Source organism: Burkholderiales bacterium, assembly GCA_036262035.1.
Lineage (GTDB): Bacteria > Pseudomonadota > Gammaproteobacteria > Burkholderiales > SG8-41 > JAQGMV01.
On sequence record DATAJS010000032.1, the window covers coordinates 228,727 to 341,650 of the forward strand.

Sequence of the window (112,924 nt, forward strand, 5' to 3'; positions counted from 1 at the left end):
GTGGGGCGCGATCGTCGGGATGCTCGCCGGCCTCTCGGTCTGCATCTACTACATGCTGCGCACCTACCCGTTCTTCACCAACATGGGCGTGCCGAAGATGGACCTGTGGTTCGGGCTGAACCCGATCTCCGCCGGCGTGTTCGGGCTTCCGGTCGGCCTGCTCACCATCGTCGTCGTGAGCCTGCTCACCTCCCAGCCCGACCGGGAGACGCAGGAACTCGTCGAGCACGTGCGCTACCCGCACCTGCGGGGAGACATCAACACCCAGGCGGCGTAACGGCTGTCTGCAGGAGTACTTTGGGGGCCTGCACAACGCAGGCCCCTTTTTTTATGATAGCGGCGTCATTCCCGCGAAGGCGGTGTAGCCCGTCATTCCCGCGAAGGCGGTGTGGCCCGTCATTCCCGCGAAGGCGGGAATCCATTTTGACCTCATGAGCCTCGAATCCCGTTTCCGCGCGCAGGTCGCGCGGATCGCCCTCTCCTTCGGACGCCGCGAGCAGGCGATCTCGCAGTACCAGCGCGCGCTGGACGCCGATCCCAACGACCCCGCGCCGGCGCGCTCGCTGGGCTTCCTGCATGCCGCGGCCGGCGACGCCGAGCGCGGCATCGGGTACCTCAACCGCGCGCTCGCGCTCGCACCCGATCACGCACCGACGCATTTCAACGTCGGATTCATCCATCACCAGCGCAACGACGTCGAATCGGCGATCGCCGCATTCGAGCGCGCCGTGGCGCTCGACCCGCGCATCGACCGCGCGTGGTACGGGCTCGGGATGGCCTATCGCACGCTGGGCAGGCCAGCCGAATCGGCGCGTGCGCTCGAGCGCGCGGCGAAGCTCCAGCCGATGAACGACATCGCGTGGTACGAGCTGGGAATGGCGTGGTACGCACTGAAGCGCTACGACAAGGTGCAGGAAGTGATCGAGCACTTGAACGGCTTCGAGCCGAAGCAGACGATGCGCCTCGTGCGCGACACCCCCGAGCGCGAAGCCGCGCTCGCGCGCGATCGGAGCGCGTGATGCCGACGTCGGTGCTGATACTCACGATGCTGCGCGCGATCGTCGAGGTGGCCGGCTTCGCCATGCTGGGACAGGCGCTGCTGTACGTGCTGGCCGGGCGCAGGCGCAAGGACAACTTCGTCTACCAGCTCTTCTCGATCCTCACCCGGCCGGTGATCCGCTTCACGCGCTGGATCACGCCGCGCTTCGTGCGCGACGATCACATCGGAATCGCGGCGTTCCTGCTGCTGCTGTGGCTGTGGGTCGGGCTGCTGATCGCGAAGCGCTACGTGTGCCTCACGCAGGCGCTCGCGTGCCCGGGAATGTAGCTCACGTGTCGTAGCGCAGGCGCCCTCGCCTGCACTCTAAGCCCCGTCCATCCGCCATTCGTGGCCGCATTTCTTGCAGCGCACGCGGATCCACGACGACTCGCCGCCGTTGCCGGCGTCGACCACCTTCAGGATGCCGTAGGTCGAGCACTCCTTGCAGCTCGACTGCGCGCCGAGCGTTTCGGCGCGCGCGAGCAGGAAGTTGTACCAGCGCAGCGACTTGAAGCACACGTACGCCGCCGCCACGACGAGCGCGGCGTTCCATACGAGCTGGAGGAAGGGGCCGGAAACATCGAGCTGCTCCAGGCATGCCGCGACCACGATCATGCACAGGAAGCAGGTGACGAACCACACGTGGCCTTCGATGAGCTGGCGCTCGTACCAGCGGCGGAATCCGAGCTTGGCGATGCCTTGGGCGGGAGTCATGACGGCGGATCCTGCGAAATGCGCGAACGAGCGACAGGCGGCCGCGGACGGCCGCGCCAGGGCGTGATTCAAGCCAGAATCAGGCCCGTACAAGGCGAGAACACCAGACCCCTATGCTAAAATCCGCCCTCCCGGAGAGGTGGATGAGTGGTTTAAGTCGCACGCCTGGAAAGCGTGTGTACGGTGAAAGCCGTACCGCGGGTTCGAATCCCGCCCTCTCCGCCACCAGGCTACGTAAGTAACGGATACTAGTGGTTTCGTTACACGAGTCCGGAGCCACTCCTTCACAGAGTTCGATCGTTCGCTCGATTGGCAGTGCCGCGCGGCAGCTGCTTTCCCGGCGCAACGGGCGCCCGCACAAACACCGACCCAGCCGCATGGTAAGGCGAGAAATCCGCGATGGGATCGAAGCGTCAATCCCGGTATCGATGCTCGCCCTAAGGCCGGCCGCTTTAAACGCTTTGAGCTAGAGCCCGACCGCAAGACGCCGCAGCAAATCGTCCAGACTGTGAAGCTTGAGCTTCGCCCGACCTGTCAAGTCCTGCCACTTCAGGCCGGCGGCAAATGCCGCCACGGCCCTCGTGACCTCGAAGTCGACCTTGTGATCAGTCGGCGTATTCGTCGTGTCGTCGGAGCACCGTGACGGGCACGTGCAGGCGCGCTCGGGGTCATGCACTAGTTTTCGCCGCTCATTCAGCCTTGATACCGGCTTCGCGTACCACTTTCGCCCATTTCTCTGTCTCAGCGCGTGCAAACGCCCCGAACGCCCTGTCGCTGAGTGATGCGGGTTCGGAGCCGGACGCGAGCAAGCGATCGCGGGTATCGGGTGATGCGAGCGCGCGGTTGATATCCGCGTTGATGCGCGGCGGGAGCCCTTTGGGAACGCCGGTGGGCGCGAACACTCCGGCCCAACCGACCGCCACGTAGTTCGGGTAACCGGACTCCGCCACGGTGGGTACGTCAGGCCATGCGGCAGATCGTTTCGCGCTCGTGATCGCGAGTGCGCGCAGGCGCCCGTTGCGCACGAACGGCGCCGCCGTAAGCGCGCTGGAAATCATGAATTCAGTCTGTCCGCCGACGGTGTCGGTCAGCGCCGGTCCAGTCCCCTTGTACGGCACGTGGTTCACTCTGACGCCGCTTTGCATCGTCAGCAGCTCCATCGCGAGATGGCCGAGCGTGCCGACACCCGAATGCGCGTAGTTGAGCGACCTGCCGCGGGTTTTTGCCAGCGCGATGAAATCGCCGAACGTCTTCGCTGCGAGCGCCGGATGCACAACGACAAGGCTGGGCGTCTGGGCGGCGAGCGCGACCGGAACGAAATCCCGGTGCGGCGAGAACGGCAGCTTCGCGTACAGGCTCTCATTGATCGCGTGTGTGGCGATGGTTCCCATCACGAGCGTATAGCCGTCCGGCGCTGCACGCGCGGCCATCTCGGTGCCGATGTTGCCACCCGCGCCGGGACGGTTGTCGACGATGACCTGCTGGCGCCAGTATTCGCTGAGCTTTACGCTGATCGCCCGCGCCAGCACGTCGGTGGGGCCCGACGGGGGAAAGGGCACGATGAGCCGCACAGGGCGTGCCGGGTAGTCGTCGCGCTCGGCCAGCGCCGGCGTCACCGCGAACGCAACCGTGAGTACCGGGACGAAACACCTCACCTGAATCAAAGGATCTCCGCCCGTGTGGACCCGGACACCGGGGGCACACCCATGCCCATACCGCTGCCGTAGCGGTCGGCGAATTCCGGTGCGAGCTTTCGGCCGTTGGGATTGTTCAGCCACAGCCGCAGCATGTGGCGCTTGCGGTCTTCCTCCGGCCACTCCTCGTAGGCAGTGCGCGAGTGCAGCACCATATGGTTGTTGCAGAACTGCATGTCACCGGGCTCGAGCATCATCTCGAGACGGATGTCTTCCCGCTGCGCGGTGCTGTTGAGGAACTCCATTGCCGCGGTCTCTTCCGCCGTGAAAGCGAGGCCCGCCTTGCGGGCTGCGGTTACGATCGCCGTATATACGTAGCGGCACGAGAGCCGCCGCTCGAAGTAGCTGTAGACCGGCACGCGATGGGGCGTGAGCGGGGCTACGCCTGGGAGCTCCTCACCGCGCAAGTCGTAGTGAAAGCCGCGGGCGAGCACATCGAGATACTCGGGATGCTTCGCCAGCACCTCGTTGTAGAGCGTCATCGCGCTTGCCAATCGGGACACGCCTCCCGATTTTGCTTTGCGGAAGCACAGGAGACCGACCACATCACAGTTGTCGTTGTGGAAGAAGAGCTCGGCGCTGGTCTGATAGCCGCGAACGTTCTTGTCCATGTACTTCAGGCCGGCGATCGCGCGCACGTGCCCGAGCAGGTCACCGCTCGCGTTCTGAGAGATCGGGTAGCCGAGATGGGTGCCGATACCCCAAAAAATGCGCGCGACGTCCTCGTCGCTGTACTTGCCGAGCGGCAGGCCTCGCACGACGACGAAACCGCGGCCGTTTTCGAGCTCGTCCGAGATGCGGGAGAGATCGCCCGCAATCGAGGTGAGAGGGAAATGCCCGCGGCGCATGTGGGTAAGAGCGACCGGCCGCTCACGCAGCCTGGCGAGCAGCTCGTCGATGTCTGCGAGCGCCGCGCGCGGTAGCGTATAGACCCAGTCCGTCCGATCGGCCAGCTCGCAGCCCTTCCACGCGCTGCGGCCAGTGATCGGGTGCCTCGGCACCTCGCGAACGATGTCTTCCATGACGCCTCCTCTCATTGCTTGCACGGCGCCTTGCGAGCGCAACCGGCTCACTCGGCACTCGCCCCCGACCATTTGATAATGGCCGCCCACTTGCTGAGCTCCGCCTTGATGAACGCCCCGAACTCGCTGCCCGTCGAGGCGACGACGTCGCCGCCTTGCGAGGCCACGATTGCCTGCACTTCGGGCTGCCGAAGCGCATGGGTCGTCGCCGAATGGAGCTCCCGCACGATCTCCGGCGGCACCGCCGCCGGTGCCAGAAAACCGAACCACGTGGTGACCTCGTAGCCCGGCAGCGCGGCCTCCGATACCGTGGGCACCTGCGGTGCCGCCGCCGAGCGCTTGAGCGAGGTCACTCCGAGCGGCAGCAGTCGGCCGGACGCCATGTGCGGCAGAGCCACGACGAGGTTGGGAAAAAGGATGGGAACGTTGCCCGCGATGCCGTCGACGAGCGCCGCAGCACTGCCCTTGTACGGCACGTGCAGCATCTTGATTCCCGCCTTGGCGCTGAAGAACTCCGCAGCAAGATGCTGGGGAAATCCGACGCCCGAGGTTCCATACGCCAATTGTCCCGGCTGCGCCTTCGCCATCGAAATCAGCGCCTTCACCGATCGCACCGGCAGGGAAGGATGCACGAGGACCACGTTCGGGAATTTCGCCGCCAGCGTGATCGGGACGAAATCCGCAACGGGATCGAAAGGCAGCTTCTGACGCAGCGCCGGATTGATCGCGTGCGTGCCGTTGTGGCCGATCATGAACGTATGGCCGTCGGGTACCGCTTTGGCGACGAAATCGGTCCCGATCTGCCCGCTCGCCCCCGGTCGATTGTCGACAATGACCTGACGCTTCCACGCGACGGTGAGCTTCTGCGCCACGGTGCGCGCAAGGGAGTCCGCTGCGCCCCCCGGTGGTCCTGCGACGACGAGGCGAACGACGCGGCTCGGGAACTCCTGCGCCCCAGCGGCGCAAGGGCTCAGCAGCACCGCGGCGGCGAAGGCGGCCGGGACGCGACGCGCCTCAAGCATGGGCCGCAGCGCCGAGCCGCCCTCGCTCGTGTGCCGACGGCGCTGCGCCGGCGCCATATGCGGGCACGCTTCCGATCGTTTGCGTGCGGTGCATGATGCGACGCGCATTCGCATCGAACGCGTTGCGATGGTGGATGGCGCAACGGTTGTCCCAGATGAGCGTGTCGCCGACCTGCCAATCGTGGTGCCACGCCGGCTGTGCCACCGTGTGTGCCCACAGCGCATCGAGCAGCGCGTCCGAATCGGCTTCCGCGAGGCCGTCTATGCGCGAATCGCGCCGGCGGCCGAGATAAAGCGCATTCCGCGCCGTCTCGGGGTGCGTGCGGATGATCGGGTGGCTGGTGGAGATGGAGTGCCGCCGGCGCTGGCCCGCGCTGTTCCGCCCCCCATCGTGATAGATCGTGCGGCCCTGGATCGCCGCGAGCAGATCGGCGGGCAGCGTGCGCAATGCCTCGTACATGTTGATAAAGCCGGTCTCTCCGCCGCGGCCGGCGGGCACTTCGAGCGACGTCAGGATACTGGCGGCCGGAGGTACCGGCGTGTTCGACATATCGGTGTGCCAGATCGCTTCGTCGTTGCCCAGGCTGCCGATCGGCTGCCCATTCTCGATCACGTTAGAGATGATGCTGATGTAAGGATCCGGCCGCTGCGCGCCTTGTTGCACCGCTGTCGGCGGCGATTCGAGCAGATCGCCGAAGTAGCGCCCCACCCGCAGCAGCTCCGCGTCCGTCAGGGTACGGCCGCGAAAGACCACCACGAGATGATCGAGCCATGCCTGGTGCACTTCCGCCACCGTCTGCGGATCGAGTGCCGCGATGTCCTCGTCGCATTCGATACGAGCCCCGATCGGGCCGGGTATCGGCGTCACCTTGATCTTCGAGTACCGGTTGAACGGCTTCGCGCCGTATCTGTTGTTCTGCACTGCGTCGTTCATGTAGCTCCTCCTGGTCTAATCGCACGTATGCGTGGCGTGAAGTCACTCCAGATCGATTCGTGCCTCCTTGATCACGGCTACCCACTTGGCGGACTCCTTCTCGATGAAAGCACGCAACGCCTGCGGAGTTCCCGGTGCGGCGGTGGCGCCGACCTTGCTCAACTGCTCGATCGTCGCCTGTGCCGCAAGGCTCGCGTTGATGCTCTTGTTGAGGCTCGAGACGATCGGCGCCGGCATGTCGCGCGGGCCGAGCACCGCCCACCAGCCTTCCGCTTCGTAGCCGGGCAAGCCGGCCTCGGCGATGGTCGGCACCTCTGCAACGGCGGGCGACCGCTTGAGCCCTGTGACTCCCAAGGCTTTGACTTTGCCAGAGGCGACGAACGGCACCGCCGAGAGTATCGCTGCCATCTGGAGCGGTATCTGACCGCCCATCAGATCCACCATAGCCGGGCCGGTGCCGCGATACGCAATCGGATGCAGACTGATGCCCGCCATCTGCCTGAAGAGCTCGCCGGCGAGATGGGTCAGGTTGCCGACGCCACCAGTCCCATAGGACAGCGGTTTGGGGGCCGCCTTCGCAACGGCGATCAGCTCCTTCACGGTGGATGCGGGAAAGCTCGGGGTCGACAGCAGGATGAAAGGCGCCTTCGCCACCAGCGACAACATGGAGAAATCGCGCTGCGTATACGGCGGATTCTTCATTCCCGAAGTGCCGTACGAGAACGATGCCGGCACGAGCAGGATCGTATACCCGTCCGGCTGGGACTTCATCGCCATCGCGGTGGCGATTCGCCCGTCGGCGCCGGCCCTGTTGTCGACGACCACCTGCTGGCCGAGGACATCCGTCAGCTTCTGAGCCAGGATCCGCCCCACGATGTCATTCGCCCCGCCCGGCGCAAAACCTACGACCAGCCGCACGGGACGGGATGGATAGTGTTGAGCGTGCGCATCTTGCGTGATCGCGGATGCCAATCCGAAGAGAACCGCGGGCACCGCGAAACGTCGACAGCATCGTGCTGCCGACGACGAGTAAAGATTCGATTTCGCTGTCGTCGATCTCATACGTGATCCACTGGCTGGCGGCCGCTGGCATGCCGCGCGCGCCAAAGTTCGTGGGGTCGTAAGCAGCGTCGACCCTGGCGGGTCGCGCTTCAGGCGAACGTCGGCTGCGCTCCCTGCACCGTGGTCCTTCTCATGCGCCGCCGCCGCGGCAGCTCGTAGTCGTGCATGGCGAGATGCTGCGTGGAAAAATTGTCCCACATCAGCAGGTCTCCGACGCGCCACCTGTGGACGTACTTGAACTCCGGCCTTTGCAGGTGGGCATACAGCTCGGAGAGCAGCGCCCTGCTCTCCGCTTCGCTCATGCCGACGATGCGCTCGGTGATGCCCTCGTTGACGAACAGTACCGGCTTGCCGGTAAATGGGTGGGCGATGACGATCGGGTGCTCCGTCGGCGGCACCTTCCTCTTCTGTTCTTCGGTCAACGGGACGAGGTTCGCCGCGCCCTCGCGCTTGATGGCCTGGATCTGCTCGTAGATGTAGTGATAGCTGTGAACCGCCTTGAGCCCCTTGATTCGGCGCTTTAGCTCGTCAGGCAGTCGTTCATAGGCGACCTGCGTATTGATGAACAGTGTATTGCCGAGCGGCACGCCGTCGTCGTCGTGCGGCACCTCCAGCGCGTGCAGCAGCGAGCACCGGCTGGGCTCCTTCATGTACGAAAGATCGGTGTGCCACACTTTGCCGGCGTCCGCGAGTCCGATAGGCTTGCCGTTGTCGTCGACGCAATTGGAGATGCTGTATATCTCGGGATACCCGGGCAGGTGATACGTGCTCTGGACGTGGATCTGCAGCGGACCGATGCGCTTGCTGAACGCGATATGCTCTTCGGGCTCGAGGGTCTGGTTGCGGATCACGAGCACCGCGTGCTCGTGAAAGCGCTCGATCAGCCTCTCGAAGTCCTCGTCGCTCAGGTCCTGAGACAGGTCGAGCCCGGCGACCTCGGCGCCGAGCGCCGCTCCGAGCTTGTTGCAGACCCACGATTGCATGGTCGCTTGCATGTCCTCCTCCTCCTAGAATGTGTTAGCGGTCCTGCGTGGCGAGCTCGCGCTCGAGCAGCGCGATATCGTCGATGTCCTCGAGCGAGCGAACCCGCTGCACGATGTTTTCGATTTGCGCAGCCGGCAAGACCACGGAGGCGAGCTGACGAAACTTCGCCTCGACTTCCGCGGGTGTGAACGGGTTGGCGACGGTCCCTTTGGGGTGATGCACCACTGCCGAGTGCTCCCGGCCGCTGCGGGTGCGAATCACCACCCGGGTCGAATAGCGCGAGGCTTCGCCCAGTTCATCGAGATCGCGTGCGACCTCGACGTGCACCTTCTTCACGAGGGCGAGCAGGTCCGGAGCCGCCAGTTGCTCATGCTCGAATTCCGCGACGAAGAGCCGGCCGCGCAGAAAACGGCTCGCCAGCGCAAAGGCGAGATTCATCTGTGCGCCGGTCGCGCCGTTCGGCTCGTACGGCCAGCCGCAGTGCTCCTTGGTCGAGCGGCTAACGTAGGCGGTGATCGACGTCACGTCGTCGGCCGATAAGCGGCGCTCGTCCAGGATCTGTTCCAGCGCATCGACCCCCGCGTGTATGGCTCCGGCCGTCGGGTAGCGCTTGAACCCGGTGTTCAGCAACTCGTAACGTTCGCCCAGGCCGTCGACGATCTCCGCAGGGTCTCCGCGCCCGTCGAACGTGCGCACGTAGCCGCCATACGGCGCCTCGAGCACGTTTGCGATGCCCTTGAAGCCGTCTTTTGCAAGGAACGCCGAGACCAGGCCGCTCTGCGCGGCGTGCCCTACATACAGGCGCTTGACCATGCCGCCGTACTGTGCGGCGATCAGCCCGCCGGCGTGGGGACCCGCGACGCCCAGAGCATGTTGCATGGCGTCGCCGTCAAGGCCGAGGATGGCGCCGGCCGCCGCGGCTGCGCCGAACACACCCGAAGTTCCGGTCGGATGCCACCCTTTCAGCAGATGGGGCACCCCCATGCACGCGGCGATCCTCACGCTCACTTCGTAGCCGGCGGCGACGGCAACCAGGAAATCCCGTCCTGCAATCGGACCCTCCGCATACCGTGCAGCAGCCAGCGCGGGAGGTATGCACGGAGGACCGGGATGGATGACGCCTCGCACGTGCATGTCGTCGAGCTCGTAACCGTGTGCCGCCGTGCCGTTCACGAGCGCAGCGATGGGTCCCGACGAGCGATACCGGGTACCCCACAGCACACAGCGCTCATCGCGATCGAAACGCCGGGACGTATTGCGCAGAAGCGCCGTCCATTCCCGGGTCGCGCCGAAAAGACCGCAGCCTATCGTGTCCAGGATATGAAGCTTGAGCTTCGCGACGACTTCGTGCGGCAGGTCCTGCCATTTGAGGCGCGCCGCGAACGTCGCGATGCGTCTCGTCACGGCGGAGCCGAGCTGATCCGCAGGCGCGTTCAATGGAGTGTCGGGCTGGTTGAGCATCCGGGTTAGCGCAAAGAAGTTAGCAGACGGCCGCCATGCCAACAAGAAACTATTTATTATCGAAGCATAACCAACTCTTCTGGTGGAAGCCCATGACCCTGCAGCAGCTCAGGTGCCTCTGCGCGATCGTCGACGAATCGTTCAACATCACGCGGGCCGCGGAGAAGCTGCACGCGTCGCAACCTGGGCTCAGCAAGCAGCTCAGGCAGCTGGAGAACGAGCTGGGCTTCAAGCTGCTGATGCGAAGGAGCAACCGCACCACCGGCCTGACCGCCGCGGGGCACGCCGTGCTGTCCGTCGCGCGCCGCATGCTGAAGGAAGCGGCGACGATGAAGGATGTGCTCAGCGCGCTGGGCGACGCGAGCACGGCGCAGATCACGATCGCCACGACCCACGTGCACGCGCGCTACTCGCTGCTACCGGTCATGAAGCAGTTCCGGAAGATGCACCCGAGCGTGCGCGTCACCCTGCGCCTGGGAAACGCGCAGCAGATCTCCTACTGGGTCTCCACGGGCGAGGCGGACCTTGCGATCGGCAGCGCGAGCGCGCATTCGCCGCGCGGCCTGGTGAGCGTCCCCTGTTTTCGCGTCGCGCACTGCGTCATTACGCCAATGCGCCACCCGCTCCTGAAACTGCGTCACCCCGGGATGCAAGACATCGCCAAATATCCCCTGATCAGCACCGGCGCCGACTCCCGGCTCAGCGCTCTCATCACCGCACGCTTCGCATCGTTCGGGTTGCAGCCGGACATCGTCATGCACGTGCTCGACATCGAAACCGTCAAGAAATACGTGCAGCTCGGGTTCGGCATCGCCATCGTTCCGACGATAGCAGTAGAAGCGAAGTTCGATCGTGACCTCCAGATGATCGGCGCTGGTCATTTGTTCGCGCCGACCATCGACTCCGTCATCTCCCAAGACGACTTGTCCGGGCGCCAGCACGTCGAGGACTTCGTCAACCTGGTCGCGCCAAAGCGAGCGAGAGGGAGAGCCATCCGGGACTTGCCGGCGACTACAGCGAAACAATAGACGCGCTTGATACTCGCGGCCGCTTACAATCGGCGACTGCCGCGACAACAACAGAGCGATTCAACAGGAGGAGTGCAGTGTCGACGTTCATTCGGACGCTGATGGCCATGGCCGTCGCGATACCCACTGGCAGCACATTCGGTCAGACCGCTTACCCGGCGAGAACAGTGCGTGTGGTGGTGCCTTTTCCCCCAGGCGGCACCAACGACCTGGCGGGACGCATCGTGATGCGCGAGCTGGCGGACACGATGGGCCAGCCATTCGTGATCGACAATCGCGCTGGAGCATCCGGAATCATCGGTGCCGAGATCGTCGCGAAGGCGCCGCCGGATGGCCATACGCTGATGGTGAGTTCCACGTCCCACCTGACCAACGGGATGATGTTCAAGAAGGTCCCGTACGACACGTTGAAGGACTTCACATCGGTCGCGTTGCTGGCCGCCACCCCCGGTGTGTTGATGGTGCATCCGTCACTGCCCGCGCGCTCAGTCAAGGAATTCGTCGCGCTCGCCAAAGCACGGCCGGGCCAGATCAGCTATAGCTCCAATGGAGAGGGCGGGACGCTGCACCTGTCGATGTCCTATCTGGGCTCGATGGCGAACATCCAGATGGCGCACGTGCCATACAAAGGCGGTACACCCGCCACGACCGCGCTGGTGTCGGGCGAAGTGCAGTCGCTGATGGGCGCGATCAGCACCAACTTGTCCTTCATCAAGGCGGGCCGGGTACGTCCACTGGCCGTGTCCTCGGCACGGCGTTCGACGGCGCTGCCCGAGCTGCCGACAATCTCTGAAGCCGGAGTGAAGGGCTTCGACGTCGATCCGTGGGTCGGCGTGTTCGCTCCGGCGGCCACGCCGCGCCCCGTGATCGAACGCCTGCACGCCGCGATCAAGGCGGCGCTGCAGAAGTCCGATGTACGCCGGCAGCTCGATGCGCAGGCGCTGGAGGTTTGGCTCCTTAGCCAGGAAGAGTTCGCCGCGAAAACCAAGGCGGACTATGCGAAATGGGGCAAGATCATCCAGTTGGCTGGCGTGAGACCGGAATGAGAGGGCGCCCTGCCCCGTATGCGCCCGTTTGCTACCTCCAGTAGCCTCGGTTTTCGCTTTAGCACTCGGGGTCTGCTGAATACTAGATTCCCACTCAGCGCCGTCTATGAAAAACGAATATCCCCTACACGATAAGAAAACCGGTTGTTGCTCGACCTACCTTCGCTCGTGCGTGGCCAGCACATGGGTGTCTGCTGGCTTCGCGCTCGCGTTGGGCGTGTCCTCGGCCGTGGCGCAAGATTTTCCGACGCGCCCGATCAGACTCATTACGCCATTTCCGCCCGGCGGTACGACCGACATCCTCGCACGAATCACTGCTCACAAGCTGACGCAGGCTTTTGGGCAGCAGGTAATCGTAGACAACCGCGGCGGCGGCGGTGGCACGATCGGCGTGGAAGCCGCGGCGCGAGCGACCCCTGACGGCTACACGATCCTCATTGCGCACATCGGGCCTTTGAGCATGGCGCCCGCCCTTTATCCAAAGCTCGGCTACGATCCAGTCAAATCATTTGCACCCATCACGCTGTTGGCGACAGTTCCCAACGGGCTGGTCGTGCATCCGTCACTGCCGGCCCGTTCGGTAAAGGAGCTGATCGCCCTCGCGCGCGCCAAACCGAAACAGGTCCTCTATGCCTCAGCGGGGAGTGGCAGCATCGCGCATCTCGCAGTAGTCAACCTCGAGGTGCTGGCGCGAATTCAGCTCAGCCATGTGCCCTACAAAGGCGGAGCCCCATCGGTACGCGAGTTGATCGCAGGCGAGACCTCCCTGACGATCACGGGCATGCCGCAGCTGCGCCCGCATATAGATGCCGCCCGCCTGCGCCTGCTCGCAATCGGGGAATCCAGGCGTCTTCCGGCACTGCCCGACGTTCCCACGATAGCCGAGTCAGGCGTTCCGCACTATCACGTCACACAATGGCAAGGAATACTCGCGCCGGCCGGAACGCCGAGTGAGCTCGTCGCGAAGCTCAACGCGCAGATCGTCAAGGGCATACACTCGCCCGACGTGAAGCAGCGGCTGACCTCCGATGGTGCCGAGCCGGTCGGAAGCACGCCGCAGGAGTTCGCGGCGCATATCAAATCGGAAGCGGCAAAATGGCTTCCGATCGTGAGGGCCTCCGGTGCGAAGCCTGATTGATCCGGACTCGAGAAAGGATTCGCAGCGCAGATCGCCGAAGGCCTTGACACGCAGTGCCTATGATCACTTCGCTCGCCTCGAACGAAGAGCCGGGCCATCCCGGCCTTTTCTCAAACGCCGTATGGTAAGTTACTGGTTCTGCTGAACAGGACGAGTTCGATTCCGCCCTCTCCGCCACCAGCGCCCGCGCCGCTTTCCGACCGCTCGCTGACTGCTCTCCAGGTACGATCGCTTTGCTGACCCGTTGCTCGGTCTGCTAAGCCTTGCTCAGCGTCTGCTGAGTCACGCTCGACGAAGCCGCTCCAGCGCCACGCCGTTTGCTCCCGTGCGGCAACACCGCTATGATGCGCGCCATGTCACTCGCGCGCTCGTACCGCTCCGGAGTGGCGCTGATCACGGCGCTGCTCCTGATCGTATGCCAGGCTGCTTTTGCAGCTCAGGCCTGCGCGCACTCGCCGCTCCCGGTCCAGGACGCGGCAGCAATCGCGCCGTGTCACGAAGCGGGTGACGACGGAAAGGCGTCGTCTGCGCCTGCCGCCAAGGGTTCCTGTGAGGCCGGCAAAGCGCTCAGCGATATCCCGAACGTGCACGTGTACGCGCTCGCTGAGCTGCCGGCCGTCGATATCGCATACGCATCAACCGCACCGCGGGGCGTTCCGTCACGCACCAGCGCGCGTTCGCAAGCTGTCTGCTACTCCCCTCCTCTCAGCGTCCTGCACTGCCGCTTTCTTAATTAGAGCCTCCGTTACGCGCTAGTCCCGGTTTGCGCCGGGAGTTCGCCCGTTCACCGGAGGCTTCATGCAATCAGTTTCGACCTGCGCGCGCGCGCCATGGCGCACGCTGCTTCTATTCATTCCAACCCTGGCCGCCGCATGCGCCTTTGCGCAAGCGGCCGATCTGTGGCCGCTCGCGTTCCAGGAAGCGCTGCAAGTCGCCGAGCAGCGCTCCGCGCGCCTCACGGCCCAGGAGGCCGCCGTCGGCGCGGTCGGCGAACAGGTCGCGCGGGCGCGCGAGCTGCCCGACCCGAAGCTCAGGCTGGGCCTCGACAACGTCCCGGTCAGCAACCCCGACGCGTTCAGCCTGACGCGCGATTTCATGACGATGCGCCGCATCGGCTACATGCAGGACGTGCCGAATGCGGACAAGCGCCGCGCGCGCGGTGAGCGTGCGGAGCGCGAGCAATCGGTCGAGGCTGCAACCCTCGCCGCGCAACGCACACAGGTTCGGCAGGACACCGCGCTCGCCTGGCTGGAGCTCTATTACGCCGAGCGAAGCCTGCAGGCGGTCACGAGGCTGCAGGAAGCGTTGCGGCTCGAAGCCGAGACGACCGGCCCTGCCGTCGCCGGGGGCCGCATGAGCCCGGCGAACGCCGTCGGCGCGCGTGCCGCCGCGGAGACCGTTCAGGACCGCATCCTCGAACAGCAGCGCGCGGTCGCACGCGCGCGAGCCGCGTTCTCGGCCCTGGTCGGAGAGGCTGCCGACCGGCCGCTCGGCCCTCCGCCGAACATCGAAACGCTCGCGCATGCGCCTCATACGCTCGTCGCCGACATCGATGCGCATCCGGATCAGCGAGTCTTCGCGCAACGTGAAGCGCTCGCCGAGAGCGAAGTCGCCCTGGCGGCGAGCGCCCGCAAATCCGACTGGAGCTGGGAAGTCTCTTTCGGCCAACGTGAGCCGCGGTTCTCGAACATGGTCAGCGTCATGGTGACCATGGACTTGCCGTTCTGGAGAGCACAGCGCCAGGACCGCGACGTCGCCGCACGCGTGAAGCAGCTCGAGCAGGCGCGGGCGATGCGCGAAGACGCCCGGCGCATGCACGAGGCCGAAGTGCGCATGCTCGTCGCCGACTGGAGCTACGCGGGGCAACGCGTCGCGCAATTCGAGAAGAAAGTGCTGCCGTTGACGCGCGAGCGATCGGCGCTCGCACTCGCCGCGTATCGCGGCGGACGCGGCGAGCTTGCGAGCGTCCTGGAAGCACGCAGGGCCGAGACCGAGGTCGAGCTGTCGCGTTTGTCCGCGGAGCTCGAGAGGGCCCGCGCGTGGGCGCGCCTGAACTACCTCTTCGATCACGAGGTGAAACCATGAATCGCGGCGCAGCGGCAGCCGTTGCATGGGTCGTGGCTTTGGCGGCGGGCGCAGCCGGCGGCTACTGGTTCGCCTCCCATCGCGCGCACCCCGTAACCGCCGCGCCGAAGACGTCCGAGGCCGCGACGACGGACAAGAAGGTGCTCTACTGGTACGACCCGATGTATCCGCAGCATCGCTTCGACAAGCCCGGCAAATCGCCTTTCATGGATATGCAGCTCGTGCCCCGCTACGCAGGCGAGACCGAGGACCAGGGCGCGGTCACGGTCAGTCCTCGCGTGGCGCAGAGCCTGGGCATACGCACGGCCGAAGTGAAACGCGGTTCGATGGCGCCCAAGCTGAGCGCCGTCGGGACCGTCGAGTACAACGAGCGCTCGGTGGTGCTCGTACAGCCGCGGGCAAACGGTTTCATCGAGCGCCTTTATGTGCGCGCACCGCTCGACCCGGTGCGGCAAGGCGCGCCGCTGGTCGAGATGCTCATTCCCGAATGGGCGGCGGCGCAGGAGGAGTATCTGCTCCTGCGCAAACGCGCGGACAACGGATCGGGCGAGCTTGCGACGGCCGCGCGGCAGCGCCTGCTGCTGCTCGGCATGTCGGAATCGCAGGTCGCCGCGATCGAGCGCAGCGGCACGCCTCAGCCGCGTATCACCCTCGCCTCCCCCATTTCAGGCGTGGTGGCCGAGCTGGGCGCGCGCCAGGGCATGACGGTCACCGCAGGCACCACACTGTTTCGCATCGCAGGCCTCGGCACGGTGTGGGTCGTGGCCGAAGTGCCCGAAACGCAGGCCGGGCAGCTCGTGCCCGGAAGCCGCGTCGAAGTTCATCTCGCGGCCTATCCGAACGAGGTCGTGAAAGGCCGCGTCAGCGCCGTCCTGCCCGAAATCAATGCCGCGACTCGAACGGTGCGCCTGCGCGTCGAGGTCGCCAATGCCGCAGGCCGCTTGCGGCCCGGGATGTATGCGAACGTGAGCTTCGCGCCGCGCGCGCAGGAGCTATTGCTCGTGCCGACCGAAGCCGTCATACGGACCGGTGAGCGCACGGTCGTCATCGTCGCCGAAAACGAGGGACGCTTTCGCGTCGCCGAAATCGAGCCGGGAATGGAGTCCGGCGCCGAGACCGAGATCCGCAAAGGCCTGAAAGCCGGCGAGCGCGTGGTCGTTTCCGGACAGTTCCTCATCGACTCCGAGGCCAGCCTGCGCAGCACGCTGTCACGGCTGGAGAGCTCGCCCGTCCCGGCGAAACAGACCGATGCAAAACCCGAAGGTCACCGCGGCCACGGCCGTATCACGGCCATCGATCCCGCAAAGGGCCGCATCGATCTCGACCACGCAGCGATCCCGTCGATGAAGTGGCCGGCGATGCACATGGGATTCGCCGTCGCCGACCGCGGTGCGCTCGACACATTGAAGCCCGGCGACACGGTCGACTTCACGGTGCGTGCGAACCCGGACAAGAACGGCGATTACGTGATCGAGAGCCTCTCCGCGAGGAGCGCGAAATGATCGCCGCTCTCATACGCGCATCGATCGCGAACCGCTTTCTCGTCTTGATGGCGACGCTGCTCGTCACGGCGTGGGGCATTTACGCAGCGATGCGCACGCCGGTCGACGCCCTGCCCGATCTCAGCGATGTGCAGGTGATCGTCCGCACGACGTACCCGGGCCAGGCGCCGCGGATCGTCGAAGACCAGGTCACCTATCCGCTCACGACGACGATGCTTTCGGTCCCGGGCGCGAAGACGGTTCGAGGCTATTCGTTCTTCGGCGACTCGTTCGTCTACATCCTCTTCGACGATGCGACCGATCCGTACTGGGCACGGTCGCGCGTGCTCGAGTACTTGAATCAGGTCCAATCCCGACTGCCGCCCCAGGCGAAACCGGGGTTGGGGCCGGACGCCACCGGCGTCGGCTGGATTTACCAGTACGCGCTGGTCGATCGCACGGGCAAGCACGACCTCGGCGAGCTGCGGGCGATCCAGGACTGGTTTCTCAAGTACGAGCTCAAGGCCCTGCCGAACGTCTCCGAAGTTGCGAGCGTCGGCGGCATGGTGCGCCAGTACCAGATCGTGCTCGACCCCGACCGGCTGCGTGCTTACGGGATTCCGCACTCGCGCGTGATCGGCGCGGTGCAGAACGCGAACCGCGAGTCCGGCGGCTCGATCGTGGAGCTCGCCGAAGCCGAGTACATGGTCCGCTCGAGCGGCTATCTGAAGACGCTCGACGATTTCCGATCGATACCGCTGACGACGTCGAAGAGCGGCGTTCCCGTCCTGCTGCGCGACGTTGCGCGCGTGCAGATGGGGCCGGAGATGCGCCGCGGCATCGCCGAGCTCGACGGTGAAGGCGAAGTCGCGGGCGGCGTGATCGTCATGCGCGCAGGCAAAAACGCGCTCGAGACCATCAACGCGGTCAAGACGAAGCTCGCCGAGCTTCGCAAAGGTCTCCCTGAAGGCGTCGAGATCGTCGAGACCTACGACCGTTCGGGACTCATCGAGCGTGCCGTCAGCCACCTTCGCGAGAAGCTCGTCGAGGAATTCATCGTCGTCGCGCTGGTGTGCATCGCCTTCCTGCTGCACTTGCGCTCGGCCCTCGTCGCGGTCGTGACGCTCCCGCTCGGCGTGCTCGTGGCGTTCATCGTCATGTACTACCAGGGGGTCAACGCGAACATCATGTCGCTGGGCGGGATCGCCATCGCCATCGGCGCGATGGTCGACGCGGCCATCGTGATGATCGAGAACGCCCACAAGCACCTCGAAGCGTGGTCGCACGCCCATCCGGGCGAGCGAATCGGCACATCGGAGCGCTGGCAGGTCATCGCGGACGCCTCCGCCGAGGTCGGACCGGCTCTTTTCTTCTCGCTGCTGATCATCACCCTTTCCTTCGTACCGGTGTTTGCGCTGGAGGCTCAGGAAGGCCGGCTCTTCGCGCCGCTCGCTTATACCAAAACCTACGCGATGGCGGCGGCCGCAGGCCTCGCGGTGACGCTGATTCCGGTCCTCATGGGCTATTTCATCCGGGGCCGAATACCGGAAGAGCGGCGCAATCCCATCAATCGCGGCCTCATCGCCGTCTATCGCCCGATGCTCGGTGCGGTCCTGCGGTGGCCGAAGACGACCATCGCGGTGGCGGTCGCGGTTCTGCTGCTCAGCGTGCTTCCGTTGACCCGACTCGGCGGCGAGTTCCTGCCGCCGCTGTACGAAGGCGACCTGCTGTACATGCCGAGCGCGCTGCCCGGAATCTCGCCCGCGAAGGCTGCCGAGATCCTTCAACAAACCGATCGGCTGATCCGAACCGTTCCCGAGGTCGCGCGCGTGTTCGGCAAAGTGGGCCGCGCGGAAACCGCGACCGACCCGGCGCCGCTGGAAATGTTCGAGACGACGGTGCAGCTCAAGCCGCGCGACGAATGGCGAGCAGGCATGACGCCGGACAAGCTCACCCAGGAGCTGGACGGGCTGGTCCGCGTGCCCGGCCTCGCGAACATCTGGATACCTCCGATCCGCAATCGGATCGACATGCTCGCGACCGGCATCAAGAGCCCGCTCGGCATCAAGGTGTCCGGTCCCGACCTGCCGGAGATCGAGAAAGTCGCGGGGGAGATCGAGCGGCTGGTGAAGGACGTTCCAGGTGTCACGTCCGCTCTCGCCGAGCGCGTAACCGGCGGCCGTTACATCGACGTCGATATCGATCGGGCGGCGGCGGCTCGATACGGCCTGAACGTCTCCGATGTCCAGTCGGTGGTGTCCGCCGCGATCGGCGGCGAGAACATCGGCGAAACCATCGAAGGCCGCAGGCGCTTTCCGATCAACGTGCGCTATCCGCGCGAGCTGCGGGATTCACTGACCGACCTGCGGCAGTTGCCGATCGTCACCGACGCGGGCGCGCAGATTCCGCTGTCCGCCGTCGCCGCGGTGCGCATCGCCGACGGTCCCGCGTCGCTCAAGAGCGAAAACGCCCGCCTGTCGGGCTGGATCTACGTCGACATCCACGGCCGCGATCTCGCGTCCGTGGTCGCCGACGCGAAGCGCGCCGTGGCCGGCGCTGTCAACCTGCCGCCGGGCGTGTCCGTTCAGTGGTCGGGGCAGTTCGAGTATCTGGAGCGGGCGGCGCAGCGCCTGAAGGTCGTGGTGCCCTTCACGCTGATGATCATCTTCGTCCTGCTCTTTCTCACCTTCAGTCGCGCCGGCGAAGCGGCGCTCATCATGAGCGCGCTGCCGTTCGCGCTCGTCGGCGGCATCTGGTACGTGTTCCTGCTCGGCCATCATCTTTCGGTCGCCAGCGCGATCGGTTTCATCGCGCTCGCGGGGCTCGCCGCGGAATTCGGTGTCGTCATGCTGGTCTACATCCGGCACGCCCTCGACGCGCGGCTCGCGGCAGGCGCACCGAATACACGCGAGACGCTGCTGGCCGCGATCGAGGAAGGCGCGGTGCTGCGCGTCCGGCCGAAGGCGATGACCGTCGCGGTGATCGTCGCAGGCCTGGCGCCGATCATGTGGTCCGACGGCACGGGCGCGGAGATCATGCAGCGCATCGCCGCGCCGATGATCGGCGGCATGATCACCGCTCCGCTGCTCTCGATGTTCGTCATACCCGCGGCTTACCTGCTCATGCGCCAGCCGCGTTTCCATCGTCGTTTGTTCAACCACGTAGCAACCACAGGAGAAGTACGATGAAAGCAGTCGTTTTCACAATCGCGTTCGCCGGCAGCATCGCCACCGTTCACGCGGGCGACATGAAAGGCATGGACATGAAGGACATGTCCCCGTCGCAGATGGCCAAGGACGCCAAGCCCGGCAAACACATTGCCAAAGGCACGGTGAAAAGCGTCGACGCCAAGGCGCAGACCGTGACGCTGGATCACGAGCCCGTGAAAAGCATGAGCTGGCCTGCGATGACCATGACCTTCAAGGTCCGGGACAAGGCTGTCATGGAGAAGCTCGCGCAAGGCAAGAAGGTCACAGTCGAGTTCGAGCAGCGCGGCAAGGACTACGTCATCACGAGCGCCAAATAGCCCCATCACGCGTGGCATAGGGCCCCACGCGCCGCCGGGATACCGGAGCGATATGCCGGCGTTCGGAGGACGGCTGAGCGATGCCGAGATCGCCGCCGTTCTGGCCTTTATCAAGAGCGCGGATACAAGGAGCTCAGGATGTTTCGGATTATCGCTGGTACTCTGACGGCTTCGCTGGTCATGATCGCTGCGCCGGTCGCGGCCGCGGCGGGTGACACATCGCGAGGCGCGAAACTGTTTCAGCAATGTGCCGCCTGTCATTCCACGAAGCCTGGCGAGCACCTGACCGGGCCCAGCCTGGCGCATGCGTGGGGTCAGCGCGCGGCCTCCAGCAAGGACTTCCTGCGCTACTCCGACGCACTCAAACGTTCCGCCGTGACTTGGAACGAGAAGACGCTCGACCAATGGCTGGCCGGTCCCGGCCGGTTCGTTCCGGGAAACGCCATGACGTTCCCGGGCATCAAGGACCCGGGTGCTCGGCAGGATCTCATCGCGTACTTGAAAGCGGTCGCCGAGAACTCCGCGCCCACCGCCACCGGAAAACAGGAAGGCGGCATGATGATGGGCCGCTCCCAGCGGGCGAATCTGAAGAAGGCCGGCGCCGATTCGCAGGTGCTGTCCGCATCTCACTGTCGCGACACCTACACGATCAGAACCGCGAACGGCACCGTGCACAAGGTGTGGGAATACAACTTACGCCTGAAAACCGACTCGAGCGGGGATGGGCCGCAACCCGGAAAGCCTGTCATTGTGGGGTCCGGCATGATGGGCGACCGAGTGTCGCTCGTGTTCGCCTCTCCCGCTGAAATCAGCGGCTTCATCAAGGCGTCGTGCAACTGAGGGCTCGATCTGCACGGTAACGTGTCCGATCCCGAAAGTGCTGGTGGAGCTCGTGCGCCGCGTCCTCAACAGATACATCATTCCCCGGCATAAGCTGCAACGAGCGGCGGAATGCGAAGCTCGAGCCAGCGCAGCAGGCTATGCGGGATGCGCGCGCAATGACAACAACGCCGAGGACCGCGCCGTGAGCCCGGATGCGAATTCGACCACGAACATCACGACGTTGATCGCGAGGACGGTTCGAAAGGTCGAAGCCTGCCGGTCTCGCAGCGCTTCGATCGGGCACCCCTTGTCGTTACAGCAATCAGTCATTTCGACTCTCCGATGCGGCCTCTGCGGCGTGCCCGAGACGGCGCGTGCCCCACACGAACGAATGCAGACGGCCGCTTAAGGAGCGATCACACCATTATCGCGAATCGCAAAGGCGCCGGACACCGACCCGCGCGATACGAATGTCAAGCGGCCGATCGTTCGATCGCCGATTCCTGTGGCACCATGCGGGCCGCGAGTTCGGCCGCCGTCTGCTGTGCAGCAGACGGGGCATGGCTACAACAATAGTGGTGACGAGATACGGTGAACCGCAATTTATGGCTGATGGCCGCAGCTCAAGGCCTTTTTCTCACGAACAATGTGGTATTCGTCGCGATCAACGGTCTGGTCGGTCTGTCGCTCGCACCCTACCCCTGGATGGCGACCCTGCCCATCATGGGTTACGTCGTCGGCGGCGCGCTGTCCACGGGTCCGGTGGCATGGTCGCAGGCGCGTTGGGGCCGCAAGGTTTCCTTTCAGCTCGGACTCGCCGTGGCAGTGTTTTCCGCCCTGCTTGCAGCGTATGCGGCGACCAGCGCCGATTTCTGGCTGCTCGTGACCGCGACGATGCTGGCCGGCTACTACAGCGCGAACGGTCAGCTGTACCGCTTCGCCGCCGCGGAGCTTGCCCGGCCTGAGTATCGTCATCGCGCCGTTTCGATCGTCCTCGCCGGCGGACTCGCGGGCGGCGTAATCGGCCCCAGTCTCGCGCAATGGACACAGCACATGACGCAGGCGCCCTTCGTAGGCGCCTACGTCGCGCTGTCGGTCCTCGCGCTCGTTTCCGCAGGCGTCATCTCGCTCGTTCAATTCCCGGTCCCGCTTTCGAAGAACAGGCAGTCCGCCGAAGGACGGCCGCTCTCCGTGATCATGCGCCAGCCCGTGTTCGTCGTGAGCACGCTGGCCGCCGCGGTCAGCTATGGGGTCATGAACATGCTGATGGCCGCGTCGCCGATCGCCATGAAGATGTGCGGACATGCGTTCAGCGACGCCGCACTGGTGCTGCAATAGCACGTCGTCGGGATGTTCGCACCAGGTTTTTTTACCGGCCGCCTGATCACCCGGTTTGGAGAGATCCCGGTCCTCTTCGCGGGCCTGGTCCTCAACGTGATGTGCATCGCCGCCGCGCTGGCGGGCAACGACGTCCCGCATTTCGTCGCCTCGATGTTCCTGCTGGGCGTCGGCTGGAATTTCCTCTTTACGGCGGGCACCTCGCTGTCGCTGAAGGCGTATCGACCGGAAGAACGGGACAAGACCCAGGCCGCGATCAATCTCTGCGTGTTCGGCATGATGATGGTGTCCTCGTTCTCCTCGGGCGCGTTGGTCACCACGCAAGGCTGGACACTGCTCAGCTACGTCTCATTGCTTCTCGTCGTCGTGGCCGCCGTCGGCGTGCTCTGGTATGCGCTTTCGGTGTCCTCGCGACGCACCGCCGTCAATCCACGCTGATCCCGCTAGAGCTCCACGACGATATTGCCCGCCGCGTCGCAGACCGCGCGCGCATCGGGCGGCACGATCAGCGTCGACGACGGCTCTTCCACGATCGCCGGTCCGACGATCGTCTCAAAGGCGGCCAGCGCCGAGCGCTCGCAGACCGGCACGTCCGCATACGCTTTCCGTGCCGGCACCCACGCGCGACGCACACCCTTGCGGGCGTCGCCTGTCGACGCCTGGGGTCCCGCGGTATTCAGGCGTCCGCCGCCCGTGGCCGCGGAGACCGCGACGCGGATGTTGATGATCTCGATGTTCGCAACCGGAGGCACTTTCATGAACATCCGGCGATACGCCTCCAGGAAAGCCTCGCGCAGCGCGGCTTCGGAATCGTGCGTATAAGGTCCTGCCGGCAACGAGGTCACGAGCTCGAATCCCTGCCCGACGAAACGCATGTCGGCCGAACGTGCGACCGAGGTCGCAGCGCTTCCCGCCAGCGTCTTTTCGATCACCGCTTGCGCTTCGCGCTCCAGCGCGGTGTAGGCGGACTCGAGCGCGCGCCAGTCGAGCTCGTCGAGGCGCGCGGTAAGTGTTCCTACGCGATCGATGCGCGCAGGCGCCATGAGAAGCCCGAGCGCCGAAGCGACGCCGGCGCCCGGCGGACAGATCACGCGCTTTATACCTAGCCGGCGCGCGACCTCGCATCCGTGCAGCGGTCCTCCCCCGCCGGTGACGAGCAGCGCAAAGCGGTCGGCACTGTGGCCGCGCTCGGCGATGTGGACCCGTGCGGCCGCAGCCATGTTCTCGTTGACGACCGAGTGGATGCCCCACGCGAGCTCGGGCCCGTCGAGCCGCGAGGCCTTCGCCAAAGGGTCGATCGCGCGCGTCGCTGCCGCGGGGTCGATGGGCATCGTCCCGCCCGCAAAATTCGCCGCATCGAGATAGCCGAGCGTCAGGTTGGCGTCCGTCACTGTCGCATCGTTGCCGCCGCGCCGGTAGCACGCCGGCCCGGGCGCCGCGCCGGCGCTGCGCGGACCCACCTTGAGCAGCCCGAGCGTATCGATAGCCGCGATGCTTCCACCGCCGGCGCCGATCTCGATCAGCTCCACCGTGGAAATGTTCAACGGAAGGCCGCTGCCTTCGGCGAAGCGCTTTTGACGCCCCGCTTCGAAGCGGTAGGCGATCAGCGGCTGACCTCCATCGATGATGGAGAGCTTCGCGGTCGTGCCGCCCATATCGAACGCGAGCACATCGGACACGTCCGAGCGCGCGCCGAAGAACGCCCCGGCCAGCGCACCGGCCGCCGGCCCCGATTCGAGGAGCTGGATCGGGACGCGCTTCGCCTCGTCGATGTGGGTCAGACCGCCGTTGGAGAGCATCATGAAAAGCGGCGCGGAGATGCCGAGCGCCGCGATCTCGCGGCTCATGAGCTCGAGATAGCTGTCCGCGAGCGGCTTGATGTAGGCGTTGGCGACGGTGGTCGACGCGCGCTCGAACTCGCGGATCTGCGGCGACACATCGCTCGAAAGCGAGACGAACAGCTCCGGGTACGCGCTGCGCAGCAACTCGGCCGCGCGGCGCTCGTGGGCGGGATTGGCGTACGCATGAAGGAAGACGACCGCGACCGAAGCCACGCCGGCGTCGCGCAGCTCTTGCGCCCGGGCGAGCAGTGCTTGCTCGTCCAGCGCTATCTCGGGCCGGCCATCGACCGTCGTGCGCTCGGGCACCTCGAGGCGCAACGCCCGACGCACGAGCGGCTTCGGCAGGTCGATGAAGAGATCGTAGAGCTCGTACTTGTGCTCGCGTCCCAGCTCGAGCGTGTCGCGAAATCCGGCAGTCGTGATCAGGCCCGTCAGCGCGCCCTTGCGCTCGATCAGCGCGTTGGTGAAGAGCGTCGTCGCATGGACCACGCGCACGACCTGCGAGTACGGAATCTCGCGCTGGCCGAAGAGGCGCCGGATGCCGCTGACGACGCCTTCGTGCGGCGCATGCGGCGTCGTGAGCTCCTTGTGGCTCAGCGACTGCGCGCGCGCATGGTCGTAGACGACGATGTCGGTGAACGTGCCGCCGATGTCGATGGCGAGTGAATAGGTCATTTAGGCACTTTGATCAAGTCATTGCGAGGAGCGCAAGCGACGAAGCAATCCCGGAGCGTCCGCTCCGTGCGCCACGAGATCGCCGCGTCGCTTCGCTCCTCGCGATGACACCTCCTAAACATAACCGTCGGCGCGGTCGCTCTCGACGAGCGCGTCGGGACGCTCGGCAGGCGGCCCGTAGCCGCCGCCGCCCGGCGTCCTGAGCTCGATCGTCGCGCCGCATTCGACGACGTGCTGCGCCTTGGGGTCGACGCGCTTGCCGTTGATCAGCACTTCCCCCGGCGCGCCCGCCTCGCCTCCGGCAACGCCGGCGGGCGCCGCCTCGGCACGCGTGCGCTCGGCCAGGAAGGTCGCGATCGCCGGCGCTTTCGACGTCGACTCGAACAGGATCTCCTGGCCCGTCCCGCCGCGGTATCGACCCTTGCCGCCGGTGCCTGTGCGGAACCGTCGATGGCGCACCTTGAGCGGCGCGAGCTTCTCGATCATCTCGACCGGGGTCGACGAGATGTTGCTCGGCCAGCTCAGCACATTGGCGCCGTCGCGATCGTGAGCCGCGCCGTAGCCGCCGTTCATGAAGAAGAGGTTGGCGAACGTCCTGCCTTCCGGATTCACGCCGGAGAGATTGATGCACCACAGCGGCGAGCCTACCGTCGCCATCACCTTGTCGGGCATCGCTTCGGCGAGCGCACTGATCACCATCATCGGCAGGAAATGTCCGATGAGCGCGCGCGCGCCACCCGCGGCGGGGTGCCGCGAATTCAGGATCGATCCTTCCGGCGCGGTGATCCGGATCGGCCGCAGGACGCCGTCGTTGTTGGGCACCTCGGGCGAGAGCACCGCCTTCACGCCGTACGCGGTATACGCGATCGTGTACGCGAGGCACACGTTGATCGAGCGCAGCACCTGCGGCGCCGAGCCGGTGAAGTCGATGTCGAGCGCATCGCCGCGCACCGTCATCTTCATCCTGAGCTCGATCGGCTCGGCGAAGCCGTCGCTGACCGCGGTGTGTGCATAGACGCCGTCGGGCAGCGCCCGGATCGCGTTGCGGATCGCAGCCTCGGAGCGGCTGTGGATCTCGTCGGCCAGGGCTTCGAGCGAGCCCAGGCCCTGCTCGCTCATGAGGTCCATGAGCCGCCGCTCCATCAGGTGCAGGCCGGTGAACTGCGCGTAGAGGTCGCCCATCACCTGGTCGGGCACGCGCACGTTCTTACGCAGGATGCGCTCGAAGGTCTGGTCGATCTCGCCGCGGCGCATCACCTTCATGATCGGAATCTGCAGCCCCTCTTCGAACACCTCCTTCGATTCGGCGGAACGGATCCTGCCGCCGATGTCCGGCGAGTGCGCGACCGACCCGGCGAAACCGACGATGCGCCCGTCCAGAAACACCGGCTTGGCGACCGTGATGTCCGGAAGGTGCCCGGTGCCCTGCCAGATGTCGTTGGTGATCAGGATGTCGCCGGGCTCGAGCGTCTCCGGCGGGAACTCGTCGAGAAAGTGGCGGATGGTGCGCGGCACGGTGCCGATGAACGACGGGATGCTGTCGTTGGCCTGCGCGATCGACTGGCCGCGCGCGTCGGTGAGCACGCACGCGAAATCGTTCGACTCGCGCACGATGGTGGAGAACGACGTGCGCACGAGCGCGGCCGCGGCCTCGTCGACGATCGAGATGAGCCGCGTCCAGATCATCTCGAGCGTCACGGCGTTGAATGTCTGCTGCATTGCCCGCTCTCCTGTGAATCGGTACGCGCCGTTACTATACTGGCCTCATCGATACTGGAGCATCCGGAGTGCTTGCGCAATTCCTCGTGCGGGGCTGTGCCGCGCTGATCACGCTGTGGGCATCCTGCGCGCCCGCCGCAACCGCGCCGTTCAATCCGAGTCCGCACGCGATCGACATCCCGGCGTGGTTCAAGCCGAGCTTCCTCGATTTCGGGGAAGAGATCGCCGACGCGGCGAAGCGCGGCAAGCGTGTCCTCGTCTACTTCGGCCAGGACGGCTGCCCGTACTGCCGCGAGCTCATGCGCGCCAATTTCGGCCAGAAGGACATCGCCGACAAGACGCGGCGCCACTTCGACGCGATCGCCGTGAACATCTGGGGCGATACCGAAGTCAAGTGGCTGGACCGCAAGACGTACACCGAGAAGAGCCTCGCGGCACTGCTGAAAGTGCAGTTCACGCCGACGCTGCTGTTCCTCGACGAGAAGGGGCAGGTCGTGCTGCGGCTGAACGGCTATTACCCGCCGCATCAGTTCTCGGTTGCGCTCGATTACGTCGCGGGCCGTCATGAAGCGCGCACATCGTTCCCGCAGTACCTCGCGGCCAACGCACGCGAGCAGGCGAGCGGCGTGCTGCACGACGAGCCGTTCTTCGTGAAACGGCCTTACGACCTCGCGCGCTCGCCACAACCCCGCAAACCGCTTGCAGTGCTGTTCGAACAGAAGGAATGCGCGGCATGCGACCAGCTCCACCGCGAGGGCTTCAAAACGCCATCGGTGCGTACCCGGCTCGGGGCGCTCGAAGTCGTGCGCCTCGAGCTCTTCGGCCGCGAGCCGGTCGTCACCCGCACCGGCGAAAAGCTCACGGAAGGAGAGTGGGCGCGGCGGCTGGGCGTCGCTTACGTTCCGACGATCGTGTTCTTCGACGCGGCCGGCAGGGAGGTGTTCCGCGTGGAAGGCTATCTGCGGCCCTTCCATCTCGAGTCGAGCTTCGAATACGTAACGTCCGGGAGCTACCGGAACGAACCGAGCTTTCAGCGCTACGTGCAACAGCGCGCGGAGAAGATCAGGAGGGCCGGGGGCAAAGTGCAGCTGTGGTAGCGGTCGTAGCGCGTGTATACATTCGCATACTATACTATGCACATGGCTACACGTACTGGCGCCCCGCCCCTGCACCGCCTCACCGCGAGCGAGATCGTCCAAGCGATCCGTTCGGGCGACGCGACGTGCGAGGCGGTCGCGCGCTCGTGCCTCGAGCGCATCGCGGAGCGCGACGGCGACGTGCAGGCGTGGCAGTACGTCGATCCGGACCAGGCGATCGCCGCGGCGCGCGCGATGGACCGCGAGACCCGGCGCGGGCCCCTCTACGGGGTGCCGTTCAACGTCAAGGACATCATCGACACGAGCGACATGCCGACCGAGTACGGCTCGCCCATCTACGCCGGCTTCCGGCCGCGGGCCGACGCCGCGTGTGTCGCGCTCAGCCGCAAGGCCGGCGCGGTGCTGCTCGGCAAAGCGGTGACCGTGGAGTTCGCGAACCGCCATCCTTCGAAGACGCGCAATCCGCTGGACCTCGCACGCACGCCCGGCGGCTCGTCGAGCGGGTCCGCGGCCTCGGTGGCCGACTACATGGTGCCCGTATCGATCGGCTCGCAGGGCACCAGCTCGACGGTCAAGCCCGCTTCGTACTGCGGCGTCTTCGGCTACCGTCCGACGTGGGGCGAGCTGCGCTGTGCAGGCGTGAAGGAAGCTTCCAGCTCGTTCGACACGTTGGGTCTCTTCGCGCGCTCGATCGACGACATCGCCCTGCATCGCGACGTGCTGCTCGGCGCCGAGCCGACGCCGCTAACCAAGCGCGCCAGCGCGCCGCGCATCGCGTTCTGCCGCACGCACTTCTGGGACCTCCTCGAGCCGTCGACGCGCACACTGCTGGAAGGCGCCGCGGATCAACTGCGCCGCGCGGGCGCCGCGGTCGAAGACCTCGATCTGCCGAGCGTCTTCGAAGAAGCCGCCGAAGCGCGCGGCCTCATCGCCGGCTTCGAGTTCGCGCTCAATTACACGTGGGAGATCGAGCATCACTGGGACCGGTTGAGCGAGACGCTGCGCAACGGCCGCATCAGGGACGGCGTGTCGTGCACCTACGACGATTACGTGCAGGCGCGTAGCGTGGTGGAGCATTGCCGCGCGCTGATCGCGCAGTTGCTCGAGCCCTACGACGCGGTTCTGGCCGCCCCTGGAACGGGTGAGGCGCCGATCGGATTCTCGACCACCGGCAGCTCGAAGCCCGCGCTGATCTGGACGACCATGCACCTGCCTGCGATTTCCATCCCGGTCTTTCGCGGCCCCGCCGGCCTGCCCGTCGGCGCGCTCGTCGTGGGCAAGCGCAGCCGCGATCGCGAGCTGCTTGCAGCGGCAGACTGGATTTACCGCGCGCTCGGCTGAACGCGCATTCACCCGAACATAAAACAACAACAGCGAATCCATCGCTGGTAACCGAGGAGAGAACTGCCTTGTACGTGCTCAGGACCCTTGCGCTGCTCGCGCTTACGACGTGCGGCGCGATCGACGCTGCGAATGCGGCGTCGTCGACCGCCCCCGCTTTTCCAACCAAACCGGTCAGGGTGCTCGTCGGATTCGCACCCGGCGGCGGCAGCGACACGCTCGCGAGGCTCGTCGCACCTCGCCTGAGCGAGTTGCTCGGCCAGCCCCTCGTGGTCGACAACCGGCCCGGCGCGAACGGCGTGATCGCGATGGAGCTCGCGGCCAAATCGCCGGCCGACGGCTACACGCTGATGATCGCGTCCGGCAGCTCGGTCGTCAGCGCGACCCTGGTGACCAAGGTCGACTTCGACATCAACAAGGCGTTCGCGCCGATCTCGCTGCTCGCGAAGCAGCCGTACGTACTGATGGTGTCGCAGTCGCTACCCGTCAACGACGTGAAAGGGCTCGTGAGCTACGCCAAGAGCAAGCCCGGCGCGCTCAACTACGGTTCGTCCGGCCATGGATCGTCGGCCCATCTCGGGATGGAGCTCTTCAAGCAGATGGCCGGCGTCGAGATGACGCACATCGCGTACAAAGGCATCGGTCCGGCGATCACCGAGCTCGTCGGCGGCCAGATCCAGCTCCTGTTCGGCAGTGCGGTGTCGGCCGGCGCCGCGGTCAAGACCGGCAAGGTCCGCGCGCTCGCGGTCACCAGCGCGCGCCGCGCCAAAGCGCTGCCGGAGCTCCCGACGATCGCCGAGTCCGGAGTGCCGAAGTTCGATCTCACCGGCTGGTATGGGCTCGTCGCGCCCGCGGGCGTTCCGCACCCGATCGTCACGCAGCTCAACCAGGCCGTCGCGCGCGCCTTGAGCGTTCCGGAAGTTCAAAGCCGCCTGAGCACCGACGGTTCCGAAGCCGCGGCCGGCACGCCGGCGCAGTTCGCAGAAACCATCGCGCAGGAGATCCAGAAATGGAGAAAGCTCATGCAGCAGACGCATCTGAAGCTGCAGTGATGAGCGCCTTGCTGTATTCGAACCTCATCGCATCGCTGCTGCTCGTCGCTGCGCCCGCCGGCGCGCAGACCTATCCGGCCAAGCCGATCCGCGTGGTCGTGCCGTTCGCGCCGGGCGGCGGCACCGACGCTCACACGCGCACCGTCGGACAAAAGCTCAGCGAGCGCTGGGGGCAGCCGGTGCTGGTCGACAACCGCAGCGGCGCGAACGGGAACATCGGCGCCGCGCTGGTCGCGAAGTCGCCCGCGGACGGCTACACACTGATGGCGACGTCGGGTTCGTTCGCGACCAATCCGGGCGTTTACGATTCCCTGCCGTTCGATCCGATCAGGAGCTTCGACGCGGTCGCCATGCTGTCGCCGACGTATTACGCGGTCGTGGTGCCGCAGGCGTTGCCGATCCATACGCTCAAGGAGCTCATCGAGCTCGGCCGCAAGAGCAACGGCAAGCTCACCGCGGCGATCTCGGGCATCGGCAGCCCGTCGCACCTCGCGGGCGAGCTGTTCCGCACGATGACGAAGACGAGCTTCGTCAGCGTTCCATACCGGGGAACCGGCCCGGCGCTGACCGATCTCCTCGCGGGCCAGGCCGACCTGATGTTCTGCGACTCGCTCGCGGCCGCACCGCACGTCAAGGCCGGCAAGCTGAAAGCGCTCGCCGTGTCGTCGCTGAAACGCATTCCGACCTTGCCCGACGTGCCGCCGGCGGCCGAAGCGGGCGTGCCGGGCTTCGAAGCGATCAGCTGGAGCGGACTGTTCGCCCCGGCGGGAACGCCGCGTTCGATCGTCAAGCAGCTCAACAGCGAGATCAACGCGATCCTGCGACTGCCGGACGTCCAGCAGCGCCTCTACAGCGACGGCACCGCGTTCGGCGAGAACACGCCCGAATGGATGGCTGCGTTCGTCAAACGCGAGATCGAGAAGTGGACCAGGGTGGCGAAGGCCTCCGGTACGCGCGCCGAATGAAAGGGAATCGTGCATGACCCGCAATCGCATACCGCGCATCGCCGGCGCACTGCTCGCGCTCGCGTGGGCCGCTGCGGCCGGCGCCCAAGGCTATCCGGCGAAACCGGTGCGCGTCATCGTGCCCATCGCCCCCGGCGGCGGACAGGATTTCGTCGCGCGCATGGTGGGGCAGAAGCTCACCGCGGCGTTCGGACAGCAATTCATCATCGACAACCGGCCCGGCGCGGGCGGCATCATCGGCACGCAGCTCGCGGTGAAATCGCCGCCCGACGGCTACACGCTCGTCCTGGTCGCCGCGAGCTACACCGCGCAGCCGAGCCTGTACTCGAAGCTGCCGTACGACGCGGTGAAGGACCTCGCGCCGATCACCCAGCTGGGCGGCGCGCCCTACCTGCTCGTGGTCAATCCAACGGTGCCCGCGAAGAGCGTCAGGGAGTTCGTCGCGCTGGCGAAATCGAGCCGGGGCAAGCTCACCTACGGATCGTCGGGCAGCGGCGAGATGAGCAATCTCTCGATGGAGCTCCTCAAGACGCTCGCCGGCTTCGACGCGGTACACGTTCCCTATAAGGGTGCGGCGCCGGCATTGGCCGCGGCGATCTCGGGCGAAGTCGATGCGTTCTTTCCTTCGATCACCTCCGGAATGCCGCACGTCAGGAGCGGCAAGGCGCGCGTGCTGGCGGTGACGACCGCCAAACGCGCCGCGCTCCTGCCCGAAGTTCCGACCATCGCGGAATCCGGATTTCCGGGTTACGACGTGAGCGGCTGGTACGGCCTGCTCGCGCCGGCGGGAACGCCGAACGAGATCGTGAACCGGCTGCAGCAGGAAGTCGCGAAGATCCTGGACCTGCCCGACGTCCGGGACATGCAGACCGCGAACGGGCGCGTACCGACACCGGGCGGCAACACGCCGCAATCGTTCGCCGCGAACATCCAGGCGGAGATCGCGCGCTGGGCGAAAGTCATCAAACGCGCCGGCATACGGCTGGAGTGACAGTAATGCGCGACCTTCACGACCTCACGATCGCGGCCGCGGCGAAGCTCATCGCCGCACGGGAAATCTCGCCGGTGGAGCTCACGCGCTCCCTGCTCGAGCGCATCGACGCGCTCGATCCGCAGGTGCGGGCGTTCCTCACGGTCACCGCCGACCGCGCGCTGGACGATGCTCGCAGCGCCGGGCGCGAGATCGCCGCGGGGCGCAATCGCGGTCCGCTGCACGGCATACCGATCGGTCTGAAGGACATCTATTACACCGGCGGCATACGCACGACCGCACATTCGAAGGTCGCGAGCGATTTCACGCCCGCCTTCGACGCGACCACCACGCGCAAGCTCGCGGAGGCCGGCGCGATACTGATGGGCAAGACCGCGACCCACGAGTTCGCGCACGGCGGGCCGTGCTTCGATCTGCCGTGGCCGCCTGCGCGCAATCCGTGGAACCTCGCGCATTTCACCGGCGGATCGAGCAGCGGCTCCGCCGCGGCCATCGCCGCCGGATTCGTATTCGCGGCCCTGGGCACCGACACCGGCGGCTCGATCCGCAAGCCCGCGTCGTATTGCGGCGTCGTCGGCATCAAGCCCACTTACGGCCGCGTGAGCCGCTACGGCGTCATTCCGAATTCGTTCTCGCTCGATCATTGCGGTCCGCTCGCGTGGACCGTCGAAGACTGCGCGATCACGCTCGGCGCGATCGCCGGCTACGACGCCAACGACCCCGCCAGCGCGGACGTGCCGGTGCCCGACTACCGTCGAGCGCTGACCGGCGACATCAGGGGCCTGAGGATCGGCGTGCTGCGCCATCTCTGGGAAGAAGACGTCCCGATCGGCGCGGAGCTCGCGCACGCGACCGACGCAGCGATCGCGGTGCTCGAGAAGCTCGGTGCGCGCATCGAGACCGCGCGCATCGCGCGAGCCCAGGAGTATTACGACGCGAAGATGATCATCGGCGAGACCGAGGCGTTCGCCATCCATCAGCGCGACTTCCAGCGGCGGCCGCAGGATTACGGCGCCCACTACATCGGCCGCGTGCTCATCGCGTGTCTCTTCCAGAGCGCCGATTACATGCGCGCCCAGCGCCAGCGCCGGCGCCTGGTGCGCGCGATGCAGCCGCTGTACGAACGTTACGACGCGCTGCTGACGCCGGGGCTGGACGCCGCGCCGGTGCTCGCGCCGGACCGGAAAGGCTTCTGGGACAACTGGCAGACGCCGAACATACCGACGGTCTTCGACGTCACCGGAGACCCGGCGATCGTGGTGTGCAGCGGGTTCGCGAAGAACGGCCTGCCGCTCGGGTTGCAGATCGCCGGCCGCCCCTTCGACGAAGCGACCGTGCTGCGGATTGCGGATGCCTACGAGCGCGCGACGAGCTGGCGCGCCGCGCGGCCGCGCATCGTACCGGGCGCCCCGCTTCCGCCGGTAGAGCCCGCGCCTCACGCGCATTCATCGCAACCGCAGGACCCGCACACGCGCGTGTGGGTGGAAGCGCTGTGCAAGCGCGCCGGTCTGGACCTGCCCGAGCACCTGCTGCTTCAGCTTTGCGAAGCGGCCCCGTATGCGCAGGCGATGGTCGACCGCATCCCGATCGGCGAGTGGGAAGACGAGCCGGCGAACGTCTTCAACCTGACGCCGGTGCGCTCGCCGATCAGAAGTTGATCGTGACGGTGATCGCGTCGGTGTAGGTGCCGGTCGGCACGGACTGGCCGCTGCGGATGCGGCCGTACACGGTGTGCACCGTTGCCGCGCCGGTCCCGCTGCCGCGGGAGAGGTTGCTGCCTCCGGTCCCGTCGCCCCAGATCGAGGTGCGGCCGGCATCGTTGTACAGGTTGTAGGTGAGCCCGTTCCCGCCGGCCGTCATGCTGCGTCCGCTGTAGGTCGCGCCCGCGCCCGTTCCCACGCTCATGGCGATCGTATACGGGGCTCCGGCCGAGCACGTCGCGGTGACGGTGCTCGTCACGTCGATGGGGGCGTTGATCGGGTTCGGGATAGCCGTCCCGAAGTTCAGCGCGGCCGCCGACATCGTGCAGGTCGGGACGACCGTGCCGCTCACCGTGAAGGTCGTGGTCGCGGTCGCCGCGACGGCCAAGCCGGGGAGCACGAGTCCGAGCACTACCAGCCAACGCACGTATGCAGTCATGTCGCCCTCACTGCGGCTCGATCTTCGCGGCCTTGACCACCCGCGCCCACTGGGCGGTCTCCTGCCGTATCACTTCCGACATCCGGCTGGGGCTCATCGTATAGGGCTCGCTGCCTTCGGCCAGGAGGCGCTCGCGCACGTCGGGCGCCTGTGCGGCTTTCGCGATCTCCGCGTTCAACCTGGAGACGATGTCGGGCGGCGTTCCGGCGGGCGCGAGCATGCCGACCCAGAGGTTGAAGACGACGCCCGGAAAGCCCGCCTCGCCCATCGTTGGAAGCTCCGGCGCCGCGGCCGAGCGGCGCTCGCTCGTGACCGCGAGCGCGCGCAGCTTGCCGGCTTTCACCTGCGCCATGGACGGCGCGAGATTGTTGAACATGAGCTGCACCTGCCCGCCGATGAGGTCGGACATCGCGGGCCCGTTCCCTTTGTAGGGCACGTGCGTGATCGCGATCTTCGCTTCGACCCGAAAGAGCTCGGCCGCGATGTGCGACGACGAGCCGGTGCCGGCGGAGGCGTAATCGAGCTGTCCGGCGCGCGCACGCGCGATCGCCACGAGATCCCTGACGCTGCGCGCGGGCAGCGACGGGTGCACGATCAGCACGTTCGGCTGGCCCGCGATCGTGCCCACCGCGACGAGGTCCTTCTGCATGTCCAGCGGCATCTGCCGGTACAGGCTGGGATTGATCGTGACGGTCGTGTTGGCGCAGCTCATCAGGGTGTAGCCGTTCGCAGGCGCCTTGGCGGTGATGTCGGCGCCGAGGTTGCCGTTCGCGCCCGGACGGTTGTCGACGAAGAACTGCTGGCCCAGGTTGTCGCTCAACGCTTTGGTCGCGATGCGCGTGACGAAATCCGCCCCGCCGCCGGCGGGATAGGGGACGATGACCCGCACCGGTTTCGCCGGATAAGCCTGGCTCCACGCCGCTGCGGACAGGAGTAACGCGACCAGCCCCGTAGAGCGATGGAACGGCATGCCGACCTCCTCCTCAGTCGCCGATGCGCACCCCGGCCTGTTTAATGACGGGGCCCCAGCGGTCGTATTCGGCGCGGATGAAGCGCGAGAACTCCTCGGGCGTGCTGTAGCGCACCGTTCTGATGTGCGACGCCGATCTCACGGCGGCGCCCGCTTCAGCGCCGGACCGCGTCGGCCGGTATGCGCAGCCGCTCTTTCTCCACGATCGCCTCGCACTCGATCTCGACCAGCATCTCGGGCATCGCGAGGCAGGCCACGCCGATCAGCGTGCTGGTCGGCAGCGGATCCTTGAAATACTTGAAGCGCTCGTCGATCGCCGCGAAATACGACTTCATGTCGGTCGTATACGTCGTGGTGCGGGTGATGTCCGCCATCGTCGCGCCGACGCTCTCGAGCGCGATCTGGATCGCGATGCACACCTCCCGGATCTGGCCGCGCATGTCGCCCTTGCACGCGACCTCGCCTTCGAGGGTGCGCGAGGTGCGGCCGGCGAGATAGACGTGCGCGTGATGGTCCTCGCTCCGGACCACGATGACCGGGGTGTAGATGACCTGCCTGTTGCCGCCGACCTTGTACGAGTTCTCGGGCGTGACGTAGTAGCGTTCCAGCATGAAGCCTCCTGGTGAGGAAGAACGATTGCTGTAGCGAACCGCGGACTGAGGTCGATGGTTGCAGGGACAGTAACATCGCGGCGCGCTTCGCGCCAACCCGGCCCTTCCGGGCAGCGTAAGGATCGGCGGGCGCGCTCGGTCTCATGCATGCCGGACCCCACTCGTCATCTCATGAGGTGTCACATGCAGTGGAAGCTTGCGCTCGCAGCAGCAGCAGCAGTCGGCAGCACCCTGTCCTGGAGCGGCCTCGCGTCGGCCGCCGGTTACCCGGACAAACCCATACGCTGGATCATTCCCTTCCCACCCGGCGGCAGCAACGACGTCCTCGGCCGCTATCTCGGCGAGAAGCTGACCGAGCGATTGCACCAGCAGGTGGTCATCGACAACCGCGCCGGCGCGAACGGCATCATCGGCACCGAGCTCGCGGCGCAGTCGCCCGCCGACGGCTATACGGTGCTCATGATCTCCACCTCGTTCGTGATGAACGCGGCGGTGCGCTCGCTGCCTTACAACGTCGAGAAGTCCTTCGATCCGATCGCCACCATCGCGACCGCGCCGAACTGCATCGTGACCTCCTCCAAATCGAACATCGGCTCGGTGCGCGAGCTCGTCGAGCGCGCGAAAGCGGCGCCGGGCAAGATCAACTACGCATCGACGGGCGTCGGCGGCTTCAACCATTTCGGCGGCGAGCTCTTCAAGAGCACCACCGGCGTCAACCTCGTGCACGTGCCCTATCGCGGCGGCGCTCCTGCGATGACCGACGTCATGGCGGGCCAGGTGCCGATCATGTTCAGCTCGTTGACCCAGGTGCTGCCGAACGTGCGCAGCGGCCGGCTCAAGCTGCTCGCCGTCGGCGCTTCCAAGCGCAGTCCGGTGGTCCCGGACGTGCCCACGGTCGCCGAGTCGGGCTATCCCGGCTACGAGGTCGCGGTCTGGTGGGGCGTCTCCGCGCCGGCGGGCGTGCCGCGCGGCCCGCGGGAGGCGCTGCAAAAGGCGTTCGACGACATCCTCGCGGACCCCGCCACCAGGCAGCGCCTCATGGCCGACGCCGCGGAGCCGATGCCGATGAAATCGGCGGAGATCCGCAGGATGATCCACGCCGAGGTCGAGAAGTGGACCGACGTGGCGCGGCGCGCCTCGATCCACGTCCCGGGCACGCAGGCCGCGCGCTGACTTACGGCGCCCGCGAGCCTGCGCTCGCGGGCGCCTCCCACGGGGCGTCGAAGCGCTCGCGCGTCGCGTAATCGGCGAGGCCGAGCGCGAGCAGCACCGCGAGCATGAAGAGCGCGGTCGCCAGGGTGAGGCGCAGCACCGGCTCGCGCGCGCGCAGATGCATGAAAAATAGTGCGACTAGCGCGGCTTTGATCGCGGCGATCGCGAAGTTCGCCACGCCGTTCCATACCCCCATCGGCACGTAAGCGCTGCCGAACGTGAGCGCCAGCAGCGCGAGCAGCGCGACCCAGACCTGCACGATGCGCCGGTAGGGCTTCATCCCGCGCGCCCCACGAGATACAGCATCGGATACAGGAAGATCCAGATCGCGTCGACGAAGTGCCAGTAGAGCCCGGCGATCTCGACGTGTCCGGCATTCGCGCGATCGAAGCGCACCGCGAACCCGATCACGATCGCGATGCCGACGGTAAGGTGCACCGCGTGTACCCCGGTCATCGCGAAATAGAGGTAGTAGAAGATCTCCGCGCCGCGCGCATGCGCCGCGTCGAACGCGAACGACGCACCGGGGACGAGGTGCTCGCGCCACTCGGCGTGATACTCGAATCCTTTCAGCGCGAGGAAGGCGCAGCCGAGGAGCGCGGTCGCCGCGAGCAAGCCGCGCGCCGCGCGCGCACCCGCCCGCCGCGCTTCGGCCGCCATCGCCATGGTGAAGCTGCTCGTCAGCAGCACCGCCGTGTTGAGCGTGCCGATCGTCACGTCGGTGTGGCGGCTCGCCGCGGCGAACGCGTCGCCCAGATGCATCCGCCCGTAGACGTAGCCCATGAAGAGCGGCCCGAAGAAGAGCACTTCGGTGGCGAGGAAGATCCACAAGCCGAAGCGCGCGGCGTCGGCCTCGGCCGCGCGGCTGCGGAACTGGCCGGCGATGCCCGCGCTCAAGTGCGTGCTCCTTCGTACTCGTACGGCCCCGCCTCCACCACCGGCGTGTCCTCGAAGTTGTGCTTGGGCGGCGGCGACGGCGTCTGCCACTCGAGCCCGGTCGCGCGCCACGGGTTGTCCCCCGCGGCCGCGCCCCTGAGGAGCGACCACGTCAGATACACGAGCGGCAGCAGGTAACCGATCGCCAGCACCGCGGCGCCGCACGACGAGAACACGTTGAGCAGCGTGAACTCCGCCGGATACGCGTGGTAGCGCCGCGGCATGCCCTGATAACCGAGCAGGTACTGCGGGAAGAACGTCAGGTTGAAGCCGACGAAGACGAGCACCGCGGACACGCGCGCCCACATCTCCGGGTACAGGCGGCCGGTCGCCTTGGGCCACCAGAAGTGGATGCCGCCGAGATACGCCATCACGCTGCCGCCGACCATGATGTAGTGGAAGTGCGCGATGACGAAATAGGTGTCGGTGAGATGCACGTCGAGCGCGAGCGAGGCGAGGTAGAGCCCGGTGATGCCGCCGATCGTGAACAGCCCGACGAAGCCCCACGCGTAGAGCATCGGCGCGGACAGCGTGATGCGGCCCTTGTAGAGCGTCGCGGTCCAGTTGAAGACCTTCACCGCGGACGGGATCGCGACGAGGAACGACAGCAGCGAGAACACGATGCTCGCGTAGGCCGACTGGCCCGACACGAACATGTGATGGCCCCACACCAGGAAGCCGAGCGCCGCGATGGCGATGATCGCGTAGGCCATGAAGCGATAGCTGAAGATGCGTTTGCGGGCGAAGCACGGGATGATCTCGCTCGCCACGCCCATCGCGGGCAGCAGCATGATGTACACCGCCGGGTGCGAATAGAACCAGAAGAGGTGCTGGAACAACAGCGGATCGCCGCCCAGCGCCGGGTCGAAGATGCCCACGCCGAGCACGCGCTCGATCGCGACCAGGGTCAGCGTCATGCCGAGCACCGGCGTGGCGAGCACGAGGATGATGCTCGTCGCGTAGATCGCCCACACGAAGAGCGGCAGCCGGAACCACGTCATCCCCGGCGCGCGCAGCGTGTGCACCGTCACGATGAAGTTGAGCCCGCTCATGATCGAGGACACGCCGAGGACGAATACGCCGGCGAGCGTCAGCACCACGTGCGAGTCCGAGAACATCGTCGAGAACGGCGTGTAGAACGTCCAGCCGGTGTCGACGCCGCCCGAGATCAGCGCGCCGAGCACCAGGATGCCGCCCGCCATGTACACGTACCAGCTCGCGAGGTTGAGCCGCGGAAAAGCGAGGTCGCGCGCGCCGATCATCATCGGCACGAGAAAGTTGCCGAGCACGTTGGGGATCGACGGGATGAGGAACAGCCACACCATGATCACGCCGTGCGCGGTGAAGAGCCGGTTGTAGGTGTCGTCGCTGACCAGGTCGCCCGCCGGCGTCGCGAGCTCGAGCCGCATGAACGCCGCGGCCGCGCCGCCGATGAAGAAGAACGCGGTGATCGAGATCGCGAAGAGCAGCGCGATGCGCTTGTGATCGTGCGTGGAGAGCCACGAGCGCAGCGTGTAGCCTTCGCCCAGATAGGTCATTCGCGCCTCGTCGAGCGGATGTAATGGACGATCGCCTGGATGTCCTCTTCGCCGATCTGGCCGGCGAACGAGGGCATGATCGGCTCGAAGCCTGCGACGACGTCTTTCTTCGGCAGCAGGATCGAATCGCGCAGGTACGCTTCGTCGGCGACGAGCGAGCGGCCGTCGGCGAGATGCACGGTGCGGCCGAACAGCCCGGCGAGCTCGGGCGCGTGCACCGCCGAGCGCGTGCTGTGGCAGCCGCTGCAGCCGTACTGGCGGAAGAGCTCGAAACCGCGCTGCGCAAGCCCCGGCTCGTGCGGGCCCGCTTCGAGCCAGCGCGCGAACGCCGCCGGCTCCATCACCACGATGCGCCCGCGCATCGCGGCGTGCTGCGTACCGCAGTACTCGGCGCACAGCAGGTGGTATTCGCCGGCGCGCGTCGCCCTGAACCAGATGCTCGTGTACCGCCCCGGCACCACGTCCTGCTTCAACCGCAGCGCGGGCACGTAGAAGCTGTGGATCGCATCCTGCGAAGTCATGACGACGCGCACCGCCTGCCCCACCGGCACGTGCAGCTCATCGATCTCGCGCCGCCCGTTCGCGTGCTGGAGCTTCCACATCCACTGCTTGGCTACGACGTAGACCGGCATCGCATCGGCCGGTGCGCGGTACAGGTCGCGATAGTCGTACGCCGCCCACGCGAAGAACGACAGAAAGCTCACCAGGAGCGCGGCGAGCCACGCCAGCTCGAGCGGCAGGTTCTGTGCGGGCGGCGCGCTGCGGTCGACCGTGGACGACGCGCGATAGCGGATCGCGAACACGACGACGACGGCGAAGATCGCCGCGGCGACCGCCGCGGTGATCGCGAGCAGCGAGAAGAACAGCACGTCGGTGCGATGCGCGGCATCGGACACGCCCGGCGTCAGCCATTGGAACACCGCGTCCATCGCTACGGCCTGCTCCGGCGGCGCCAGATCCAGACGCCGAGCGCGACGGCGGTCAGCACGGCGAGCGCCCGCACCCACGCCATCACCCGCACGCTATAGCGACCGGTGACCGGGTCGTAGTGCGCGCAGCGCAGGTAGATGCGCTCGGCGAGCGTGCCGATGCGTCCCTGCGCCGCGTCGACGAGCGCGAGCCGCAGGTCGCGCGGCTCGACCGCCACGCCGGGCACGTAGCGCGCGATGCGGCCGTCGGCGCCCGCGACGATCACCGCGAGCGGATGCCTGAAATCGTCGCGATCCGGGTCATAGCGATAGCTCACGCCGGACGCGCGCGTCAGCCGTTCGATCGACGGGGCGCGCGCGGTGAGCAGCGCCAGCGGCACCGAGCCGTGCGCGGTGCGGTACGACGCCGCCTTGCGCGCGGCGTCGGCGCTGGTTTCGCGCGGGTCGATGCTCACGCCGACGACGCGATACCCATCGGACGGCAGGCTGGATGCGCTCGCCGCCACGAGGACGCTCTCCATCATCGTGGTGCACAGCGTCCGGCAGTCGTACCAGCCGAAGACCAGCGCGACCGGCACACGGCCGAAGTAGCGCGACAGCGGCGCCTCACGGCCTTGCTCGTCGACCACCGCGACGTCGAGCGGCAGCGGCTCGCCGAGGCGCTCTTTGATGTCCGGGGCCGCCGCTGCGGTCTTCGCCTCCCCCGCCATGATCTTCATCGCGTCGTCGATCGGGATTCGCGCGACTCCTTGCTCCCGGTCGATCCAGTCGTAACGCCGCAGCAGCGCGTCCTTCTCGGCGAAGTAACGCTCGCGTTCCACGCCGGGGGCGCTCTCCAGCACCGGCCCCGCAATGCGCATACCGACCGCCGTGTTCGCGCCGGCCTGCGGCACGTTCCACCACCGCGTGACGCCGAAGGCGGCAGCGGCGACCAGCGCCACCATCGCCGCGAAGGCGGCGATGATCAGCGCGACCGCGCGCGCGTTCACGCCGTGCTGGTGCTTCATGCCGCCACCGACGGGAAGACCAGCCAGCACACGTCGACGAGGTGCAGCGCGAGCAGCGACCACGCGAGCCCGCGCAGCACGCGCGGCGCTTCCTTCGCGTCGCGCGAGAGCAGCACCAGCAGCGGCACGAAGAAATGGCCGGCGATCAGAGCGACCGCGACCGCCGCCCAGCCGGTCTGGACGCGCGGCACGTACCACGCGATCTCGTGCGGCAGGTTGCCGGCCCAGATCACGAGATACTGGGTGAACGCGAGATACGCCCACGTCAGCACGTAGACGAGCACCAGATTGCCGAGATCGCCAAAGACCAGCCTCGGCCCGCGCGCCGCGGCGAGCACGATCGCCGCGGAGAGTCCCGCGAGCCCCTGTCCCACGAGCACCAGCAGCCCGAACGCGGTCGAGTACCAGAGCGGCATCAGCGACATGACCCAGTCGATCGCGGCGAGCGTGCCGGTGACCGCGTAGACGAGCAGCGCCGCCGCCGAGAAGCGCTGCGAGCGCATATAGGCCTGCCGCGTGGTCAGCCATCCCAGCACCACCCACAGCGCGAGGTAGACGACGCTGCGCGCGATGAAGAAACCGGGCTGCAGCCACACGCTCTTGAATCCCGGCCGCGCGACCTCCCCGCTCCAGCGCGCGTGCTCGGCGGGATCGGCCCACGGATAGAGCGCCGGCAGCGCAATCAGCACCGGGATGAACAGCAAGGCGAGCCACGGCAACGCCCGCGCGAGGCGCAGCAGCGGCTCGCGGATCGGTTCTCCCCACGCCCCGCCGGTCAGGTTGTGCACCCACAGGTTCGCGAGCGCGCCGAGCGAGAGCCCCATGCAGAACCACCACAGCGCGAGATACGCCGGCAGGAGCTTCATCGCTGGACGCCCCTGTCGAGCCGCGCGCGCATCGCCGGCGGCAGCGCGTCGGCGCGGGCGTTCTGCGAAAGCTGGAGCGCGCGGATGTACGCGACGATGGCCCAGCGGTCGGATGCCGAGACGCGGTCGGCATACGAGTACATGACGCCGTAGCCGTGAGTCATCACGTCGAAGAAATGGCGGTCCGGCGCTGCACGCAGCCGCGCGATGTGGTACGACGGCGGATGCGGAAAGCCGCGCCGTGCCACGAGCCCGTCGCCGTCGCCCACCGGGCTATGACAGGGTGCGCAATAGATCGCGTAGCGCTCGCGCCCCCGCGCGAGCAGCGCCGCGGTGATCGGATAAGGCATCGTCTGCGCGCTCGCCGCGCGCTCTTCGTCGACCGTGTCCTCGGTGCGCGCGCCGCTCGAAGCGACCGCGAGGTCGCCCGCAGCGCGCGGCACGCTCCCCGCAGGCGGCAGATGTGACGCGCCCGGCGCCAGGGGCTTGTAGCGCGGCTGGTCGTACATGTCGTGCATCGCGCGTTCGCAGCCGCCGAGCGCGCACAGCGCGAGGATCAGGCAGGCACGTCGCATAGGCACAAGGGATCGAGCGTAGCGATGAAGGCGCGCGCGCGCTCCGCGTCGAAGCGCGGGCCGCGCGCCCGCACGCACAGGAAGAAGCGGTTGCGCGTCGCGAGGTCGAACTCGGGCACCGCGAACAGCGGATGCGTGAGGCGCGGCAGGCCGTTCATGATCAGCATCGCGGCGACCGCCGCGAGCGCCGCGCCGAGGATGGTGATCTCGAACGTCGCGGGGATGTACGACGGCCAGCTGTGCAGCGGCCGCCCGCCGATGTTCACCGGGTAGTCGATGACCGCCGAATACCATTGCAGGAAATACGTGCCCGCGCCCCCCGCGATGCCGCCCACCAGCGCCGCGAGCGGCACGCGGTTCGGCGGGATCGCGAGTGCCTGGTCCAGCCCTTCGACCGGGAACGGCGTGTACGCTTCGACGTCGCGATAGCCCGCCGCTTTCGCGGCGCGCGCCGCTTCCAGCAGCGCATCGGCGGTGCGGAACTCGGCGAGCACGCCGTAGAGGGCGTCAGGCTTCACTCGCCACCTCTTCGGGCTTGTCGGCGCTCTCCTTCACCAATGCCTTCATTTCCGCGATCGAGATCGCGGGCAGCCATCGGATGAAGAGCAGGAACAGGAAAGCGAAGAACGCGATCGAGCCGAGCAGGTGCACCCAGTCCCACGCGGTCGGATAGAACATGCCCCACGCCGACGGCAGGAAATCGCGATGCATGCTCTGCACCACGATGAGGAAGCGCTCGGACCACATGCCGACGTTCACCAGCAGCGCGATCGCGAAGAGCGCCGCGGCGCTGCGCCGCACCGCGCGCCACCACAGCAGCATCGGCAGCGCCGAGTTGAGCGCGAGCATCATCCAGAACACCGGCGCGTACGCGCCGGTCCAGCGGTCGGTGAGCACGTAGATCTCCTGCTCGCCGCCGCTGTAGAACGCCATGAAGGCTTCGACCGCATAGCTGTAGGTGATGATGAGGCTCGTCACCAGCATGAGCTTCGCGGCGTGATCGAGGTGCACCTCGGTGATGAAGTCGTGCAGGCGGAAGTAGCGCCGCAGCGGGATCGCGAGTGTCAGCACCATCGCGAAGCCCGACAGCAGCGCGCCCGCGACAAAGTACGGCGGAAAGATCGTCGAGTGATAGCCCGGCACGATGCCGATCGCGAAATCGAGCGACACCACGCTGTGCACCGAGATCACCAGCGGCGTCGCCAGCCCCGCGAGCAGCAGGTACGCGGTCTCGTAGCGCGCCCAGTGGCGGGCCTCGCCGCGCCAGCCGAGCGCGAGCAGCCCGTAGGCGATCTGCTTGCCGCGCGTCGCGGCGCGGTCGCGCAGCGTCGCGAGGTCCGGGATGAGGCCCACGTACCAGAACACCAGCGAGACGGTGAGGTACGTGCCGATCGCGAAAAGATCCCACACCAGGGGGCTGCGCCACTGCGGCCACACGTCCATCACGTCCGGATACGGCACGATCCAGTAGAAGAACCACGGGCGCCCCAGGTGCAGGATCGGGAACAGCCCGGCGATGCCCGCGGCGAACAGCGTCATCGCTTCGGCGAAGCGGTTGATCGAGGTGCGCCACTTCTGGCGCAGCAGCAGCAGGAACGCCGAGATGAACGTGCCCGCATGCCCGATCCCGATCCACCACACGAAGTTGCCGATCGCGTATCCCCACGCGACCGGGATGTCGACGCCCCAGATGCCGACGCCGGTCACGAAGAGGTAACCGATCGCGGCGAAGAACACGAGCGTGCCCGCGAAGGTCAGCGCGAACGCCGACCACCAGCGCCACGTCCAGAAGCCCGCGAGCACCGCGTCGGCGATCTTGTCCTGCACGCTCGTATAACCCCAGCCGGCGCGCAGCACGCCGACGTCGCGCGAGACCGGTTGCGCGCTCATACCTCGGGATCCTCGTTGATCACGCGTGCGAGATACGTCGTGCGCGGCCGGGTGTTGAGGTCGGCGAGCAGCGTGTAATCGCGCGGCGACGCTTTGGCGCGGCTCACCGCGCTCTCTCGATCGTTGAGGTCGCCGAACACGATCGCGCGCGTCGGACACACCGCCTGGCACGCGGTCACGACTTCGCCGTCGCGCAGCCGCCGCCCCGCCTTGTCCGCCTCGATGCGCGCGCGCGTGATGCGCTGGATGCAGTAGGTGCACTTCTCCATGACGCCGCGGCTGCGCACGGTGACCTGCGGATTGCCCTGCGCCTTGAGCTCTCGCGTCGTCGTGTCGGAATACTGGAGGAAGTTGAAGCGCCGCACCTTGTACGGGCAGTTCTGGCTGCAGAAGCGCGTGCCGATGCAGCGGTTGTAGACCTGGAGGTTGAGGCCGTCGCTGTCGTGCACCGTCGCGCCGACCGGACACACCTCCTCGCACGGCGCGTTCTCGCAGTGCATGCACGGGACGGGCTGGAAGTGGGTGCGCTCCGCCTGCTGGTAGCGATCGACGCGGATCCAGTGCATCTCGCGGCCGCGCATCACCTGCTCGCGGCCGACGACCGGAATGTTGTTCTCGGCCTGGCACGCGATCGTGCAGGCGCTGCAACCGATGCACGCGTTGAGGTCGATCGCCATGCCCCAGCGATAGTCGCGATACTCGTGCGGCGGATACAGCGATTCCTCGGGCACGCGCTTCCTCGGCGCGTCGCGCGCGAACCCGGGATTCTTCAGGTAATCCTCGAGGGTCGCGGCGCGCACCGGCTCGCGGCCTTCCATCGAGAAGTGACCCTGGGTCGTCGCGAGCACGCGCGCGCGGCCGGTCTTCTGCACCGCGACCGCGAGCGGTGTGGCCAGGGCCGCGGCTGTCCTCAGCCGGTACGCGTCGAACCCGACGCCGTTGCCGACCACGCCCGCCGCGGTGCGTCCGTAGCCGAGGGGCAGCGTCACCACGCCGTCGGCGTGTCCGGCGCAGATCCACACCGGCGCCTCGACGAAGCGCCCTCCCTGCTCGACGCGCACGATCGAGCCGTTCGCACAATCGAGAGCGCGCGCGGTCGCCGCGCTCATCAGCGCCGCGTTGTCCCACACGAGCTGGGTGAGCGGCCGCGGCAGCTCCTGCAGCCACGCGTTGTTCGCGAGCTCGCCGTCGCGCGTCGCGGGATCTGGCGTGAACACTGCGACGAGCGGCGCGCGCGCGAGCCGCGGCGGCGCGATCGCGGCGGCCGGCGTCACGGCGAGCGGCGCGCTCGCGCTGCCTGCGACCACGCCTTCGCGCAGGCTGTCGCGCCACGCCGCCGAGCTCCAGGTGCGGCGCACCAGCGCCGCGGCGTCCGCCGGCCGAGCCATGAAGCGCGCGAGCAGCTCCAACGCAGGGCGCGTGTCGTACAAGGGACGCATCACCGGCTGCACGATGCTCGCGGTGCCGTCGAACGCGCGAGCGTCGCTCCACTGCTCGTAGGTATGCGGCTGCGGCACGTGCCACGACGCGGCGCGCGCGGTCTCGTCGCGATACAGCCCCGAATGGACCGACAGCGGCACGCGCGCGAGCGCCTGCGCGAAGCCGAGATCGACCGGCGCGTCGTAGACCGGATTCGCGCCGAGCACCAGCAGCGTATCGACGCGGCCGGCGTTCATGTCGGCGACGAGCTCGCCCAGCGGCGCGGCTTCAACCGCGACGGGCTCGATGTGATGGATCGAGCGGCCGGTGTTGCCGAGCACGTGATTGAGACGGTGCACGAGTGCGCGCGTCTCGCGAGTAAGCCTCGGGCCCGCGATCACGAGCGATTCGCCGCGTGCGCCGCCGAGGGCGCGCACCAGCGCGGCTTCCCAACGGGCAAGGCGCGCATCGGCAGCGAACACGTCGCGCGGCGCTGCGCCGAGCGTGCCGGCGACGCGCCAGATCAGCGCTTCGATGTCGTGGAGCGCGAGCGCCAGCCGCTCGTCCGCCAGCGCGCCCGCGAGACCCGGCGTGGTCTCGATCGCATAGAGCCGCGAGTAGCGCTCACGCGAAGTCTTGCGCCGGGCCTGCATGAAATCGTGCGCATAACGAACGCTTGCCGGCCCTTCGCTCATGAAGTCGGCATCGAGCGCCAGCACGACGCGCGCCTTGTCGAGCGCGAGCACGCTGTCCACCGGCCGGCCGAACGCGAGATGCGCGCCGGCGCTCGCGTTCTCGTCCGCGAGCGGATCGTGCGCGTGCCAGCGTGCGTTCGGATAGCGCGCGAGCAGTGCCTTGAGCTGTGCGGCGAGGGTCGGCGACGTGACCGTGCCGGTCAGCACGCGCAAAGACGCGCCGCCGTTGCGCTCGAAGTGCCCGCGGCGCGCTTCGATCGCCGCGTCGTACTCGCGCCACGTCGAGAGCGCGCGGCCGCGATGCACCGCGCGCGAGCGGTCGGGGTCCCAGAGCTGGAGCACCGACGCCTGCACGTGCGGGCTCGTCGCGCCGAGGCTCGCCGGATGCGACGGGTTGCCTTCCACCTTGGTCGCTCGTCCGGAGTGGGTCTCGACGAGCACGCCGTGCGCGTAACCGCCGAGCACGAACGCGGTCGCGTAGTAGAGCGGCGTGCTGTCGCGCAGCTCCGGCGGCGTGCGCACGTACGGCTCGATGTTCTCCGGCGGCGGGCCGCTGCAAGCCCCGCTCGCGAGCGCCGCGGACGCCGCCATGATCTGCAGAAAGCGGCGCCGCTCGATGTCGTCTAGCGATGGCATGTCGAGCAGTCGGTGAGGCGCGCGATGTTCTGCTTGCGATGGCACTCCAGGCACCATTGCATGGTGAGCGGCGCGACCCGCCGCACCACCGGCATCTCCTCGACATGGCCGTGGCATTGCGCGCATGCGATGCCGCGGGTGACGTGGATGCCGTGATCGAAGTACACGAAGTCCGGCAGGTCGTGCACGCGCCGCCACGCGATCGGCGTCGCGGTCGCGGCGCTCTCGTGCAGCGCATTGAGCACCGGCGCGTCGGTGTAGAGCTGCGAGTGACACGTGAGGCACACCTCGGTCGCCGGCAGCCCCGCGAACGCCGCGCGATCGACCGACGCGTGGCAATAGCGACAGTCGATGCCGTCGTCACCGGCGTGATGCTTGTGGCTGAAAGGGATCGGCTGCCGCGGCGCCGCGGGCGCGCCGAACGCGCCGGAGAGACCCCAGCGAAACACGAACGCGGCGGCCGCTGCGATCAGCACGAGCGCGATCAGGCACAGCTTGACGAGCAGCGTGGCGGTCGGGCTGAAGACCTGCGGCATCGGTTCAGGGGCTCGCTGGGCGATGTTCGCCGCCTGCACTTCACGGATTTTTCACGGCGAAGTGCGGATGACGGAGGCCGCGCTTGTTGCAACCCTCATTCCCGTGGGCTCCGTCATGCGCGCGTAAGGATCGACTGCACCGGTCGGTCTCTATCGATGCAGAAGAACGAGGAGGATGCCGATGGCGATGGACAAGCTCCACCTGTACTCCTTCGTGCTCGTCGCGGCCGCCATGGCGGCGCACGGCGCGCACGCGGCCGACAGCTTCCCGGATCGGCCGATCCGGATTCTTCAGGGCTTCTCCGCAGGCGGGATCAGCGACACCCTCGCGCGGCTCGTCGGCGACCAGATGCAGCGGACCCTGGGACAACCGATCATCGTCGAGACGCGTCCCGGCGGCGGCGGGATCGTCGCGATGACCGCGGTCACCGGGGCGACGCCCGACGGCCACACCCTGCTCCTCGGCAACTCCGCGATCACGATCAGCCCGAACCGGCGCGAGAAGCTGCCGTTCGATCCCATGAAGGCCTTCATCCCGGTGAGCATGATCGGCACGTCGCCTTCGGTGCTCGTCGCGAATCCGGCGTTCGGGCCGAAGTCGGTGCCCGAGCTCATCACCTATGCGAAGTCGCACAAAGGCAAGGTCGACTGCGCGACGTCGGGCGTGGGCACCTCGAACGATCTCGCGGTGCATCTGATGAACACGATGAGCGCGATCAGCCTGACGCCGGTGCGCTACAAGGGGTCGGGGCCTTCGCTCACCGCGGCGGTGGCGAACGAGACGCCGCTGAGCTTCGCGCCGTTACTGGCGGCGATACCGCACGTGAAGCAGGGCCGGCTCAGGGCGCTGGGCATGAGCAGCGCGAAGCGCAACCCGGCGCTGCCGGACGTGCCCGCGATCTCGGAATCGATTCCGGGTTACGAAGCGGTCGGCTTCTACAGCATCGTCGCGCCGCGCGGCGTGCCCGCGGCGCGCGTCAAGAAGCTGCACGACGCCATCAACGCGGCCCTCGGCATACCCGAAGTGCGCAAGCGCATGGAATCGTACGGCGTCGACGTCACGGTCATGACGCGCGAGCAGTTCGCCGACTTCATGCGCAAGGACGCCGAAAAGTGGAAGAAGCTCGTGCACGACGCGCAGCTCGCGCTGTAATTGGGGTCACGCTGTAATTGGGGCCAGGTCCACATTAACGGTTAATGTGGACCTGACCCCAATTAACGTTCGGCCCCCACCTTGTTGCTCGGCGTGCCGAGCCAGCCGGTCTGCGAGATGTCGAAGTTGACGTTGTCAGGGCCGATGTAGCGCACTTCGACGTTGCCGTGTCCCGCGGGTGCGCCGCCCGCGCCCAGCCCGAGCGCGACGTTGATGTCGTCGCGCGGTTTCGCCGCGCCCGATTTCGCGAGCTGCGCGGTGGCCTCTTCGAGATCGTCCACCTGGAAGCCGATGTGATGGATGCCGCTCCAGCCGGTGCCGCGCTCGGCGCCCGCGACCACGTCGTTCTTGAAGTGCAGGATGGCGAGGTTGATGTGGCCGTCGGTGAGGAAGTAACCGGAGGTGCGCGGGCTGTCGAGCTTTTTCACGACCTCGAGCCCGAAGTTCTCGACGTAGAAGTTCTTGGTCGATTCTTCGTCCTGCGTCTGAATCGCGATGTGCCTGATCCGTGCCATGGCCGTCCCTCCGTGGTTGGAAGCGGCCTTATCGTATCCGAATCGGTTCAATCCGGTTTCGCGCCCGAATCCTTGATCGCCCTGGCGTACTTCGCCATGTCCGCGCGGATGAGGGACACCACCTGCTCGGGCGTGCCGCCGAGAGGCGACGCGCCCAGCCCCGCGAGCTTGTCCAGAAAATCGGGCTGCGCCAGCATCCGGTTGACCTGGCCGTTCACCAGCGCGGTGACGCTTGCCGGCATGCGCGCAGGTCCCAGCACGCTGTACCAGCCGTTGATCTCCACCTTGATGCCCGACTCGAGCAGCGTCGGCGCGTCGGCCAGCATCGGCGAACGGCGCGCCGAGCTGACCGCGAGCGCCCGCAGCCGGCCCGCTTTCACGTAAGGCACGATGGACGGCATGTTGGGGAACATGAACGAGAGCTGGCCGCTGAGCAGGTCGATCAGCGCCGGCCCGTCGCTCTTGTACGGAATGTGCTGCGCGCGGATGCCGGTGGCGGTCTTGAAGAGCTCGGCGGTGAGGTGCCCGGTGCCTCCGGTCCCGGACGAGCCGTGATTGAGCTTGCCGTCGTTGGCTTTGGCGTAGGCGATGAAGTCCTGCACCGTCTTCGCAGGAAACGCCTGGGTGACGACGAGCACGGTGGGAACCGCCGCCACGTTGACGACCGGCGTGAAGCTCCTGATCGGATCGTACGGAAGGTCGGGAAACAGGCCCGGGTTGATCGCGTGCGACGCGTTGGTCGCCATCAGCAGCGTGTACCCGTCGGGCGTCGAGTTGGCGGCGATCGAGGTGCCGATGATCGAGTTGCCGCCGCTGCGGTTGTCGACGATCACCGACTGGCCGAGGCTGTCGGTTAGCCGCGCGGCGACGAGCCGCGCGATGATGTCGGTGCCGCCGCCGGGCGCGACCGCGACGATCATGCGGATCGGACGCACCGGGTACGTCGCCTGCGCCGCGGCGGCCGGCGCGCTCGCGAGCGCGGCGATCACGAGACCGCCGAAAGTCAGTCTTCGTTTCATGACTTGGCGAGCCCCACTTCCTGAAAGATCCTGCGATAGAGCACGGTCTCGCGCTCCAGGTACTGCGCCGCCTTCTCACCCGTCACGAAATTGGGCGTCCAGAAATTGCGGTCGAGATCTCTCTGCCAGTCTTCGCTCTTCACCACTTTGGCGAGCGCGTCTTCATAGAACGCGACCTGCGCCCGCGTCATCTCGTTGGGGCCGAGCACGTTGCGCCACGTGGTGAACACCGCGTCTATGCCCTGCTCTTTGAGCGTCGGCGCCTGAGCCATCACGCCGCCGAGGCGTCGCGGCGCGGTGACGGCGATCGCGCGTATGCGCCCCGCCGACAGCAGCGGCGGGTAGTTGGCGACCGTGCCGACCGCGACGTCCACTTCGCCGCCGAGCAGCGCGGTGGCCGCTTCGCCCGCGGACTTGTAGACGACGAAGCGCACGTCCCTGATGTGCACGCCGCCCGCCTTGAGCGCGACGACCGTGCCGATGTGCGCGCCGCCGCCGAGCGCGGGACCGCAGCCGATCGACAGCGCGCCGGCGTCCTTGCGCAGGCGGTCGACGACTTCCCGCATCGACTTCAGCTGTGAATCGGTGCGGACGACCAGCCCGATGTAATCGTCGAGCAGCATCGCGATCGTCTTCACGTCCTGCGGCCCGATCGGGTGCACGCCGGTGATGCGGTTGGAGATGAGATTGGGCCCGCCGAGCGCGATCGCGTGTCCCTGCGTGCCCTTGTCGCGCATGTAATCCCACGCGAGGCCCTGTCCCGCGCCCGCCTTGTTGACGACGATCACCGGCTGGCCGATCGCGCGCTGCCGGTCCCAGATGTGCTGGATCAGGCGCGCGGTGAGATCGAGGCTGCCGCCCGGCGTCGCGCCGACGACGAGCGCGACCGGCCGGCTCGGCTTCCATGCGGCCTGCGCCCACGCGGCGCGAGTCGACAGCGCGCCCGCACACGCAGCGGCCGCCGATGCGATGAAGTCTCGCCGCTTCATCGCGCTCCGAGCGCCGGCTGCGCCGCACGCTCCCCGCTGCGCTCGCGCTGCCACGCCTCGAACACCTCGCGCATCCGCGTCACCGCCTTGGTGTGCAGATCGACGCGCAGGTCGACCTCGGGCTGTTCCAGGCGGTCGACCACGCAGATCCACGCCGAGCGCTCGGTGCGCGGCACACCCTTGGTGGCCTGCCCTCCCGCATCGCGCCCGCCTTCGATCGCGAGCAGCAGCCGGTACTCGAGGTCTGCGTCGGGCTGCGACATGAAGCCTTTGGCGATGCCTTCCACCACCTGCGGCCCCGCGAGCCCGTTGCCGAAGGTGACGTAATACGGGCCGACGTGATGGCCCGCCCACTGGCCGATCTGCGTGCCGGTGTGCACCGCGACCGTGCCGGTGCGGTCGACGATGCCCATCTGCCGGTACTCGTAATCGGGATCGCCGGCTTTCAGCGTCTCCAGGATGTAGGGCAACGAGAACCCCTGCTGCATGAGGTTCAGCACCAGCGGGTCGATCGCGCGGTCGTAGAACGCCTGCGACTTGCTGATGCCGACATTGGCGCGGACGCTCTCGTTGCGGCGGCCGCACGCGATCGAGAACGTTGCGGTGCCGATACCCAGGCGGCCGGTGCGCGGGCAGCGTGCGACGATCGAATAAGTCATGACGCCTCCTTCGCGCGGCTCTTGGCGAGCATGTCGGCGAACTCCATCTGCGGCAACGCCTGCCGCGGGTGTTTGCCGCGCTCGAGGTAGTACGCGGCGAACGGCTGGTACTCGTCGAAGATCCGGCGCAGCTCCGCGACCGGATCGTCGAGCAGATCGACCCTGAGATCGATGTCCGAATGATCCAGGCGGCCGAACACGACGAGCGCGACCGAGCGCGGCGGCGCGGTCGCGGCGAGCGCGCTTTCGCGGACCGCTTCGAGCGAGGCGAGCAGCCGGTTCTCCAGATCCTCCTCGGGATTGCGCTCGAACGCGCTTGCGAGCGTCTCGAGCAAACCCGCCGGCAGTCCGTGACCGACCGCGACGTAACCGTCGCCGGTCACCGGTTGAGCCGACTGCCGCACGCTCGATCCCGAGTACGCCGCGACGCGCCCCGAACGATCGACGAGCGCGACCTGCCGCTGCTCGAACCGGGCATCGTTCGCCTGGAGCAGGTGCAGCGCCTGCCGCGGCTCGAATCCCTGCGCGAGCAGCTCGAGCGCGAGCGTGTTGTTGCTCGGACGAGGGGCAGCGAGCGTGATCGTGGCGCCGACGTTGGAGCGCGCCCCGCGCCAGCAGAGATGACCGACCGACATGAGCTCGCTCGCGACCGCGAGCCCCAGGCGTCCGGTGTGCGCGCAGCGCGCGACGATGGCGTATGACATGCGCGGCCTCCTAGCGGACGACGAAGAGCTCGTCGAGGTTTGAACGATCGGACAGTCGCACCGGGTCTTTCTCGGTGACGAGCACCAGGTCTTCGAGGTGATAGAAACAATAGCCTGGATCGACCACGCGCGGCTCGGACGCGATGACCATGCCCGGCACCAGCACCGTTTCGTCGCGGGGCTGGATGCGCGGGTTCTCGTGCAGCGCTATGCCGGTGCTGTGCCCCATCAGCGAGCCGCGGTACGACCCGCCGAGCGACTCGATGTCCTTGACCGCCGCGTGATAGAGGACGCAGGCGCGCGCGCCCGGCCGCAGGCGATCGATGGCGCGATACTGGACGTCACGCGCTTTCTGGTACCACGTGCGGTGCCGCTCGTTCGCGCGTCCTACCGCGGCGAGGCGATAGAGGTGCGAGTAATAGCCGTTGATCGACGCGCGGATGTTGATGCGCAGCATCTCGTCGTCGCCGATCGGCCGGTCGCCGCCCCAGTAGTGAACGGTGAGCGTGTTCGGCCCGGCGCCCACGCCCCACGTGATGTCGCGGAACTCGCCGTTGCCGATCTCGAAGAGGTGATCGACCATCGAGCGCGCGAGCTTGTGCTCCGGATCGCCCGCACGCGCCGACTCGAGCGCACGCTTGATCGCTTCGTCGGTGCCTTGCGCCGCGAGCTTCAGCGCTGCGATCTCGGTCTCGGTCTTCACCATCCGCGTACGATCGAAGATCGCGTCGCACGACGCGAGTGACGCGCCCGGGACGCGGCCCTGAAGATCCTGGAAATAAGCCTGGGTGAGGTATTTGAGCTCGACGCCGAGCTTCGCCTTGGCGAGCCCTTTCTCCTCGAGCACCGCGGCGACGATCTTCATCGGTCCGTCGAGGAACTCGCCGTACGGCCGCACGTCCTCGACCGACGCGAAGCGCCGCGTCTGGGTTTCCTCGTTGGTGGCGACGACGAGGGTGATCGCGCCGTCGGCGGTGACGATGCCCAGCGCGAGGCGATCGCGGATCAGCACCTGGGTCTGGATCTTCCAGCCGCTCAGGTAGAAGAAGTTTTCGGGCGACGCCACGATCGCGGCGTCGAGCCCCGCCGCCTGCATCTCCTTCAGCAGCACCGGCATGTTGACCACTTTGAGCTTCATGAACCCCTCCTTTTCCGCCGCCGACCTACAAGGGGTCGACTTTGGCGAACTTGATCACTTTGCCCCATTTCGCGATCTCGGCGCGGATGAAGGCGGCGAACTCCGGCGGCGTGACGCGTTTCGGTGCGGCGCCTTCGCGCCTGAACTTCTCGGCGACGTCGGGTGACAACAACGCCTTCGCGACGTCGGCGTTGATCTTCTCGACGACGCTGGCGGGCGTGCGCGCCGGTGCGCTCACGCCGTTCCAGCCTTCGGCCTGGAAACCCTTGAGCCCGGACTCGCCCATGGTGGGAATCTGCGGCCATTCCGGCGAGCGCTCGAGGCTCGTCACCGCGATCGGACGCACCTTGCCCGACGTGATCAGCGGCACCGCCGACGTCAGCGTGCTCACCACGATGTCGACGTGACCGCCCGCCAGGTCGGCGAGCGACGGCGCGCTGCCTTTATACGGAACGTGGACGATCTTCACGCCGGCCATCGCGTTGAACAGCTCGCCGGCGAGATGGTTGGAGCTGCCGGTCCCCGAGGAGCCGAAGTTGAGCGCGCCCGGCCTCGCCCTGGCGAGCGCGACGAGCTCCTTCGGATTCTTCGCCGGGACGCCCGGATGCACGATGAAAACGAGCGGCGCGAGATTGAACAGCGCGATGTGCTCGAAGTCGCTCATCGGATTGAACGGCAGCCTGGCGAGGTTGGGGACGATCGAGAACGGGACCGGCGTGACGAGCAGCGTGTACCCGTCGGGTGCCGACTTCGCCACGAGGTCGGATGCGACGAGGGTGGTGCCGCCCGGACGGTTCTCCACGACCACCGGTTGCCCCCACGCCTCGCTCAGTTTCTGCATCACGACCCGCGCGATGAAATCGGTGCCGCCGCCCGGCGCGAAGGGAACGATCGCGCGCACCGCGCGCGATGGATAGGCTTGCGCAGACGCCGCGACGCTCGCGAGCGTGAGAACGAGCGCGCCCAGCGCAGCGGACGCGCTACTCCGGCTGGACATTCGCCGCCTTGACGATCCTCGCGGTCATCGCGGTGTCCTGCTTGATGAACGCGCCGAACTGATCCGGCGTCATCGGCGCCGGGATCAGCACGCCGAGGTCCAGCAGCTTCTTCTTCAAGCCCGGATCGTTGACCGCCTTCGTCGCCTCGTCGTGCAGCTTCGCCACGATGGGCTTCGGCAGGTTCGCCGGACCGAGCAGGCCTATCCAGCTCGAAAAATCGTAGCCCTTCACGCCCGACTCGTCGAGCGTCGGCACGTCGGGTATCGATTCGATGCGCCGGGTCGAAGTGACCGCGAGCGCGCGCATCTTGTTCGCGCTGAGGAACGGCGTCGCCGTCGGCACCGGGCTGAACATGAAATAGATCTGGCCGCCGAGCAGATCGGTCATCGCCAGCGCCCCGCCCTTGTACGGAATGTGGCGCAGGCTCGTGCCGGTCATCATCGCGAAGAGCGCGGCGGACAGGTGCTGCGTCGCGCCGATGCCCGAAGAGCCGTACGTCAGCATGTCCGGCTTCGCCTTCGCCAGCGCGATGAAGTCCCGGGTCGTGCGCACCGGCAGCGACGGATGCACGACGAGCACGCTGGGCTGGATCACCATCAGCACGATCGGCGTGAGATCGCGCTGCGGATCGTAGGGAAGATTGCGGATGAGACTCGGCGCCGCCGACACGCCGGACTGCGAGGCGACGAGCAGGGTGTACCCGTCCGGCGGCGATTTGGCGACCGAGGTCACGCCGATGGTCCCCGCCGCACCCGCACGGTTCTCGACGATGAACGATTGCCCCATCTGCTCGCCGAGCTTCTGCGCGACGAGCCGTCCGACGACGTCGATGCTGCCCGACGGTGCGGACGGCACGATGGAGCGCACCACCTTCGACGGATAGGTCTGGGCGCCCGCACAGCCTGCGGCGAGCGCGCCCACGAGTACCGCGAGCGATCGAATATTCGGTGTAGACATGGGCGGCGCGCTATCGGGCGATGGTGGCCACGAAGATTCCTCGGTTAATAGTTATATGGACGCTCGCCCGCCAAGAATGCCGCACCGGCCCCTATAATGAAAATGAATTAAACGAATATCGCGGATTCGACATCGGAATGGAACTGGACCTGCGCAAGCTCAAGGTCTTCGTCGAAGTGGTTCGACAAGGCGGCTTCTCGCGAGCCGCCAAGGCGGTGTTCTCGACGCAGCCGACGGTGAGCAAGATCGTCCGCCAGCTCGAGGACGACTGCGGCGTGCCGCTGCTCGATCGCACGCGCCATCGCTGCGAGCCCACCGCCGCCGGCGAGATCGTCTACCGCCGCGCGCTCGGCCTGCTCGCGCAGGGCGAAGACCTGCGGGCCGAGCTCGACGAGCTGCGCGGGCTGGAGCGCGGCAAGCTGCGCGTCGGATTCCCGCGCGCGGGCAGCAGCGCGCTGTTCGCGCCGCTCTTCGTGTCGTTCCGCAAGCGCTACCCCGGCGTGGACGTGGAGATCGTCGTCCAGGACAAGGACCTCGCCGAGCGGCTGCGCACGGGCGAGCTCGATCTCGCCCTGCTCGCGCACCCGATCCCGCGCGACTTCGACGCGCAGGACGTGCGCACCGAGCCGTTGGTGGTGCTGCTGCCCGCCGACCATGCGCTCGCCGGGCGCAAGGCGCTGCGGCTCGAGAAGCTCACCGAGCTGCCGTTCGTCCTGTTCGAAGAAGGCTTCACGCTCAACGAAGTCATCCTCGAAGCGTGCCGCACCCGCAACATCACGCCGAAGATCGCCGCGCGCAGCAGCCAGGTCGACTTCATTCTCGAGCTGGTGGCCGCCGGCGTCGGCATCGCGTTCCTGCCGCGCGTCATCGCGGAGAAACATTCGCATCCGTCGGTGCGCCGCGCGTTGCTCGACGACGCGCGATCGAAGTGGCGCATCGCGCTTGCGTGGCGGCGCGGCGGGTATCTGTCTCATGCCGCGCAGGCGTGGCTGGCGCATGCGAGAGGGGCCCGGTGACGGACATGAATCGAATCTGCGTATTCTGCGGCTCGAGCGTCGGAAACGATCCGGCGTATCGCGCGCTCGCCGCGGACCTCGGCCGTACCCTCGCTCGGCACGGCGTGACCGCCGTCTACGGCGGCGGCCATGTGGGGCTCATGGGCGTGCTCGCCGATGCGGCGCTCGCGGAAGGCGGCGAGGTGATCGGCGTGATTCCGCAGTCGCTGATGGATCGCGAGCTCGGCCATGCCGGTTTGACCGAGCTGCACGTGGTCGAATCGATGCATGCGCGCAAAGCGCTGATGGCCGAGCTCTCCGACGGCTTCGTGGCGCTGCCCGGCGGTCTGGGCACGCTCGAAGAGCTGTTCGAGGTCTGGACGTGGGCGCAACTGGGGATGCACGCCAAACCGTGCGGGCTCCTCGACACCGGCAGTTTTTACGCGCCGCTCGTCGGTTTCCTGGATCATCTCGTGACGAACGGGTTCGTGGGCGCCGCGCACCGCGCGATGCTCACGGTGGCGACGTCGCCGGAGGAATTGCTCGCGCGCTTCGCGGCCTACGCGCCGCCGGCCACGCCGAAGTGGGTCACGCCGGCCCAGAGTTGATGCGCGCGTAAGTTATCGCCGCTCCGCGGGGTCTCATAAGGGGGCCTCGAAGGAGCCGCATTGCGCAAGATCAGATTCACCGGGACGACGCGCCGTCGTCTGTGGCACGTCATGTCCGTCGTCGCCTGGGTCGGCGTCCTCGCCCTCGGGCTCATCGTCGCCCTGGCCATTGCAAACATGGCGTGATTTCCCCGCGCGAAACGTGACGAACGGCACGTTGAGCGCGCCGCGCCGGTAAGAACCGGCTCGCCGCATGGGTCTATCGCGTATGGAACACGTTCAGACCCTGACGAGCGCCGATTCGATCGGCGAGCCCGAGCCTTTCTGGCTGGACTTCGAGCGCACGCGTGCGGCCGACGAGCTCGGTTGCGAATCGAACATCCGTCGCTACGGATCGCTCTGTACCTGCGGCGTGCACAGGCCGTCGCAATCCCGGGCATAGCCGTCGTCGCGGCGTACGCCGCGGGGATGGTGATATTCGGCCTGCTCGCGCTCAGCGCAGACCGGGCTTCGACTATCGACACGATGCGCATGCGCGGAGTTCCCGCGTCGCGAAATGAGTCGGCATTTCCCCACGTCGCGCTGTCGTCCTGCGGGGACGAGGCGTACACGAAGCGATAACGCAGCGGGACGAGCGACTTAACGCGGCGCACCGCTTTCTGCGCACCCCCCGCTGACGCTCGACGACGACGTTTGCGTTCGCGCGCGCCGGCGGCGCTCGCCACGTCCCCGTATTCCATATGCATAATCGCCGCACCTCATCCTATACAGGCGGCTTCGGCTGCACGCTTCGCAGCACGCGCGCACGCGCAAAGTGGCACAGGTGTTGCGAAGAGGGCGCTCGGTGATTCGACGGCCGCGCCGCGCAACGCAGACGATCTGCCCACGCGTTGCTTCGATAAGCACGTCACCGCGCAAATGCAGCGGTCGAGATCATCGTTCGACCAACCCTCCAGACTTACTTCAGGAGTTTCCCTATGAAGCGTATTGCCATCGGTGCATGCACCGCCCTGTCGCTCACGTTCGCCGCCACCGCTTTCGCGGGACCGACCCCCATGTCGGATGCGCAGCTCGACAACGTCACCGGAGGTCTGCTGACGGTCAGCGACGCGCTCAACGGCACGAGCCTGCTGAACGGCACCAGTCTGCTCAACGGCAACGGAGTGAGCGCGCTCAACGGCAACAGCGTGAGCGTCCCGGTGAACGCGTCGGTGCCGGTGAACGCGACGGTGGCCGTGCCGGTCACCGCGCCGCTCAACCTCGGCCTCGGCGTCGGCCTCCCCGCGCTCTAACGCGGTAGCAGCGCACCGCATCCCGGCCCGGGCCGGGATGCGGTTCTTTCCCACCGGATTTCATGAGATCACGCACGTCGACACACCCCCGCTGGGCCGCCTACGCGTGCGCCGCGTGCTGCAGCGTTGCGGCGCTCGCGCATCCGGCCACACCGGTGCGTTCGCTGCTCGAGATACGCCAGCACAAGGTCGTCATGCAGCAATGGGACATCAGTTGCGGCGCCGCCGCGCTCGCGACGCTGCTGCGCTATCACCTCGGCGACCCGGTGACCGAAACCGACGTCGCCCGCGGCATGCTGCGCACGACCGACGCGCTGCGCGTACGCACGCGCGGCGGCTTCTCGCTGCTCGACATGAAACGCTACGCACGCGGCCGCGGCTTCGAGGCCGAAGGCTATACCGGCCTTACGCTGGACGATGCGCGCCGCCTCGCACCGCTCATCGTGCCGATGCACATCGCCAACTACGATCACTTCGTCGTGCTGCGCGGCATCGCCGGGGGCGACGCGCTGATCGCCGATCCGGCGTTCGGCAATCGCCGCATCGCGCTGGCGGCGTTCCAGTCGCTCTGGCACCGGAAGCGGCTCGGCTTCGTGGTGAAAGGCTCCGGCGGCACGAACGACCTGCAGCCGCGCAGCGACGACTTCGTCGCGGTCGACCCGCGCACGATCGGTGTGGCGATCGCCGCGCCAACCCCTGCATCCAGTTTGAGGTAACGAATTGAGAAACCGCTGTACGTCCGCGGCGCTGTACGCGCTCGCCATGATTCTGGTCGCGTCGGGCCCTGCGCTCGGCGCGCAGGCCCGGGAATCCACCCCGCACAAGCGCGAAGCGGCCGCATCGCGCACGGCCACGCCCGAGCCGGCGGCGGACGACGAGGAAGCGCTCTCGCGCGCGCTCGAGCGCTCGCTGGTGGTGTCGGGCGGCGTGCTGCTGCCGAAAGGCAGGTTCGAGGTCACGCCCGCGCTGCGCTACGACTACACCCGCCGCTCCGGGCTCGGCATCGTCCCGCCGTCGAGCGTCGCGACGCGCGACGTGACCCGCGAGACGCTCGTCGGCTCGCTGGGCGCCAAGGTCGGGCTGCCGTGGCAATCGCAGCTCGAAGTGACCGTGCCGTACGGACGCCAGAGCATCGACAGCGTGGTCGGAGCGACGCCCGTCTCGGCGAGCGAGACGGGCATCGGCGACGTTCAGTTCGGCGTGTCGAAGCAGCTCCTGGGCGAGAACGCGAATCGTCCGAGCCTCATCGGCAACGTCACGTGGAACGAGAGCAGCGGCAAGACGAGCCAGGTGCAGCCGGCGCAGCAGCTGCCGGCCGGGGTGGTTCCGGCGCCCGCCCTCGGCGCCGGTTACGACGCGCTGAACACGACGCTGACCGCGGTCAAGCGCATGGACCCGCTGGTGTTCACCGGCTCGGTGTCGCACGCCTTCAACCAGTCGACGACCGTCGCCGGGTCGCGCGTGGAGCCGGGCGACACCAACAGCGCGGCAGTGCGCGCGATCCTCGCCGCGAGTCCCGACGTCTCGCTGCGCGGCGGGTTCTCGCTCGCGCGCACCGGCGATACGAAGGTCGGCGGCTTTACCGTGCCGGGCTCGAAGCAGACCGCCGCGATGCTCGAGCTCGGCACTTCGATCGCGCTGTCGAAACGCACGCTCCTCGACCTGACCGTCGGGGCCGGGCTCACGCAGGACTCGCCCGATCTCGTCGTCGGTGTCGCGCTGCCGATACGCTTCTAAAGACCGCGCGCCTCGTTACTTCGAGATCACCGTCCCGTTCGCGACCAGGCGCTCGATCTCGTCCGCGGCGAAGCCCGATTCCTCCAGCACCTGCCGCGTGTGAGCGCCCATCGCGGGCGGCTGCATGCGGATCGCGGGCTTGCGGCCGTCCATGTCGAGCGGGATGCCGGGAATCTTGGTCTGCTTGCCCGTCGGCAGCACGAGGTCGAGCATGCGGCCGCCTGCGTTGAGATGGCGGTCTTCGAAGAGGTCGCCGGGCTTCGCGAGCGGACCGAAGGGGATGTTGAGCTTCTCGAGCTTCGCGCAGAGCGAATCGAAAGTCTCCTGCGAGAACTTCTCGGTGACCACCGGCATGATCTTGGCGCGCTGCTGGGCGCGCTGCGGGTTCGTCTTCAGATCCGGATCCTCGAGCATGTGCTCGACGCCGAACTCGTTGCAGAACGCGCGCCAGTGATTGTCGCTGGTGAGTCCGACGAACACCGTCTTGCCGTCGGAGGTCGTGAAAGGGTCGTAGACCGCCCACGAGCTCGCTTTCTCGGGCATCGGCGGCGGCGCCTTGCCGGTGAGCGCCTGCTGGCCCATGTGCTGCGCGACCAGGAAGGCGGTCGATTCGAACAGCGAGCTCTCGACGAGCTGGCCGCGGCCGGTGCGCTCGCGCTCGCGCAGCGCGGCGAGGATGCCGATCGCGCCGAACATGCCGCCCATGATGTCGACGACCGAAGCGCCAGCGCGCAGCGGCTTGCCGGTCGGCCCGGTCATGTACGCGAGGCCGCCCATGTACTGCACGATCTCGTCGAGCGCCGCGCGCTTTTCGTACGGTCCCGCGAGGAAGCCCTTGAGGCTGCAATAGACGAGGCGCGGATGCCGTGCATGCAGGGCTTCCCAGCCGAGACCGAGGCGATCCATCGCGCCGGGCGCGAAGTTCTCCAGCAAGGCGTCGGCGGTCTCGACGACGCGGTGGAACGCTTCCCTGCCCGCCTCAGACTTCAGGTCGATGCAGAGGCTGCGCTTGTTGCGGTTGAACACCGGGAACAGCGCCGAGCCGAAACCGACGTTGGCGCGCGTGCGGTCGCCTTCGGGCGGCTCGACCTTGATCACGTCGGCGCCGAGGTCGGCGAGCACCACCGAGCACGACGGTCCCATCACGGTGTGCCCGAGCTCGAGCACGCGGATGCCGGCGAGCGGCAGTGCTTTGCTTGCTTCAGTCATGCCCGATCCTCAGGCCGCCGCAGCCGCGCGCAGCTTCGCGAGATTGCCGCCCATCTTCACCGAGCCCGGCAGCGGATGGCCGACGATCTCCTCGGCGAGCTGCGCGCACTCGATCATTTTGTCGAGATCGATGCCGGTCTCGATGCCCATCTCGTTGCACATGAAGACCAGGTCCTCGGTGCACACGTTGCCGGCCGCGCCCTTGTGAGCGGCGAACGGACAGCCGCCGAGACCCGCGACGCACGCGTCGAACATGTCCACGCCCATCTCGAGACCCGCCATCGCGTTCGCGATGCCCATGCCGCGCGTGTCGTGCAGGTGCAGGCCGAAGCGCTGCGTCGGCCACTTCTCGCGCACCGCGCCGAGCAACTGCTTGATCTGCAGCGGCGTCGCCCACGCCATGGTGTCGGCGAACGACAGCTCTTCGAGCTTGACGTCGTACTCGTCGGCCAGATCGAAGATGCGGCTGACGATGTCGACGATCCGCGCGACCGGCATGTCGCCCTGGTAGTTGCAGCCGAACGCCGCCGCCACCGAGCCGCGCTTCACCGGGATGCCGTTCTCGAGATAGTTCTCGAGCACGCGGCGCGAATACTCGAACTCCTGCTCGGTGTTGCGGTTGTTGTTCCTGGTCGAGAACTTCTCCGACGCGTAGATCGAGATCTTGCCTTCGAGCGTGAGCTTGTCGGTGTGCGTCTTGGCGCGCTCGAGCCCTTTCTCGTTGAGCCACAGCGCGGTGTATTTCACGCCGGCTTTCGGCTTGAAGCCGCGCACCACGTCCTCGGCGTCCGCCATGCCCGGCACGCGCTTGGGGTTCACGAACGAGACGATCTGGATGTGCTTGAGTCCCGTCCCGGACAGCGCTTCGATCAGCTCGATCTTGCGCTGCGTGGGAATGTTGCCCTTCTCGATCTGAAAGCCTTCGCGAGGACCTTCCTCGCTGATTTTCACGAACTTCGGTAGATCAGCCATTTCTGTCTCCTTGATGGGCGCGCCGGTGTTACCCGTTCACCCGTTCACTCGTTCACCCGTTCACGCTTTTTTCACTCGACCGGGATATTCGCATCCTTCAAAAGCTTCGCCCATTTTCCCACTTCGGCGCGGATGTAAGCGGCGGCTTCATCGGGCGTGGTCGGCATCACCTCGCCGCCTTCGTGCGAGAGCTTGTCCCGGATGTCGGGCTGGTTCAGGATCGCGACCAGCTCCTTGTTGAGCCGCGCGACGATGGGCGCGGGTGTCTTCGCCGGCGCGAGGACGGCGTGCCAGCTGCCGATGTCGTAGCCGGTGACCCCCTGCTCGGCGACGGTCGGCACGTCCGGCAGCGCGGGCGCGCGCCTGGCGCCGGTGGTGGCGATCGCGCGGATCTTGCCCTGCTTGATCAGGCCCGCCGACGAGCCGATCGAGGTCGCCATGGTCGCGATGCGGCCCGCCTGCAGGTCGAGCATCGCCGGCGACGCGCCTTTGTACGGCACGTGCAGCAGCTCGATGCCCGCCATCCTGGCGACGAGGAAACCGTTGATGTGGCCCGCGGTGCCGACGCCGGCCGAGCCGTAGGTCACGCCCGGGCTCTTCTTCGCGAGCGCGATCAGGTCTTTGAGCGATTTGAGCGGCGAGCTCGCGCTCACCACGAACACCGAGCTCGCGCGCTGCACCATGGTGATCGGCGCGAAATCGCGGACCGGATCGTAGGGGCTCTTCTTGCGCAGCGCCGGGCCGATCGCGAGGTTGGCGGTCTGGCCGATCCAGATCGTGTACCCGTCCGGCGGCGCTTTCGCCGCGAGATCCGCGCCGAGCGCGCCGCCGGCGCCGGCACGGTTGTCGACCACCACCTGCTGTCCCAGCGCGTCGCCGAGCCTGGGGCTCAGCGTGCGCGCGTAGAGGTCGGTGCTGCCGCCCGGCGTGAACGGCACGATCATGCGGACCGGCCGCGCCGGGTAGTTTTGCGCGTGCGCGACGCCCGCCATCAGGGCCAGGGCGGCTGCGACGGCCGCGGGTAGAGCCTTCATCCTGCGTTCCTCCTCGGGATCTCGTTCGAGCCGCGAGTCTACGTCGCGCCACTTATGCCGAGAAAGAATATTTGTGTATGATCTGATCGAATTAACGCATGAGTCCGCACGCCCTCAAGCTCATCCAGCTGCGCTTCTTCCGCGAGGTCGTGGACAACGACTTCAACGTCTCGCGCGCCGCCGCGGCGCTGCACACCTCGCAGCCCGGCGTGAGCCGCCACCTCCAGCTCCTCGAGCAGTCGCTCGGCGTGGTGCTGCTCAATCGCCAGAACACGCGCATCGTGGGCCTGACCGATGCCGGCGCCGCCCTGCTGCCGGCGGTGCGGCAGGTGCTCACCGAGGCGGACAACCTGCAGCGCCAGGCGCGCGAGATCGCCGCGCCCGCGAAGACCAAGTTCGTCATCGCGACCACGCACACCCACGCGCGGCACACCCTGCTGCCGGTATTGAAGACGTTCATGGACACGCATCCGCGGATCGCGCTGCAGCTGAGGCAGGGCAGCGTGCCGCGCATCAGCCAGCTCCTGCGCGACGAGATCGTCGACATCGGGGTCTCCACCGATCCGGTCGATCACGAAGGACTGGCCTTACTCCCCTGCTATCGCTACACGCACAGCCTGATCACGCCGCCGGGACACGCGCTGCTGAAGGAGAAGCGGATCACGCTGGAGCGCCTGGCGCAGTTTCCGCTCATCACCTACGACGAGAGGCACCGCCTCGGGCGCCTGGTGCGGGAGGAGTTCGCTTCCAGCCGGCTCGAGCCGAACATCGTGATGAGCATCATCGACGACGACATCATGAAGGCTTACGTGGAAGCGGGTTTCGGCGTCGCGATCATGGCGACGATGGCGTTCGATCCCGCGCGGGATCGCGGCGTGCGCGCGATCCCGCTCGATCATCTCTTCGAGCCGAGCACGTGCTACGTGATGACGAAGGAGCGCCGCTATCTCGAGCGGCACATCCAGGATTTCATCGCGCTCGTGAAGTCCGCGCAGCCGGGCGAGGCGCCGGCCCGCCGCGGCGGACGCTGAGCGCTACTCGAACCTGACTTCCGCGACGCGCGCTTCGCCGCCGGCCGCCGCTTCCTTGAACACCACGACGGTGCGCGCGTCGAACGTGTTGCCCTTCTCGATGTTGAAGGTCTTCTGGTGGTACACCCAGACCTTCTCGCCCGGCCCGCGGCTCTCGCTCGCGTCGGGCCTGCCGATCTTCTTGCTCACTTCCTTCTCGCTCGCATTCTGCACGCGCGTCTGAAAGTCCTCGCGGCTCATCCGCTCGCCGCAGCCGAGGAGCGCGAGCACCGCCAATGCCGCCGCGCCGTTCCTCCACGCCTTGTACATTTCATTCTCCTGTGTGTTCCGGTGTGCGACTGCGTTATAACAGTGCATGCTGAAGCGGGGCTGAACGAAAGAGCAGGTCATGACCGATCCATTGCAAGTCTTAATAGTCGAAGACGACGCCGTGCTCGCCGACGGGCTCGTGCGCTATCTCCAGCAGGCGGGATATCGCACCGAGGTCGTCACCAACGGCACCGACGCGGACCTGCAGCTGAGGAGCGACGCGCACGATCTGGTCGTGCTCGACATCGGGCTGCCCGGGCTCGACGGTTACGAGGTGCTGCGGCGGCTGCGCGCACGCGCGGGACGGCCGCGCGTACTGATGCTCACCGCGCGCGACGCGGTCGAGGACCGCGTGCACGGCCTCGATCTGGGCGCCGACGACTATCTCGTCAAACCGTTCTCGCTGCAGGAGCTCGAAGCGCGGCTGCGCGCGATCGCGAGACGTCACGAAGATCCCGCGAACAAACAGCTCCACTTCGGCCCGCTCAAGCTCAACACCGAGGCGAAGCGCGCGTGGATCGAGAACGAGCCGCTGCGGCTCACGGTCCGCGAGTGGCAGATCCTCGAGTTCCTGGTGACCCGCGCGGGCCACATGGTCAGCAAGGACCAGATCGTCTTCGGCCTCGCGTCGCTCGACGACGAGATGAGCCACACCTCGGTCGAGGTGCACATCTCGCACCTGCGGCAGAAACTGGAGCCCGCCGGCATACGCATCCGCTCGATACGCGGCTTCGGCTACTACCTGGAGAAGTGAGCGGATGAACAGCATCCGGTCGCTGCTCTCCGCGTGGCTGCTGTTTCCGCTGACCGGGCTGCTCCTGCTGACCGCGCTCATCGGCTACCCGGTCATCCTGCACCCGGTCACCGATGCGCTCGACTGGGCGCTGATGGATTCCGCGCGCACCATCGCGCGCCTCATCAACACGCCCGCGGGCTACACGGCGCTCGCGGCGGCGCCCGGCCACGAGACGGTGCGGCACAGCGACACCGACGACGAGACCTACTTCTCGGTGCGCGCCGCCGACGGCACGCTGCTCGCCGGCGACGCCAAGGTCGCGATGCCGGACACGGCACTCGCGCCGGGCGCGGACCTCTATTACGACAGCGTGATCGACGGCCGCCCGGTGCGCGTCGCGGCGATGCTCGCCACGCGCGCCGGCGCTTCGCTGCTCGTCCAGGTCGCGGAGACCAACGAGAACCGCACGCGCCTCACGCGGCAGATATTCACCGGCGTGATGCTCGTCGAGATCGCGCTGATCGCGATGGTCGGCTGGCTGGTCTCGCGCGGCATCCGCAAGGGCTTGCGTCCGCTGCGGCGCCTCGGCCGCGACCTCGAGGCGCGCTCGCCCGGCGACCTCGGGCCCGTTCACGAAGAGCACGCGCCGCTCGAGGCGCAGCCGCTGGTGCGGTCGATCAACGTGCTGTTGCGCCAGCTCGCGGTCTCGCAGCAGGCGCAACGCCAGTTCGTCGCCGACGCCGCGCACCAGTTGCGCACGCCGCTCGCGGGGCTGCGCATACAGCTCGAATACGCGCTCCAGCAGAGCGATCCGCAGGAGTGGCGGCGCACGCTCGCCATGCTCATGCCGGCGACCGCGCGCACGGTGCATCTCGCGCATCAACTGCTCACGCTCGCCCGCACCGAGGCGAATCCCGGCCGCGCGCGCAGCATGAATGAGGTCGACGTCGCGGACGTGGTGAAGAACGCGGCGTCGCAGTGCATGCCCAAGGCGATCGAGCGCGACATCGATCTCGGTCTGGAGCTGGGTCCGTGCTCCATCGTCGGCGACGCCGCGCAGCTCCACGACCTCGCGCTCAACCTGATCGACAACGCGCTCTCCTACACCCCGCGCGGCGCGTCGGTGACGGTGCGCACCGCGACGCGCGGCGACGCGCGGGTGCTGGAGGTCGAAGACGAAGGGCCCGGCATCCCCGAAGCCGAGCGGGCCCGGATCTTCCAGCGCTTCTACCGCATCGTCGGGTCGGAAGGCGACGGCTGCGGGCTCGGGCTCGCGATCGTGCAGGAGATCGCTCAGGCTCACCACGGGCGGGTATCGGTGGGCGATCGCGCCAGCGGCCCCGGGTCGGTCTTCACCGTCGAATTTCCCGGACGCGCGTCCGGGACGGAAATCAGCGCTCAAGATTGAGCGCCCGGCTGCCGTTACTGACGACTGGCCCGGCACACAGCAGCGCCGGGAGAGACCATGAACGGAACAGCCATGCATCTCGGGAAACTGGGTCGGACCCTGCTATCACTCGTCGCGCTGCTCGCGCTCGCGCCCTCGGCGCCCGCGCAGGACGCCCCGTACACGTTCAACGTGCTCAACCAGCGCACCGTCGCGCTGACGTCGCAGTACTGGAACCCCATCCTGCTCTACGTGAGCCGGAAGAGCGGCGTCCCGCTCGAGCTGCGCCTCGCCCGCACGACCAAGGAAGCCGATGCGCTGGGCGAACAGGGCGCCTACCACTTCCTCTACACCAACCATTTCTTCACGCCGGAGCGCGACAAGCTCGGCTTTCGCGTGCTCGCGCGCCCGGTGAGCCCCGGCCTGCGCGGCGCGATCGTCGTGCGCGCCGACTCGCCGCTGAAGACCCTGCACGACCTCACCGGGCGCGAAATCGCTTTCGCCAACCCCGAAGCCTTCGCCGGCTACTGGCTGCCGATGGACGCGCTCATGAGGGCCAAAATCGCCGTCAAGCCGGTGTTCATGTCGAACCAGGAGGCGGCGCTCGCGCAGCTGCGGTTCGGCTCGGTGCCCGCGGTCGGCGCGAACGCGCTCATCGCCGAGCGCTATTCGCGCCGCGAAGGCCTGGACCACCGCATCCTGTGGACCTCCGAGGTCTACAACGATCTCGCGATCATGGCGAACCCGAAAGTGCCCGCGGCCAAGGCGAACGCGGTGCGCGACGCCTTCGTGGGCATGCTGCACGACCCCGAGGGCCGCAAGATCCTGGAAGCCGGTGCCGAGCTGCTGAAGATGCACCAGATCGGCTTCGTCGCGGCCACCGACCGCGATTACGACAACTACCGGACGTTCTTCAAGCGGACGCCGGTCAAACCGCAGCCGGAGACGGTCGGCCCGGGCAAGGCGCAATGAAACCGCTCCGGCCGTGGGCCGTGTGGTCGAGGTGGGGGCTCATTCCTCGCCTCATGGCCGCGGTCGGATTTGCGAGCCTCATCGGCGGCGGCATCCAGAACTATCTGCTCGTCACCGAAGGCGCGGCCGAGCACGGCGCGCGGCACGAGCGCGAGCTCGCCGAAACGCTGCAGTTCCTCGCGCCGCTCGTCGCCGACCAGGCGGTGCTCGGCGACTACGCCGCGATCGAGCAGCTGCTGAAGCAGCAGACGCGCAAGCTCGAGATCCTCCAGCTCACGTGGACCGACAAGAGCGGCCGCAATCTCAAGGCGTACGAGGAGAGCGAAACCCTGCTCGCGCCCAAATGGTTCACCGCGCTCGTGCCGATCGGCCACGTGGAAGCGAACTTCGAGGTCCAGAGCGGCGGCGCCGACTACGGCAGTCTCTACGGCGAGATGAGCCGCAATCCCGCGAGCAACCGCTTGTGGTCGCAATTCGTCCACCAGCTCCAGATCGTGTTCGCCACCCTGCTGCTGACGCTGCAGGTGATCTGGCTGATCTTCCGGGGCAACCTGGGCACGCTGCGCATGCTCGCGCTGTCGGCCAACCGCTTCAGCTCGGGCGAGCACGCGGTGCGCGTGAAATCGGACGGCGCGCCCGAAGTGCGCACGGCCGCGGACGCGTTCAACAACATGGCCGACAACATCGAGGGATTGATCGCCTCGCTCGGCCACTCCGAAGAGAACAACCGCCGCCTCGCCGCGATCGTGAAGCAGTCGTCCGAGGCGATCTGGACCAACGACCTCACCGGGCGCATTACGACCTGGAACGCCGGTGCGAGCGCCCTCTTCGGCTACGGCGCCGACGATGCGGTCGGCCAGTGCCTCAAGCTCGACGCGAAAGCCGGCCCGATCGACGAGGCGCTGCGCTTCGCGCGCGTGCAGGGCGGCGAGACGTTCTCGTACGAGACGGTCGCCCGCACGATGGACGGCCGCGAGATCGACGTCGAGGTCGCGGCGGCGCCGCTGCACGACGAGAACGACAACGTCGTCGGCAAGATCAGCGTCGCGCACGACGTCACCGCGAGGAACCGGGCCCAGGCGGAGCTCTCCGCCGCGCGCGTCGCCGCGGAAGCGGCGAACCGCGCGAAGTCGAGCTTCCTCGCCAAGATGAGCCACGAGATCCGCACGCCGATGAACGGCGTGCTGGGGATGACCGAGCTCCTGCTCGAGACCGACCTCACGTCCACGCAGCGCCGCTTCGCCGAGACGGTGCAGCGCTCGGGCACGTCGCTCCTCGCCATCATCAACGACATCCTCGACTTCTCCAAGATCGAAGCCGGCAAGCTCGAGCTCGAGCGCATCGACTTCGACCTGCGCCAGACGGTCGAGGACACCATCGAGCTGCTCGCGGAGCGCGCGCACAGCAAGGGGCTCGAGCTCGCGTTGAGCCTGCCGGTCGATCTGCCTTCCCGCCTCAAGGGCGATCCGCTGCGCCTGGGCCAGGTGCTGACGAACCTCATCGGCAACGCGATCAAGTTCACGCAGGAAGGCGAAGTGTCGCTGCGCATCGCGGCGTGCGCCGACGAGGCGCACGAACTGAGGCTGCGCTTCGACGTAACCGACACCGGTCAGGGGATCAGCGCCGAAGCGCAGGCGCGCATCTTCGAGACGTTCTCGCAGGCCGACGGATCCACCACGCGCAAGCATGGCGGCACCGGACTGGGTCTGGCGATCAGCAAACAGCTCGTCGAGATGATGGGCGGCAACCTCAGCGTCGAATCGACGCCCGGTGTCGGCGCGACCTTCCGGTTCGAGGTGAGCTTCGAGAAGTGCGCGCGGCCGGTCGAAGCCGATCAGCGCAACCTGCTCGAAGGGCGCAAGGCGCTGATCGTCACCGGCAACGCGACGACGCAGAGCACCCTCGCTTCGCAGCTCACGAGCTGGGGCATGTCGAACCGTACGGTCGAGACCGCCCAGCACGCGATCGAGCAGCTGACGCTGTCCGCCGCGCGCGGCGCGCCGTTCGACGTCGCGATCGTCGACAGCGCGCTCGCCGGCGAAGGCGCCCTGAGCGTCGCGCGGCGGGTGCAGTCGGACGCCGCGCTGAACGGCGTGCGCGTGATCATGCTGCTCCCGGTCGGGGTCGCCCGCCTGGCGCAGCTGCGCGAAGCCGGCGCGTGGTCGTGCGTCACCAAGCCGGTGCGGCAGTCCGCGTTCTACGATGCGCTGGTCGGCGCGTTGCACGGCGCGTCGGCGGCGGCACCGCAGCGCGCGGCGCAGGTCGATCCGAAACCCGCGCAGGGCGTCGAGCGCGGCCGGCTGCTGCTCGCCGAAGACAACCTCGTCAACCAGCAGGTCGCGCTGGCGATGCTCAAGCGCGAAGGCTTCGACGTCACCGTCGCGAACAACGGCGCCGAAGCGCTGCACGCGTACCATGGCGGCGATTTCGACGTCGTCCTCATGGACTGTCACATGCCCGAGATGGACGGCTTCGAAGCGACGCGGCAGATCCGCTGCAGCGAGACGGAGACCGGACGCAAGCGCATCCCGATCATCGCGCTCACCGCGAACGCGATGCAGCAGGACCGCGACGAATGCCTGAAGGCCGGCATGGACGATCACCTGTCGAAGCCCTACACCCGCGTGCAGATGCGCGCCGCGCTCGACCGCTGGGTGCGCGAGAACGCGCCCGCGGCGGCGTAAGCCTTGCGAGCGCGGTCACAAGCGCACCCACTTGCGCCTGCACGCGGCGTAGACCGCGATCCCCGCCACGAACGCGATGCCGACGTTCCAGATCGCGAACGCGGCGGTCACGAGGGTCGCGTAGCGCTCGCCCTTGTCCTTCGAGAAATCGCACGATCCGAGCGCCAGCTGCGAGCCCGCGAGGAACAGGATCACCCCGAGCAGCGGCTGCGGGAATACTTTCAGCACGGTCATGATCGATGCGCCGAAGAACAAGGCCGCCGCGATCAGGATCGCGCCGAGGATGATCGGCGCGCCTCCCGTCGCGGCGCCGAAGCGCACGTGGCCGGCCATGCCGCCGGCGCCGTGACACATCGGCACGCCGCCGATCGCCGAGGCGCCGATGTTCATGAGTCCGGTGGAGATCGCCACCTGCCGCTCGGTCACGGGGCGATGCGGAAACAGCCTGTTGTTCTCGTCGACGATCGCGACGACCGCGTTGCCGAGCGTGAGCGGCACCTGGGGTAAGGCGAGCATCAGGGCGGCGACGCCGAGCTCGTGCAGGCCGATCGCCGGCCATGTGAATTCGGGCAGCCGCAGCTGCGGGTCGACGCTGCGCAGCTGCGCGAGCAGCTCGGGGGAGACCGCGAGCTGATACGCCGCCCCGCCCGCGAGCAGCACGAACATGACCGGAAAGCGCCGGCTGTCGATCAGCAGCAGCGTCACCGGCAGCGCGATCGCGGCGAACACCCAGTGCGAGGCCATCGCACGCAGGCCTTCGAGCATGAAGCCCAGGCCCAGTCCGAGCACGATGCCCACCGCGACGGGACGCGGAAGCAGCGCGGCCACGCGGCGCGCCGCGCCCGAGAGACCGAGCACCAGCCAGACGAGGCCGGTGATGAGACCGGCCGCATAGATCGTCCCCGCGGTGACGCCCGCCTGCGTCGCCGCCGCCGCGCCGATCGCTTTCATCGGCTGCACCGGGAACGGCGTGCGGTAGTACGCACCGGCGATGCACAGCGCGACACCGAAGCCCAGAAAGATGCCGACCGGATCGAGGCTGCCGAGCGCGGTGTACGCGACCACGAACGGAATCAGCGTTCCCAGGTCGCCGAACGCGCCCGCCCATTCGCTGCGGTCGTAGCGGTTGCCGGTTGCGGCCCGTACAGGCGGTGCGCTGCTTCGCTCCATGTCGAGGCGGCCGATGCTGAAGTGTGCCTGCGGCGATCGTAGCAGGATCGACCGGACGATGGCCGAGCGCACACCGTGGTCCCCGCTCCCGACATATTTTTCTCGCGTGCGCTGCGTGTCGCGAATCTTTCGTCCACACCCCGGACTCTCACGCTCACCGGCCGTATCGGGCCGGACAACGAGACGAGGAGAAACGATGAAAGTCCGAGGAGCTTACGCAGCGCTTGCCGCGGGCGTGCTGTGCGCGGCGACCGCGCACGCAGCCCAGTACCCCGAGAACCCGGTGCACATCATCGTGCCGTTCAGCCCGAGCGGCGGCACCGACATCCAGGCGCGCGTCATCGCCGACGCGTTCGGCCGCAGCATGAAGCAAACTTTCATCGTCGATAACAAGCCCGGCGCGAGCGGGCTCATCGGCGCGCAGGCGGCGATCGAAGCGCCGGCGGACGGCTACACCATCCTCTTCACCACCGCGACCCTCGCGATCAACCCGACGCTGTACGGCAGACGCTGGAACGTCGATCCGCTGCAGGACCTCGAGCCGGTGAGCTGGATCACTTCCGCGCCGCTGGTGCTGATCACGCACCCGAGCGTGCCGGCAAAGACGGTACCGGATCTCGTCGCGCTCGCGAAGAAGCAGCCGAACCTGCTGAACTGCGCGGTGAACACGCCGGGGAGCACGAGCCATCTCGCGGCCGAGATGCTCAAGCAGAAAGCGGGGCTGGACGTGACCATCGTACCGTTCAAGGGCGGCGGACCGGCGGTCAAGTCGGTGGTCGCGGGCGAGACCGACTACCTCTTCGCGACCGGTCCGTCTGCGGCGAGCTTCGTGCGCAACAAGCAGGTGCGAGGACTCGCGGTGACCACCGCGAAGCCGTCCTCCGCCTTCCCGGGACTGCCGACCATGAACACCTTCTATCCGGGGTTCGAGGCGGACAACTGGTACGCGATGTTCGTGCGCAAGGGCACGCCGCCGCAGATCGTGCAGAAGATCAACGCCGAGATCAAAAAGGCGGTGGCGACGCCGCGCGTCAGGGAATTCATGACGCGCGAAGGCCTCGACGCGGTCGCGAGCTCGCCCGCGGAGCTTCTCGCGCAGGTCAGGCGCGAGATGGCGAAATACGGCGATGTCATCCGGGTCGGACAGATCCATCTGCAATGACATGCGGCAGGCGGTAAGGATTCGCGGCGCGCGCAGGTCTCACCGTGTGGAGGGCACGTACGCATCCGCACGATGGGCTGTCTGGAGATCGAACGCATGTTGCTGGCCGCGCCGCGAGAGCGCAGCGCGATCGACCGCATGCACATCGATCGCTGCGTCAAGTGCACCCGCGTCGCCGCCGCGGCCTCCGAGCTCGACGCGGCGCTGGAAACGGCGCTGCTGATCGCCCCGCCCGATTCGCTCGCGGACCGGCTGCTGCTCGCGCACGCGTGGCGGCAGCGGCGCCGGAAAAGAACCGCGCTCACGGCCGCCGCGCTGGTGCTGGCGTCGGGCCTACTCGCGCTGCAGCTCTACCGGCCGCCGCCGGCGCTGTATACGCTCAGCGCGAAGCATCCGGCGGTCGCGGCCATCGCGGAAGTCGTCCGCGAGCACCAGCGCGTGGGACCGCCCGCGCCGCGCCGCCCCGTCGGCGACGAGCTGCGCCGTGTCGGCCTCGGGATTCCCAGCGACGCGCGCGCGGAGTACGTCGGCGAGTGCCGGCTCGGCGACGGGGTGCGCTGCCAGCACATCGTCGTGACCTCGGACGTCACGCAGGCGGACGTCATCCTCGCGCCGGATCTGCCGGCGGTGCAGCGCGTGCTCGTCGCCGATCAGCGGATGGTGGGTCTCATGAACGCGGCCGCGACGGGAGGCTTCATCGTGGTCGCGAGCTCGCCGGACGCGGCGAGGCGCATCGAGAAGCTGCTCCTGCGGTCCCGGACGAAACCGGAATAGCGCCCGCTGTAAGTAAACCGCGCCCGAACGGGTCTGTAACGTGCATATGACAGCAGCTTTTCAGTCTCAGGACGGCGGTGGGCGCATGACGTCCCCACCCGCCGACGATCTCAACTGGGCGTTCTCCGAGGATGCGAACGGCCGCTGGCGCTGGGGCGTCACCGCGCGCAACGGCCATGTGATCGTGCACTCGGCGATCCGCTTCGACTCGCGTGCCGAATGCATCGCCGACGCCCGGCGCTACGGTTATGCCGAGGGCGCGTGGCACACGTCGCCGCGGTCCTAGACCTCTACGGCATTACGGCGACTCTCAGGGAGTCGCCGTACAGCCCTTCCGCAGCGTCCTGGCCGGCATCGACGATGCCGTAGATCTCGAAAAGCGCGAACCGCGTCATCCTCACGCCTCTAGGAGGACCCGTTCTCCCTACGCGCTCGCGTAAGGTTTACATACGAAGTCGAGCACAACGTGCGCGAATCCGGCGGCAGATGTACCTTGACCGCGGCACGCCGGGGGCCTATTGTCCGGCAGTTCGTCATTGCAACATCCAGGCGGCTCGACCGAGCCGCTTCGGCTCGGAGGCCGGGTGCGACCCGGCCTTTTCATTTTTCAGGAGCGATATGCCGAAAGAAGAAATGGTCGAATTGCAAGGGGTGGTCAACGAAGTGCTGCCGAACGCGGTGTTTCGCGTGCAGATAGAGAACGGGCCGCAAATCACCGCTTATGCATCCGGGAAGATGCGCAAGCACCGCATCCGCGTGCTCGCCGGCGACCGTGTGACGCTCGAAATGTCGCCTTACGACTTGTCGAAGGGAAGGATCTCGTTCCGGCACAAGGACGAGCGCACTGGTGCGCCGCCGCCGGGCGCCATGGCGCGCCGTCGCACCTCCTGATCGGAGGGCAAACGTGTCGCATTTACCGGCGCTGACCATCGCCGACATACCGTGGCTGCGCCTTGCCGCGCGAACCGCCGGCGTCATGGACATGCCGCCCGCCACAGCCGCGAAACTGCTCAAAGGCGGCTTCGTGGCTGCGACCGGCAAAGGCCCCGTGCTGAAGATCACTCGCCGGGGCGAGCTTGCACTGGATCGATTGACCTGAAGCACCCCGACGGCCTGTGGGCCCTCGGTGCTGTCGCCGGCGCTGCTGCAATGCAACTCCGCAGAACGTAAGCCGTATTCGGACAGCTGCGGCGAAGCGCGTTATGCTGAACCGCATGAAACGCGGATCCTGGATCGCCGCGCTCCTCCTCGTGCTGAGCGCGCTCGCTGCGAACCTCCACGCCCAGGAAGCCGCGACCAAGCGCGTGCTGCTCATCTCCACCGGCAGCCGGCTCGCGCCGGGTTTCATCCTGGTCGACCAGCAGATCCTCGGCGCGCTCCGGGCGCCGGGCGCCCCGCGCATCGAGATCTACGCCGAGAACCTCGACGTCATCCGGTTCCCCGCCGAGCGCACGCGGCAGGTGTTCGGCGAGTACCTCACGGCGAAATACGCCGGGAACCCGCCCGATCTCGTCATGCTGGTCTTCGTCGGCAACCTGGGCGTCACCGCCAGGGTGCTCGAGGACATCTTTCCCGGCAAACCCGTCATCGTCGCCGGCTATACCGAAGAGAGCTTCGCGCGGCGCGCGTTCGGCACGAACGTGACCGGATTCGCGCAGCGCATGAATCCCGGCGCCACGCTCGACCTGATGCTGCGCCTCCAGCCCGGGCTGGAGCGCATCGTGATCATCGGCGGCACCGCGCCGATCGACCGCGAGATGCTCGACCTCGCGACGAGCGCCGCCAGGCGCTACACGCAACGCGTGAACGTCGAAGTATGGGATGGCCTCGCCATGGACGAGCTGCGCAGCCGCGTGCAGAAGCTCTCGCGGGGAACGGCGATCCTGTACACGCGGCTCTTTCGCGATGCCGCGGGCCACGCCTTCATCTCCTCCGAAGTCGCGCAATGGCTCGGGCGCAATGCGAGCGTGCCGGTATATACCACGACCGACACCCATCTGGGCACCGGTGTATTGGGCGGATCGCTCGCGAGCGCCGAAGCGTTCGGCCGGCGCGCCGGCGAGCTCGCGCTGCACATGCTCGCCGGTGCGGCGCCGTCCGACATACCGTTCGAGATACGCACCGATACCGTGCCCATGTTCGACGCGCGCGCGTTGAAGCGCTGGGGGATCGCGGAGAGCGCGCTGCCGGCCGACAGCGTCGTGCGCTATCGGCAGCCGTCGGCGTGGGAGGAGTACCGCTGGCACATCGCCGGCGCGCTGGTCGTCATACTGATCCAGACGGCGATGATCGCGGCGCTCTTCGCCGAGCGGCGCCACCGCCGCCGCGCGCAGCGGGCGCTGCAGGAGAGCCAGGACCTGATGGCGCTCGCGACGGAAGCCGGCGAGCTCGGCCTGTGGTCGCGCGACCTCGCGGGCGACACGCTCTGGATGAATGCGCCGCTGCGCGCGATGTTCGGCTTCGGTGCCGACGACGAAGTCGCCTTCGCCGACATCGTTCGTCGCATACATCCGGACGACCGCGCCCGCGTCGAGGCAGAAGTCGAACTCGCCCAAGCCGAGGGCCTGCCTTTCGAATCGGAGTACTGTATCCGCCTGCCCAGCGGCGCGGAGCGCTGGGTACTGACCAAAGGGCGCACCGTCGCCGGCGCGCCGGGGCGCGAGTCGCTCAGGATGGGTGTGGTCCTGGACATCACCCAGCGCAAGTACGCCGAGGAGCAGTTGCGCGAGAGCGAGGCGCGCTTCCGCACGATCGCAGACACGTCGCCGGTCATGATCTGGTTGTCGGGACCCGATGCGCGCTGCACCTTCGTCAACAACGGCTGGCTGCGCTTCACCGGACGCTCGCTCGAGCGGGAGCTCGGCGACGGCTGGAGCGAAAGCATTCATCGCGCCGACGTCGGGCGCGTCATCGACACTTACCACCGCGCCTTCGGCGCACTGCGCCCATTCACGCTCGACTACCGGCTGCGCCGGCACGACGGCGAGTATCGCAACATCCTCGACCACGGCGCGCCTCACTACAATCCCGACGGCACGTTTCTCGGCTACATCGGCACGTGCGTCGACGTGACCGAGCTCAAGCTCGCCGAGCAATCGCTGGAGAAGCAGCGCGCCTTCCTGCGACAGGTCATCGATACCACGCCCAACCTGATCTTCGCCAAGGATCGCGCGGGCCGCTTCACCCTCGCCAACCGCGCCATCGCCGACGTCTTCGGCCTGCAGCCCGACGATCTCATCGGCAAGACCGACGCGGACCTCAATCGCAACCCCGAGGAAGTCGAGTTCTTCCGCAAGATCGATCTCGAGGTGATGGACAACGTGCAGGAACGCTTCATACCCGAGGAGAAGCTGACCGACGCGCGAGGCAACGTGCGCTGGCTGCAGACGATGAAGCGGCCGCTCGTCGGCCTCGACGGACGCGCCGACCAGGTGATCGGCGCCGCGGCCGACATCACCGAGCGCAAGAACACCGAGCGCGAGCTCATGGAGCAGCGCGCGCAGCTCGCGCACGTCGCGCGCGTGTCGCTCATGGGCGAGCTCGCCGCCTCCCTCGCCCACGAGCTGAACCAGCCGCTGACCGCGATCCTCAGCAACGCGCGCGCCGCGCAGCGCTTCATGGAGAACGACGCCTTCGACCGTGACGAGATCCGCGACATACTCGACGACGTCGTCGAGGCGACCGCCCGCGCCGCCGAGGTCATCCGCCAGATGAGGCGGCTCGTGAGGAAGGAGAACGAGCCCGAGCTCACCGCCGTCGACCTCGGCGAAGTCGTGCGCGAGGTCGCCGCGCTCGTGCACAGCGACGCGGTGATGCAGGACATCCGCATAACGCTCGACATCGAGAGCGGGCTGCCGCCGGTTCTCGGCGACCGGGTGCAGCTCCAGCAGGTGGTGCTGAACCTGGTCATGAACGCGTTCGACGCGATCGCCGAACGCCCCGAAGGCGAGCGCCTGATCGCCCTGCGCGCAGACCACGAAAACGGCGTCGACAGGGTCGCGGTCTGCGATCGCGGTCCAGGGCTCGACGCAGGCGAGGAAGACAGGATCTTCGAGCCGTTCTATACGACCAAGCGCGAAGGCCTCGGCATGGGGCTTTCGATCTGCCGCTCGATCATCCGGGCGCACGGCGGCACGCTGTGGGCCGCGAACAACGCGGGCCCGGGCGCGACCTTCTACTTCACGGTGCCGCGGCAGGACGCGTGAGCTCCGGCGCGCGCTCGCCGGCGGCGCGTGCGAGCGCGCTCTGCCGGTACGCAACCGGCGTCCCGCCGGTCCAGCGCTTGAACGCGCGGTTGAACGCGCTCACTTCGGAATAGCCCAGGCGGAAAGCGATCTCGGTGACCGTGTGCTTCGCGTCCTGGAGGTAGCCGACCGCGTAGTGCCTGCGCGTCTCGCTCACGAGCTCGCGGTACGAGATGCCGTGCTCCTTCAGACGGCGCTCCAGCGTGCGCGGGCTGGTCGCGAGCTTCGCGGCGACGCTTTCGAGCCTGGCGTCGCCGCTCTCCAGCGACTCGCCGATGGCGCGCCTCACGGTATCGAGCATGTCGTCGCGCCGCGGGAAGCGCGCGAGCAGGCGGTCGAACTGCCGCCGCAGCGCGCGGTAGAGCTTGTGGTCCGCGGCGCGCACGCGCCTCTCGACGAAATCGTGCTCCAGCACGAGCGCGTTGGAAGGACAGCTGAAGCGCGCGGCGCAGCCGAAGACACGCTCGTAGCGGCACGGCCCGGGCGTGTCGTGCGCGAACTCGACGGCGGCCGGCGCCCAGTCGCCTTCGGTGATGCCGCGCAGCGTCAGCCACAGCACCGCCATGCTGTACTCGTTCTGCTGGCGCACTTCATGCTGCGGTCCGTCGCTCACGCGATAGCGCAGGCACGCGCGACGGCCTTCGGTGCCGAACGACATGCGCAGGCCGCTGTTGTGCAGATGCACGTAACGGCCGATGTTGTACATCGCGGCCGCGACGGTCGGCGAATTGAGCACCACGTACGCGAGCAGCCCGAGGTCTCGCGCGTCGAAGCGCTCGCCGAAGTGCAGCCCGAAGCACTCGTCACCGGTGGAGCGCGCGGCCTGATCGAGCAGGCGCGCGAACGCGCTGCTCGGTATCAGCGCGTCGACGCGCTCGAGCGTGGCGCGGTCGAGGCGTGCCGCGCGCAGGACCGCGTCGGGGTCGCCGCCCGCCGCGGCGATCGCCGGCAGCAGGCCCGTCGCTGCGTTGACCGTCATCATCGCGGTGCGTGTCATCGACGAGCTTCGCCGGAACGGCGCTCCGCGCAGCCGGACACTGACGCCGCGAAGCGCGTCAGCGCCGCCTGCCCCGCGCCGGCCCGGTATCGCCGTCCGCGGGCGGACGGTCCGCGCCGGGCCCGGACGGGAGCTGCGACGGGCGCGGCGGGCCGTCGCGCATCGGAACCGGGTAGGTGTCGATGGGCGCCGCCTGCTGCACCGTGGGCGCGCCGTCGTCGAGCACGCAGTTCACGGTGCGGTCGGAGCAATTCGCAGGCATCGAAGTGTGCGCCCGCCCGAATCGGCCGCGAGCGCGCCCGCCGGCCAGACGGCGAGCAGCGCCATGCGTGCGAGCCGCGCGTTCATTTGTCGCGCTTCTTCCAGGTGCGGTCCGGATCGAAGCGCGCGATCTTCTGCGCGAGCCTGGCGGTGTCGGCGCCGAGGTCCTTCTCGTAGATCACGCCGTCCTGATTCGCGATGAACGTCATCACGCCCGAGTTGCCGTAGGTGGCGGGATACGCGATCACCGCAAAGCCGCCGATCATCTTGCCGCGCACGACGTAGTCGTAGGCGCCGCCGGGCGCGGCCTTGCCCTGCCCTTTGAGTATCCTGAACAGGTAGCCGTGATACGGCCCCGGCTTGCCGCCGTGGTCTTCCTGGATCGCACCCGCGGCGTGCCGCGCGTCGAAGAGCGGCCCTAACGGGCTCACCTTCTCGCCCGCCCTGGTCGGGAAGTACAACCCGTCACGCTTGCCCTTGGTGCTCACGAACTTCTGCGCGTAGTGCAGGAGCGGCGCGTTCTCCGGGTTGCGCACGTAGTACTCGTTCTGGGCGTCGATGTAGGCGAGCACCGCCTGCATGGTATTGAGCTCGTTGCGCCCGACGCGGCGGTTGAGCAGCTCTTCCCTGCCCGCCTTGGTGTCGAAGCGCCAGCCGTCCTTGCCCTGGACGACCGGGATCGGCATCGGCCAGTCGTCCTTGCCGACGACGATCCACGCGGTGTTGCCTTTCAGGTCGATCTTGTGCGCTTCGTTGTACGCGGTGGTGAAGCGCTGGCGCGTCTCCTTGTCCTCGACCGGGTCGCCGGAGTTCAGGATCGCTTCGCCGTCGGGACCGAGCATCGCCCGCAGCGTCTTCATGTCGTCCTTGGCGAGCGCGGCGGCGATCGCTTCCATCGCCTGCTCGGCGCTCTTGAACGTCGTCTGCGTGCTCTTCTCCGCCGCGAACGTCGGCGCCGGCGCCGCCGCGACGAGCGCGAGCGCCGCGACGAACGTCACCAGGAATCGATAGATCGCATGCGTCATGGAAAGCCTCGTCGAAGTGAGCGTGTCAGCGCGCAGTGCGTTCATCGCCGTCCTCCCCCGCCGCCTCGCCCGCCGCCACCGCCGCCGCGTCCGCCGCCGCCACCGCCTCCGGCGCGAGCACCGCCGCCGCCGCCGAACGAGCCGCGGCTCGCCGCGCCGCGGCTGCTGAAGTCGCGCGTCTGCGCGCCGCCGCCGCCGAGCCCCTGGAAGCCGCCGCCACCGCCCGTGTTCCGCATCCCGCCGCCGCGGTCGCCGAACCCGCCGCGGTCGCCGACGCCGCCGCGGTCGCCGATGCCTCCACGGTCGCCAATACCGCCACGGTCGCCGATGCCGCCGCCACGATCGCCGATACCGCCGCGATCGCCGATGCCGCCGCGGTCACCGATACCGCCGCCTTTCATGCGATCGGCGGCGCCGGCTCCGATGTCACGCCGGCCCTGCTCGGCGCGGCCGCGGAACGCCTCACGATTCGCCACACCCGCCTGCTGGCCGCGGCCGAAGCGCTCACGCGATGCGTTGTCGCGATAACCCACCCCTTTGCGATGCTCGGGACGGTGCTGCCAGTTGCGGTCGCCGCTGCCGATGTTGGTGCGGTTGAAATTGTTGAAGTTGTTGGTGTTGTTGATGTTGACGCTGCCGCCGTTCCAGTCGCAGTTGCCCCAGATCGCGGCGCCGACCGCCATGCCGACGCCGAAGCTGAAGAGCGCGGCGCCGGGCGGGTAGACGTAACCGGGCGGGTAGTAGTACGCCGGCGGATACGCCGGATACGGCCATGCGCCGTAAACCACGGTCGGGTTGTAGCTCGGCACGTACACGACCTCGGGATTGGCGGGCTCGATGACGATGACCTGCTGCTCCTTCTTGACGACCTGCTCCTTGGTCGTCTTCAGGTTGCCCGCGGCGTCGGCCCGGGCGCGCAGCGCCTGCACCGCCGCGAGCACTTCCTTCTGCTGTCCGAGGAACGCATCGCCGAGCTTCTGCGTCCAGTCGAGCTTGGCGTTCATGCTCTCGAGCACCTGCGGGAAGGCGGTCAGCGACTTGACCGACGCGTCCCACGACTGCTGCTGCATCGCGTCCTCGAGCGCCTTGCCCGTGACCTTGGGATTGGCTTTGGACCAGCGCGCCGCTTCGACGACTTCGAGGGGATACGTCGAGGCCATCAGGATCTGCGCGATCAGCGCGTCGGGATACAGCGCGATCGGCGCGACGAGCTGCTCGAGCTCTTCCTTGGCGAACGGCTTGGCCTCCTGGGACATCGCGCGCGGCACGAACGCGGCGACGGCGACGACGACGAGCAGCAGGCGCGCGATCAGTTTCACAGGGGGAATCTCCACGACATGCGGTCACAGTCCATCCTAGGTAGCGCGTCGCGCCGCCACCATTGGACGATGGTCCAATACGACGGCGGCCTGTGTCGGCGTCAATGACCCGGCGGCGGCGGAACGGGCTGGTACACCACGCCTTCGCCGGCGTAGCCGGGCGCGTACCACGTGCCCGTGCAGTGGTAATACGGCACGCCGTCGTAGGGCACCGGCGCCACGTCGCACGGGGCAGCCGTGAGCACGCTCGAGGTCGCGGCGGCGGACGCCGCCCGCGCCGCGCCGATCGCGATCGCCGCTTTCGCGGCGTCTTCCGCGTCCCAGCAGTTGCTCCGGCAGTCGGGATGGCTCGGCACCGGCGGGCTCGAATCGCCGCGGTTCGGGTTCTGCGGCAGGTTCTGTATCCGGTCGCCGCGGTTGGGATCCGCGGGCAGGTTCTGCACGCGATCGCCGGACAGACCGGGGCGGTCCGCAACCGGCGCGGCCGGACGCTCGACGCGCGGCGCGGGCATCTGCGACGGCCCCAGCCGCGATCCGGCGAACGCCCCGGAGCCCGCGACGCCGCCGCGCGCGAATCCCCCGCCGCCGAAACCGCCGCCGCCGCGCCCGCCACCGCCTCCGCCTCGCGCCGCATCGACGTCGAGCGCGATCGTCATGGCAAACGCACACGCGCACGACGCGAAGGCGATGGCACGCAGCTTCACTTGACCGCTCCGGCGCGCTTCATGCGCGCCCCGGTCGCAAGCCGCGGCAACTGCGCCGCGAACGCGACCTTCTGCGCGCCCGCGGGCGGCTTCAGGCTGAACGTCGCGTCGCCCGCGCCGGGTGCGACATTCCAGTCGGTGAGCATCGCCCGGTATTGCGGCCGGCCCGCGGCGGTTCGATAGGTGATGACGACGCGCTGCGGGAACGGCTGGTCGCCGTCTGCGATCCATATCTGCACGTCGGTGGTCGCGGTGCGCGCGGCGAGATGGTGCGCCGGCGCGCCGTAGAGGCTGGTGCGCTCGACGTAGCGGATCGAGCGCACGCGCGAATCGAGCTCGTCGGGCAGCGTGGAGACGAGGAGCAGCGCCAGCGGCAGGCGCATGCCGAGATCGCCCACGAAGTACTTCACCGCGTCGTCGATGCCGCCGCGCTGGGCGGCGGTCGCATAGACGTTCGCCGTGGCGTCGACGAGCACGATCTCTTTACCGTCGAACACCGTGGTGACGCGGCGGCCGTCGCTGCGCTCGCTCTCGACGCGCAGGCGGTCGGGACGCGACAGGGTGATCGTGCGCGCTTCGCCGAACTCGATCTTCTCGCCCGAGCGCTGGACGGTGTCGAACGCTGCCTGCACTTTCACGCTGAAGCTCTGCACGCCGGCGACGAACCGTCCCATCCCCGCGAGCACCTCGCGCGCCCGCGCTTCGGACGCGGTGGGTGCGGGCCTGGCGGCCGGCGCCGGCTGCGCGCTCGCGTAGCCGGCCGCCAGGCCGCAGGCGAGCGCGACGACGAGCGGGGACGCTTTGATGGCGTGGGTCATGCGCATGGTCGTGGTCCGCTTATAGGACGGGCGTGCTCGCGCGGCCAATTGGACGATGGTCCAATGGCCCGCGGCTGCGCATCGGAGTCCCATCGTGCGACGCGATGAGCACCGCGGCGACCACGACGGCCGGCGTTTACAGCTTCGCGACGCGGACGGGCGCCGCGGCGCTGGTGCTGCTCGCGCTCGTCGTCACGCCCGCGCCGCTGCTCCCGCCGGAACGCGCGATCGAGCTGGTGCAGTCGGCGCTCGGCGGGACGCCCAAGCTCGCCTACCTCGTCGCCGCGCTCGGCATCCATGGTCTCTTCTACGGCTCGGCGGGCATGCTCGCGACCTTCACGCTGGAGCGCGCGCGCAGCCCGCGCCGGCAACTGCTGCGGATCGCCGTGATGCCGTGGATCGTCGTGGCGCTCGCGATCGCGGTGCGCTCGTTCAAGCTCGGCCACCTGCCCATGGCCGCGAACGCCATCGTGCCGGTCGCCGCCGTGATCGCCGGCGTGGGTTTCGGACTCGGTTTTCGCTATCACGCATGGAAGACCGCGCTCGCGGCGGCCGCGCTGCTCGCCGCGGCGGGCCTGTGGGTGTGGATCTCGGCGCCGTCGGCCGCGCTCGCGCGAGCCACCGAGGTCCAGCTTCGGCGGCTGGCCGCGGCGGACACGTCGCAAGCGTCGGGCGACGCGCGCTTCGCCGCGCTCGTGGAAGCGGCCTTCGCGCCGCCGCGCGATAACGCCGACCCGGTCGAGCACAACCGCGCCGCGCTGCTCGCGCTGGGCATCGCGCTGGGCGACGAGCGCGCCGCGCGCCTCGTCGGGATCACGCTCGACCCCAAGCTGATGCGGTCGATCGCCGCGCTGCGGGAAGGCGTCACCCTGAACGGCCGCGAAGACTGGGCCAGGCACTACACCCTGAGCGCGGCGCTCGCGGTGCTGCGGCACCCGATCGCCGCCGATGCCGCCGGCCTCATGAAGGAAGAGCTCGACGCGCTCACGCACGGCAGCGGCTTCTCCTTCGCCGACCTGGCCGCCGATCGCGCGGGCGTGCGCTTCGCGGGCGCGGCGACGCGCTCGGAGGCGTCCGCCCGTGCGCTCCAGGCACGGCTCGCCCGCGGTTTCTCGGCGGGCGACTTCTTCCCCGCGGTGCACGACCTGCCCGAGAACCTGACCACCGAGCAGTTCCGCCGCGACTACGGCGGCGTCGGCGCCGCGCTCTACCGCCGCATGGTCGCCAGGATCGAGGCGCGACTCGACGCTCTTCCCGGTCTGGAGACGCGCTGATGGGACCAAGGTCCAATTTGCGGCTTCGAGTGCATGGGAAATGATTCCGGCGTCCGCAACGCTCGTTTACGAAAGGCAGACGACATGAAGAAACCGTTCACGAAGGCGGCGATCGCGGCCGCGCTCGCGCTGGTCAGCCTCGACGCGTCCGCCCAGGCGTTCCTCGAGCTCGACACGATCCCAGCGATCTTCGGCGTCGGCCTGGGTTTCGCGCCGGACTACAAGGGTTCGGACGACAAGACCAGCGCCATCGCGCCTTTCGGCCGCTACACCTTCCAGGGCACCGAGCGCTACATCCAGCTCAACGTGACCGAGCTCTCGCTCAACGTGCTCGACAACAAGGGTTTCAGGTTCGGCCCGGTGATCAACTACCACTTCGGCCGCGACGACGACGTCGACGATCCGCTGGTGAGACAGATGGTGCCGATCGACGGCACGGTCGAGGCCGGGGTCTTCGGCGAGATCGTGTGGTCGGACCGCGGCAACCCGCGCAACCGCTTCATCCTCGGCGCGACGCTGCTGTGGGACGCCGGCGGCGAATCGGACGGCTTCCGCGCGCGATTGAACGCGCGCTACTGGCAGCAGGTCTCGCGCAGCATCGACCTGCACATCGGCGCCGGCCTGATCTACGGCGACAGCAAGTACAACGGCCATTACTTCAGCGTGACGCCGCAGAACGTCGGCACGTCGGGGCTGCCGCTGTTCAACGCCGGCAGCGGCATCAACGAATACTTCGTCACCCTCGGCGGCGTGATGTACTTCAGCCGCAACTGGATGGGCGCGGCGGGCGTGCGCATCTCGCAGATCGCCGGCGATCCCAAGGACAGCCCGGTCGTCTCGCAGCAGGGCGACAAGACGCAGGTGATCGGCGGGATCGGGGTCGGCTACATGTGGCGGTAGGCAGGCGCTTCGCGCCTGCACCGCCGCTCGCTACGCTCGCTCTGGCCGGTTACGCCAAGGAGGGAAACCAAGGTTTCCCTCCTTGAACCTCCTTTCCTTTAACACCCGGGGTTAGCCGTAACGCGCCGCTTTCATCCTAGGGGGCGCGACGGTGCTTTCACTCCGAGGGAGGTCGACCCGTCGTCGTAGTGGACGGTGCGCTGGCTCGACAGGTGTGTCCCCAGCAGCCGCAGCGTGCGCTCGCCCGCGACGCGGAACGCGTGCCACGTGCGCGCCGGTATGACGAGCGTGTCGCCCGCCCGGAGCACCGTCCCGAGGTGCTCACGACCGACTTCCCACGCCTGCGCTTCGCCTTCGAGGATGTGCAGTATCTCGACGTACGGATGCCAGTGCGGCCTGGTTTCGTAGCCGGGTCGGCAAGTCTGTATCCCGGTTCGAATCGCAAGATCGGAATGGTCGTCGTTCACGAGCGCGCGGTACTCGGACAGCGGTCCGAATGCCACGGCGTCGGCGGCTTCGTATCGGATGAGCTTCAGCGTATCGGCCATGCAGGCTTCCTTCGGAGTGCGCTACCGCGGCGCATGGACTTGTCAGGCGGCATATGACGGGCCGCCGATGCCGGAGACCACGATCGTCTTGAGTATGACCGCTTCACGCTCGGGTGCAAGAGCGGCGACCTCCGGATCGGCGCGATAGGCGGCGAATCGGTCCTGATCGGGAAAGCTGACGACGTGGATCTCGAACGGATGCTCCGACCCGCCCTCCTCGCCGATGCGGACGGCCTTCTCGATCGAACCGCCGTACTTGCGCATGATGCGCGCGGCCTTGCGCTCGTAGGCCTCGAATGCAGCGATGGAGCCCGGGCGTATCCAGAGACTTGCAACCCGATAGACGGGGTTTTGTGCTTGCACTCACCCTCCACTCTCGCCGAACGCCAAGTCGGGATGCTGTAACCGCGCGAAGATGGTCGCACATTTTCGACGGGCCGGCTCGAAGCCGCGCGTCATGGGAGCAACAGCAGACGCGTCAGTCCTGCCGATTCGAAGGGCTTCAACGTCGAGATGGATCCCGGATCGCGTGCGCTGTCGCGACGCGCCCGGGATGACGGGGGTGGTGCCGCGATCACGCTTTCGAGGCATCCGGGATGACGGGGCTGGTGCGCGATCGCCTCGACGCGTCCGGATGACGGCGTTCGCCCTTTGACTTCGCTGCGCTACGCTCAGGACGAACGGCTCAGGCGCGGTGCGTTACGGCGCTGTCGCGGCTAATCGTACTGTGTCATCGCGAGGCTCGCACAGCGAGCCGTGGCGATCTCGTGGCGCACGAGCCGTCCCGAGCGCCTCGGGATTGCTTCGTCGCCGCGCGCGCGGCTCCTCGCAATGACACAGTAGGACTAACACGCCCCATGATGGACGGCAGCCGAAAATCACCGCCGCGGTTCGTGCGGATAGACCCCCGTCAGGCGCGCGATGAGTATGGCCACGTACATCACGCCGGTCACCGCCTCGAAGATCGTCAGGAAGCGCGCCTGTATCGCGACGGGCGTGATGTCTCCGAAGCCGGCGGTCGTCAGCACGGCGAAGCTGAAGAAGACGAGCTCGGCGATGTCGAGCCGCTTCGGCGCGCCGTGGTAGGCGTAGCTCTCCGGGTCGAAGTACTGCGCGACGCCGTACACGAACGCCCACATCAGCCCGATCATGAGATAGGCGGCGACCGCGCCGTAGAGCTTGTCGGCCGTCATCGTGTCCCGGTGCAGCACGTAGTGCAGGAGGTGCGCGATCGTGTACGCGTAGAACGCCGCGGCCACGCTCCACGACAGCGCGAAGTGCGCTTCGGTCTGGGACTGGATCGCGAGCGTCTGGAAGAACAGCGCGGCCGCGCCGAGCGCCACCGCGGCGGATATCGACACCGTCGAGCGTGCGACGGCGGAGATCCCGGTCGCGAAGACCAGCACGTTGAGCAACCCGAGCAGCGAGCGTCCGTGGTCGACGAAGGTCAGGATCGGCGTGGCGACCATCAGGACCAGCACCGCGACGAGCAGCAGCAGGCAGCGCTTTTCCAGCGCCCACGCGTAGCGCGGGTTTTCGCTCAGCGCTTTCAATCGACCACGAGCTCCATGTCGTTCGCGCCCAGTATGCGCACCCGGTCTCCGACGTTGAAGCGGCTGCCGTCGGGGCGATGGACGACGCGCGTGGTGGCGTCGTCGAGCTTCACCGTCACCGCGTAGGTGGACTCGCCGAAGCGCTGGCGCATCTCCGGCGTGCCGACGCCGCCGAGGAACGGCTTGTCGTCGGCCCGCGTCGACAGCGGCAGGTAGAGCACCGCGCCGACGAGATGGGTCTCGCCGATGCCGCGCGAGCTGCCCTGGAAAGTCGTCGGCACCGCGGCCTTGCGCTCGGTCGCCACTTCGCGCACCGACTGCACGCGGCCGCAGTCGGCGCACTTCTCGCCCGTCGCGAGCGTCTTCACCGGGAAGGGCTGCCTGAAATCGGGCAAGGTCAGCGTCGAATAGCTCGGCGCCTGCGCCCCTGCCGCCGTTGCGGCGAGCAGAGCGGCGATCGCGAACGCCGGGCGGTTCATCGCCGCCCCGCTCACTCGCTCAAGCCCTGGATGTAGTACGTCGCGGACAGCAGCACGCTCGGCGGCCCGAGGCTGCCGAGCCAGCGGTTGTAGATGCGCACGATGTCGCCGTCGCGGTAGAGGCGCGCGAGCACGCGGTTCACCGCGAGCCTGAACTCGGGGTCGCCGCGCGGCAGCGCGAGCGCGTAAGGCTCGACCGAGAAATCCTCGTCGAGCAGGACGAACGAACCCTTGCCCGGCGTGGTCGCGGCGATGCCGATCAGCGTGGTGCGATCGGCCGCGAAGCCGTCGACGCGCGCGTCTTCGAGGAGCTTGAGGCCGGCGCCTCGCGTCGGCACGGTGATCACCTCGGACTTCATCTTGCGCTGCGCGAGCGACGCGCGCAGCACCTTCTCGGTCGTGGTGCCCGCGATCACCGCGACCTTGCGCCCGTCGAAGTCCTGGAAGCGCGACATCGGGTTTCCGGCCGCTTTTGCAAGGATGCTGCCGCCGTCGACGAAGGTGATGAGGCTGAAGTCCACCGCGGCGTTGCGCGAGAGGGTCCACGTCGTCGTGCTGCACTCGATGTCGACCTTGCCGCTTTTCACCGATTCGATGCGCTCGTCGATCGTGATCGGCACCCAGCGCGCCTCGAGCTTGTCCAGCTTGAGCTGCTCGCGTATGCCGCGCGCGACCTCGCGGCACAGCTCGACCGAATAGCCCTGCGCCTGCTTGTCCGCGCCGAGGAAGGAGAACGGCACCGCGTCCTGCATGTAGCCGAGGTTGATCGCTCCGCGCTCCCGGATGCGATCGAGCGCGCCCTTCTCGGCCGCGAGGACCGGCGCCGCCGAGGTGAGGAGCATGCAGCCGGCGAGAAACATCGCACGTGTGTTCATGTCGCTTTCTCCGTTTACGCCGCTTCGCGGTCGACGATGGGTGGGGTCTTGCCGACCTTCAGGAACTGCTCGCCCGTGGACGTCGCGAACAGGTGCAGGATGCGCGCGACGATGCCGGTCCAGCCGGTCTGGTGGCTCGCGCCGAGTCCCGCGCCGTTGTCGCCGTGGAAGTATTCGTGGAAGAGGATGAGGTCGCGCCAGTGCGGGTCGCTCTGGAACTTCTCCATGCCGCCGTACACCGGCCGGCGGCCGTCCTCGCCGCGCAGGAAGATCGCGGCGAGCCTGCGGCCGATCTCCCCGGCGACCTGGTAGAGCGTCATCCGGCGGCCGGAGCCGGTGGGACACTCGATCGTGAAATCGTCGCCGTAGAACATGTGGTAGTGCAGCAGCGCGCGGATGATCAGCATGTTCACCGGCATCCAGATCGGTCCGCGCCAGTTCGAGTTGCCGCCGAACATGCCGCTGTCCGATTCGGCGGGCAGGTACGACACCGTGTATTCCTCGCCGCCGCAGCGAAAGACGTACGGCCGGTCGCCGTGACGGCGCGACAGCGCGCGTATGCCGCAGGGGCTCAGGAACTCGCTCTCGTCGAGCATCGTCGCGAGCACGCGCCGCAGCCTGGTCTCGTCGAGGATGGAAGCGAGCCTGCGGCCCGAGTGCCCGGTGAGACCCGGATCGTGGATGAACGCGCGCAGATCGTGCCGGCGCTCGAGAAAGCGCCTCAGGCGCTCGCCGACGCCGGGATACTTGCGGATCACTTCGCCTTCGAACACCGTCGCCGCGCACAGCGGCAGCAGCCCGACCATGGAGCGCACCTTGAGCCGCTCGGCGCGCCCGTCGGGCGTGCGCAGCACGTCGTAGAAGAAGCCGTCGTCCTCGTCCCACATGCCGGTCCCGCCGCCGGTCGTGAGCATCGAGCTCGCGATCCACAGGAAGTGCTCGGCGAACTTGAGCATCATCTCGATGTACGCCGGACGCTCCAGCGCGAGCTCGCCGGTGATCTCCAGCATGTTCTGGCAGAACAGCGCCATCCACGCGGTGCCGTCCGCCTGCTCGAGATAGCCGCCGGTGGGCAGCGGCGCGCTGCGGTCGAACACGCCGATGTTGTCGAGACCGAGAAAACCGCCTTCGAAGACGTTGCTGCCGTCGCGGTCCTTGCGGTTCACCCACCACGTGAAGTTCAGGAGCAGCTTGTGGAAGGCGTGCTCCAGCCACTCGTAGTCCGCCGTGCCGTGACGCAGCTTCTGCAGGCGGTGGGTGAAGATCGTCGCCCACGCGTGCACCGGCGGATTGACGTCGCCGAAGTTCCATTCGTAGGCGGGGATCTGGCCGCTGGGGTGCAGGTACTGCGAGCGCAGCATGAGCTCGAGCTGGTCCATGCCGAAGTCCTCGTCGACCAGCGTCAGCGCGAGCACGTGGAACGCGAGGTCCCACGCCGCGTACCAGGGGTACTCCCACTTGTCCGGCATCGAGATGATGTCGGCGTTGTAGAGATGCGGCCAGCGCTCGTTGCGCGGTCCGCTGCGGCGAGCGCCGGCGCGGGCGCCCGCCCCGCGCTCTTCGAGCCAGCGATGCACGTCGTAGTAGTAGAACTGCTTCGACCACAGCATGCCGGCGAGCGCCTGGCGCATCACGTTGCGCGCATCGTCGCTCAGCGAGCCCGGGATGACGCCCGCGTAGAACGCGTCGGCCTCGGCGCGCCGCGCATCGATCGCCGCGTCGAAGCTCTCGTCGAAGCTCACCGTCGGCGCCGCCTCGCGCAGGCGCAGGCGCAGCGTGCGCGATCCGCCGGCGGGCACGGACAGGGCGTAATGCGCCGCGGCCTTGGTGCCGCTGCGCCCGGGATCCACCGCGGCGGGGCGCCCGTTGACGACGTACTCGCCGATGCCGTCCTTCACGTACGGGGAAGCGTTCGGCGTGCCGAAGATGCGCTGGTTGTTGGTGTCGTTGCCGGTGAAGAGGAGCTCGGGCGCGCCGTCGCATTCGAGCACGCGGTCGCCGAGCACCGGGTGCGACGCAGCGATGCACCAGCGCCCGTGCTGCGCGAGCAGCGGCTTCCAGCCTTGCGTCGTCCACGACCAGGTGTTGCGGAACCACAGGTGCGGCAGCACGTGCAGGTCGGCGGTCTCGGGGCCGCGGTTCTCGACCGTGATGCGCACCAGGATGTCGTCGGGCGCGGCCTTCGCGTATTCGACGAAGACGTCGAAATAGCGGTCGCCGTCGAAGACCCCGGTGTCGAGAAGCTCGTACTCGTACTCGCCCCGGCCGCGGCGGCGGTTGGTCTCGACCAGTTCGGAATACGGATACGCCGCCTGCGGATACTTGTACAGGTATTTCATGTACGAATGCGTCGGCGTCGAGTCGAGATAGAAGTAGTACTCCTTCACGTCCTCGCCGTGATTGCCTTCGCTGTTCGTCAGGCCGAAGAGACGCTCCTTCAGTATCGGGTCGCGGCCGTTCCACAGCGCGAGCGCGAAGCACAGGTACTGCTTGTCGTCGCAGATGCCGGCGAGCCCGTCCTCGCCCCAGCGATAGGCGCGCGAGCGCGCCTGGTCGTGGCTGAAGTAGTTCCACGCGTCGCCCGATTCGCTGTAATCCTCGCGCACCGTGCCCCACTGGCGCTCGCTGAGATAAGGCCCCCACTTCTTCCAGGCCGCGGTCCCGGCGCGCGCCTCCTCGAGTCGCGTCTGCTCGGCGTTCATGGCGGGCCCGTCCATCACGCGCTCTTCGCGAGCTCGGGACGGCGCGGCTCGCGCGCGTCGCCGGCCTCGGTTTCGAGCGTGGTCACGCCGCCCATGCCCTGCGCGTCGGGCGTGCGCGCGAGCGCGAGGTCCTCGGGAAAGCGATACGCGGCCTGCACGCTGCGCTCGAGCAGGTCGAGCTCTTCGAGCAGCGCCTTGTGCCGCCGCTCGGGCAGCGCGTGGACGAGGTTCTCGAGCATCGCCCGCAGGCGCCGCGGGATCTGGATGTTCTCGGCGCCGGCGATGCGGATCTCGCGGCAGGCGAGATGGACGTAATCCTCCCAGTTCGGGGTGCGCACGATCACGCGCGCGCGGCCGGCCGGGTCGGAGATCTGGTCGTGCTTGAGGTGGCGCTCGCCGGCGACGCGCAGCAGGCGGTGGATCTGGTCGATCGCGAGCACCGCGGTGGTCGGATCGTTGATCGCCTTGGACAGGGCCTTCAGCGCGATGTCGCAGAGGATGCGGAACGAGAACGTCGTGTCCTGCTCCATCGTGCGCTCCGGCCCGACCGCGACCGCTTCGCGCAGCGGCTCGGGGTCGAGCGCGCGCGCATCGCCGTACAGCCTGAACAGCGGCTCGTCGACGGCGAGGAAATCGCCGACGTGCGGCACGAGCTCGACGGTGCCGCCGGTCGAGCTCGCCAGCTCGAAGAGGGCCGGGTAATTCACCGCGAGCACGGTCCCCGAGCCGCCTTCGTGGGTGACGACCGCGTCGGCCTCGCCGAGCGCCTGCGGCGACGGCGCGTCGGTGCGCGTGATCGCGGCGCCGAGGTCGCGCGCGTGGACCCCTTCCAGCACCGCGATGCCCGACTCGCCGACTCGCCACACGATGCTCGCGGGACGCAGCAGGCGCGCGGCGTAATCGATGAGGAAGAGGAACATCACCAGCGAGAACAGACCGAGCAGCGCGGCGGTGAACACGCTGAACTGCTGCACCGTCGACTCCATGCGGTCGAGCGCGCGCAGCGCGTACAGGAGCGTGAACACGAACAGGCCGACGGTGTAGCGCACGGTGTTGTCGCGCAGCAGCGTGGTCGCGATGATGCGCGGCGTGAGCTGTCCGCTCGCCACCTGGATCGCCACCAGCAGCGAGCCGAAGGTGAACACCATGAACGAGAGCGTCATGGTGATGATCGTCTGGTAGAGGGAGGTCGCGCCGGGCACCGCGAGGCCGAGGAGCGTCCAGCCCAGCCTCGCGTCCAGGCCCTGGATGAAGCGCGACACGAGCATCTCGGTCGCGATGGCGAAGAACGGGACGACCCACAGCGACGCCCTGGCGTAGCTGACGAGACGATACAGGTCGCGCCAGGAGATCACGTTTCGCGGGCGGGCGAAGATCAGCGCGGCCCGCCCGCGGGCGCCGCGGCGAGGTCGTTCTGGCGCGAGATGCGGATCGCCTCCGCGATGCGCTTCGAGACCTCGCCGAGCGCGCGCGTGTGCGCCGCGACGAGGTCGTGATAGCTCGAACCGGTGACCACTTCCGACAGCCGCGTGCGTCCTATCTGGGGCGAGCCCGTCCGGCCGCGCCTCAGCGTCCAGACCACCTCGAGGGTCGCCGCCTTGCTGAGCACCGAATCGAAGCGCTGTACGTCGAGCAGCACCTGGTAGTCGCTCTCACCGGGATCGCGCGTGGTCTGCGGCGCGACGCGCGCGTTGTCGAGCTGATGAGCGAGGTTGGACGCGACCGCGCGGGCGATCGAATCCCTGAGCGGCTCGGCCCAGCGCACCTGCTCGGCGATGCGCACTTCGCCGCCGCTCATGCGCAGCACGAACTGCGGCCGGTCGACGAGGTCCGGTATCGACACCGGCCCCACGACGACGCCGTAATCCTGCGAGGCGAGCGACGCGCGCTCGTCGCCCGAGCTTTCGGAGAGCGTGTAGAACGATTCCCTGGGCGATGCGCCGCACGCGGCGAGCACGAGCGCCAAAACGATCGACGGTGCGGCCCGCTTCATGGCGTGTCCTCCTTCTTGCCCATGAGGAGCGCGCTCGGATTGCGCTCGAGGTAATCGGCGAGCATGCGGAACGCGTGGGCGGCTTTCTGCACTTCGCGCATCGTCGATCGCGCATCCTGCTGGATCGGCGACTCCGATGCGAGCATGCGGTCGGCGCTGACCAGCGCCTTGCGTGCGTCGACGATCATCTGGCCGGCTTCGGGCACGACCTCGACGTCGACGCGCTGGAGCAGCCTGGTGCCGCTCTGCAGCGTCTGCCGCAGGTCGGGCGTGACCTCGGTGTCGACGCGTCTGATCAGCTTGTCGGCGCTGCCCATCATGGTGCGCGCGTCGCGCGCGATCTCGTCGAGCGGCAGGCGGTCGATCTTCGCCGCGACCGACGCGATCGCCTGCTGCAGCTCCTGGCGCGCGCCGGGCGTCGTCGGCAGCACCGTCGGGGTGGCCGCCCAGTTCATCGGCGCCTTCTTCGCCTGCGGGAAGAAGTCGAGCGCCACGTAGAGCTGGCCGGTGAGCAGGCTGCCGGTGCGAAGCTGCGCGCGCAGTCCCTTGTCGACGAGGCGGTCGATGAAAGCCTGGCGCGCCTCCGGCGCCTTGGCGGCGATGCGGCTGCGCAGCCGCATGCGCTCGGCGTAGATGTTGACGTCGACCGGTATGATGATCTGGCCCGTCTTCGGATCGATGTCGGCGCGGATGGCGACCACCTCGCCGACCACGACCCCGCGGAAATCGACCGGCGCGCCCGGCGCGAGACCGCGCACCGATTCGCTGAAGACCAGCACGAACTTCGCGAGGTCGGTGTCGGGGTTCTTCAACGCCTCGGCGCGGTTCGGATAGAGCCTGAACGGCGTCTCGGTCGTCGCCGCGGTCACGACGCGGCCGTTATCGTCGGGCGTCTCGAACGCGATGCCGCCGAGCAGCAGCGACACCACCGACTGCATCTGCACCTCGATGCCGCTCGCGTCGAGCTTGAGGTCGACCCCGCTCGCGTTGAAGAAGCGCGTGTTGGTGGTGACGAACTGCACGAAAGGCTCGTTGACGAAGACCTTGAGCGTGACGCCCTTGCCGTCCTTGTCGAGCTGGTAGCTCGTCACCTGTCCGGCCTGGAGCTTGCGGAAGAACACCGGCGATCCGCTGTCGATCGACGCGAGGTTGTGGCTGCGGAGCGTGAACTCGCGCCCGGGGGTGTCGATAGTGACGATGGGCGGCGTCTCGAGGCCCGCGAAGCTCGCGCGGTGCTTGTTCGATTTTCCGGTATCCACGCCGATGTACGAGCCGGAGAGCAGCGTCGACAGTCCCGACACCGTGCCGCCCGAGATGCGCGGCCGCACCACCCAGAAGCGCGTATCTTCGACGAGGTGTGGCGAGAAGTCCTTCACCAGCTCTGCCGTGGCGACGACACGCTTGAGGTCCTTGTCGAGCGTCACCGCCTTCACCATGCCGATCTCGACGTCCTTGTACTTGACCTTGGTCTTGCCGGCCTCGAGCCCTTCGGCGTTCTGGAACGTGACGGTGATCGTCGGACCTCTTTCCATGATCGCCTTGACCGCGAGCCAGCCGCCGATCAGCGCCGACACGATCGGAATCAGCCAGACGATTTGGAACGACCAGCGCGATTTCGGCTGCTCGCGCGCCGTCGCGACGCGGTCGAGGTTGTCGGACTCAGGCGTGTGCTCGGCCATCGTTGTTCTCCAGAGGGTCCCAGATGAGGCGCGGGTCGAAGCTCATGGCCGCGACCATCGTCAGCACGACCACCGCCGCGAACGCGAGCGCCGCGGGGCCCGCGTTGATGGTGGCCACGGCCTTGAGCTGCACCAGCGCCACGAGCAGCGCGATCACGTAGATGTCGAGCATCGACCAGCGGCCGACGAGCTCGACGACGCGGTACAGCCTGGTGCGCTGCACCGGCTGCCACGTCGATCGCATCTGCACCGAGGTGTTGAGGAACGCGAGCGCGATGATCTTGGCGAGCGGCACCACCACGCTCGCGACGAACACCACGATCGCGAGCGGCCACGAGCCCGACACCCAGAGATAGACGACGCCGCTCATGATCGTGTCGGTCTGCGAGCCGAGGATCGAGCTCGACTCCATCACCGGCAGCACGTTCGCCGGGATGTAGAGGATGACCGACGCGATCAGCAGCGCCCAGGTGCGCGTGATGCTGTTCGGCTTGCGGAAGTGCATCGACGCGCCGCAGCGCGGGCACCAGCCTTCGTGAGCGCCCGGCGCGGGCCGCGCGAGCTTGCCGCAGGTGTGGCAGGCCATGAGGCCGAGCCGGTACGCGCTCGCGCCGGTCGCGCTCATCTCGAGGCATCCAGTCTCTGCCACAGCTCGCGCGGCTCGAAGCTCGACAGCGTCGCCGCGGTCAGCACGACCAGCGTCGCGAGCGACCACAGCGCGATGCCGGGAACGATCTCGGCGAGGTGCGCGAGCTTCACCAGGGCGACGAGCACGCCGAGCATCATCACCTCGGCCATGCGCCACGGCTGCGATGCGCGCAGCGCGCGGAACACCGCCGCGCCGGCCGGAGGCCGCTTGCGCGTGAGCAGCGGTCCGAGCAGCCACAGGATCGCGGCGAGCTCGATCAGCGGCGCGATCACCGTCGTGATGAGCACGAGCACGCCGACCGTCTTCATGCCGTTGAGATACACCGCGCGCGCCGCGCCGAAGAGCGTCGTCTGCACGAGCTCGCCGCCGACGCGCAGGCCCACCAGCGGGAACACGTTGGCCAGGAGGAACAGCATCGCCGCCGCCGCGGCGAACGCGAGACCGCGCTCTACGCCGCCGGGCTGGTTGCGATAGAGCACCGCGCCGCAGCGGGCGCAGCGCGCGGCCGCCTTCTCGGCGAGCGGGATTTCACGCTGCAGCAGGTCGCATTCGTGGCAGGCGATGAGGGCGGCATCGTTCACGGCATCCGCCTCGCGCGCTCAGAGCGGCGTGCACGATCCGAAGAGCACGAACGCGCCTTCGCGATTCACCAGGGTGGTCGCCATCGTGCCGGCTTTCATGTCGATCGCCATCGTCCAGCCGAAACCGATCTCGGTGCCCTGGAGCAGCACCTGCACGCCGTCGGAGCTCTTGTCCATGAAGACGATGGGCGTCGTGCGGTTCGGCCCGGCGATCGTCTTCGCGTCGAGATCGACCCGCATGAACGCGGGCGCGCCGATGTCCTGCGGGCGGCCCTTGAAGCACGCGGTGCCGGCGTCGCAGTCCATCGCCTCGACGGTCGCGCAGATGAAGCGCGAGGTGAGGCCGGTCTCTGCCGCGGACGCGGCGCCGCACGACACGCCCGCGAGGAGCGCGGCGGCGTACATCGAGGTCTTCATGCGCGCTCCTTACTTGATCGTGTAGCCGCGGCCTTCCATGCAGGCGGCGTAGGCGCGGTAATAGGTGTTGACGGTCTGCTGCTGTTGCGCGACCGCCTGCTCGTTGCGGGCGGCCTGGTTGCGGCGCGCTTCGCGACCGCCCATCATCGTGCCGGCGACCGCGCCGATGCCGGCGCCGCGCCCTGCGTCACCCGCGATCGCGCCGATCGCAGCACCCCCCAGCGCGCCGCGGGCCGCGCCGCGCACGCGCTCGCCGCCGCCCGTCGCCGGCCCGGTTTCCTGATAGACCGGCTGCGACGCCGCCGCCGGATCGATGCCGGTGGAGCGCTTCGCCCAGCCGTGGCATTCGCCTTCGTCGCGGTTCAGCTGCGCGGCGCTCTGGCCTTTCGCGGGGTAGACGATGGGTTGCTGCGCGCTTGCGCACGTCGCCGTCAACAGCGCCGCCAGCGCAAAGCACCTCGTGCGCGTCATTGCGGCGCCTTGCGCAGCTCGTCGAGGCGCTGCCTGAAGTTCCTGGCCCAGTAGTCGCTGATCGCCTGCAGGTGGTCCCACGTGATCTGGTCTCCCTGTGTCAGCGTCTTGTCACCCTTGCGATTGGCGACTGCCGCCGCGACGCGCTTGCCGCTCGGATCGAGCACTTCCATCTCGGCCTGCATCTCGACCACCTGCGGCGCCTTGCCGGCCGCCGCGCGCCCGAGGTTGAACACGACCTTGGCCGGCAGGACGTCGAGCGGCGTCATCGGTGCGGACACCGGCTGGATGCCGCTGATCGCGGTGCGGACTTCGAGGACGTCCGGACCCGGCGCGGTGACGATCTCGTAGCCGGGGGTCAGCGCTTTCCTGAACGACCCGAGGAAGGTGTCGGTCATGCGCTTCAACGCGTCGGGCTGCACGCCCTTGTACGACGTGCTCGGCGAGATGTACACCTCGGCCGGCCTCAACAGGATCTTGTTGTAGCCGCCGATCTTCGCCGACGGGTCGACGTAAGACACCACGCCCTCGCGGTCGGGCGCCGGCTTCAGCTTCGAGTAATCGCCGAGGAAACCCGAATTGAGGGGACGCTTGGCCGCCGCCTCACCGCCCTGCGCGAACGCAGGCGCGGCCGCGGCGAGCAGCGCGGCGATGACGCACGCTCGCAGTCTCATGTTCCTCTCCTGTGCGAATCCGTCGAAAGCGCGTAGTCACGGTACGCGGCGCACAGGAGCCGAACAATTAGACCTTGGTCCCATCGAATGAGGCGCCGGAGCGCGCGGCGGAGGGAAGCTCGACGTGCATCGTCAGACCCGCCGCGGTCGCGCTCGACGCCCAGATCCGCCCGTCGTGCGCCTCGACGATGGAGCGGTTGATCAACCGCAGGACCCGAACGCTTCCTTGCGGTAGCGCGGCTCGGCGCGCGCGACGCCGAAGTCGCGCGGCTCGATGCCCGCGAGCGCGCACAGGCGCACCAGCCCGGCGACCGAGCGCGTCTGGAGCTTCTCCATGACGCGTGCGCGGTGGGCCTTGACCGTCTTCTCGGTGATGCCGAGATCGCCCGCGATCTGCTTGTTGAGGCGCCCGCTGATCACGCACTCCATCACCTCGCGCTCGCGCGGCGACAGTCTCGCGATGCGTTCGTACACGTCGCTGCGCTCGCGGTCGGCGGCGGCGACGAGCTCGTGTCGCGCGAGAGCGGCCCCGATCGCCTGCACGATCGCCGCATCGTCCGCCGGCTTCTGCAGCACGTCGAGCGCGCCGTGCTTCATGGCGTGCACGCTCATCGGCACGTCGGCGTGGCCGGTGAGATACACGATCGGCAGCGACACGCCGCTCTCGAGCATGCGGTCCTGCAATTGCGGGCCGGTCATGCCCGGCATCTGCACGTCCAGCATGACGCAGCCGACGCCCGAATACGGCAGGCGCTCGAGGAACGCCTGCGCCGAGCCGAAGTCCTCGACGTGCCAGCCCGCGCTGCGCACCAGGCGGGACAGGCCTTTGCGCGCGTCGTCGTCGTCGTCGATGACGAAGACGGTGACGCCTTTTTCGATTTCGGTTTTCATCGGTCGCCTCGTTTCGTTCACATCGCCACGCCGTCTTCCGCTCGCGCCGTGCACGGCAGGCTGAAGCGGAAAGCCGCGCCGCGCGGCACGTTCGGCTCGCACCAGATGCGGCCCCCGTACGATTCGACGATCGCACGGCACAGCGACAGCCCCACCCCCAGACCCTTGTGCTTGGTGGTCCAGAACGCCTCGAAAACCTTCGGCTGCCTGTCCGCCGGTATCCCCCGGCCGGTGTCTTTCACCGAGACGACGATCCCGGTCTTGTCGCTCGCCGAGACCGCGATGTTCAGGCGGCGCGCCCCTTCGAGCGCGCGCATCGCGTCGATCGAGTTCATCACGAGGTTGAGCAGCACCTGCTCGATCTGGGTCTTGTCGGCATGGACATAAGCCTCCGGCGCGGCCGAGAGGTCGACGTCGATCTGCTCGGTCATGAGCTCGCTGCGCACCAGGGCGAGCACGTCGCCGACCGCGTCGGCGATGTCGAACGTGGTGCGCGTGGTGCCGCGCCTGCGCAGCATCGCGCGCAGCGCGCCGAGGACCTCGTTCGCGCGCTTGTTCGACGCGACGATGTCCGCGAGGATGTCGCGGATCTCGTCGACGTCGATGTCGCGGTGGTTGAGGAAGCGCAGGCCCGCCTGCGCGTTGTTCAGGATCGCGGCGAGCGGCTGGCAGAGCTCGTGCGCGAGCGACGCGACGAGCGGCGCGGTCTGCGCGACGCGCGCCGAGTGCCATTGATGGGTGCGCAGCTCGTCGATCTCCTGCTCGGCGCGCGCCTGCTCGGCGACCGCCTGCGCGCGCGCGATCGCGTGCGCGAAGATCTCGCCCAGCGCGGTGAGGCGGTTGACGGTGCGCAGCGGCCACGCGAGGAGCCGCCGCTTCGCGCCCGCGGTGAGGACGAAGCGCACGCGTCCGTCGACGCGCAGCGGCACGTGCAGCAGCGAGCGCACGCCGAGCTCGCGCATCGTGGCGGCGTCGGTGCGCGCGTCCGGCGGAGCGTCCTCGATGCGCGCGAAGGCGACGGCCTCGCCGCGCCCGACGGTGCGCGCGTAAGCCCACGGAAAGGCCGCGGCGTAATCGAGCTGCTCGCCGACCCGCGGCATGCCGGGGACGCACGCGACGTGCCGCAGGTAAGCGCCCGCGTTGCCCGCAAGCACTTCGACGATGCACGCTTGATCGATCGCGTTCGAGCGCAGCACGTCCTTCAGCGCGAGCTCGACTTCCTGGTAGACGCGGTGCCACGGCGCGCCCGCGAACGTCGTGGAGATGCGCGTGAGCACGCGCTCGAATTCGATCGCCGCCTGCTCGGTCTGCCGATGGCGGCCGCGCGCGAGCCGGCTCGATGCGCTTTCGGCGTGAAGCTGCATGGTCGTTGTACTGATGCTTTTCCCCCCGCTTGCGCAGCCACCTCCAGTGTCGCGCATACGCGCGGCAGCCGCAACGCGTGGCGACGTCAGGAGAATACGACGGCTGCATGTCGGATAAAGCCCGACACGCGGCGTTGTTATCGGGCGGAAGTGAGGCGCTCGGCGGTGACGACCCAGCCGCCGCCCATCGCTTTGTACAGGTCGATCAGCGACGCGAACACCGACCCCTGGGTTTGGACGTAGCCGAGCTCGACGTCGAACAGCGTGCGCTCGGCGTCCAGCACCTCGATGTAGCTGGTGAAGCCGCCCTCGTAGCGCAGCCTCGCGAGCCGCGCGTAGCGCCGCAGCGAATCCACCTGCCGCGCCTGCGCGGCCAGCTGCTCGCGGACTTTCTGGTGCGATACGAGAGCGTCTTCCACTTCGCGGAACGAAGTCTGGATCGTCTTCTGGTAGCCGAGGAGCGCCTGCTGCTGCTGCGCCTCGGACTGCTTGACCACCCCCGCGATGCCGCCGGCGGTGAAGATCGGCACCGTTGCGCCGCCGGTGTAGGACCATGCCTTCGACGAGCCGCTGAAGAGGTTGGAGAGCTGGCCGCTGACGCTGCCGAAGATTCCGGTCAGCGAGATCGTCGGGAAATACAGCGCGCGCGCCGCGCCGATGCGCGCGTTGGCGGCGATGAGCTCCTGCTCCGCCTGGCGCAGGTCGGGACGGCGTTCGAGCAGGTCGGACGGCAGGCCCGAGGGCACGCCCGGCAGCGGCAGCGCGCCCAGCGGCGTGCCGCGCGCGATCGGACCGGGGTTGCGTCCGAGCAGCACCGACAGCGCGTTCTCCTGCTGCGCGATCGCGCTCTCGATCGGCGGGATGCGCGCCAGCGCGTCCTCGTATTCGGAGCGGTTCTGCGCGAGCTCGAGCTCGGAGATGACGCCGTTCCTGAAGCGCAGGTCGAACAGGCGCAGCGATTCGCCGCGGCTGGTCGAGGTGGCGCGCACCGTGGCGAGCCGCTGGTCGAGGTCGAGCAGGCTCACGTAACCGGTCGCGACCGATGCGACCAGCGTGAGTATGGTCGCGCGGCGGCCTTCCTCGCTCGCGAGCAGGTCGGCGCGCGCCGCCTCGGTCAGCCGGCGCACCCGTCCCCAGACGTCGATCTCCCACGCGGCGGAGAGGTTCACGTCGTAGATCGTCGCTTTCGGATCGACGCCGGGCAGCTGCCCCACGCCGCTGCGCCGGCTCAGCTGCTCGCGCGTGGCCGACGCGTTGCCGAAGATCTGCGGGAAGAGCTGCGAGCGCGTGGTCGCGAAGCGCCCCATGAACTCCTCGACGCGCGCGGCGGCGATCTTCACGTCCTTGTTCTCGGCGAGCGCGGTCCGGATGAGCTCGTTCAGCGCCGGATCGTTGAACTGCTCCCACCACGCGGTGTTCGCGAGGTCCCTGGCTTCGCCTTCGGCGAACCTGAAGCTCTGCGGCGCCTGCACCTCGGGCCGCTTGTAGTTCGGGCCGAGCATGCAGCCCGATATCCCCACGGCCAGGAGGCACGCGGCGAGGGCCTTGTTCAGCACGGCGCTCATGCGCGGTCCTCGCGCTTCGAGTGCGGTGCATCCAGCGCGACACCGCCGCCGCCCGGCATGGCTTGCCCGTCGTCGTGCGCGTACTCCGGCGGCGCCTCGGGCGCGCGCTTCTTGCCGCCGAAGCGCGACGAGAACGACTCGATCACGTAATAGAACATGGGGATGAAGAACACCGCGATCACCGTCGCGCCGAGCATCCCGCCGATGACGCCGGTGCCGATCGAGTGCCGGCTGTTCTGCGCCGCGCCGGTGGCGATCGCGAGCGGCACGCAGCCTAGGATGAATGCGAGCGAGGTCATCACGATCGGCCGCAGCCGTTCCTTGGCCGCGGTCATCGCGGCCTCGTACGGGCTCTGCCCCGCTTCGCGGTTGATGACCGCGAACTCGAAGATCAGGATCGCGTTCTTCGCCGCGAGACCGACCAGGGTCGTGAGACCGATCTGGAAGTAGATGTCGTTGTTCAGCCCGCGCAGCAGGATGCCGAGCAGCGCGCCGAAGATCGCGAACGGCACCGCGGTCAGCACGCCGAGCGGCAGCGACCATTTCTCGTACTGGCCCGCCAGGATGAGGAAGACCATGACGAGGCCGAACACGAAGACCAGCGCCGAAGAGCTTCCGGCGTTCTTCTCCTCGAACGCCTCGCCCTGCCAGGCGATGCCGTAGCCGGCGGGCAGCGATTCCGCGGCCACCTTCTCCAGGGTCTCGATCGCCTGTCCCGAGCTGTACCCCGCGCCCGGCTGCGCGGTGATCTTCACCGCCGGGAAGTTGTTGAAGCGCGTGACGAGGTCCGGGCCCGTCACGTACTTCGTCCTCACCACCGATTTCAGCGGAATCATCGCACCGGTCTTGCTGCGCACGTACACGCGCTCGAGGTCTTCCGGCGTCAGGCGATACGACGGCTCGGCCTGCACGATCACCTGCCACAGCCGGCTGAACTTGTTGAACTGCGAGACGTACAGCGAGCCGAACATCGTCTGCATGGTGTTGTACACGTCCTCGACCGGCACGCCCAGCGTCTCGGCTTTCTCGCGGTCCACGTCGGCCTGGAGCTGCTGCGAAGCCGCGTTGAACGTCGTGGTGATGCCCGAGAACTCCGGCCGCTGCCGCGCCCTGGCGACGTATTCGCGGGTCACCTCGGCGAGCTGCGCGATCGTGCCCTCGCCTTTGCTCTGTATCCACAGCTCCATGCCGCCGGTGGTGCCGAGGCCGGGGATCGACGGCGGATTCACCGGGACGATGATCCCTTCGCGCAGCTTCGAGAACTCCGCGGCGGCCTTGCGCAGCACCGCAGGCGCGTTCTGGGTCTTGATGTTGTCGCCGTGGTAGCGCTCCTCGAAATCCTTGAAGCCCACGAAGAACGCGCCCGCGTTGTTCTTGTTCTGCACGTCGAGCAGGCTGTAGCCGTTGACGACCGCGATGCCCTCGACCGCCGGGTCCTTCATGAAGTAATCGGTCGCGTTCTTCGACAGCGCCGCGGTGCGGTCGAGGCTCGCCGCGTCCGGCAGCATGACCGCGCCGAGCAGGTAGCCCTGGTCCTCCGGCGGCAGGAACGACGTCGGGATCGTGCGCATGAGCTGCACGGTGATCGCGATCATGCCGGCAAAAAGCAGCAAGGCGATGAGCGAGCGCCTGATCGCGAACGCAGCACCCGCCGAATAGCCTTCGGTCATGCGCGCGAACGACGCCTCGAACCAGCGGAAGAACCGGTTCTTCTCGCCGTGCGCCGGCTTGAGCAGGATGGCCGCGAGGGCGGGCGACAGCGTCAGCGCGACGATGCCCGAGATCACCACCGAGATCGCGATCGTGATCGCGAACTGCTTGTAGAGCTGCCCGGTGATGCCGCTGATGAACGCGACCGGGACGAACACCGCGCACAGCACGAGCACGATGGCGACGACCGGGCCCGCGACCTCGTCCATCGCGCGCTTGGCCGCGGTCACCGGATCGAGGTGGTAGACGTGCATGTTGCGCTCGACGTTCTCGATCACCACGATCGCGTCGTCCACGACGATGCCGATGGCGAGGATCATGCCGAAGAGCGTCAGCATGTTGATCGAGAACCCGAGCAGCGTCATGCCGACGAAGGTGCCGATGATCGAGATCGGCACCGCGATGACCGGGATGAGCGTCGCGCGGAACGACTGCAGGAAGAGATACACCACCAGCACGACCAGCACCACCGCCTCGAAGAAGGTGTGCACGACGCCTTCGATCGACGCCTTGGTGAACTTGGTCGTATCCATCACGACCCGGTACTCGATGCCTTCGGGGAAGGACTTCTTGAGCTCGGCGAGCGTTTTGGTCACCTGGGTCGCGACGTCGAGCGCGTTGGCGCCCGGCTGCTGGTAGACCGCGAGCAGCGTCGCGGGCTTGCCCTGGTAGGTGCCGCGCAGCGAGTAATCCTTCTGCCCCAGCTCGGCGCGGCCGACGTCTTTCAGACGCACGATCGACGCCCCGCCGCTCGCCGCGCGCAGGATGATGTTCTCGAACTCCGCGGGCTCGGTGAGGCGCCCCTTGGTGGTGACCGGGAACGACTGCTCCACCGCCTTGCCGGTCGGCGACTGCCCGAGGCGACCCACGGCATACTGCTCGTTCTGCGCGGCCACCGCTTTCTGCACGTCGGCCGCGGTGATGCCGAGCGAGGCCATGCGGTCGGGCTTGAGCCAGATGCGCATCGCGTAATCGGGCGTGCCGAAGATCGCGGTCTGGTTCGCGCCCGGGATGCGCTTCAGTGCGTCGAGCACGAACACGTTGGTGTAGTTCGCGATGTAGGTCTCGTCGTAACGGTTCTCGGGCGAATACACCGCGATCACCATCATGAACGCCGACGATTTCTTCTGGACCTGCACGCCCTGCGCCTGCACCGACTGCGGAAGCTGCGGCATCGCGAGGTTGACGCGGTTCTGCACGTCGACCTGCGCGAGCTCGGGATTGGTGCCGATCTCGAAGAACACGTTGAGCGTCATCGCGCCGGTCGAAGAGCTCGACGAGTTCATGTAGATCATGCGGTCGGCGCCGTTGACCTGCTGCTCGATCGGCGCCGCCACGTTGTTCGTGACGACGTCGGCGTTGGCGCCGGGGTAGGTCGCGCTCACCGTGATCTGCGGCGGCGTGATGTCCGGATACTGCGCGATCGGCAGGTTGAACATCGCCACCGCGCCCGCCAGCGTGATGATGATCGAGATGACGGACGCGAAGATCGGCCGGTCGATGCAGTAGTGGGAGATGCTCATCGCAGGCGCTCTCTTCTAGTTGGCGTTCGCCGCGTGCATTTCGCGCGACAGGGAGAGCTCGACCGACATGCGCAGCGCCACCCTCTGCTGCCTGTCCTGCTGCGTCGTGGGTCCCGCCGCGGGTCTGGCGGCGGGCGGCGTCGATTGCGCCGCGGGTTTTCCGTCGGGCGGCGCGGTCTCTCCGGCCTTGGGCGGCGCGGCGGGCGCGGCCGTTCCGATCTTCAGCGGCGCGCCCTGGCTCACGCGGATCGCGCCGTCGACGACGATGCGCTCGCCGGGCGCAAGACCGTTGGTGACGAACCATTCGTCGCCGGTCCACTGCCCCGCCTGCACCACGCGCTGCTCGGCCTTGCCTTCCTTGTCGATGACCCACACGAAGTGGCTCTTCGCGCCCTGCAGCACCGCGCGCTGCGGCACCACGATGGCGTTCGGCCGCATCGCGCCGCGGCCTTTGGCGCGCACGAACTGGCCGGGCTTCAGGATGCCGTTGGGATTCGACACCTCGGCGCGCACGAGGAAGGTGCCGGTCTGCGGGTTGAACGACGGATCGATGAAGGTGATGCGGCCCTTGTGCGGATAGACCGAGCCGTCGGCCAGCGTCACCTCGACTTCGAACGCGTTGTTGGGCGGGAATTTCAGCTTGCCCGCGCCGATCTCCTCGCGCCAGCGCAGGATCTCGTTCTCGGAGACGCTGAAGTTCACCTCCATCGGATTCAGCGCCGACACGGTGGTGAGCAGCCCTTCGGGCCCCGGCGTGACGTAGCTGCCGTCCTGCTTGCGCGCGTAGCTCGACAAGCCCGACAGCGGCGAGGCGATCGTCGTGTAGCCGAGGTTGATGCGCGCGTTGTCGACCTGGCCCTGCGCGGACATGACCGCGGCCTGGGCCGCCTGCTCGGCGCCGACGGCGTCGTCGAGGTCCTTCTTGCTGACCGCGTTCTCCGCGGCGAGCGGACGGATGCGCGCGAGGTTGGCTTTCGCCACTTCCAGCCTCGCCTGCTGCTGCGCGAGCTGGCCGCGCGCCGACTGCAGCGCCGCCTCGAAAGGCTTGCGGTCCATCTGGAAGAGCACCTGGCCCGGCTTCACCATGTCGCCTTCCTTGTAAGTGCGCTTCTCGAGAAAGCCTTCGACGCGCGCGCGGATCTCGACCTCGCGCGTGCTGCGCGTCTGCGCGACGAACTCCAGGTCGACCGGCACGTCGCGGGCGCTGACGGTCATCGCGGTGACGTCGGTGACCCGCGGCGGAGGCGCTTCGGGCTTGCCGCCGCACGCGGCGAGCAGCGCGGCCGCCGCCGCGAGCGGGGCGATCGTAGTGAGTGATCTCATGGCGTGGCCCAGTGCGGTCTGGTTTCTCATGCGTCGAAGGGAAAGGGAAGCTAGCGATCGAGGCTCAGCACGCGCGCCGCGTCGGCCAGCAGCGCACCCGGCGGCAGGAGGTCCGAACGGCCGAAGCGCGCGAGCACGAACGTGCGCAGCTCGGGCGCCCCCTCGGGCATCGGCACGCGCGCGACCTGCAGCTCGAGCGGCTCGAAAGCCGCGTCGTCCTCCCGCTGGAGGATGTTCATGCGGTCGAGCCGGATGTGCTTCTTCGTGACGAAGAAATGCACCTGCGGATTGGCGAGCACGTCGCGCAGGCGCTCGAGCTGGTAGTCGAGCGCCTCGGGACCGGCGGCGATGCTCTTCAGATTGGCCTCGTTCACCGCGAGGTCGGCGTACGATCTCGCGAGGTCCGCGCCGGTCGCCGGTGGGCGCGCACCGAGCGCGGTGAGTCCGGCGCCCTGCGCTTCCAGAAGCTTCACACGCATCTTCAGGAGCGCCCTCTCCTGCTCGAGAACGGCGCGCTTGCCCTGGTCCTCCGCGGCGAGGCCGATGCCCAGCAGCGCGAGCTGGTCCACGATGCGCCACTGGATCACCTGCCGCAGGTCGGGTTCCGAGCCGGCGCAGATCCGTGCGCGGTGATCGCTGAAGCTCACCGTGGTCTGAGGCACATCGCGCTTCAGAATGCCGCCTTCGACCGCGACATTGAGGACGCGGCGCTCGACGAGCTGCATGCTGAGCACCGCGTGCGCGGCGTCCGCGCCCGGGTTCGAAGCGAACCACGCGCGCAGCTCCGGCGAACGGCTGAACGCGGGCCCGATCTCTTCGGGCGCGGCGAAGAACGCGCGCATCGCGTGGTCCGCCACCCAGCCGGCGCGGCTCGCGTCGCGCGCGGGCGGAACGTCCGCGACGAGCGTGCGTGCGTAATCGATCGCGAGATGGACCGCCGGCATGAGGCGCGCGCGGTAGCGCCGCGCAAAGCGCAGGCGCGGGTTCGTGAGCTGGATGACGCGCTCGATGCTCTCGGCGGCGCGCGCCTCGTCGCTTCGCGACATCCCCGAACGGTCGCGGCGAAGCCAGTCGAGTACGCCCATCGCTCGCGCTTCCTAGGACCAGCGCGACTCGGACATCACGCTCACGTTCAGGCGTCGATCCTTCCAGAACAGGTTCTGCATGCGCGCCTGAAACTTCTCGAGCGTCGGCGCGTCGGCGCCGGCGAAAGTCACCATCACCGCCGGACGGGTGCCGTCGCCGGCCACGCGCTCGATGCCGTCGTATTCGGGGAAGCCGTACTTGACGAGCAGGGCCTTCACTTCGTCGTCGGAGGTTTCGGGTGCGATGTTGCCTATCCAGAGCCGGGCCATGTTCCCCCCTCAAGCCATGATGTTGACGCCGCCGTCGACGTACAGCGTCTCGCCCGTCAGGCGCTTCGCGAGCGGCGTGGCGAGGAACGCGCAGGTGTAGCCGACGTCCATGATGTCGACGAGCTCGCCGAGCGGAGCGCGCTGCGCGGCTTCGTTGAGCAGCAGCTCGAAGTCCTTGAGTCCCGAGGCGGCCCGCGTCTTGAGCGGTCCGGGCGAGATCGCGTGCACGCGGATGCCTTGCGGTCCGAGCTCGTACGCGAGATAGCGGCAGCACGCTTCGAGCGCCGCCTTCACCGGACCCATCACGTTGTAGTTGTTCACCACCTTGTTCGCGCCGTAGTAGCTCATCGCGAGCATCGCGCCGCCGTCGGTCATCAGCGGCGCCGCGAGCTTCGCCATGCGCACGAACGAATGGGTCGAGATGTCCATCGCGATCCCGAATCCCTCGGCCGAGCAGTTGAGCAGGCCGCCCTGCAGGTCTTCCCTGGGCGCGAACGCGAGCGAGTGCACGAGGATGTCGAGCTTGCCCCACTCGCTCCTGATGCGATCGAACACCGCTTCCATCTCGCCGGGCCGGGTGACGTCGAGCGGCATGAAGAGCCGTTCGGCGACCTCGAGCTCGGTCGCGATCGGTTCTACGTACTGTTTCGACTTTTCGTTCAGGTACGTGACGCACAGATCGGCACCGAGGGTGCGGAACGCGCTGGCGCAGCCGTAGGCGATCGAGCTCTGGTTGGCGATGCCGACGACGAGCGCCTTGGCGCCTTTCAATATCGGACGCGGGAGTTCCATGGCGGTGCCCGGGTGATTGGCCTCGAGACAGTCTCTCCGCCGCCTTCGGGCACGTCGATTGGACCTTGGTCCAAGGGGTGTCATCGCGAGGCGCCGCAGGCGCCGTGGCGATCTCGGAGCGTCCGCTCCGTGCGTCACGGGATTGCTTCGTCGCTACCGCGCCTCGCAATGACACCTGCGCGGTCAATAGATCCCGGTGGTGTAGAACACCGCGATCGCGACGAACACCGCCGCCGTCTTGATCAGGGTGATGACGAAGATGTCGCCGTAGGCGACCTTGTGGGTGAGCCCGGTCACCGCGAGCAGCGTGATGACCGCGCCGTTGTGCGGCAGGGTATCCATGCCGCCGCTCGCCATCGACGCGATCCGGTGCAGCACCTCGAGCGGGATCCCGGCGGCGTTCGCCCCGGCCACGAAGCTGTCCGACATCGCCGCGAGCGCGATGGACAGACCGCCCGAGGCCGACCCGGTGATGCCGGCCAGCGCGGTGACCGTCACCGCCTCGTTGACCAGCACGCCGGGGATCGCTTTCAGCCCGTCCGCGATGAGGAGGAACCCGGGCAGGGCCGCGATGACTCCGCCGAAGCCGTATTCGGCGGCGGTGTTGGTCGCCGCGAGCAGCGATCCCGCGACGGCGGTCTTGGTGCCTTCGGCGAAGCGCTCGCTCACCGGCTTCCACGCCAGCACGACCACGGTGACGATGCCCAGCAGGAGCGCGCCTTCCACCGCCCAGATCGCCGCCACCGAATCGATCTGCGTCGTGAGCGGCTTGGCGAGCCCCGGCAGCTCGGTCGCGTGCGTCTTGCCGTAGAGCTGCGGGATCAGCGTGGTGAACACCTTGTTCATCACCCCGACGATGAGGAGCGGCGAGATCGCGATCCAGGGATTCGGCAGCTTCTCCTCGGTGTAAGGCTCGGGCTCGTTGACGAGGTGGGTGCCGTAGCCTTCGCCGGCCGCGGCGGCGGTGCGCCGCCGCCACTCGAGATACAGGAGCCCGGTGACGAGGATGAACACCGCGCTGATCACGCCGAGCCACGGCGCGGCCCAGGTGTCGGTCTTGAAGAACGTCGTCGGGATGATGTTCTGGATCTGCGGGCTGCCGGGCAGCGCGTCCATGGTGAAGGTGAACGCGCCCAGCGCGATGGTGCCGGGGATGAGGCGCTTCGGGATGCCGCCCTGCCTGAACATCTCGGCCGCGAACGGATAGACCGCGAACACCACGACGAACAGCGACACCCCGCCGTAGGTGAGGAGCGCACACACCAGCACGATGGAGAGCATCGTGCGCTCCTTGCCGACCAGCGCGATCACCGCCGAGACGATCGACTTGGAGAATCCCGAGAGCTCGATGACCTTGCCGAAAGTGGCTCCGAGCAGGAACACCGGCAGGTACGATTTGACGAAGCCCGCGAGCTTGTCCATGAAGACGCCGCTCATCATCGGCAGGACGAACGACGGCTCGGTGAGCACCACCGCGAGCAGCGCGCACAGCGGCGCGAAGAGGATCACCGACAGCCCGCGATAGGCCACGTACATCAGCAGCGCGAGCGCGAGGACGACGACGAGCAGGCTCATGGGCGCGGCCTCCTAGTAGCTGCTCGGATCGGGAAAAAGGAGCGTGAGACGCTCTTCCTGGAGGCGCCGCAGCAGGCGTTCGTGCCGCTCGATCAGCGAGCCCATGAGGTCGCGCACCGAGAGCACGCCTGCCACGCGGTTGTCGACCGCGACCGGAAGGTGGCGCACGCCGTGCTGGTGCATGACCGCGATGCACTCCGGGATGCGACTTGCCGGCGGTACCGTATGTACGCGGGTGGCCATGATCTCGCGCACGGTCACCTCGGCAGGCGCCAGGCGGGCGAGCAGCACGCGGCGCGCGAAGTCGCGCTCGGACACCACGCCGGCGAGCTTGCCGTTTTCCAGCACGACGAGAAAGCCGATGTGTTTATCGGCCATGAGCTGCAGCGCGTCGAGCACGCTCGCCTGCGGCGCGACGAAGATGAGCGGCTCGCGCCTTTTCGCCACCAGCTCGCCGGCCGTCGCGAACGGCGCAAGCTGCTCGAGCGATCTGAGCGGAATCTCCATGGCCGCTCAGACCAGCGCGGCGGCGACGTTGACGAACAGGATCTTCAGGATCGTCATGCTCGGGAAGATCATCGCGTAGCCGACGTCGGGCCGGTCGGTGGGCGCGAGCTTGTTGCCGTAGGCGAGGATCGCGGGATTGCCGGTGGTGCCGGCGAGAATGCCCGCCACCTGGTCGTACGGCATCCTGAACACGAGAAAGCCCAGGATCAGCACCGGCAGCACGAGCGCGCACAGCACCAGGGCGCCGAGTCCGAGCATCAGGAACCCGGTCTGGGCGACTGTCTGAACCACCGCGGTTCCCGAGGACATGCCGGCGTTGGCGAGGAACAGCGTGAGGCCCAGGTTGAACAGCACCTTGTTCGCCGACAGCGGCATGGTCCAGTTGATGCCGCCGGTGCGCCCGATCCTGCCGAGGACCAGCGCGACCAGCAGCACGCCGATGATGCCGATCGCGAGCTTGCCGATGCCGGGCAGCGGGATGGTGATCGCGCCGAGCGCGAAGCCGAGCGCCATGCCGAGGCCGACTGAGATATAACTGACCTCTGCGGTGCCTTTGATCGAGTCGCCGAAGTACTTGCGAAGCGCGGGGAAGTGCGCCGCGCGGTTGGACAACAGGCCGACGCGGTCGCCGAACTCGAGGATCAGGTCCGGCGTCGGGAGCATGTCGGCGTCGCCGCGCCGCACGTGCAGGACGACCGTGTCCTTGCCGCCCGGGAGCTGGAGCTCGGAGAGCGGGCGTCCCACCACCGTCGGCCTGGACGCGAACACGCGCAGGTAATCGAGATCGCCGCGGTCCTTCGAGAACCGGCCCTGCGCCGCGCGCCCTATCGTCTCGGCCGCGAGCGCGAGCGCCTTCTTGCTCGGCGAGGCCGCGAGCAGCACGTCGTCTTCCTCGATCACCGAGTTGGCGTACGCCGGCTGATTGTGATGCGCGCGGCGCAAAGCGACGATCTGGATGCCGACCGGCAGCGCCTGCATGCTCTCGCCGACGGTCTTGCCGATGAACTCGGGGTTGTGCACCTCGATCTCGTGCAGCTCGAGGCCGGTCGAGGTCGTCTCGAACCTGGGCTTCATCACGAGGTACACCACGTACAGGAACAGGATCGGCCCCGCGACGCCGAACGGATACGAGACCGAGTAGCCGACGGCCGGATCCTTGTTGCCGATCGCGGTCAGCGCCGCCTGCAGCGTCGCGGTGCTGGTGCCCGATCCGGCGAACAGCCCGTAGGCGATCCCTTCGGAGATCCCGAACCACTTCACGAACGCGATGCACACGAACCCGGCGAGCAGCACGCCGCACACGGCCATCACGTTCGCGCGCGCGCCGTCGCGGCTCGTCAGGCCCACGAAGAACTGCTTGCCGTACTGCACGCCGACCGTATAGAGAAAGAGCGCGAGCCCCAGCGTTCCGATCATCGGCGCCGGCGCCGACTTGGGCGCGAACCAGCCCACCGCGATCGCGACGAAGAGCACCGCGCCGACGCCCAGCGAGAACCCCTTGATGTTGATCTCGCCGACGAGATAGCCGACCGCGATCGTGAAGAACAGCGCCAGCATGGGCTGCTGCTCGAGCAGCGTTTGGAAGAACTCCATACGTCCTCCTTCTCGTTCTAGTAGACGGTCAGCCCTCGGCTGCGGAACTGCCCGCGCACGCGCTCGGAGAGCTCGCGATCCGGCGGCTCGGTGTTTTCCAGCGGATACTCGAGCCCGAGCTTGTGCCACTTGTCCTTGCCCATCTGATGAAAGCGCAGGATCTCGACGCGCTCGAGCGACTTCAATCCGGCGGCGATGTCGGCGACCTTCTCGACGTTGTCGTAACCGTCGGTGAGCCCCGGCACGAGCACGTAGCGCAGCCACAGCGGGCGCCCCAGCGCCGACAGCCGCTTCGCGTAATCGACCGTGGGCTTGAGCGGCTG

General features: G+C 67.8%; 109 protein-coding genes, 1 tRNA gene and 1 pseudogene (2 of these 111 running past the window's edge). 40 read left to right on the forward strand and 71 right to left on the reverse strand.

The window, feature by feature from the left end:
* The 3 genes from VHP37_33040 to VHP37_33050 form a co-directional block, all read left to right on the forward strand.
* Positions 1-277, forward strand: the final stretch of a protein-coding gene (locus VHP37_33040; protein HEX2831201.1) for a sodium:solute symporter family protein. Its footprint begins 1,793 nt before the window's first position; 277 of the gene's 2,070 nt are visible here — the last part of the coding sequence; its start codon lies off the left edge, out of view; it ends in the stop codon at positions 275-277.
* Between the two features lie 154 nt (positions 278-431).
* Positions 432-1,019: a tetratricopeptide repeat protein gene (locus VHP37_33045; protein HEX2831202.1), complete on the forward strand. Its 588-nt coding sequence runs from the start codon at positions 432-434 to the stop codon at positions 1,017-1,019.
* Positions 1,019-1,327 (forward strand): hypothetical protein, encoded by a 309-nt coding sequence (locus VHP37_33050; GenBank protein HEX2831203.1) that lies wholly within the window; start codon positions 1,019-1,021, stop codon positions 1,325-1,327. Before VHP37_33045 ends, VHP37_33050 begins: the two co-directional genes overlap by 1 nt.
* 36 nt (positions 1,328-1,363) lie before the next feature.
* Here the strand turns inward: VHP37_33050 and VHP37_33055 are convergent, their stop codons facing one another.
* Positions 1,364-1,753: a hypothetical protein gene (locus VHP37_33055; protein ID HEX2831204.1), complete on the reverse strand. Its 390-nt coding sequence runs from the start codon at positions 1,751-1,753 to the stop codon at positions 1,364-1,366.
* A gap of 133 nt (positions 1,754-1,886) precedes the next feature.
* Between VHP37_33055 and VHP37_33060 the strand changes: the two genes are divergently transcribed.
* A tRNA-Ser gene (locus VHP37_33060) sits at positions 1,887-1,978 on the forward strand.
* A gap of 464 nt (positions 1,979-2,442) precedes the next feature.
* On the opposite strand, the gene VHP37_33065 is transcribed toward VHP37_33060, so the two are convergent.
* From VHP37_33065 to VHP37_33095, 7 genes are all read right to left on the reverse strand, one after another.
* The gene (locus VHP37_33065; GenBank protein HEX2831205.1) at positions 2,443-3,369 is read right to left on the reverse strand and encodes a tripartite tricarboxylate transporter substrate binding protein; all 927 of its coding nucleotides are present in this window, start codon (positions 3,367-3,369) and stop codon (positions 2,443-2,445) included.
* A 44-nt stretch (positions 3,370-3,413) separates the two neighbouring features.
* On the reverse strand, positions 3,414-4,469 hold the full coding sequence (locus VHP37_33070) for a TauD/TfdA family dioxygenase (GenBank protein ID HEX2831206.1): 1,056 nt from the start codon (positions 4,467-4,469) through the stop codon (positions 3,414-3,416).
* Positions 4,470-4,516: 47 nt separating this feature from the next.
* Positions 4,517-5,491 carry a tripartite tricarboxylate transporter substrate binding protein gene (locus VHP37_33075; GenBank protein HEX2831207.1) on the reverse strand — a complete coding sequence of 325 codons (975 nt, stop codon included), beginning with the start codon at positions 5,489-5,491 and terminating at the stop codon, positions 4,517-4,519.
* On the reverse strand, positions 5,484-6,425 hold the full coding sequence (locus VHP37_33080; protein ID HEX2831208.1) for a TauD/TfdA family dioxygenase: 942 nt from the start codon (positions 6,423-6,425) through the stop codon (positions 5,484-5,486). Before VHP37_33080 ends, VHP37_33075 begins: the two co-directional genes overlap by 8 nt.
* Before the next feature lie 42 nt (positions 6,426-6,467).
* On the reverse strand, positions 6,468-7,487 hold the full coding sequence (locus VHP37_33085) for a tripartite tricarboxylate transporter substrate binding protein (protein HEX2831209.1): 1,020 nt from the start codon (positions 7,485-7,487) through the stop codon (positions 6,468-6,470).
* Between the two features lie 89 nt (positions 7,488-7,576).
* Positions 7,577-8,482 (reverse strand): TauD/TfdA family dioxygenase, encoded by a 906-nt coding sequence (locus VHP37_33090; protein HEX2831210.1) that lies wholly within the window; start codon positions 8,480-8,482, stop codon positions 7,577-7,579.
* A gap of 22 nt (positions 8,483-8,504) precedes the next feature.
* A complete protein-coding gene (locus VHP37_33095) occupies positions 8,505-9,932 on the reverse strand; it encodes an MmgE/PrpD family protein (GenBank protein HEX2831211.1) in 1,428 nt (475 codons plus the stop codon).
* 92 nt (positions 9,933-10,024) lie between these two features.
* On the opposite strand from VHP37_33095, the gene VHP37_33100 reads away from it, so the two are divergent.
* From VHP37_33100 to VHP37_33135, 8 genes are all read left to right on the forward strand, one after another.
* Positions 10,025-10,960 carry a LysR substrate-binding domain-containing protein gene (locus tag VHP37_33100; GenBank protein ID HEX2831212.1) on the forward strand — a complete coding sequence of 312 codons (936 nt, stop codon included), beginning with the start codon at positions 10,025-10,027 and terminating at the stop codon, positions 10,958-10,960.
* 77 nt (positions 10,961-11,037) lie between these two features.
* Positions 11,038-12,006, forward strand: a complete 969-nt coding sequence (locus VHP37_33105) for a tripartite tricarboxylate transporter substrate binding protein (protein ID HEX2831213.1) — start codon at positions 11,038-11,040, stop codon at positions 12,004-12,006.
* A 172-nt stretch (positions 12,007-12,178) separates the two neighbouring features.
* On the forward strand, positions 12,179-13,144 hold the full coding sequence (locus VHP37_33110; GenBank protein ID HEX2831214.1) for a tripartite tricarboxylate transporter substrate binding protein: 966 nt from the start codon (positions 12,179-12,181) through the stop codon (positions 13,142-13,144).
* A 798-nt stretch (positions 13,145-13,942) separates the two neighbouring features.
* The gene (locus VHP37_33115; GenBank protein ID HEX2831215.1) at positions 13,943-15,229 is read left to right on the forward strand and encodes a TolC family protein; all 1,287 of its coding nucleotides are present in this window, start codon (positions 13,943-13,945) and stop codon (positions 15,227-15,229) included.
* Positions 15,226-16,731: an efflux RND transporter periplasmic adaptor subunit gene (locus tag VHP37_33120; protein HEX2831216.1), complete on the forward strand. Its 1,506-nt coding sequence runs from the start codon at positions 15,226-15,228 to the stop codon at positions 16,729-16,731. The genes VHP37_33115 and VHP37_33120 overlap by 4 nt, the downstream gene beginning before the upstream one ends.
* Complete coding sequence (locus VHP37_33125; protein HEX2831217.1) at positions 16,728-19,898, forward strand: efflux RND transporter permease subunit; 3,171 nt, start codon at positions 16,728-16,730, stop codon at positions 19,896-19,898. The genes VHP37_33120 and VHP37_33125 overlap by 4 nt, the downstream gene beginning before the upstream one ends.
* Positions 19,895-20,236, forward strand: coding sequence for a copper-binding protein (locus VHP37_33130; GenBank protein ID HEX2831218.1), 342 nt, complete (start codon positions 19,895-19,897; stop codon positions 20,234-20,236). The genes VHP37_33125 and VHP37_33130 overlap by 4 nt, the downstream gene beginning before the upstream one ends.
* Positions 20,237-20,374: 138 nt before the next feature.
* Positions 20,375-21,076 (forward strand): c-type cytochrome, encoded by a 702-nt coding sequence (locus tag VHP37_33135; protein HEX2831219.1) that lies wholly within the window; start codon positions 20,375-20,377, stop codon positions 21,074-21,076.
* 138 nt (positions 21,077-21,214) lie between these two features.
* Here VHP37_33135 and VHP37_33140 read toward each other — a convergent pair whose 3' ends face one another.
* Positions 21,215-21,388, reverse strand: a complete 174-nt coding sequence (locus VHP37_33140) for a hypothetical protein (protein HEX2831220.1) — start codon at positions 21,386-21,388, stop codon at positions 21,215-21,217.
* 261 nt (positions 21,389-21,649) lie between these two features.
* Between VHP37_33140 and VHP37_33145 the strand changes: the two are divergent.
* A pseudogene (locus VHP37_33145) lies at positions 21,650-22,834 on the forward strand (MFS transporter).
* Positions 22,835-22,839: 5 nt separating this feature from the next.
* Here the strand turns inward: VHP37_33145 and VHP37_33150 are convergent.
* On the reverse strand, positions 22,840-24,912 hold the full coding sequence (locus VHP37_33150; protein HEX2831221.1) for a hydantoinase/oxoprolinase family protein: 2,073 nt from the start codon (positions 24,910-24,912) through the stop codon (positions 22,840-22,842).
* Between the two features lie 114 nt (positions 24,913-25,026).
* On the reverse strand, positions 25,027-26,631 hold the full coding sequence (locus tag VHP37_33155; protein HEX2831222.1) for a hydantoinase B/oxoprolinase family protein: 1,605 nt from the start codon (positions 26,629-26,631) through the stop codon (positions 25,027-25,029).
* A 68-nt stretch (positions 26,632-26,699) separates the two neighbouring features.
* Between VHP37_33155 and VHP37_33160 the strand changes: the two genes are divergently transcribed.
* The 6 genes from VHP37_33160 (at position 26,700) to VHP37_33185 (ending at position 33,735) form a co-directional block, all read left to right on the forward strand.
* Positions 26,700-27,728 (forward strand): thioredoxin fold domain-containing protein, encoded by a 1,029-nt coding sequence (locus tag VHP37_33160; protein ID HEX2831223.1) that lies wholly within the window; start codon positions 26,700-26,702, stop codon positions 27,726-27,728.
* A 42-nt stretch (positions 27,729-27,770) separates the two neighbouring features.
* Entirely contained in the window at positions 27,771-29,069 is a 1,299-nt protein-coding gene (locus VHP37_33165) for an amidase (GenBank protein HEX2831224.1), read from the forward strand.
* Positions 29,070-29,143: 74 nt separating this feature from the next.
* Entirely contained in the window at positions 29,144-30,121 is a 978-nt protein-coding gene (locus VHP37_33170) for a tripartite tricarboxylate transporter substrate binding protein (GenBank protein ID HEX2831225.1), read from the forward strand.
* On the forward strand, positions 30,121-31,086 hold the full coding sequence (locus VHP37_33175; protein HEX2831226.1) for a tripartite tricarboxylate transporter substrate binding protein: 966 nt from the start codon (positions 30,121-30,123) through the stop codon (positions 31,084-31,086). Before VHP37_33170 ends, VHP37_33175 begins: the two co-directional genes overlap by 1 nt.
* Before the next feature lie 13 nt (positions 31,087-31,099).
* Positions 31,100-32,077, forward strand: coding sequence for a tripartite tricarboxylate transporter substrate binding protein (locus VHP37_33180; protein HEX2831227.1), 978 nt, complete (start codon positions 31,100-31,102; stop codon positions 32,075-32,077).
* 5 nt (positions 32,078-32,082) lie between these two features.
* On the forward strand, positions 32,083-33,735 hold the full coding sequence (locus tag VHP37_33185) for an amidase (GenBank protein ID HEX2831228.1): 1,653 nt from the start codon (positions 32,083-32,085) through the stop codon (positions 33,733-33,735).
* Here the strand turns inward: VHP37_33185 and VHP37_33190 are convergent.
* The 4 genes from VHP37_33190 to VHP37_33205 are packed head-to-tail and all read right to left on the reverse strand — an operon-like array spanning position 33,725 to position 35,797.
* Positions 33,725-34,216, reverse strand: a complete 492-nt coding sequence (locus tag VHP37_33190) for a spore coat U domain-containing protein (protein HEX2831229.1) — start codon at positions 34,214-34,216, stop codon at positions 33,725-33,727. The two genes, VHP37_33185 and VHP37_33190, sit on opposite strands and share 11 nt — an antisense overlap.
* 7 nt (positions 34,217-34,223) lie before the next feature.
* The gene (locus VHP37_33195) at positions 34,224-35,186 is read right to left on the reverse strand and encodes a tripartite tricarboxylate transporter substrate binding protein (GenBank protein HEX2831230.1); all 963 of its coding nucleotides are present in this window, start codon (positions 35,184-35,186) and stop codon (positions 34,224-34,226) included.
* 13 nt (positions 35,187-35,199) lie between these two features.
* Positions 35,200-35,328, reverse strand: coding sequence for a hypothetical protein (locus VHP37_33200; GenBank protein HEX2831231.1), 129 nt, complete (start codon positions 35,326-35,328; stop codon positions 35,200-35,202).
* A 13-nt stretch (positions 35,329-35,341) separates the two neighbouring features.
* A complete protein-coding gene (locus VHP37_33205; GenBank protein HEX2831232.1) occupies positions 35,342-35,797 on the reverse strand; it encodes a Rid family hydrolase in 456 nt (151 codons plus the stop codon).
* A 183-nt stretch (positions 35,798-35,980) separates the two neighbouring features.
* Here VHP37_33205 and VHP37_33210 point away from each other — a divergent pair, with 183 nt between their 5' ends.
* Positions 35,981-36,970, forward strand: coding sequence for a tripartite tricarboxylate transporter substrate binding protein (locus tag VHP37_33210; protein ID HEX2831233.1), 990 nt, complete (start codon positions 35,981-35,983; stop codon positions 36,968-36,970).
* A 1-nt stretch (position 36,971) separates the two neighbouring features.
* Here the strand turns inward: VHP37_33210 and VHP37_33215 are convergent, their stop codons facing one another.
* Genes VHP37_33215 through VHP37_33265 form a run of 11 tightly spaced genes read right to left on the reverse strand, consistent with a single transcriptional unit; the run spans position 36,972 to position 48,036 of the window.
* Complete coding sequence (locus VHP37_33215) at positions 36,972-37,289, reverse strand: cytochrome C oxidase subunit IV family protein (protein ID HEX2831234.1); 318 nt, start codon at positions 37,287-37,289, stop codon at positions 36,972-36,974.
* Complete coding sequence (locus tag VHP37_33220) at positions 37,286-37,906, reverse strand: cytochrome c oxidase subunit 3 (GenBank protein ID HEX2831235.1); 621 nt, start codon at positions 37,904-37,906, stop codon at positions 37,286-37,288. The genes VHP37_33215 and VHP37_33220 overlap by 4 nt, the downstream gene beginning before the upstream one ends.
* Entirely contained in the window at positions 37,903-39,483 is a 1,581-nt protein-coding gene (ctaD, locus tag VHP37_33225; GenBank protein ID HEX2831236.1) for a cytochrome c oxidase subunit I, read from the reverse strand. The genes VHP37_33220 and ctaD overlap by 4 nt, the downstream gene beginning before the upstream one ends.
* Positions 39,480-40,412 carry a cytochrome c oxidase subunit II gene (coxB, locus tag VHP37_33230; protein HEX2831237.1) on the reverse strand — a complete coding sequence of 311 codons (933 nt, stop codon included), beginning with the start codon at positions 40,410-40,412 and terminating at the stop codon, positions 39,480-39,482. Before coxB ends, ctaD begins: the two co-directional genes overlap by 4 nt.
* A gap of 2 nt (positions 40,413-40,414) precedes the next feature.
* Positions 40,415-41,419, reverse strand: a complete 1,005-nt coding sequence (locus VHP37_33235; protein HEX2831238.1) for an SCO family protein — start codon at positions 41,417-41,419, stop codon at positions 40,415-40,417.
* Positions 41,416-42,285, reverse strand: coding sequence for a hypothetical protein (locus VHP37_33240; protein HEX2831239.1), 870 nt, complete (start codon positions 42,283-42,285; stop codon positions 41,416-41,418). The genes VHP37_33235 and VHP37_33240 overlap by 4 nt, the downstream gene beginning before the upstream one ends.
* The gene (locus VHP37_33245; protein ID HEX2831240.1) at positions 42,282-42,860 is read right to left on the reverse strand and encodes a cytochrome c; all 579 of its coding nucleotides are present in this window, start codon (positions 42,858-42,860) and stop codon (positions 42,282-42,284) included. Before VHP37_33245 ends, VHP37_33240 begins: the two co-directional genes overlap by 4 nt.
* Positions 42,842-43,378 (reverse strand): DUF3341 domain-containing protein, encoded by a 537-nt coding sequence (locus VHP37_33250; GenBank protein ID HEX2831241.1) that lies wholly within the window; start codon positions 43,376-43,378, stop codon positions 42,842-42,844. Before VHP37_33250 ends, VHP37_33245 begins: the two co-directional genes overlap by 19 nt.
* On the reverse strand, positions 43,368-44,750 hold the full coding sequence (gene nrfD / locus VHP37_33255) for an NrfD/PsrC family molybdoenzyme membrane anchor subunit (protein ID HEX2831242.1): 1,383 nt from the start codon (positions 44,748-44,750) through the stop codon (positions 43,368-43,370). Before nrfD ends, VHP37_33250 begins: the two co-directional genes overlap by 11 nt.
* A complete protein-coding gene (locus VHP37_33260; GenBank protein HEX2831243.1) occupies positions 44,747-47,500 on the reverse strand; it encodes a 4Fe-4S dicluster domain-containing protein in 2,754 nt (917 codons plus the stop codon). The genes nrfD and VHP37_33260 overlap by 4 nt, the downstream gene beginning before the upstream one ends.
* A complete protein-coding gene (locus VHP37_33265; protein ID HEX2831244.1) occupies positions 47,488-48,036 on the reverse strand; it encodes a cytochrome c3 family protein in 549 nt (182 codons plus the stop codon). The genes VHP37_33260 and VHP37_33265 overlap by 13 nt, the downstream gene beginning before the upstream one ends.
* Positions 48,037-48,217: 181 nt before the next feature.
* Here VHP37_33265 and VHP37_33270 point away from each other — a divergent pair, with 181 nt between their 5' ends.
* Positions 48,218-49,189 carry a tripartite tricarboxylate transporter substrate binding protein gene (locus VHP37_33270; protein ID HEX2831245.1) on the forward strand — a complete coding sequence of 324 codons (972 nt, stop codon included), beginning with the start codon at positions 48,218-48,220 and terminating at the stop codon, positions 49,187-49,189.
* A 62-nt stretch (positions 49,190-49,251) separates the two neighbouring features.
* Here VHP37_33270 and VHP37_33275 read toward each other — a convergent pair whose 3' ends face one another.
* The 8 genes from VHP37_33275 to VHP37_33310 are packed head-to-tail and all read right to left on the reverse strand — an operon-like array spanning position 49,252 to position 56,168.
* Positions 49,252-49,704 (reverse strand): VOC family protein, encoded by a 453-nt coding sequence (locus VHP37_33275; protein HEX2831246.1) that lies wholly within the window; start codon positions 49,702-49,704, stop codon positions 49,252-49,254.
* Between the two features lie 47 nt (positions 49,705-49,751).
* Positions 49,752-50,723, reverse strand: a complete 972-nt coding sequence (locus tag VHP37_33280) for a tripartite tricarboxylate transporter substrate binding protein (protein HEX2831247.1) — start codon at positions 50,721-50,723, stop codon at positions 49,752-49,754.
* Complete coding sequence (locus VHP37_33285) at positions 50,720-51,712, reverse strand: tripartite tricarboxylate transporter substrate binding protein (GenBank protein ID HEX2831248.1); 993 nt, start codon at positions 51,710-51,712, stop codon at positions 50,720-50,722. The genes VHP37_33280 and VHP37_33285 overlap by 4 nt, the downstream gene beginning before the upstream one ends.
* The gene (locus VHP37_33290) at positions 51,709-52,371 is read right to left on the reverse strand and encodes a DUF1028 domain-containing protein (protein ID HEX2831249.1); all 663 of its coding nucleotides are present in this window, start codon (positions 52,369-52,371) and stop codon (positions 51,709-51,711) included. The genes VHP37_33285 and VHP37_33290 overlap by 4 nt, the downstream gene beginning before the upstream one ends.
* The gene (locus VHP37_33295; protein HEX2831250.1) at positions 52,368-53,075 is read right to left on the reverse strand and encodes a DUF1028 domain-containing protein; all 708 of its coding nucleotides are present in this window, start codon (positions 53,073-53,075) and stop codon (positions 52,368-52,370) included. The genes VHP37_33290 and VHP37_33295 overlap by 4 nt, the downstream gene beginning before the upstream one ends.
* Positions 53,076-53,085: 10 nt before the next feature.
* Entirely contained in the window at positions 53,086-54,213 is a 1,128-nt protein-coding gene (locus VHP37_33300) for a Xaa-Pro peptidase family protein (protein HEX2831251.1), read from the reverse strand.
* A gap of 25 nt (positions 54,214-54,238) precedes the next feature.
* Positions 54,239-55,210 (reverse strand): tripartite tricarboxylate transporter substrate binding protein, encoded by a 972-nt coding sequence (locus VHP37_33305; protein ID HEX2831252.1) that lies wholly within the window; start codon positions 55,208-55,210, stop codon positions 54,239-54,241.
* Positions 55,194-56,168 carry a tripartite tricarboxylate transporter substrate binding protein gene (locus tag VHP37_33310; GenBank protein HEX2831253.1) on the reverse strand — a complete coding sequence of 325 codons (975 nt, stop codon included), beginning with the start codon at positions 56,166-56,168 and terminating at the stop codon, positions 55,194-55,196. Before VHP37_33310 ends, VHP37_33305 begins: the two co-directional genes overlap by 17 nt.
* A 137-nt stretch (positions 56,169-56,305) precedes the next feature.
* Between VHP37_33310 and VHP37_33315 the strand changes: the two genes are divergently transcribed.
* The 6 genes from VHP37_33315 (at position 56,306) to VHP37_33340 (ending at position 60,800) form a co-directional block, all read left to right on the forward strand.
* Positions 56,306-57,184 carry a LysR family transcriptional regulator gene (locus tag VHP37_33315; GenBank protein ID HEX2831254.1) on the forward strand — a complete coding sequence of 293 codons (879 nt, stop codon included), beginning with the start codon at positions 56,306-56,308 and terminating at the stop codon, positions 57,182-57,184.
* A 5-nt stretch (positions 57,185-57,189) separates the two neighbouring features.
* On the forward strand, positions 57,190-57,771 hold the full coding sequence (locus VHP37_33320; protein ID HEX2831255.1) for a TIGR00730 family Rossman fold protein: 582 nt from the start codon (positions 57,190-57,192) through the stop codon (positions 57,769-57,771).
* Between the two features lie 60 nt (positions 57,772-57,831).
* On the forward strand, positions 57,832-57,957 hold the full coding sequence (locus tag VHP37_33325) for a hypothetical protein (protein HEX2831256.1): 126 nt from the start codon (positions 57,832-57,834) through the stop codon (positions 57,955-57,957).
* Positions 57,958-58,748: 791 nt separating this feature from the next.
* A complete protein-coding gene (locus VHP37_33330; GenBank protein HEX2831257.1) occupies positions 58,749-59,063 on the forward strand; it encodes a hypothetical protein in 315 nt (104 codons plus the stop codon).
* 62 nt (positions 59,064-59,125) lie between these two features.
* Positions 59,126-59,779, forward strand: coding sequence for a C39 family peptidase (locus VHP37_33335; protein ID HEX2831258.1), 654 nt, complete (start codon positions 59,126-59,128; stop codon positions 59,777-59,779).
* Positions 59,780-59,783: 4 nt separating this feature from the next.
* Positions 59,784-60,800, forward strand: a complete 1,017-nt coding sequence (locus tag VHP37_33340; GenBank protein HEX2831259.1) for a transporter — start codon at positions 59,784-59,786, stop codon at positions 60,798-60,800.
* A 15-nt stretch (positions 60,801-60,815) separates the two neighbouring features.
* On the opposite strand, the gene VHP37_33345 is transcribed toward VHP37_33340, so the two are convergent.
* The 3 genes from VHP37_33345 to VHP37_33355 all read right to left on the reverse strand — a co-directional run bounded on the left by VHP37_33345 (position 60,816) and on the right by VHP37_33355 (position 64,015).
* Positions 60,816-62,009 (reverse strand): CaiB/BaiF CoA-transferase family protein, encoded by a 1,194-nt coding sequence (locus VHP37_33345; protein ID HEX2831260.1) that lies wholly within the window; start codon positions 62,007-62,009, stop codon positions 60,816-60,818.
* 9 nt (positions 62,010-62,018) lie between these two features.
* Positions 62,019-62,981 (reverse strand): hydroxymethylglutaryl-CoA lyase, encoded by a 963-nt coding sequence (locus tag VHP37_33350; protein HEX2831261.1) that lies wholly within the window; start codon positions 62,979-62,981, stop codon positions 62,019-62,021.
* A 71-nt stretch (positions 62,982-63,052) separates the two neighbouring features.
* Entirely contained in the window at positions 63,053-64,015 is a 963-nt protein-coding gene (locus tag VHP37_33355) for a tripartite tricarboxylate transporter substrate binding protein (GenBank protein ID HEX2831262.1), read from the reverse strand.
* 98 nt (positions 64,016-64,113) lie between these two features.
* Here VHP37_33355 and VHP37_33360 point away from each other — a divergent pair, with 98 nt between their 5' ends.
* Complete coding sequence (locus tag VHP37_33360) at positions 64,114-65,046, forward strand: LysR substrate-binding domain-containing protein (GenBank protein ID HEX2831263.1); 933 nt, start codon at positions 64,114-64,116, stop codon at positions 65,044-65,046.
* 3 nt (positions 65,047-65,049) lie between these two features.
* Here VHP37_33360 and VHP37_33365 read toward each other — a convergent pair whose 3' ends face one another.
* Positions 65,050-65,355 carry a hypothetical protein gene (locus tag VHP37_33365; protein ID HEX2831264.1) on the reverse strand — a complete coding sequence of 102 codons (306 nt, stop codon included), beginning with the start codon at positions 65,353-65,355 and terminating at the stop codon, positions 65,050-65,052.
* A gap of 79 nt (positions 65,356-65,434) precedes the next feature.
* Between VHP37_33365 and VHP37_33370 the strand changes: the two genes are divergently transcribed.
* Genes VHP37_33370 through VHP37_33385 form a run of 4 tightly spaced genes read left to right on the forward strand, consistent with a single transcriptional unit; the run spans position 65,435 to position 71,134 of the window.
* Positions 65,435-66,109 (forward strand): response regulator transcription factor, encoded by a 675-nt coding sequence (locus VHP37_33370; protein ID HEX2831265.1) that lies wholly within the window; start codon positions 65,435-65,437, stop codon positions 66,107-66,109.
* Between the two features lie 4 nt (positions 66,110-66,113).
* Positions 66,114-67,499, forward strand: a complete 1,386-nt coding sequence (locus tag VHP37_33375; GenBank protein HEX2831266.1) for a sensor histidine kinase N-terminal domain-containing protein — start codon at positions 66,114-66,116, stop codon at positions 67,497-67,499.
* A 57-nt stretch (positions 67,500-67,556) separates the two neighbouring features.
* On the forward strand, positions 67,557-68,450 hold the full coding sequence (locus tag VHP37_33380) for a phosphate/phosphite/phosphonate ABC transporter substrate-binding protein (protein ID HEX2831267.1): 894 nt from the start codon (positions 67,557-67,559) through the stop codon (positions 68,448-68,450).
* Positions 68,447-71,134, forward strand: a complete 2,688-nt coding sequence (locus VHP37_33385) for a response regulator (protein ID HEX2831268.1) — start codon at positions 68,447-68,449, stop codon at positions 71,132-71,134. The genes VHP37_33380 and VHP37_33385 overlap by 4 nt, the downstream gene beginning before the upstream one ends.
* A gap of 15 nt (positions 71,135-71,149) precedes the next feature.
* Here the strand turns inward: VHP37_33385 and VHP37_33390 are convergent, their stop codons facing one another.
* On the reverse strand, positions 71,150-72,304 hold the full coding sequence (locus VHP37_33390; protein HEX2831269.1) for a putative sulfate/molybdate transporter: 1,155 nt from the start codon (positions 72,302-72,304) through the stop codon (positions 71,150-71,152).
* A gap of 196 nt (positions 72,305-72,500) precedes the next feature.
* Between VHP37_33390 and VHP37_33395 the strand changes: the two genes are divergently transcribed.
* The 6 genes from VHP37_33395 (at position 72,501) to VHP37_33420 (ending at position 78,445) form a co-directional block, all read left to right on the forward strand.
* A complete protein-coding gene (locus VHP37_33395; GenBank protein ID HEX2831270.1) occupies positions 72,501-73,466 on the forward strand; it encodes a tripartite tricarboxylate transporter substrate binding protein in 966 nt (321 codons plus the stop codon).
* 72 nt (positions 73,467-73,538) lie between these two features.
* Positions 73,539-74,240 carry a DUF3379 family protein gene (locus VHP37_33400; protein HEX2831271.1) on the forward strand — a complete coding sequence of 234 codons (702 nt, stop codon included), beginning with the start codon at positions 73,539-73,541 and terminating at the stop codon, positions 74,238-74,240.
* Positions 74,241-74,325: 85 nt separating this feature from the next.
* Positions 74,326-74,526, forward strand: coding sequence for a hypothetical protein (locus tag VHP37_33405; protein HEX2831272.1), 201 nt, complete (start codon positions 74,326-74,328; stop codon positions 74,524-74,526).
* 332 nt (positions 74,527-74,858) lie between these two features.
* Positions 74,859-75,131: a translation initiation factor IF-1 gene (gene infA / locus VHP37_33410; protein ID HEX2831273.1), complete on the forward strand. Its 273-nt coding sequence runs from the start codon at positions 74,859-74,861 to the stop codon at positions 75,129-75,131.
* Positions 75,132-75,144: 13 nt separating this feature from the next.
* Positions 75,145-75,339, forward strand: a complete 195-nt coding sequence (locus tag VHP37_33415; protein HEX2831274.1) for a hypothetical protein — start codon at positions 75,145-75,147, stop codon at positions 75,337-75,339.
* A gap of 115 nt (positions 75,340-75,454) precedes the next feature.
* Positions 75,455-78,445, forward strand: coding sequence for a PAS domain S-box protein (locus VHP37_33420; GenBank protein ID HEX2831275.1), 2,991 nt, complete (start codon positions 75,455-75,457; stop codon positions 78,443-78,445).
* On the opposite strand, the gene VHP37_33425 is transcribed toward VHP37_33420, so the two are convergent.
* The 6 genes from VHP37_33425 to VHP37_33450 form a co-directional block, all read right to left on the reverse strand.
* A complete protein-coding gene (locus tag VHP37_33425) occupies positions 78,420-79,481 on the reverse strand; it encodes an AraC family transcriptional regulator (GenBank protein HEX2831276.1) in 1,062 nt (353 codons plus the stop codon). The genes VHP37_33420 and VHP37_33425 overlap by 26 nt on opposite strands.
* Before the next feature lie 58 nt (positions 79,482-79,539).
* On the reverse strand, positions 79,540-79,743 hold the full coding sequence (locus tag VHP37_33430; protein HEX2831277.1) for a hypothetical protein: 204 nt from the start codon (positions 79,741-79,743) through the stop codon (positions 79,540-79,542).
* An 82-nt stretch (positions 79,744-79,825) separates the two neighbouring features.
* The gene (locus VHP37_33435) at positions 79,826-80,767 is read right to left on the reverse strand and encodes a DUF2950 domain-containing protein (protein ID HEX2831278.1); all 942 of its coding nucleotides are present in this window, start codon (positions 80,765-80,767) and stop codon (positions 79,826-79,828) included.
* A 41-nt stretch (positions 80,768-80,808) separates the two neighbouring features.
* Positions 80,809-82,035, reverse strand: a complete 1,227-nt coding sequence (locus VHP37_33440) for a DUF3300 domain-containing protein (protein HEX2831279.1) — start codon at positions 82,033-82,035, stop codon at positions 80,809-80,811.
* Between the two features lie 152 nt (positions 82,036-82,187).
* Positions 82,188-82,790 (reverse strand): hypothetical protein, encoded by a 603-nt coding sequence (locus tag VHP37_33445; protein HEX2831280.1) that lies wholly within the window; start codon positions 82,788-82,790, stop codon positions 82,188-82,190.
* Positions 82,787-83,608, reverse strand: coding sequence for a DUF2092 domain-containing protein (locus tag VHP37_33450; GenBank protein HEX2831281.1), 822 nt, complete (start codon positions 83,606-83,608; stop codon positions 82,787-82,789). Before VHP37_33450 ends, VHP37_33445 begins: the two co-directional genes overlap by 4 nt.
* 104 nt (positions 83,609-83,712) lie before the next feature.
* On the opposite strand from VHP37_33450, the gene VHP37_33455 reads away from it, so the two are divergent.
* Positions 83,713-84,882 (forward strand): hypothetical protein, encoded by a 1,170-nt coding sequence (locus tag VHP37_33455; GenBank protein ID HEX2831282.1) that lies wholly within the window; start codon positions 83,713-83,715, stop codon positions 84,880-84,882.
* 84 nt (positions 84,883-84,966) lie between these two features.
* Positions 84,967-85,782, forward strand: a complete 816-nt coding sequence (locus VHP37_33460; GenBank protein HEX2831283.1) for a MipA/OmpV family protein — start codon at positions 84,967-84,969, stop codon at positions 85,780-85,782.
* Positions 85,783-85,913: 131 nt separating this feature from the next.
* Here the strand turns inward: VHP37_33460 and VHP37_33465 are convergent, their stop codons facing one another.
* The 26 genes from VHP37_33465 to pflA all read right to left on the reverse strand — a co-directional run.
* A complete protein-coding gene (locus tag VHP37_33465) occupies positions 85,914-86,330 on the reverse strand; it encodes a cupin domain-containing protein (GenBank protein HEX2831284.1) in 417 nt (138 codons plus the stop codon).
* A 42-nt stretch (positions 86,331-86,372) separates the two neighbouring features.
* Positions 86,373-86,693, reverse strand: a complete 321-nt coding sequence (locus VHP37_33470) for a DUF1330 domain-containing protein (GenBank protein ID HEX2831285.1) — start codon at positions 86,691-86,693, stop codon at positions 86,373-86,375.
* A 515-nt stretch (positions 86,694-87,208) separates the two neighbouring features.
* Positions 87,209-87,883 (reverse strand): ion channel, encoded by a 675-nt coding sequence (locus VHP37_33475; GenBank protein ID HEX2831286.1) that lies wholly within the window; start codon positions 87,881-87,883, stop codon positions 87,209-87,211.
* The gene (locus VHP37_33480; protein ID HEX2831287.1) at positions 87,880-88,362 is read right to left on the reverse strand and encodes a hypothetical protein; all 483 of its coding nucleotides are present in this window, start codon (positions 88,360-88,362) and stop codon (positions 87,880-87,882) included. Before VHP37_33480 ends, VHP37_33475 begins: the two co-directional genes overlap by 4 nt.
* A gap of 11 nt (positions 88,363-88,373) precedes the next feature.
* Complete coding sequence (locus tag VHP37_33485; GenBank protein ID HEX2831288.1) at positions 88,374-89,237, reverse strand: amino acid ABC transporter substrate-binding protein; 864 nt, start codon at positions 89,235-89,237, stop codon at positions 88,374-88,376.
* 14 nt (positions 89,238-89,251) lie between these two features.
* Positions 89,252-91,939: a glucosidase gene (locus VHP37_33490; GenBank protein HEX2831289.1), complete on the reverse strand. Its 2,688-nt coding sequence runs from the start codon at positions 91,937-91,939 to the stop codon at positions 89,252-89,254.
* 14 nt (positions 91,940-91,953) lie between these two features.
* Positions 91,954-93,294, reverse strand: coding sequence for a DUF2254 domain-containing protein (locus tag VHP37_33495; GenBank protein HEX2831290.1), 1,341 nt, complete (start codon positions 93,292-93,294; stop codon positions 91,954-91,956).
* Between the two features lie 20 nt (positions 93,295-93,314).
* Positions 93,315-93,932 (reverse strand): PqiC family protein, encoded by a 618-nt coding sequence (locus VHP37_33500; protein ID HEX2831291.1) that lies wholly within the window; start codon positions 93,930-93,932, stop codon positions 93,315-93,317.
* Positions 93,929-95,611: an MlaD family protein gene (locus VHP37_33505; GenBank protein HEX2831292.1), complete on the reverse strand. Its 1,683-nt coding sequence runs from the start codon at positions 95,609-95,611 to the stop codon at positions 93,929-93,931. The genes VHP37_33500 and VHP37_33505 overlap by 4 nt, the downstream gene beginning before the upstream one ends.
* Entirely contained in the window at positions 95,592-96,236 is a 645-nt protein-coding gene (locus VHP37_33510; GenBank protein ID HEX2831293.1) for a paraquat-inducible protein A, read from the reverse strand. The genes VHP37_33505 and VHP37_33510 overlap by 20 nt, the downstream gene beginning before the upstream one ends.
* A complete protein-coding gene (locus VHP37_33515; GenBank protein HEX2831294.1) occupies positions 96,233-96,841 on the reverse strand; it encodes a paraquat-inducible protein A in 609 nt (202 codons plus the stop codon). Before VHP37_33515 ends, VHP37_33510 begins: the two co-directional genes overlap by 4 nt.
* 18 nt (positions 96,842-96,859) lie before the next feature.
* Positions 96,860-97,258: a hypothetical protein gene (locus VHP37_33520; GenBank protein ID HEX2831295.1), complete on the reverse strand. Its 399-nt coding sequence runs from the start codon at positions 97,256-97,258 to the stop codon at positions 96,860-96,862.
* A 9-nt stretch (positions 97,259-97,267) separates the two neighbouring features.
* Entirely contained in the window at positions 97,268-97,729 is a 462-nt protein-coding gene (locus tag VHP37_33525) for a glycine zipper domain-containing protein (GenBank protein ID HEX2831296.1), read from the reverse strand.
* Complete coding sequence (locus VHP37_33530) at positions 97,726-98,403, reverse strand: DUF3313 domain-containing protein (GenBank protein HEX2831297.1); 678 nt, start codon at positions 98,401-98,403, stop codon at positions 97,726-97,728. The genes VHP37_33525 and VHP37_33530 overlap by 4 nt, the downstream gene beginning before the upstream one ends.
* 201 nt (positions 98,404-98,604) lie before the next feature.
* A complete protein-coding gene (locus tag VHP37_33535; GenBank protein ID HEX2831298.1) occupies positions 98,605-99,294 on the reverse strand; it encodes a response regulator in 690 nt (229 codons plus the stop codon).
* Positions 99,295-99,311: 17 nt separating this feature from the next.
* Positions 99,312-100,658 (reverse strand): ATP-binding protein, encoded by a 1,347-nt coding sequence (locus VHP37_33540; GenBank protein ID HEX2831299.1) that lies wholly within the window; start codon positions 100,656-100,658, stop codon positions 99,312-99,314.
* Between the two features lie 137 nt (positions 100,659-100,795).
* Positions 100,796-102,223, reverse strand: a complete 1,428-nt coding sequence (locus tag VHP37_33545) for an efflux transporter outer membrane subunit (protein ID HEX2831300.1) — start codon at positions 102,221-102,223, stop codon at positions 100,796-100,798.
* Positions 102,220-105,456 (reverse strand): multidrug efflux RND transporter permease subunit, encoded by a 3,237-nt coding sequence (locus VHP37_33550; GenBank protein HEX2831301.1) that lies wholly within the window; start codon positions 105,454-105,456, stop codon positions 102,220-102,222. The genes VHP37_33545 and VHP37_33550 overlap by 4 nt, the downstream gene beginning before the upstream one ends.
* Before the next feature lie 15 nt (positions 105,457-105,471).
* Complete coding sequence (locus tag VHP37_33555; protein HEX2831302.1) at positions 105,472-106,779, reverse strand: efflux RND transporter periplasmic adaptor subunit; 1,308 nt, start codon at positions 106,777-106,779, stop codon at positions 105,472-105,474.
* Positions 106,780-106,829: 50 nt separating this feature from the next.
* Complete coding sequence (locus VHP37_33560; protein HEX2831303.1) at positions 106,830-107,864, reverse strand: hypothetical protein; 1,035 nt, start codon at positions 107,862-107,864, stop codon at positions 106,830-106,832.
* Between the two features lie 12 nt (positions 107,865-107,876).
* Positions 107,877-108,134 (reverse strand): RNA-binding protein, encoded by a 258-nt coding sequence (locus tag VHP37_33565; protein ID HEX2831304.1) that lies wholly within the window; start codon positions 108,132-108,134, stop codon positions 107,877-107,879.
* 9 nt (positions 108,135-108,143) lie between these two features.
* A complete protein-coding gene (gene fabI, locus VHP37_33570) occupies positions 108,144-108,926 on the reverse strand; it encodes an enoyl-ACP reductase FabI (GenBank protein ID HEX2831305.1) in 783 nt (260 codons plus the stop codon).
* 183 nt (positions 108,927-109,109) lie between these two features.
* A complete protein-coding gene (locus VHP37_33575; protein ID HEX2831306.1) occupies positions 109,110-110,501 on the reverse strand; it encodes a GntP family permease in 1,392 nt (463 codons plus the stop codon).
* A gap of 12 nt (positions 110,502-110,513) precedes the next feature.
* Positions 110,514-111,008, reverse strand: coding sequence for a CBS domain-containing protein (locus VHP37_33580; protein HEX2831307.1), 495 nt, complete (start codon positions 111,006-111,008; stop codon positions 110,514-110,516).
* A gap of 6 nt (positions 111,009-111,014) precedes the next feature.
* On the reverse strand, positions 111,015-112,601 hold the full coding sequence (locus tag VHP37_33585; protein HEX2831308.1) for a TrkA C-terminal domain-containing protein: 1,587 nt from the start codon (positions 112,599-112,601) through the stop codon (positions 111,015-111,017).
* 17 nt (positions 112,602-112,618) lie between these two features.
* Positions 112,619-112,924, reverse strand: partial view of a pyruvate formate-lyase-activating protein gene (pflA, locus tag VHP37_33590; GenBank protein HEX2831309.1) — the 3' end only. The gene runs 552 nt beyond the window's last position; only the last 306 of its 858 coding nucleotides appear in the window; its start codon lies off the right edge, out of view; its stop codon occupies positions 112,619-112,621.

Excerpts from the sequence above, each read along its gene's own strand:
- VHP37_33045 (HEX2831202.1), top strand. The coding sequence starts at position 432 with ATGAGCCTCGAATCCCGTTTCCGCGCGCAGGTCGCGCGGATCGCCCTC.
- VHP37_33050 (HEX2831203.1), top strand. The coding sequence starts at position 1,019 with ATGCCGACGTCGGTGCTGATACTCACGATGCTGCGCGCGATCGTCGAG.
- VHP37_33055 (HEX2831204.1), bottom strand. The coding sequence starts at position 1,753 with ATGACTCCCGCCCAAGGCATCGCCAAGCTCGGATTCCGCCGCTGGTAC.
- VHP37_33070 (HEX2831206.1), bottom strand. The coding sequence starts at position 4,469 with ATGGAAGACATCGTTCGCGAGGTGCCGAGGCACCCGATCACTGGCCGC.
- VHP37_33075 (HEX2831207.1), bottom strand. The coding sequence starts at position 5,491 with ATGCTTGAGGCGCGTCGCGTCCCGGCCGCCTTCGCCGCCGCGGTGCTG.
- VHP37_33080 (HEX2831208.1), bottom strand. The coding sequence starts at position 6,425 with ATGAACGACGCAGTGCAGAACAACAGATACGGCGCGAAGCCGTTCAAC.
- VHP37_33085 (HEX2831209.1), bottom strand. The coding sequence starts at position 7,487 with ATGAGATCGACGACAGCGAAATCGAATCTTTACTCGTCGTCGGCAGCA.
- VHP37_33090 (HEX2831210.1), bottom strand. The coding sequence starts at position 8,482 with ATGCAAGCGACCATGCAATCGTGGGTCTGCAACAAGCTCGGAGCGGCG.
- VHP37_33095 (HEX2831211.1), bottom strand. The coding sequence starts at position 9,932 with ATGCTCAACCAGCCCGACACTCCATTGAACGCGCCTGCGGATCAGCTC.
- VHP37_33100 (HEX2831212.1), top strand. The coding sequence starts at position 10,025 with ATGACCCTGCAGCAGCTCAGGTGCCTCTGCGCGATCGTCGACGAATCG.
- VHP37_33115 (HEX2831215.1), top strand. The coding sequence starts at position 13,943 with ATGCAATCAGTTTCGACCTGCGCGCGCGCGCCATGGCGCACGCTGCTT.
- VHP37_33120 (HEX2831216.1), top strand. The coding sequence starts at position 15,226 with ATGAATCGCGGCGCAGCGGCAGCCGTTGCATGGGTCGTGGCTTTGGCG.
- VHP37_33125 (HEX2831217.1), top strand. The coding sequence starts at position 16,728 with ATGATCGCCGCTCTCATACGCGCATCGATCGCGAACCGCTTTCTCGTC.
- VHP37_33130 (HEX2831218.1), top strand. The coding sequence starts at position 19,895 with ATGAAAGCAGTCGTTTTCACAATCGCGTTCGCCGGCAGCATCGCCACC.
- VHP37_33135 (HEX2831219.1), top strand. The coding sequence starts at position 20,375 with ATGTTTCGGATTATCGCTGGTACTCTGACGGCTTCGCTGGTCATGATC.
- VHP37_33140 (HEX2831220.1), bottom strand. The coding sequence starts at position 21,388 with ATGACTGATTGCTGTAACGACAAGGGGTGCCCGATCGAAGCGCTGCGA.
- VHP37_33150 (HEX2831221.1), bottom strand. The coding sequence starts at position 24,912 with ATGACCTATTCACTCGCCATCGACATCGGCGGCACGTTCACCGACATC.
- VHP37_33155 (HEX2831222.1), bottom strand. The coding sequence starts at position 26,631 with ATGCAGCAGACATTCAACGCCGTGACGCTCGAGATGATCTGGACGCGG.
- VHP37_33165 (HEX2831224.1), top strand. The coding sequence starts at position 27,771 with ATGGCTACACGTACTGGCGCCCCGCCCCTGCACCGCCTCACCGCGAGC.
- VHP37_33175 (HEX2831226.1), top strand. The coding sequence starts at position 30,121 with ATGAGCGCCTTGCTGTATTCGAACCTCATCGCATCGCTGCTGCTCGTC.
- VHP37_33180 (HEX2831227.1), top strand. The coding sequence starts at position 31,100 with ATGACCCGCAATCGCATACCGCGCATCGCCGGCGCACTGCTCGCGCTC.
- VHP37_33185 (HEX2831228.1), top strand. The coding sequence starts at position 32,083 with ATGCGCGACCTTCACGACCTCACGATCGCGGCCGCGGCGAAGCTCATC.
- VHP37_33190 (HEX2831229.1), bottom strand. The coding sequence starts at position 34,216 with ATGACTGCATACGTGCGTTGGCTGGTAGTGCTCGGACTCGTGCTCCCC.
- VHP37_33195 (HEX2831230.1), bottom strand. The coding sequence starts at position 35,186 with ATGCCGTTCCATCGCTCTACGGGGCTGGTCGCGTTACTCCTGTCCGCA.
- VHP37_33205 (HEX2831232.1), bottom strand. The coding sequence starts at position 35,797 with ATGCTGGAACGCTACTACGTCACGCCCGAGAACTCGTACAAGGTCGGC.
- VHP37_33210 (HEX2831233.1), top strand. The coding sequence starts at position 35,981 with ATGCAGTGGAAGCTTGCGCTCGCAGCAGCAGCAGCAGTCGGCAGCACC.
- VHP37_33215 (HEX2831234.1), bottom strand. The coding sequence starts at position 37,289 with ATGAAGCCCTACCGGCGCATCGTGCAGGTCTGGGTCGCGCTGCTCGCG.
- ctaD (HEX2831236.1), bottom strand. The coding sequence starts at position 39,483 with ATGACCTATCTGGGCGAAGGCTACACGCTGCGCTCGTGGCTCTCCACG.
- coxB (HEX2831237.1), bottom strand. The coding sequence starts at position 40,412 with ATGGACGCGGTGTTCCAATGGCTGACGCCGGGCGTGTCCGATGCCGCG.
- VHP37_33235 (HEX2831238.1), bottom strand. The coding sequence starts at position 41,419 with ATGAAGCACCAGCACGGCGTGAACGCGCGCGCGGTCGCGCTGATCATC.
- VHP37_33240 (HEX2831239.1), bottom strand. The coding sequence starts at position 42,285 with ATGAAGCTCCTGCCGGCGTATCTCGCGCTGTGGTGGTTCTGCATGGGG.
- VHP37_33245 (HEX2831240.1), bottom strand. The coding sequence starts at position 42,860 with ATGCGACGTGCCTGCCTGATCCTCGCGCTGTGCGCGCTCGGCGGCTGC.
- nrfD (HEX2831242.1), bottom strand. The coding sequence starts at position 44,750 with ATGAGCGCGCAACCGGTCTCGCGCGACGTCGGCGTGCTGCGCGCCGGC.
- VHP37_33260 (HEX2831243.1), bottom strand. The coding sequence starts at position 47,500 with ATGCCATCGCTAGACGACATCGAGCGGCGCCGCTTTCTGCAGATCATG.
- VHP37_33265 (HEX2831244.1), bottom strand. The coding sequence starts at position 48,036 with ATGCCGCAGGTCTTCAGCCCGACCGCCACGCTGCTCGTCAAGCTGTGC.
- VHP37_33270 (HEX2831245.1), top strand. The coding sequence starts at position 48,218 with ATGGCGATGGACAAGCTCCACCTGTACTCCTTCGTGCTCGTCGCGGCC.
- VHP37_33275 (HEX2831246.1), bottom strand. The coding sequence starts at position 49,704 with ATGGCACGGATCAGGCACATCGCGATTCAGACGCAGGACGAAGAATCG.
- VHP37_33280 (HEX2831247.1), bottom strand. The coding sequence starts at position 50,723 with ATGAAACGAAGACTGACTTTCGGCGGTCTCGTGATCGCCGCGCTCGCG.
- VHP37_33285 (HEX2831248.1), bottom strand. The coding sequence starts at position 51,712 with ATGAAGCGGCGAGACTTCATCGCATCGGCGGCCGCTGCGTGTGCGGGC.
- VHP37_33290 (HEX2831249.1), bottom strand. The coding sequence starts at position 52,371 with ATGACTTATTCGATCGTCGCACGCTGCCCGCGCACCGGCCGCCTGGGT.
- VHP37_33295 (HEX2831250.1), bottom strand. The coding sequence starts at position 53,075 with ATGTCATACGCCATCGTCGCGCGCTGCGCGCACACCGGACGCCTGGGG.
- VHP37_33300 (HEX2831251.1), bottom strand. The coding sequence starts at position 54,213 with ATGAAGCTCAAAGTGGTCAACATGCCGGTGCTGCTGAAGGAGATGCAG.
- VHP37_33305 (HEX2831252.1), bottom strand. The coding sequence starts at position 55,210 with ATGTCCAGCCGGAGTAGCGCGTCCGCTGCGCTGGGCGCGCTCGTTCTC.
- VHP37_33310 (HEX2831253.1), bottom strand. The coding sequence starts at position 56,168 with ATGTCTACACCGAATATTCGATCGCTCGCGGTACTCGTGGGCGCGCTC.
- VHP37_33315 (HEX2831254.1), top strand. The coding sequence starts at position 56,306 with ATGGAACTGGACCTGCGCAAGCTCAAGGTCTTCGTCGAAGTGGTTCGA.
- VHP37_33320 (HEX2831255.1), top strand. The coding sequence starts at position 57,190 with ATGAATCGAATCTGCGTATTCTGCGGCTCGAGCGTCGGAAACGATCCG.
- VHP37_33330 (HEX2831257.1), top strand. The coding sequence starts at position 58,749 with ATGAAGCGTATTGCCATCGGTGCATGCACCGCCCTGTCGCTCACGTTC.
- VHP37_33335 (HEX2831258.1), top strand. The coding sequence starts at position 59,126 with ATGAGATCACGCACGTCGACACACCCCCGCTGGGCCGCCTACGCGTGC.
- VHP37_33345 (HEX2831260.1), bottom strand. The coding sequence starts at position 62,009 with ATGACTGAAGCAAGCAAAGCACTGCCGCTCGCCGGCATCCGCGTGCTC.
- VHP37_33350 (HEX2831261.1), bottom strand. The coding sequence starts at position 62,981 with ATGGCTGATCTACCGAAGTTCGTGAAAATCAGCGAGGAAGGTCCTCGC.
- VHP37_33355 (HEX2831262.1), bottom strand. The coding sequence starts at position 64,015 with ATGAAGGCTCTACCCGCGGCCGTCGCAGCCGCCCTGGCCCTGATGGCG.
- VHP37_33360 (HEX2831263.1), top strand. The coding sequence starts at position 64,114 with ATGAGTCCGCACGCCCTCAAGCTCATCCAGCTGCGCTTCTTCCGCGAG.
- VHP37_33365 (HEX2831264.1), bottom strand. The coding sequence starts at position 65,355 with ATGTACAAGGCGTGGAGGAACGGCGCGGCGGCATTGGCGGTGCTCGCG.
- VHP37_33370 (HEX2831265.1), top strand. The coding sequence starts at position 65,435 with ATGACCGATCCATTGCAAGTCTTAATAGTCGAAGACGACGCCGTGCTC.
- VHP37_33375 (HEX2831266.1), top strand. The coding sequence starts at position 66,114 with ATGAACAGCATCCGGTCGCTGCTCTCCGCGTGGCTGCTGTTTCCGCTG.
- VHP37_33380 (HEX2831267.1), top strand. The coding sequence starts at position 67,557 with ATGAACGGAACAGCCATGCATCTCGGGAAACTGGGTCGGACCCTGCTA.
- VHP37_33385 (HEX2831268.1), top strand. The coding sequence starts at position 68,447 with ATGAAACCGCTCCGGCCGTGGGCCGTGTGGTCGAGGTGGGGGCTCATT.
- VHP37_33390 (HEX2831269.1), bottom strand. The coding sequence starts at position 72,304 with ATGGAGCGAAGCAGCGCACCGCCTGTACGGGCCGCAACCGGCAACCGC.
- VHP37_33395 (HEX2831270.1), top strand. The coding sequence starts at position 72,501 with ATGAAAGTCCGAGGAGCTTACGCAGCGCTTGCCGCGGGCGTGCTGTGC.
- VHP37_33400 (HEX2831271.1), top strand. The coding sequence starts at position 73,539 with ATGGGCTGTCTGGAGATCGAACGCATGTTGCTGGCCGCGCCGCGAGAG.
- VHP37_33405 (HEX2831272.1), top strand. The coding sequence starts at position 74,326 with ATGACGTCCCCACCCGCCGACGATCTCAACTGGGCGTTCTCCGAGGAT.
- infA (HEX2831273.1), top strand. The coding sequence starts at position 74,859 with ATGCCGAAAGAAGAAATGGTCGAATTGCAAGGGGTGGTCAACGAAGTG.
- VHP37_33420 (HEX2831275.1), top strand. The coding sequence starts at position 75,455 with ATGAAACGCGGATCCTGGATCGCCGCGCTCCTCCTCGTGCTGAGCGCG.
- VHP37_33425 (HEX2831276.1), bottom strand. The coding sequence starts at position 79,481 with ATGACACGCACCGCGATGATGACGGTCAACGCAGCGACGGGCCTGCTG.
- VHP37_33430 (HEX2831277.1), bottom strand. The coding sequence starts at position 79,743 with ATGCCTGCGAATTGCTCCGACCGCACCGTGAACTGCGTGCTCGACGAC.
- VHP37_33435 (HEX2831278.1), bottom strand. The coding sequence starts at position 80,767 with ATGACGCATGCGATCTATCGATTCCTGGTGACGTTCGTCGCGGCGCTC.
- VHP37_33450 (HEX2831281.1), bottom strand. The coding sequence starts at position 83,608 with ATGACCCACGCCATCAAAGCGTCCCCGCTCGTCGTCGCGCTCGCCTGC.
- VHP37_33455 (HEX2831282.1), top strand. The coding sequence starts at position 83,713 with ATGAGCACCGCGGCGACCACGACGGCCGGCGTTTACAGCTTCGCGACG.
- VHP37_33460 (HEX2831283.1), top strand. The coding sequence starts at position 84,967 with ATGAAGAAACCGTTCACGAAGGCGGCGATCGCGGCCGCGCTCGCGCTG.
- VHP37_33465 (HEX2831284.1), bottom strand. The coding sequence starts at position 86,330 with ATGGCCGATACGCTGAAGCTCATCCGATACGAAGCCGCCGACGCCGTG.
- VHP37_33480 (HEX2831287.1), bottom strand. The coding sequence starts at position 88,362 with ATGAACCGCCCGGCGTTCGCGATCGCCGCTCTGCTCGCCGCAACGGCG.
- VHP37_33485 (HEX2831288.1), bottom strand. The coding sequence starts at position 89,237 with ATGAACACACGTGCGATGTTTCTCGCCGGCTGCATGCTCCTCACCTCG.
- VHP37_33490 (HEX2831289.1), bottom strand. The coding sequence starts at position 91,939 with ATGAACGCCGAGCAGACGCGACTCGAGGAGGCGCGCGCCGGGACCGCG.
- VHP37_33500 (HEX2831291.1), bottom strand. The coding sequence starts at position 93,932 with ATGAAGCGGGCCGCACCGTCGATCGTTTTGGCGCTCGTGCTCGCCGCG.
- VHP37_33505 (HEX2831292.1), bottom strand. The coding sequence starts at position 95,611 with ATGGCCGAGCACACGCCTGAGTCCGACAACCTCGACCGCGTCGCGACG.
- VHP37_33510 (HEX2831293.1), bottom strand. The coding sequence starts at position 96,236 with ATGAGCGCGACCGGCGCGAGCGCGTACCGGCTCGGCCTCATGGCCTGC.
- VHP37_33520 (HEX2831295.1), bottom strand. The coding sequence starts at position 97,258 with ATGAAGACCTCGATGTACGCCGCCGCGCTCCTCGCGGGCGTGTCGTGC.
- VHP37_33525 (HEX2831296.1), bottom strand. The coding sequence starts at position 97,729 with ATGACGCGCACGAGGTGCTTTGCGCTGGCGGCGCTGTTGACGGCGACG.
- VHP37_33530 (HEX2831297.1), bottom strand. The coding sequence starts at position 98,403 with ATGAGACTGCGAGCGTGCGTCATCGCCGCGCTGCTCGCCGCGGCCGCG.
- VHP37_33535 (HEX2831298.1), bottom strand. The coding sequence starts at position 99,294 with ATGAAAACCGAAATCGAAAAAGGCGTCACCGTCTTCGTCATCGACGAC.
- VHP37_33540 (HEX2831299.1), bottom strand. The coding sequence starts at position 100,658 with ATGCAGCTTCACGCCGAAAGCGCATCGAGCCGGCTCGCGCGCGGCCGC.
- VHP37_33545 (HEX2831300.1), bottom strand. The coding sequence starts at position 102,223 with ATGAGCGCCGTGCTGAACAAGGCCCTCGCCGCGTGCCTCCTGGCCGTG.
- VHP37_33550 (HEX2831301.1), bottom strand. The coding sequence starts at position 105,456 with ATGAGCATCTCCCACTACTGCATCGACCGGCCGATCTTCGCGTCCGTC.
- VHP37_33555 (HEX2831302.1), bottom strand. The coding sequence starts at position 106,779 with ATGAGATCACTCACTACGATCGCCCCGCTCGCGGCGGCGGCCGCGCTG.
- VHP37_33560 (HEX2831303.1), bottom strand. The coding sequence starts at position 107,864 with ATGGGCGTACTCGACTGGCTTCGCCGCGACCGTTCGGGGATGTCGCGA.
- VHP37_33565 (HEX2831304.1), bottom strand. The coding sequence starts at position 108,134 with ATGGCCCGGCTCTGGATAGGCAACATCGCACCCGAAACCTCCGACGAC.
- fabI (HEX2831305.1), bottom strand. The coding sequence starts at position 108,926 with ATGGAACTCCCGCGTCCGATATTGAAAGGCGCCAAGGCGCTCGTCGTC.
- VHP37_33575 (HEX2831306.1), bottom strand. The coding sequence starts at position 110,501 with ATGAGCCTGCTCGTCGTCGTCCTCGCGCTCGCGCTGCTGATGTACGTG.
- VHP37_33580 (HEX2831307.1), bottom strand. The coding sequence starts at position 111,008 with ATGGAGATTCCGCTCAGATCGCTCGAGCAGCTTGCGCCGTTCGCGACG.
- VHP37_33585 (HEX2831308.1), bottom strand. The coding sequence starts at position 112,601 with ATGGAGTTCTTCCAAACGCTGCTCGAGCAGCAGCCCATGCTGGCGCTG.